Here is a 111,572-nt window from a genome sequence, read left to right as displayed (position 1 = left end):
GTCGCTCTCCTCGGGCACCCACTGCGTGGCCGTCCCGAGGGCGACTAGCGGAACGACGTAGGTCGCGGTCAGCGTTCCGACGAGGATCCCGGCATCGCTGAGGGTCTCGAGGCGAACGTATCGAGCGAGCAGGTAGCCGACGACTCCGAGAACGAGAGGCGGAACCAGCGCCGAGACGTGGGAGGCGAACATCCCCATCGGGGCGTACAGCCCGTGGGCCGCTTCCTCACCCTCCACGATCACCGCACCGTGGCTGCCGAGCATCGTAAAGCTCGACATCATCCACCGGCTCGGTTCGTTCTCGACCTGCGTAAACAGCCCCGTCCCGAACATCGATCCGGCGAGCTGGTGGCTCATCAAAAAGACTGCCGCGAACGCGATCACGCCCGAGGCCACCCCGACCGCCCAGGCTGGAGCCTCGACCGTCGGCCGGCCGCTGCGCTCGGCTGTGCGCTCCGGGTCGTCTCCGTCGTTCGGATCATCGTCCCCGGGTTCGTCCTCGAGCGACGGCCCCTTGTCGTACTCGAGTCGTCTCTCCGTTGACATGGCGCGACAGTCGAAGCGCGTCGCTAACAGCTTTCGGGTGCGGTTCGTCTCGCGGGAGCGCCGACGGGTGCCGACCGCTCCCGGGACGGAACCTGAACTGGTTTATCCCGGGCCCCACAACGGGCGAGCGATGACAGTCGTTGCGTTCGATTTCGACGGGACGCTCTCGGACTCCGAGATGACCGTCCTGCTTGGCAGACAGTGTGGCGTCGCCGACGAGATGGCCGAGATCACCGAGCGATCGATGAACGACGAGATCGAGTACGCCGAGAGCCTCCGCAGGCGAGCGGCGCTGCTCGAGGGGCTCGACGAGGAAGCCGTCGCCGCGGCCTTCGCCGAGGTCGAACTCCGCGAGGGGGCGGGCGCACTGATCGAGTCGCTGAACGACGCGGGCGTCACGACCGCGATCCTCACGGGCGGATTCGAGCGCGGCGTCGAGGCCGCCCTCGAGCGCGAGGGCGTGACGGTCGACCATATCGTCTCGAACCGGCTGCCGATGGTCGACGGGAGGCTCACTGGCGACGTCGAGGGGTCGCTGATCGAGGGGACCAAAGACACCGCTCTCGAGGACCTCGCGACCCACGTCGGCGCCGAACTCGAGGAGACCGTCGCAGTCGGCGACGGGGCGAACGACCTGCCGATGCTGCGGGTCGCCGGACTCTCGATCGGGTTCGATCCGAAACCCGCCGTCGAGCCCCACTGCGAGGTCGTCGTCGACTCGATGGCCGAGGTCCGTGACACGTTACTCGCCGAGGGCGTGCTGGACCGCGAGTAACGCAAGCCGTCGCCAGCGCTGAAATTCTACGGTAACGGGCCATTTCGATACCAAGAGAGTTATTTACTCAGGGTCGAGTAAGTTGTCTCGATGATGTGGCAAGACCTGGTGTTCATGGTAGGTAGCACGCTCTCGATCCTCTTTCTCGCCCCGACGCTGCGGGACGCGAGCGCCCGCGTTCCTCTCGGGACGAGCATCCCGTCGATGGGGATCGGGATGGTGTACGGCACGACGTTTCTGACCCTCGGCATGACCTTCTCGGCGCTTGGCGCCTACGCCGCGGGGTCGATGTGGTCGCTGATCGCGGCGTTTCGCTCGCCCCAGAGACCGATCCAGCAACTGCTTCGGTTGACCGGCCTCTCGCTTTTCGCACGGGACCTGCGACGGTGGGTGGACCGACGGCGTGACGACCGCCGGCTCGGCGAGCAGTACGTTTCGGCCGAGCAGCCGTCGGCCGTCCACGCTGATTAACGAGGCTGAGTCCCGGTCCGACGCGCGAAACGACGATTACTGCGAGGACGCCGTTACTTCGAAAAGAGGCTCGTGTGCACGGGCGCAAACGAGTCGTTCTCGTCCTCGATTTCGGGATTCGTGTCCGTGATCGTCCGTCCGGACAGGCCCGTCTCGAGCAGTTCCGACAGCGGCGGCCCGACCTTCTCGGGTTCGACGAGGAAGGCGTCGTGGCCGTGGTCGGAGTCGACGACGTGGTGGGCGACGTCGACGTCGGCATCGCGGGCGGCCTCGGCGACGACCTCCGCCTGCTCGACGGTGAAGTGCCAGTCGCCGGTAAACGAGAGGAGGAGCAACTCGCCCTCGAACGCCGCCAGCGCGTCGGCGTCGGACTCGTAGCCCGCGGAGAGGTCGAAGTCGTCCATCGCCCGCGTCAGGTAGAGGTAGCTGTTGGCGTCGAAGCGGTCGGTGAACTTGTCGGCCTGATAGTCGAGGTAGGACTCGACCTCGCGGTAGGGGAAGAAGGCGGCCGCGGGGTCGGGCGGGGTCTCGTGGACCGTCTCGCGGCCGGCCGATCGGCGGCCGAACTTCCGGGCCATCGAGGTCTTCGAGAGGTACATGATGTGGCCGATCTGCCGGGCGCGGGCCAGTCCCTCCTCGGGCTCCGCCCCGCCGTAGTAGTGACCGCCGTTCCAGTTCGGATCGCTCGTGATCGCCCGGCGGGCGACGGTGTCGAGCGCGAGACACTGGGCGTCGAGCCTGGCGGCCGTGGCGACCCCCGCGGCCCGCTCGACGTCGTCGGGGTAGCGGCGCAGCCAGTCGAGCACGTTCATCCCGCCGACGCTGCCGCCGACGACGGCGTGGAGCCGGCCAACGCCGAGTTCGTCGAGCAGCAGCCGCTGGGCACGGGTCCAATCCCCGATCGTCACGGGTGGAAAGTCGGTCCCGTACGGGTCCCCGGTTTCAGGGTTCGTGCTCGAGGGACCCGTCGTCCCGTAACACGAGCCCGGCGCGTTCGCACAGGCGACGTAGTACTCGGTGGTGTCGATCGCCTTTCCGGGACCGACGACGTCGCCCCACCAGGCTCGAGCCTGGCCCGCGGTCCCGTCGCCGGCGTCGGGGCGACGGGCGACGTGTGCGCTGCCGGTCAGGGCGTGACAGATCAACACTGCGTTGTCCCCCTCGAACTCGCCGTACGTCTCGTAGGCGACCTCGAGGCTCGGGATCGACTCCCCCGACTGGAACTGGAACTCGCCGAGGTCGATCGTCTCCTTCGTCGTCACGGGTTATCCCTCGTCGCCGGCGCGTGTAGCTTCGTCGATCGCTCCGTCAAGATCGGCGAGGATGTCTTCGGGATCCTCGATCCCGACGGACATCCGGACGAGATCCGGCGTGACGCCGGCCTCTTCCTGTTCCTCGGGAGTGAGCTGACCGTGGGTCGTGCTCGCGGGATGAATGACCAGCGTCTTCGCGTCGCCGATGTTCGCGAGGAACTGGGCAACCTCGACGTTCTCGCAGAACGTCTTGCCCGCCTCGTACCCGCCGCGCTCGCCCGAGCCCTCGAGCCCGAACGCGATCATCCCGCCGTAGTCGGAAAGGTAGCGGGAGGCGTTGTCGTGGGTCGGGTGCGACTCGAGTCCCGGGTAGGTGACCCAGGCGACGTCCTCGTGTTCGTTCAGGTAGTCGGCGACGATCGCCGCGTTCTCACAGTGTTTCTCGACCCGGAGGGATAGGCTCTCGAGGCCCTGCAGGGTCTGCCAGGCGTCGAACGGCGACTGCTGGTTGCCCAGGCTTCGCAGCGAACGATATCGTGCGGCCGCGGCGAAGGGGGCCTCGGAGAAGTCCCGCGAGAAGTCGACGTCGTGGTAGGCGTGGTTCTGGCCGGCGATCTCGTCGTACCCGTGTTCTCCCCAGGGGAACGAGCCGCCGTCGACGAGGATTCCGCCGACCGTCGTTCCGGAGCCGTGGAGCCACTTCGTCGTCGACTCCCAGACGACGTCGGCGCCGTGTTCCAGGGGTCGACACAGCGCCGGCGTCGCGAACGTGTTGTCGACGACGAGCGGAACGCCGTTTTCGTGGGCGATCTCGGCGACCCGTTCGAAGTCGGGCGTCACCAGCGAGGGGTTGCCGACGGTCTCGACGTGGACGAACGCGGTGTCCTCGTCGATCGCCTCCTCGTACTCGTCGTACTCGAGCGTCGAGACGAACCTGGTCTCGATGTCCCGACGGGTGGCGGTCTTCGAGAAGTACGCCGTCGTCCCACCGTAGGTGTCCGTCGAACAGACGACGTTGTCACCCGCCTCGGCGAGGATCAACACCGCTGAGTCGAGGGCGGCCATCCCGCTGCCGGTCGCGACCGAGCCCGCTCCCCCCTCGAGCGAGGTCAAACGGTCCTCGAGCACCCGTACCGTGGGGTTGGCGATCCGCGAGTAGATGTACCCCTCGCCCTCGAGGGCGTACAGCTCCGCGGCGGCGTCGGCGTCGTCGAAAACGTAAGAGGTCGTCTGGTAGAGCGGCGGTGCCATCGCGCCCGTCGCGGGATCCGCCGACTGGCCGGCGTGGACGCTCCGCGTCCCGAATCGACAGCCCTCCCGATCGCTGCGCCCGTCGCTCGCGTCGTCACTCATGTTTAGTACGCATACTTCTCCACGTTCATATGCGTCCCAGTAACGGCAAAAACCGCAGGGCCGAACGGTCCGGACGAACGGCTTCTTAGGCGACGAGCGCCAACCGGAGGTCGTGCACTCGAGTGACCGCGATCGGATCCTCCTCGCGGCGGTCGTCTTCGCGGTGCTGTTCTCGCAGCTGCTGCTCTACCCCGGCGTCGCGACGCTCGTCGAGACGCTCGGCGCCGAGGCGACAGCCTCGCCGTTCGCCGAGAGTCCGCTGGACGCGAGCATGTGGTTCCTGGTGAGCGAGTTCGCGGCCTACGTCGCCTTCGTCGGGGTCTGGGGGCTCGCAAGCGACGCGGTAGGCCGTCGTCGTCCGTTCATCGTCGCCGGCGCGCTGGCCGGCGCGGTCGGCTACGCCGCCCTCGCCGCCGCACCCCTCCTCGGTGGCGTCCCGTTCGAGGGCGTGCTCGTCCTTCGGCTCTTCCAGGGAGCGATGACGATCGGTGCGTTCTCACTGACGATGACGATGCTGATGGACCTCGAGGGCGGTCACGGCCGCAACATGGGCGCAGCCGGGATCGCGATCGGGCTCGGAGCCGCCCTCGGCGCTCCCGTTGGCGGACAGCTGACGGAACTCAACCCGCTGGCGCCGCTGGTCGTCGCGTCCGCCCTGCTCGTCTGTGTCGGCGCGCTGGTCTCGTTCGCCCCCGACAGAACCGGCGGGAGTCGACGATCCGCTCGAGCCCTCGTCGAGGGCGTCCGTCGGCGACCGACCCTGACGATCCCCTACGCGTTCGGGTTCGTCGATCGGCTGACGGCCGGCTTCTTCGCGCTCGTCGGAACCCTGTACTTCCAGGACGCGTTCGGGCTGGGCCCCGGGACGACCGGACTCATGCTTGCGTGTTTCTTTGCTCCCTTCGCCCTGCTACAGTACCCGATGGGTGTGCTCTCGGATCGGATCGGTCGAACGATTCCGATCGTCGTCGGTTCGCTGTGTTACGGGGTCGGCATCCTCGCGGTCGGCGCCGCGCCGACGGTCGCGACCGCCGCCGCCGCGATGGTCGCCGTCGGCGTCCTCGGCGCGCTGGTCTCGCCGGCGACGATGGCGCTGGTCACCGACATCGCACACGAGCGCGAGCGCGGAATTGCGATGGCCGGCTTCAACCTCGCCGGGAGCCTCGGCTTTCTCGGCGGATTCCTGATCGGCGGGACCATCGCCGGCAGCTACGGCTACGGCTCGGCGTTTCTCGCCGTCGGCGGCCTCGAAATCCTGATCGCACTCGTCGCCGTCCCGCTCTTCTTGCGACTGTCGGTCGATCGAAGCGAGCCGTTTCGTGCGAGCGACGGTAGCGACGACTGACGAACATCTTTGATTTCGAGCATAAATCAGTCCAGCCGATATTACCGTAAACCGTGGTATGAGACCCCATGGCGACGCTCGGATGGAGGGTTGCCATTTTTATGTACTCGGTTCCAACCCATCGGTGATGACACGAGATAACGGCATTTCGCGACGGACCGCGATGAAGGTCACGGGTGCTGCGGCTGCGACAACGCTCGTTGCAGGCTGTGGTGACAACGGCGACGACGACGAAAACGGCGACGACGACGAGAACGGCGAGAACGGCGCCAACGGCGACGGCGTCGAGATCGAGCCCGGCGAGCGCATCGTCCTCTACGGCGACTCCGCCGGCTGGGAGGGCGAGGAGCCCGAGGACATCGAAGGCGAGGAGAACCCCACGCTGATCCTCGAGGAAGGCGAGGAGTACGAGATCGGCTGGGAAGAGGGCGACGGTACGGCCCACAACATCGAGATCGTCGACGAGGACGACGACGTCGTCGACGACCTCGAGACCGACAACGACGAGGAAGGTGGCGACGACCAGTTCCTCGAGTTCGAGGCCAGCGACGAGATGTACGAGTACGTCTGCCGTCCCCACGAAAACGCGATGCGCGGCGCCTTCGAGATCGAGGAAGGCGAGAACGGCGCCGACGACGAGGAAGAGGATGACGAGGAGAACGGCGACGACGAAGAGAACGGTGTCGACGACGAGAACGGCGACGACGAGAACGGCGTCGACGATGAGGAGAACGGTGACGACGAAGAGAACGGTGTCGACGACGAGGACGACGACCTCGACGACGACGAGAACGGTGCTGACGACGAGGAAGACGACGACGAACTCCTCGACGACGAAGACGAAGACGACGAGTAACTCCCTCGTTCTCTCGCGCGACGATTCATCCATTTTTGCGGCACCGACGACGACGGAGCGGTAGCTCCCTCGAGCGACCGCACAGCGGTTCGAAGCACGACGGTCCGAACGTTGGCGTCGTCGGTCGTGCTCAGGTCTCGAGCGGCAACCGGCTACGGTCGTTTGTTTCGCTACTCGGCGTTTCTAACTAATATCGAGGACGACCGTCGGCACACCCGCAGAGTGGACTCCGTCTCCCGAGTCGATGCCGCCAGCGTTCGTGCCGGAAATTCGTTCCGTCTCAGTTACTAACATACACTGTTCTGCCCGTGTTCATAGCTAGCAATTCTCTCCGAATTCAGTACGTAGCACCACTCTACTTCCGAATATCAAAATACAAATCCCCCCAGGCCATTTCGTGTTAAAATGACTTCACAGCGAGATATCTTCCTCTTCGTTGCGCTCGCGGTCGCCTGGGGGACCGCCTTCGGCGCGGTCGAGGTCGGCCTGGAAACGCTGCCGCCGATCCTCTTCGCCGCGCTCCGACTCGACGGCGCGGTCCTCCTGTTCGTCGCGGCCATCGCCGCGCTCGGCTACGAGTGGCGACCGCGAACCAGGGCGGACTGGGTTACGATCATCATCTCCGGCGGACTCATCGTCGGCGGCCACTACGGGCTCATGTTCCTCGGTCAGTCGTACGTCTCGAGCGCGGTCGCGGCGATCGTGCTCAGCCTGACGCCGATCGTGACGCCCCCGCTCGCGCTGGCGTTGTTACCCCGTGAGCGGATCCGAGCGCCGGCAGTCGTCGGGCTCGGGCTCGGACTGGCCGGCGTCGTCATGATCGCGCTGTCGGGTGGCTCCCTCGACGGACAGGTCGTCGGCGTCGCCCTCCTGTTCGGCTCGGCGCTCGTGTTCGCGATCGGCTCGGTGCTAACCGAACGCACACGAGGGACGCTCCCGCTGCTCCCGCTCCAGACGTGGGCGATGGCCGTCGGCGCCGCCATGCTTCACACGCTGAGTTTCGCCCACCCCGGCGAGAGCGCGGCCGGACTCCGAGCCGCACTGACGGCCGAGACGGCCGCGGCACTTGCGTATCTCGCGGTCGTCTCCACCGCGGGCGGCTTCCTGGCGTACTTCGTCCTGCTCGAGCGCGTCGGCGCGAGCGAACTCAGCCTCGTCAACTACGCCTCGCCCGTCATCGCGGCGCTCGTCGGCTGGGCGCTGCTCGGCGAGACGATCACGCTCACGACGATCACCGGCTTCGCGCTGATCATCGCCGGCTTCGCGCTCTGTAAGATCGGCGCGCTCTGGAGGCTCGGTGCCCCCGTGGTCGGCTACGGGCCGACCCGGCCCGCGGCCGCGGCGGCCAGGGCCGGCGACATCGTCGTCGACGGCAACGTCTACGTCGCGGGTACCGACAGCTACGCCGGCCAGGCGCGGTCGGCGGACTGATCGGCGACGATCGACCGTTCGGCACACGACAAGACGTGTGCCGCGGCTCGAACGATCGGGCCAGATGACGACCGCTTTTGCTACCGTGCGCTCGTCGGTTCGGACGTCGGCGACGTCGGAACGGCCGTGTTCCTCCCGGCGTTCGGACTGATCGGCTGGTACTCTTCTACGCGAAGTTCGACCACGTCCTCGAGACGGTCGCCGGCGACGAGACGCGGGACTACGGCTGGGTCGACCAGTGAGACGATGCATCGGTAGCGTCGTCGAGACGACGAGCCCTCCCGTCCTGTGCCATCCACAACTACCATACCGCCTCGCGACCCAGTGAACCGTACTCAGGTGGTTACGTGACCGAAAAACGCGAATACGGAGACGACTATCCCGACAAGACGCTGTACATTCCCGGCCCGACCGAGGTGCGCGAGGACGTCCTCGAGGCGATGTGCGAGCCGATGTTCGGCCACCGCATGGACCGGATGACCGACCTCTACACGACGATCGTCGAGGACACGAGGGAGTTCCTCGGCACCGACAACGACGTCGTCGTTCTCACCGCTTCGGGAACCGAGTTCTGGGAGGCCTCGACGCTCAACCTCGTCGACGAGAACATCCTCGTCGCGACCTGCGGGAGCTTCAGCGAGCGCCACGCCAACGTCGCCGAGCGCCTCGGCAAGAACGTCGACCGACTCGAGTACGAGTGGGGGCAGGCGGTCAAGCCCGAGGATATCCGGGAGGCTCTCGAGGCGAGCGACACCGACTACGACGTCGTCGCCTGCGTGATGAACGAGTCCTCGACGGGCGTTCGGAACCCGATCGAGGAGATCGGCGACGTCGTCGCCGAGTATCCGGACACCTACTTCGTCGTCGACGCGGTGTCGTCGCTGGGCGGGGACTACGTCGATATCGACGAGCACAACGTCGACGTCATCTTCGCGTCCTCCCAGAAGGCGTTCGCGATGCCGCCCGGGCTGGCGATCTGTGCCGTCAGCGACGACGCCTACGAGCGCGAACTCGAGAAGGGGTCGGCCTCGTGGTACGGCGGCTTCCAGCGAACGATCGACTACTACGACCGGAAGGGCCAGACCCACTCCACGCCGGCGATTCCGATCATGCTCGCCTACCGCAAACAGATGAAACACATGCTCGAGGAGGGTCACGAGGCCCGCGACGAGCGACACCGCGAAATGGCCGAGTACACCCGCGAGTGGGCCCGCGACCACTTCGGGATGTTCCCCGAGGAGGGCTACGAGTCCCAGACGGTGAGCTGTATCGAGAACACGCAGGGGATCGACGTCGCCGAGACCATCGAAACCGTCAGCGAGAAGTACGATTTCGCCTTCTCGAACGGCTACGGCTCACAGCTCGGGGAGAAGACGTTCCGCATCGGCCATATGGGCGAACACGACGTCGGGAGCATCGAGGCGCTGACCGACGCCATCGAGGACGTCGCCGACCTCTAAGACGGACGTCCGTACGTCGGGTCCGAGATCGCGAGCCGTCCCGCGGGGGCTCCGGTACGCAGTCACAGCAGCCCGTCCGAATCGCCGGTCGCTCGTCGGCCACGTCACGATCGATCGACCGTTCTGATCCACGACCTCGTTTTCCACCCTCGTTTCGACTCGAGTTTGGAGACTCGAGTCTCTCGAGCGATCGCGCCGTTCGTCCGACGTCGATCGACCGAATCGGCGGTTCCACATGATCGTTCCGGCACGATTTGTAACTATTTCGAGATACAGAGAGAGGGTATCATGGTACTCGTTACGTGGTTCTGTAGGCCATCACGACACGAAATCACCGAATGTCACATGATAGCACATATCTAAAAGTACCAGAAGGGTGAAGGGTTATAAGCGTCGAGTGTGTACTTCGAACCGAAACCACTCATGACGCGATACTTCCATCCCCAGTCGGCCGCATCGACTCGAGAACGAACCGCGAGGTCGGGTTCGATCGGCGGCGGGCTCCTCTTCGTCCTCGCGGCGATGGGGCTGCTCGTCGCGATCAGCTACCCGCTAACCGTCGCTGCCGCCGTCGGCGCCGTTGCGGCCGCAGCACTGGTCTTCCGACTCGGAGCGCCGGCGCTGGCTCGCGAGCTCCACGGCCGGATGACCGAACTCGAGGTGCCCGGTATCGGCACCGTCGAAATCCGCGTCGACGCCCGATAACGCCGCTATTTTGCTGACTGTCGGTCCCGAAGAACGTAAGCGAAATGACGCCGTCGCTGTGACGCTCGAGGAGCACGCGAACGAAGCGCAAAAACGAACCTACTGGATGTGACCTTCGCGCCGGAGCTGATCGGCCTCGCTCTTCTCGTAGCGCCAGGTGATGTCGGCCTTCTCGTCCTGCCAGTCCCAGGGATCGACGAGGACGACGTCGTCCTCGCGGATCCAGATGCGCTTTTGCATCTTTCCGGGGATTCGTGCGGTCCGTTCGGTTCCGTCGGCACACCGTACCTTGACGCGGTTCGCTCCGAGCATGTTGGTCACGGTCGCGAACACCTCGTCGTCGTCGGGCATCCGAAGGTCGTTCCGACCGCCGTCACCGTCGTCGCTCATATCGCGGGCTTCGCGTTCGATCGGTTTAATCCTTTATCGATTTCCCGGTCGAATCGCCCCGGCTGTCGGTCTGTACCCGTGACGAACCACGTCGTTTATCTCTCTGCCCTGACCAGTCCAGCGTATGCTGAGGCATCTCGGTCCGCTCGGAATCGCCGGTATCGCGCTCTTGCTGGTCGGTCTCGCCGTTATCGCCTACGAGAGTCTCCTGGTCGCCGCGGGACTGGCGCTCATCCTCCTCGGGATCGGCCTGGCCGTAAAGGCGCTCGTCTCGAGCGTGTTCCGGCAGTTCGGCATGATGTGAACGGTCGGCTCATCGACCCCGCCTCGAGCCGGGGTGCGGTCATACCTCGTTGTCGCCCGCCCGATGTTCGCTGATGACCTGATCGACCATCTCCGCCTTCCGATCGCGGGTGCGCTCCTCGGCGCGGTCGTGCCAGTCGTCGATGGCGGCCTCGACGTCCTCCTCGCGGGCAACCGCGAGCTCGTCGACCTCCTGCATCGCGACGTCGTCGGCCGGACCGACCGGGATCTCGGCCTCGAAGAGGATCTCGTCGGCCACGTCGGAGAGCCCACCCTCCTTTAGCACGACTCGCGGGTCGAACCCCGCGAGCAGCTCCGCAGTCGAGCGACCCGCGCCGCTGGCATCCCGAAGGTGGACGACGTCGCCGGCGGCGATACCGTACTGCTCGTCGGCCTCGCGGATCGCTCCCTTGGTGAACTTCTCGACGACCTTGACCGGAACGAGCCCCTCCTTCTTCGCGGAGACATCGCTGAAGTTCGAGTGGTCAAGCTTCCAGAGCGCCTTCATGCGCTCGACTTTCCCCTCGAGCTCCTCGACTTCCGCGCGGGCCTCGTCGCGCTCGCGCTCGAGCCGGTCGGCCTTACGGTCGAGCCTCGAGACCTCCCGATCCCTGCGGACCTCCTTTCGCTCCTGGCGGCGGGCGCCGCTGAGGCTGTTCTCGAGTTCGTGGATGCGGTCGTCTTTCTCCTCGAGTCGGTCCTCGAGGGTGCCGACGTGGGACTGAAGCCGTTCGACCCGTTTCTTCAGGTCCTTGATCTCTCGTTCCTCCTCGGTCAGCTCGCGGGGCTCGTGCTCGGTCGACTCCTCCTCGCCGCCGTCGTCCTCGGTCAGGTCTGTCAGGACGGCCTCGACGCTCTCCTCGCCGGCGACGACCCGGGCCGTGACCTCGCCGCGGTCGATCCCCGGCGGGATCCGCTCGGCGATGCGCTCGAACTGGTCCTCGTGGGCGTCGACGGCGAACAGCGCGGCCGCCATCGCGTCGCGCTGGTGGTCGTCGTCGTAGGGCTGTTCGCGAGTCCGGTGTTGTTTCTCGTCGACCGGCAGATCGCTGTCGGGAACCCAGCCCGCGGCGTCGAAGCTCCGGCGGAACTTCTCGACCGTCTCGGGTATCGGCGTCACGTCCGCGGCCACGACGATCGGCCGACCCCGTTCGACGATCCACTCGATCACGTCCGCGGTGTCGCTCGTTCGCGAGCTCCAGACGTCCAGTACCTCGCCCTCGAGCGAGACGATCGCGGCTGCGGTCGTCGTCCCTGGATCGATGCCGACGACGACGTGGTCCCGGCGTTTGGCCAGCGGGCGGAACTCGATCCCGTCGCGGCGCTCGCGTTCGATCTCGACCCGGACGTCGCCCGCCCGGTTCCGCGAGACCGGAATGTCCTGCGGGCGGGCCTCGACGGTGAAGACGGCGTTTGCGAAGCCGCCGTAGGCCTCCCGGACGTCGCGCTCGAACTCGAGGTTCGCGTCCTCGAGTTCGGACTCGACCTCGCGGGCTCGCTTCTTGACCGAGCCGTGGATGCGACGGGTGAACCGGTCCTCGCTCCAGCCGCCGCTGCCGGTCGAGCGGCCCCTCGAGACCTTGACCGTCGTCGTATCGGTAAACGCCGAGACCTCGTGGCCGACGTTGTGGGCCGCCAGCCGAGCCGCGGCCTCGGCCTCCTTCATCGGCTGTTTGCCGTAGGGGATCCCGTGGCGTTTCGCGACGCGAGAGAGCGGCTCGGGCTGTTCGGCGCCCGTCACCTGAACGAGCTTCGTCCCGGCGGGCAGCGAACCCAGGAAGTGGATCAGCTGATCCTTGTCCGCCGCGAGCTCGTACATGTTGTCGGTGGCGACGATGGCCGGCTCCTCGTCGTCGATCAACCGTCTGAGTTTCCGGTGCGTGACGACGTCCCGGCTGACGTCCTCGCCGTCGTAGACGACCAGGGCGTACGACGGCGCGTCGCCGCGTACGTCGCCGCTCTGAACGTCGACGCCGAAGACGACCGCGTCGAGCGCACTCGTTCGCGTGCTCACGGCGGGCCATAGGGTCGACCCGGGTATAAATCCGACGCGGGGAACGGATCCTCAGGAGCTGTCGGGTTCCGGCGCGTCCGAGCGATATCGACGACGATCGGGAACGACACGGTCGTAGGCACGGGTTCCGACCGTTCGAAGGGGCGACACGCCCATCAGCCACGTGATGGGCGCCAGCAGCCGAAACTTCCCGATCAGTCGACGGAACGCCTCGTACCCCTCGGAGATCTCCCCGTCGTCTGAGAGGGTCAGTGCCGCGTCGCGATCGGCCAGCTCGGCGGGGGCGTCGGATCGCGGAACGAACCGAACCGAGTCGGTGCCGTCGAGGTGGGCGAAGGGGACGAGCACGCGGGCACACGCGTGACAGCGATCGTCGTACACAACCGTCGCCTCGTCGTCCGCGTCAGCCGCGAGTCGCCGATAGGCAAGATCCCAGGCGGCAAACAGCGAGAGGACGAGGATCATGTCGATGAAGTACAGCCCCAGGGTGAGGATCACCGAGACGTGGAACCCGATTATCCCGAGGATCGGAAGCGTCACCGAGAGGCCGAGAACCGCGGCGACGAACAGCGACACCTGAACCACGGCAGTGCCGACGAAGCCAACCCACGCCAGGAGCTCGTTTTCGACAAGCGGCATCCCCATAGGTCGCTCCACGCCGGCTATCTCGCGATTGAAGAGGATATCCCGCTGGAGTTCGGCACCCGAGAGCCAGATCTCGAGCGGGCCGTTCAGCGCCTTCCCCCAGGCCGAACCGACGTAGATGATCGCGACCGCGAGCAGTCCCCACTTGAGCGCGCGCATCCTGTAGACCCGGTTTCTCTCGTCGGTCAGGACGGCGTTCAGTTCCTCGAGCGAGCGGTCGCCGGTCCTGCGGAGCGCGTCGACCGACAGCCGGTCGTCCTCGGCGAACAGCGCGAACATGAGGATCAGGTACGAGCAGACGAACAGCGACTCGACGGTTCCGGCCAGGTAGATCGTCGCCTTGACCGAAAGCATGTGCATCAACAGGAGACTCGCGAGGCCGCCGGTCCAGCGGGTCCGGTAGCCGACGACGAACAGCACTAGCAACGCGGCGACGACCCACTGCTGGTAGGGCAACAGCGCAAAGAAGAGATCCTGGTGGAGGAAGCCGATCGTCTCGTCGACGTGGAAGTCCGGCCACTCCCCGTAGGCCGCCCACTCGAGCGAGAGCACGCGCCAGATGACGTACATCCCGAGCAACACGCGGACGACGGCGAGGTTGAGCGGCGAGGCACGGCCGTCGTCGGCGACGTAGTTGACGAACGCGCTCATCGGCTCTCCTCGTGTTCGGTGACGGTTCCGTCGGTCGGATCGATCGTCACCCGAGGTCGCTCCTCGTTCGATTCGACCGCCGTGTTGTCGTCGCTGTAGATCACCGTGCGCTCGTAGATCCGGATCGCCTCGAACGACTCGTAGCCCTCGAGCTCCGCGGCGGTCCATGCGCGGTCGTCGACGTACCGCGGCGGCTGCAGCCGATCGGTGACCGACCGGTCGCCGGACTCGACCGCCTGCCGGTGTTCCTTGGCGTTTTCGAGGTAGAACTCGCCCATCTCGAGGCGCTGGTCGTCGGTGTACTCGTCGGCCATCTGACCGGCGACCGTCGACGTTCGGGTACCCGTCGTCGGCGGCGTCGAGCGGTCGTCGAACCAGAGTTCCTCGCCCGACGCGTCGACCATCCGAATCTCGTAGTAGGTCTCTTCCTCCTCGGACGGTTGAGCGAACTTGTGCATGTCGACGACCGGAAGCAGCGGCATACCGACCAGCGTGACGGCCAGCAGCGTCGTAAAGAACCCCGCGAGCCAGACCTCTCGAGCGTATCGACGGCGAGCGAACGCGAGGATTCCGACCGTCCCCAGAAAGAACAGCACGTACACGGCGGGGAAGAGCACGGCCGTGACGTTAGATAACGCACCCAACAGGACGGATCACTGTAGCGTTCTATCGGAACGAAATATATAGGTTTTCTGGGGACTGACGCCCTGTTACGTGAATTTTAGAGGGAGGAGAGATAACGAAAGTTCGGTAGCGGTAGGTATTTGGACGCGACGGCCATCGATCGGTTCGATGGAGTACACGACGCTCGGCTCGACCGGGACGACCGTGAGCAAGATCTGTCTCGGCTGTATGAGCTTCGGCAGCGGTCAGGACTGGATGTTGGACGAGGAGGAGGGACGGGAACTCCTCGAGCAGGCGATCGACCTGGGGATCAACTTCTTCGACACGGCGAACGTCTACTCGGCGGGCGAGAGCGAGGCGATCCTCGGCGACGTGCTGGCCGACTACGACCGCGACGAGTTCGTCGTCGCCTCGAAGGTCCGGTTTCCGGGCGCGAACGACCACCGAAACGCCGAGGGGCTCTCACGGAAGACGATCGAGCAGGAGCTCGAAGCCTCCCTCGACCGTCTCGGGCTGGACACCCTCGACCTCTACCAGATCCACCGCTGGGATTACGACACGCCGATCGAGACGACGATGCGCGCGCTCGACGACGCCGTCCGCCGCGGGCAGGTCCGTCACCTCGGGGCGTCCTCGATGTGGGCCCACCAGTTCCTCGAGGCCCGGCGGGTGAGCGAACGGGAGGGACTGGCCCCGTTCGAGACCATGCAAAACCTCTACCACCTGGCCTACCGCGAGGAGGAACGCGAGATGTTCCCCGTTTGCCGGAAGTACGACGTCGCCACGATGCCCTGGAGCCCCCTCGGCGCTGGCTACCTCGCCCGACCACACGAGGAGTTTCGGACGACGACGCGGGCAGACCACGAGGTCGAGAACGCGGGCGTCCCCTACCACGAGTTCCCGGCAAGCGAGGCGATCAACGAACGGGTGGGAGAACTCGCCGACGACCGCGGCGTCACGATGGCCCAGATTGCGCTGGCCTGGCAGTTCGAGAACGACAATACGACCGCGCCGATCGTCGGCACCTCGAGCGTCAAGCACCTGGAGGAGGCCGTGGAGGCGCTCGAGATTTCGCTCTCCGACTCGGACGTCGAGTACCTCGAGGAGCCGTACGAGCCGGTGCCGGTCTACGGGCACGACTGAATCGACACCCCCGATGGCACCCCGCCGGTCGCAGTCAGCGGGACGGCTCGTTCGGTCCGCCGTCCGCTGCGAGTCGTTTCGCCTGGATCTCTTCGACGTACGCGAGGAAGTTATCGAACAGCCGTTTTGCCTCGCAGGCCGCGTCGTAGTTTCCGGCGTCGATCCCCTCGAGAACCGCGTCGATACGCTCCTCGGTGAGTTGATCGGACTTTCCCGCGGTGACCGATTCGGCCATCTCCATGTCGTACTCCGGATGGAACTGCACGGCGAAGACGCGATCCTTTCGGAAACCGTGGATCCCGTACTCGTTTCTCGCGAACACCGTCGCACCCGGCGGCTCCTCGCAGACGTGGTCGGAGTGGGTAGTAAAGACAGTCATCGTTCGGTCGACGCCCTCGAGAAGGCGATTCGCACCGTCCTGTTCGACCGTCCGGTACCCGATCTCGTACTCGCCCATGGCTTTGACGCGGCCGCCCATCACGTCCGCGAGGAGCTGGTGCCCGTAACAGACGCCGAGCGCCGGCAACCCGGCCCGGATCGCATCGCCAGTCCAGGTCTTCAGCCGGCCGATCCACTCCCGGTCCCAGTAGACCGACGCTCGCGAACCGGTGACAACGAACCCGTCGTAGCGGAAGTCGTCGGGAAACTCGCCGGACGGGCAGTGAAACTCCGTCAGCTCGGCGTCGAGCTCCCGGCGGAAGTTTCGTCGTGTATCGGTCGCCTCGTGAGCCGCGTTCAACAGTGCGAGTTGTATCTCTCCCATCCGTTCTCACCGGGAGTTGGGCCGAAACGAACTCTCGTCCCTGCTCGGATGCGCTTGCCCGTCGCTCGCCGTCGAAGGAGCGCCCCGAGACAAATCCTGCTCGAGGCGGTCCGCATACCGGAGGCGGAGCGCCCGCGCCTCGGAGCTCGTCGGCTCCGCCACCGAGAGGAGTTCGGACGAGAGCGGGTCGTACGCCGCCACGTCAAACCCCATCCGTTCCAGATACGATCGGACCGGACCAGACGACAGCCCGTCCCGGATGGCGGCGTCGACGTACGATTCCAGCGCCTCGAACTCCGGAAGAACGACCGAGTCGTTCCTCACGTGGCCGGTCTCTCCCTCGATACGGACGCCGACGTCGGTAGCGTGCTCGACGATATCGGTGATTTCGTCGGCGAGTCGAACGACCTGACTCGGAAGGGCGGTGTCGGGTGAGCGCCACTCGACCGTCGAGAACCGATCGCGAAGTTTGACCGGCGTCCAGGCTGTTCCCTCCGGCTCGAAGTGGGACTGGACGTACTCCCGGTCGAAACCGGCGATCACGGCCTCGGTCAGGAACGCCTCGTAGCAGCGGTCGACGCGCCTCGCCCACGCTTCCCTGTCGGGAACGTACGGCCACAGCTCCCCCTGATTGGGGAGGGCAGCGTAGGCCAGCCGACGATACAGCTGCGATCTCGCATCGGTGGCCAGCTTCGTCCCGCGAAAGAACGGCGAGGAGTTGACCAGCGCCAGCGCGGGATCGAGTGCGACGAGCGTGTTCAACTGGTCGATTTCGCGTCCGGGCTGCTGTTCGATATGAACGTGTGTTCCGGCACAGTGTCGGACGTACTCGAAGTTCTCGCCGAGGACGCGGTCCTGAATCCTCGTGCGCTCGTTCGGACGGTCCTCGATCGGACCGCAGTGTATCGGAGTGGCAAGCGGGACGAGCCGCTTGCCTCGGTCCTCGGCCCGACGGAGAACGCGACCCAGCCGACCGAACAGCTCGTCGCGGAGTTCGTCCGTCGACTCACACGGGGTCGTCTTGATCTCGAGCAGCGGCGCGACGAACTCCCGTTCGACGCCCGGGGATGCGTCGAGGAGGTCTCCGGGTTCGGTCAGTCGGCCGCGCTCGTCGATCACCCAGTACTCGATCTCGACGCTTCGTCGGATCGGTCCGCCCTCGTTCGTGGATTCGGTTTCGGTATCGAGTGGGACAGCCATCTCTCAACCCTGGAAGAGGCGTCTCGTTCGATCGCCGCGTCGCATCGGTCGGTGCTGCATCCAGGTAGCCGAGCCCAGACCGATCGAACCGTCCGCTCCGTCTCTTAGCCAGCGGCAAATCGGCGGGCCGGCACCCCGGTCAGGACGTCTGTGCGTACTTCTCACATGCTCGAGAACTGATCCTGCGTAATAACCGTTGTGTACACACAGTATAGATATGCCTTATACATTGATCTAATGGCCAGTTTTCCCAGACAAAGTCGGCACTTTCACGGTTGTCCGCTGCGTTACTCCACTACTTACAATAGTCAGAGGCCACACAGAACGGGCCGCGGCACCAGAAGCCGTTCAGGAGGAGGTCGTCTCGACGGTCCAGCCGGGATCCCGTCCCGTGCGCTTGATCCGATCGGATCGGCAGGCCGGACAGTAGTCCGGCGTCGAGACTTCGCTTCGGGGAACGTAGACCGCGCCGCTGCACTCCACGCAGGCCTCGGGTGCGACCGTTGTGCAGTCCGCACAGACGTTGAAATCGTCGACCGTGAGTCCGCGCAGGGTCTCGAGTTGTTTGTCCAGGGTGTACTCGTCGATGACCGCCTGACAGTTCTGACACGGTTGCATATCGATACCCTTGTCACTGTGTAACAGTACCACAAAGCTTTGTCGGCTGATCGCAGGACGGGACGGTTCCCGACGGCCAGCTCCGCTCAGACGTCCGGGTACTCGAGTTCGAGCGTCTCGCCGTCGTCAGGGACGAAGACTTCGCCCGAGAAGACCTCGCGGGCCTCCTCGAGGTGAGCCGAAACGTCGCCGGCGTACCGCGACGAGAGGTGCATCAGCGCCAGCCGCTTCGCGCCGGCCCTATTGGCGATCTCGGCGGCCTGACGCGCCGTCGAGTGGGCGGTGTCGGCGGCGCGGTCGGCGCGGTCGTCCGCGAACGTCGCGTCGTGGATCAGCAGGTCGGGATCGTCGGCGGCCTCGATCGTCGCAGCCGTCGGTCGGGTGTCGCCGGTGTAGACGATGGCGCGACCGGGGCGGGGGTCGCCGACGACCTGTTCGGGGTCGACGACGGTGCCGTCCTCGAGCTCGACGGATTCGCCCTCGTGGAGTCTCGAGAACTTCGGTCCGACGGGAACGCCGAGCTCCTCGGCGCGCTCGCGGTCGAATCGTCCCTTGCGGTCGTCCTCGACGAGCGCGTAGCCGACCGACCGAGTGTCGTGGTCGGTCGCGAACGCTCGCACCTCGAACTCGTCGGCACGGTAGGCGACGTCGCCGTCTCCGACCTCGCTGATCCGCACGGGAAACGAGGGGCGGTTGCCGAGTGCATGGACCAGCGACTCGAGTTCGCGTCGGGTACCTCGGGGGCCGTGGATCGCCAGGGCGTCCTCGCGGTCGTTGAAGTCCATCGTCTGGATCAGGCCGGGAATCCCCAGGACGTGATCTCCGTGGAGGTGCGTGACGAAGATGTGGGCGATCGAAAACCCCGTCCCGAATCGCATCATCTGGCGCTGGGTCCCCTCGGCGGCGTCGAACAGCAGCCCCTCGCCCTCGCGGGCGACGAAGATCCCGCTCGGATTCCGCTCGGTCGTCGGAACGGCCCCGCCGGTCCCCAGAAACGTCACGCGCAGTGGCATCACTGCGTGTTCGACGCGCTGAGACTAAACCGCCTTCGGATCCAACGCCAACCGATTCGTACGCGAACGGCGATCGGACCGTTCCGGCGCGGCGAACGGACTGTGCGTTTTACGTTCCTGTAGCTCTAACGTGTCGAACAACACCATCCCCAAATGAGTTCGAGACCGACGTTCGGAACTATCAAACGAGTTGCCGCCATCCTGATTGCGATCACAGTGGTCCTCGCGGCCGGTATCGTCGTTGGTCAGGCCCCCGTCATCTTCGGCGTCGACGACGATCCATCGGCCTCGATCGCGTTCGAGGATCAGGAGAGCGACGGCGTGAGCGTCACTATCGACGAGGTTACGCTCTCGGACGGCGGCTTCGTCGTCATCACCGGCGCGGGCGACGAATCACTCGCCATCTCGACGTACCTCGAGGACGGAACGCACGAAAACGTCACCGTCGAGAGCGAGGAGAACGAGACCGATCTCGTCGGTCAGTTGACCGCAACGGTCCATCAGGATACCACCGGCGACGAGACGTTCACGTACTACGAGACCGAGGGCGAGGAGGACCAGCCCTACCTCGATGACGGCTACCCGGTTAGCGACACCGCATCGGTGACCCCGGACGACGAGGAGGCGGTCTCGGACTCGTTCGTCGTCGAATCGATGACCGCGCCAGAGTCGGCGACGACCAACGAGACGATCGGAGTCGTCGCGGAGGTTCGAAACCCGACGGAGTTCGACCAGCAACAGGTCGTCGAGTTCCGGCTGAACGGAACCGTCCTCGAGCGGCAGATCCTCGAGCTCGACGGCGGCGAGGACCGCGAGATCAGCTTCGAGGTCGACCTGAGCGGGACGCCGCCCGGAACCCAGTCGATCGGCGTCTACACCGACGACGACGGCGAGGTCGGCGAGATCGACCTCGAGTTCCACACCGATCCGTCGGTTGCGGTCGTCGACGCCGATACCGACGGGGTGACCGTCGACGTCGCCACGCCCGAGGACGGGTTCGTGGCGATCGAGGACGACGACGAGGTGCTCGGAACCAGCGACGAACTCGAGGCCGGCGAACACGAGAACGTCAGCGTCGCGTTCGACGACGACGTCAGCGTCGACGAAGACGACGAGCTCACGGCCGTCGTCTACGAGGGCGAGCCCGACGACGTCGACTCGGCGGAGCCGCTCGAGCACGACGGCGAACCAGTCGAGGAGACGTTCACTATCGCCGACGTCGAAGCCGAAGACGAGTCGGACGACGAGGATGACGACGATGATACCGAGGACGACAGCGACGACGAGGACGACAGCGACGACGAGGACGACGGCGACGACGAGTAACACGGCGTCCAACCGACCGATTCTTACCGCCCTCTCCCCTACCGACGAGCGATGGACGCGCCGCTGTGGACCGACACCCACGCCCCGGAGCTGGCCGAGTTGCCACAGGACGACGCTCGCGAGTACCTAGAGCGAGCCGTCGAGGAGCCGCTGAACCTCGTCCTGCAGGGACCGCCCGGCAGCGGTAAGACCGCAGCGGCGCGCGCGCTCGCTCGAGAAGCGCACGAGGACCCCGACAACGACCTGGTCGAGATCAACGTCGCCGACTTCTTCGGGCGAACCAAGACGGAGATCAAGAACGACCCTCGCTTCGCCTCCTTTCTGACCGGTCGGTCGTCGATGTCCAAACGCGACATGATCAACCGCGTGCTCAAGGAGTCCGCGAGCTACGCACCAGTCACCGGCGAGTACAAGACGATTCTGCTCGACAACGCCGAGGACGTCCGCGAGGACTTCCAGCAGGCGCTTCGCCGGATCATGGAACAACACCACCGGACGACACAGTTTATCATCGCAACCCGCCAGCCGACGAAGCTCATCCCACCGATTCGCTCGCGGTGTTTTCCCGTCTCGGTGCGGGCGCCGACCAGCGAGGAGACCGTCGCGGTGCTGGAACGGATCGTCGACGCGGAGGGGGTCGACTACGACGACGAGGGCCTCGAGTTCGTCGCCGGCTACGCGAACGGCAACCTGCGACAGGCGATCCTCGCAGCCCAGACGACCGTCGAGGACGCGGGCGAGCTGACGATGAGCGCAGCCTACGAGACGATCGGCGAGGTCGGCCTCGAGGACGAGGTCGAGGGGATGCTTGACGACGCCGAACGCGGCGACTTCACGGACGCGCGGAAGACCCTGGACGACCTGCTCGTCGACGAGGGACTCGACGGCGAGGAAGTACTGGATCTCGTTCTCGAGATCGCACGAAAACGCTACCAGGGCGAGAAGCTCGCCCGTACCCACCGACTCGCCGCCGACGTCGAGTTCGAGATGCACGAGGGAACGAGCGACCGGATCCACGTCTCGCACCTGCTCGCAGAACTGGGACGGGACGCCTGATCAGTCGGCCTCCCGGTCTCGTGCCTGGCGCTCGAGTTCGGCCATCGCGTCCGGTTTGATCACGTACAGGAGTCCGACAAGCAGACAGATCGCTCCCGCAACGAACGGGTTCCGTCGTCCCGTCGCCTCCCAGTGTCCAGCGGTATACAGTCCGATAATTCCGATGCCGACGGCCGAAACGACGACGCCGAAGACCCGTCCCGAGAGGGAGATAAAGCGCGAGAGGATCAGTGCGAGCGCGAGCAGGGCCCCGGCACCGAACCCGACGACGAGCTCGCGGTCCAGCCACTGGCTGTCTGGCGCGAACGCCGCCAGGATCCCGACGGTGATGGCGAGACAGGCAAGCAATGCCAGCCCGGACAGCGCGTTTCGATCGCGCCACCGCGTCTTCGAGACGTAGAGATAGCCGAGCAAGAGACACAGGACGGCGATTCCGCCGACTCCCTGCAGCGCCGCTCGAGTCGACGTCGCGCCCTCGAGGGTTCGGTAGGTCATCCCGAGGACGATTACCGCGACCAGCCCGTAACACAGGAACCGAAACCAGCGGGGCCACGGCGGAGCCGGTGTTCCGCGATCCATACGGACTGACCCAATGGAACTGTCAAAAATGTGCCTGTAGCGTCCCGTTTCGGACGGGTTTATTCGTCCCGTCGCGTACCCCTCGAGCATGCCGACACTGCTCGACACTCGCATCGAGAACCGGTTCCGTGTCCAGCCGAACCACGCGAACAACAACAACACGCTGCACGGCGGAAACCTGATGAAGTGGCTCGACGAGATCGGCGCGATGTCGGCGATGCGCTTCGCGGGCGAAACCTGCGTCACTGCGCGCGTAAACGAACTCGATTTCAAGCGCCCGATCAGGATCGGCGACATCGCGCTGGTCGAGGCCTACGTCTACGACGCGGGCCGCACGAGCGTCCACGTCGCGTTGCGGGCCTGGCGCGAGGAACCGCGCACCGGCGAGGTCGAGAAGACGACCGAGTCCTCCTTTACGTTCGTCGCGATCGATAGCGAGGGGAAGTCGGTGCCGGTCCCTGAACTCTCCGTCGAGAGCGAGAAGGGCAAGCAGTTGCAAGAACGAGCGCTGAAAGCCGACTGAATCGGTCCAGTGGTGAGTCACTCTGATAGTAAGCACAATTATACGATTTCAACGACAATTCCATCGGCGTGAAAAAGATCGCGCTCCTCCCCGGCTTGCTAGGTGAGCTCGACTCGGACAGTGCGGACGAACCACAGATGAGCTACGCTGTCGCAACCGAACACGGCGGGTACCAGCGCGTCGTCTTTTCGGGCAACACCCACGAAGAGGGGGCCCTCCGCGAGCAGGCGCGGACGGTCCTCGAGTACTTCGAAGAGGGCCTAGCAGCGTTCGGCGGCGGCATCAACGACGTGGTCGAATCCCGCTGGTACGTCCGTGAGGATGAACTCTCCCGAGAGGGACAGGTGGCGCTCCACGAGGTCAGATCCGAGTTCTTCGAGCGACCGCACTACCCTGCGAGTACGATGATCGGAGTGTCGTCATTGCTCGGCGACGCGTTGGTCGAGATCGAGTTGATCGCGGAGATTCCCGACGACGAATGGGACGTCGAGACCATAGACCCCGAGGACGTCGACATCTAACCGACGCATCAGTCTTCGTGATCGGAAACCGCTCATCGATTTACAATCCGACCACGGGCTGGAAAACCGAGTGCGCTTTCAACGAGTTCGCTCGAAGAACGCCTCGAGAACGGGCTCGACCTCCGCTACGGTTCGGTACTCGGCCACCTCGATGGCGTCGTTGCCCCGTACCATCGCCGACAGCTCGTGTTTGCTCTCCGGGCGGTTGAGCGCGAGCACGGGCATCTCCCAAGCGACGGCCCGCCCGAGTTCGTAGCCGACGCCGAGACTCGGCGTCGTCACCTCGGCAACCACGATGTCGGCCTGCTGGAGCCAGGCGACGTCCTGGTCGTGGATGTCGACGTCGGTCAGTCCCGCCTCGCGCTCTTTCGTTTCGACGTCCTCGATCCCAACGTGTTCGGTGAGGACCGTCCCGTGCTGCTCGAGGAGGCCGATAAGTTCGGCGTACAGATCGACGTCGTCCCGACCGCCGCGGATGGAGCCGCTGAAGAAGATCTCCATACGGGACCGTGGCGGTATCGGGTCTTAACAGTCTCCTATCGTGACTCGTCGGGATCGAAACGGGTCGACCGGTCTCGAACGGCCGTCACTCGAGCACCAACACGTACCGCGTCAGCGACCGGTGGACGCGGCGTTCGAACGCGGCCTCGAGCTCCCAGCCGGCCTCGCGAGCTTCCGCGGCCCACGAGCGGTCCGCGACGACGACGGCCCGAGAGGCGACCCGCCGAGTTTCGGCGAGCGCGCCGGAAACGAGGTCCTCGAGGCGGTGAGTATCGATCTTCGACTGGCGACCGTAGGGGGCATCGAAGACGACGCCGTCGACCGCGTCGTCGGCGATCGGCAACCGAGTGGCGTCGCCGCGACCGACGTGCCACGAACCGCGCTCGGCGCCCGTCGGCGACGGCTCGTCGGGCTCGAGGAAGTGCTCGAGGTTCGTCCGCGCACCGCGGGCCATCTTCGCCTGGGCGTCGGTGCCGACGACGTCGGCGCCGACCAGCCCCGCCTCGACCAGCACGCCGCCCGTGCCACACATCGGGTCCAGAATTGTCGCGCCGGGTCGGGCGCCGGCGACGTTCGCGACCGCGCGGGCCAGCAGCGGATCCATGCTTCCGGGCTGGAAGAACGGTTTGTCGGTGGGCGCACGCGTACCGAAGTCACGGACGCTCTCGGCCGCGAGCCAGCCGAGCGCACAGACCGAAACCCGCTCGCCTCGCGGTTCGTCGCCCTCGTCGTCGGGGGCCGAGAGAAGGTCGCCTCGCCCGTTTTCGTCACACTCGAGTCGCCCCTCGGAGAACGCCACCCGCAGGATGTGATCCGGATCCTCGAGGTCGACCTCGAAGCCGCGGTCGACCAGGACCTGACCGAGTTCGCGCTCCGCGCGGTCGGTCGCGACGCCCGTCGAGCCGTGGACGTCGGTCGCGCGCACCGCGACCGTTCCCGACCGGTCGATCGGAGCGGCCTCGAGCAACACCGTCGCACTGGCGAGGTCGGCGTCGGTCCGGCCCAGCAGCGCGCTCGCGCGGTGCGTGTAGGCCAGTCCGTGGACGCGCTCGGGAACGACGGTGTTCGCAACGGCGAGGCCGGGCGCAACCGAGCGGACGTCGGCCGCGGCGCTTTCGGCCTCGCGGATTGCGAACGCGTCGTCCTCGCCACCGAGCTCGAGGAAGTACACGTCGGATCATCGCTCGGGCTCGAGTATCAGGGTACCGTTTTCGTCGGCCAGCGTTCGAGTGACGATCACACGATTGCCGTCGAACCGGTAGAAGACGGCCGAGCGACACTGATCCCGGTTTCGAACCGATCGATATAAACCGGACATATCAGGTGCCGGTACCAACCTTTATAAACCTTAAATACGTCTTTTTAAGCGACTTATGACGGATCCGAAGGACACCATCAACATCGAAAACGTGGTGGCGTCGACCGGCATCGGACAGGAGCTCGATCTGCAGAGCGTCGCGATGGACCTCGAGGGGGCCGACTACGACCCCGAGCAGTTTCCCGGTCTCGTCTACCGCACGCAAAATCCCAAGTCCGCTGCGCTGATCTTCCGTTCCGGGAAGATCGTCTGTACCGGTGCGAAAAGCACCGACGACGTCCACGAGAGTCTCCGTATCGTCTTCGACAAGCTCCGGGAGCTCCAGATCCAGGTCAACGAGGACCCCGAGATCGTCGTCCAGAACATCGTGACGAGCGCGGACCTCGGACGCAACCTCAACCTGAACGCGATCGCGATCGGGCTGGGTCTCGAGAACATCGAGTACGAGCCAGAGCAGTTCCCCGGTCTCGTCTACCGGCTCGACGAACCGGAGGTCGTCGCCCTGCTGTTCGGCTCCGGCAAACTCGTCATCACCGGCGGGAAGAAGCCCAAGGACGCCGAACACGCCGTCGACAAGATCGTCTCGCGCCTCGAGGACCTCGGCCTGCTCGAGTAACGCGTTCCGAAACCGATTCTCGCGAGCGACACTCCCGACAGAGAACCGTTCGTACTGACCGTTCACTCCGACGTTGCCGAAGGCCGTCTGTTCGAACCACCGGCCAACACAACCCACCCATCGATCGCCGCGAGCGGACCGGTAATCCCGGTTTAACTCCTACATATCCACGAGCGACGGGTTCGATCCGATCGTTCGTGCGAGTTGAAGACCGTTCATTCCGCTTTGGATCGCAGAGACTGATCTGAACCGGCGCTGACGGTTCGAAACGACCGACCGCGTTTATTCGGGATCCCTGAGTCTCTACCGACGATGACGATCCATCCGGACCGAACGGCCGTCTCCGAGGGGTTCAGTGGCGAAAGCGTCCACCTCCGCGCCATCTCCCGGGGAGAGTTCGGTCGTGTGCTGGCGAACGATCGTCGGCGCGAGGTGCTCAGGTACCTGCTCGCCTCCGACGAACCGATCACGGTCCAGCGCCTCGTCGGCTGGCTGGCCGACACCGAGGACGAGACGACCGCCCTGACGACGATCCACGAACTGCGCCAGCGGGTCCACGTCGCGCTGTGTCGCACCCACCTCCCGCTGCTCGAGCGCTACGGAATCGTCGAGTACGACCGCGAGCGCGGGCTGGTCTCCCCCGCGGCGAACCTCTCCGAGTTCGAGTCGCTGCTCGAGGACGTCGACCTCGAGCGACCCTGGTGATCGAAGAGGTTGGCCAATCGGTCTCGCGCTTCTCGCGAACCCACGATCGGCGGAAGCGTGAAGTACCGCGGGGACAACTCCCGCGGCTTCACCGTCTTGACCGCACGCCAAACTGGCCGTGCCGTCGCAGGCGAATTTAATTCCCCTCGACCTTCCCGAGATGGGATCAGCTGGAATTCACACCCGAACGCCCGCTGCGTCCGTGAGGGCCGGCGGCTCCACCCCGCCCGACAACACCCGTCTTGTCCGCCGTAGCAGGGTTTCGAGAGATGTCGCATTTCCTCGCAACTGTATTCTCCAATACGATAAGACCCATAATATATCTTACTAGTTTCGCTCGGGGTTAAGCTCCGAGGCACTCTCGCTGTATTTCTGTAGACGATCTCGAGTAATAATTCGACAAGACTTATTTATTTTCTATGATAAACAAGTGGCGTGTTCTCCACCGATCACGGTCGAACCCTCACCAGGCGCCAGCTTCTGGCCGTTTGTGGCTCCTGTCTGGGTGTCGGCGCACTCGGTGGGTACGCGTACGGGTCGGGATACGTACGCGGTGACGACTGTAATCCCACGCCGCTGGATACTTCGCCGACCGACTGGCCCCTTCCCGGCTACGACGGCGGAAACACTCGAGCCGTTCCGTCCGGACGCGCACCCGCGAGCGGACTGTCAGAGCGGTGGCGTATCCGTCTCCAGAACCCGGAACAACCCCTCGCGATCAACGGCTCCGTTTTCGTCGCCCCGGAAACACCGTCGGCGGAGTTCGTCAGATCGTACGAACTGTCGACCGGCGAAGAACAGTGGGCGAAGCCCGTCTCCCCCTCGGGGTACAGCCTCCCGCTTCTGGCGGGCGGCGATTCGCTCTTTCTCGGACAGGATAGGGCAAGCGGAGAAACGGTTTCGAGAGCGCTGGCCACGGCCGACGGGAGCGAGCGATGGACGAGCGGCGTCGCCAGTGGACACGTCGTACCGGTGTTCGGTGCGGGGTTGCTCGTCTTCCGGGATTCCCCCGCGCTGATCGCGATCGACGCTCGGACCGGTGAGGAGTGCTGGCGGGAGAGCGTCGCGTCCAACCTCCGTTCGGGTGCCATCCACGCCGGTGAGACGGTCGTCGTGGACACCGGTACGGACGGTAAAATCATTGCGCTCGATGCGAGGACGGGCGAGCAACAGTGGAAATTTGACGTCTCCGATTACTTTCACCCGGACGAGGACGACATCGTCGACGCCAGGTACGGTCGGATCGTCGCCGGGACCGATCGGCTCTTCTTTCGAACGTACGGCGGGATGTCGATCGCCCTCGACGCAGTGACCGGTGAAACGGACTGGGTGACGCCGGAGACACCTCCCGAGATGCCCGCCGAAGGCGGGCGAAACTACATTCCGCCCGGACTCGAGCCGATCGCTTTTTCGAGCGACGTGCTGGTGGTTGTCGAGTCGGATGGAACAGACCGCTCGGACAGTCTGCACGCGCTCGATCCGACGACGGGGAGCGAACGGTGGAGCTTCGAGCCGGAAGCGGAAGAGGACGTACACATTCGTTCGGCGGCAGTGGCCGGAGAAACGGTGTTTCTTCCCGTGCTGGACGAACTCCAGCTCCTCGATCTGTCGAGCGGATCGGTCCTCGAAACTCACGACCTCGACGGCTACGCGCGATCGATCTCGCTCGCCGAGGGCGCCTGTCTCGTCGCCACCACCGAGGGGATCGTCGCCTTCGAGTAGGGGTCGTGATCCACAGGAGGAGCGGCTCGCCATCTCCGTCCGCGGTGACGTCGATACGATCTCCCTAGCCGATCCGTCGAATACACCCTCGTCCGAGCCCCTACTCGACGAGTCGTTCGATCTCGGTGACGAGAATGTCGCTGGCGCCGGCCTGCTTGACGTCGGTGATCGTCTCGAAGACGTCCCGCTCGTCGACGACGGCGTGGACCGCCAGCATCCCGTCGCCGTCGTCGTCCGCGATGTCCATGATCGTCGGCCCGCCGAGACCTGGGATCACCTCGCGGACGTCCGCGAGCCGGTCCTCGGGGACGTTCATCATCAGGTAGCGTTTCCCCTCGGCGTGTTTGACCGACGACAGCGCCGTCCGTACCTCGCCGACCTTCGGATCGTCGACGACGTCCTCGCGGGCGAACAGCCGAACGGAGCTCGAGAGCACCTCCTCGACGATCGCCAGCCGGTTCATCTTCAGGGTCGTCCCCGTGCTCGTGATATCGACGATGGCATCCGCCATCTCGACGTGGGGGGTGAGCTCGGTCGCGCCTGAGACCTCGACGATGTCGGGCTCAACGCCGGTGTCGGCAAAGAACTCGCGGGTAATATTGGGGAACTCGGTGGCGACGGTCTTGCCCGCCAGATCCGCGACGGTTTCGATGTCGCCGTCCTCAGGGGCGGCGAGGACGAGCCGGCAGCGACCGAACTCGAGGTCGAGCAGTTCGGCGACGGTGTCGACGCCGGCCTCGCGGACCTGGTCGTAGCCCGTCACTCCCATCTCGGCCGCGCCGTCGGTGACGTACTCGGGGATGTCGGCCGCGCGGGCGAACAGCACCGAGACGTCGGGGTCGACGGTGTCCGCGTACAGCTTCCGTTCGGCACCGTTCTCGAGGTGCAGCCCCGCCCGCTCTAAGAGGTCGATCGTCGGCTCGTGCAGGCGGCCCTTGTTGGGAACGGCGATTCGCATTTACCAGCGGTTCGGGGTCGGGAGGGAACTGCTTTTCCATGTGACGCCGACGAGACCGTTTTCCCGCGTCGAACCGTGCCAGTGGATCGCGCCGTCGCGTATCTAGCGGTGACAACAGCCAAAACGATCAGGTGTGGCGACGGCGTAGCCTCGGATCTATGGGCAAACGCGCGGACTGCAGCGATCCACGAGTGGCATCCGACGGACCCCGTCCCCCGCCATCCGGGTTCGTCGAGAAGGCGAACGTCGCCGACGGCGCCCTCCGCGACGAGTTCGATCGCGAGTGGCCGGGCTGCTGGGAGCACGCCGCCGCCCTCCTCGAGTGGGACGAGCCGTACGACGACGTCCTCGAGGACGACGACGCGCCCTTCTACCACTGGTTCGTCGGCGGGCGACTGAACGCCGCAAAAAACTGCGTCGACCGCCACGTCGCGGCCGGGCGGAAGAACCAGGTCGCGCTCCGGTGGGAAGGGGCTCGCGGCGAGCGCCGGACGTACACTTATTTCGACCTCCAGCGGGAAGTGCAGGCCGTCGCGGCCGCATTGTGCGACCTCGGTGTCGCAGCGGACGACGTCGTCACCCTCTACCTGCCGACGCTGCCGGAGCTTCCGATCGCGATGTTGGCCTGTGCCCGGATCGGTGCCCGGCACAATGTCGTCTTCGCAGGGTTCGCACCCGACGCGCTGCGCGAGCGGATGGACGGAGCCAACTCGAGCGCGCTGATCACCTGCGACGGCTACGTCCGTCGGGGAACGGCGATCGACCAGAAGCGGAAAGCGGACGCCGCGTTGACGGCGCTATCCGGATCGGACTCGAGGTCGGAACAAATCCCGACGGTCGTCGTCGACCGTCTGGGCAAAAGCCACGAGACCCAGCTGGGCGAGGAACAGTACGCCTACGACAGCCTCGTCGAGCGCTTCGATGGGGCCGAGGTGCCGCCCGTCTCGCGGGCGGCAACCGCACCGCTCTTTCACATTCACACCTCGGGAACCACCGGCAAACCGGAGCGGATGACCCACGCGATCGGTGGTTACCTCGCTGGCGCCGCGTGGACGAGCCGGACGGTCTTCGACCTCTCTGCGGGGGACACCCACTGGTGTACGGCCGACGTCGGATGGATCACCGGTCACTCCTACGTCGTCTACGGGCCGCTCTCGAGGGGCGCGACGGTCGTACTTACGGAGGGGACGCTGCGCTACCCGGACCGACACCGCCCCTGGGAGGTGATCGAACGCAACGGTGTCGAGGTGTTCTACACCACGCCGGGGGTGATCCGGACCTTCCGGAAGTGGGGCGAACGGTTCCCGAAGAGCCACGATCTCTCGTCGCTACGCCTGCTCGGCAGCGTCGGCGAGCCGATCGGAGCCGACACCTGGGAATGGTACTACGAACATGTCGGGCGCGAGGAGTGTCCGATCGTCGACACCTGGTGGCAGACCGAGACCGGGAGTGTCCTGCTCTCGACGCTGCCAGCCGTCGACGAGATGAAACCCGGTGCCGTCGGGCCCCCGCTACCCGGCATCGAAGTCGCCGTCGTCAACGAGCACGGTCGGGAACTTCCGCCGGGCGAGCCCGGCTATCTCACGATCACGCGACCCTGGCCGTCGATGCTCGTACCCCACGACAACGACCTCTACTGGCTGCTCGCGGAGTACTGGGAGCAGTTCTCCGACCGCCGGGCCGACACCTGGCGGTACGTCACCGGCGACCGCGCCGTCGTCGACGAGGACGGCTACGTCACCGTCACCGGCCGCGCCGACGACGTCGTCACGCTCGGCAACCGCCGGCTCGGCACCGCCGAACTCGAGGCTGCGATCACTGCCGTCGACGGCGTCACCGAGGGAGCCGCGATCGCGGGCGGGGACTGCGGGACGGAGCTCTACGTCTTCGCGACAGCCGAGCGCGGCCAGCTCGAAGACGACGAGTTGCGAGCGGCGATCGCTGACGCGGTCGCCGACCGGATCGGGGAGTTCGCCAGGCCCGCGGCCGTGGCGTTTACGCCCGAACTCCCCGAAACGCACACTGGAAAGACCATGTACCGCGTTCTCGAGGACGTGATCGGCGAGAGCAGCCTCGAGGACGCCGACAGTTCGTCCCTTCGGAATCCGGAGATCGTCGGCGAACTCTCGGCACTGTGGGACGGCGAGTAGCGCGGATAGAGCGAACAATTCCGACGGCTGCGAATCAGAGAACGAGCTCCGGCCGCCGAAACAGTTGCGCGTTGATCGCCACGATCACCGTACTTGCGGACATCAGCACCGCGCCGACAGCCGGCGAGAGCAGGATGCTGATCGGCGCCAGCACGCCGGCCGCAAGCGGCAACGCGAACACGTTGTACCCCGCGGCCCAGGCGATGATCTCCTGCATCTTCCGGTAGCTCCTCCGACTCAGGCGCGCGAGCCGGGCGACATCCCAGAGATCGTTCGACTCCCCGTCCTCGACGACGCCGTCGGCGGGAACGTTCGAGCCGGGTCGGACAAGCACGAGGTCGTCCTCCTCGAGGTTGGCGGTCGGAACCGTCCCGGTTTCGCCCCCTTCGGTGATCCGCTCGGCGGTGTCGGGCATCAGCTCGGCGTTCGAACAGCCGCCGTCGCTTCTCGACCGTTCGGCTCGAAAGAGGGGCGATGCACGGTGTGCCTCGAGGAGGGGGCGGTCTCCCGAGAGAGTTGTTGGTTGCCACGTCGTGCTCGTCGTTTCCGAGAAAAGATAGTTCTCACACACAGCTCTCCGACGCTGTCGCTGTCGGTTCGACGGTTCCAGTCTGGTAATCGGATTTCCGAAACCAACGGACGGGGTCGTGGTGGCCGACGATCCGACCCGCCGGAAGCGTAACAGGTAGGACCCTCACCTGAGACCGTCTAGACGACAGTGGACCGAACGACACTCGACGCCGTGGTCACCGTCTTCGTCGCCGGGATCATCGTCCTCGGCGTCGGCGCCGCCTGGCAGACCTCTCGCCAGTCGCAAGTTCACGGCGAGATGATGGGCCACACCGCCGTTCACGGCCCGCACCCGTTGGTGTACCTGCTCGGATCGATCCTCATCGCGGGCGTCGTCGCCGGCGCGTACTGGATCGTTCGAGAGCAGGTGGGCGCGGAGACGGAACATCGAGCGTCGCCTCGAGCGGCCGAATCCGAACCCGAGCCGGAATCCGACTCCGGATCTCGAGCCGACGTCGGGTCAGGGTCGCCGTCCCGAACCGAGTCGGCGACCGAAACCCCCCGGCCGACCCCTCGAGTGCTGGACGTCCTGCCGGAGGACGAGCGCCGTATCTTGGAACCCGTCGTCGACTCGCCGGGGCTGACCCAGATCGAACTCCGAGATCGGGCCGACTTCTCGAAGAGCAAGGTCAGCCAGACCGTCACCGACCTCGAGAAGCGAGGGCTGCTCTACCGCGAACCACAGGGACGAACGTACCGCGTCTACCCGAGCGACGACCTCGAGGAGCGCTGACGATGACCGCTGACCGACCGTCTTCGGGTGAAGCGAGCCATCCGGCTCAGACCGTCGCGTGGGCCCCGCACGAACGGTTTCGAATCCAGGAAACGGTTAGGACCCTTTAGAAACGTTCTCGAACGATCTACGCAGTGAGTTCACGACCGAGCGGCTAACCGTCGAGCCGCCCTCGTCCCAACTGAGGTGACGACCAATGCCAACACCGACGCTACGACTGACGATCGGCCTGCTCGCCGTGATCGCACTGCTCGGCGGCGCGGCGATCGTGAGCGCTGACGACGCCAACGCGGACGCCGCTGCGATCGAGTGGATGAACGACCGGATGGGAGACCACGATGCGCATCACGACGGTCACGCTGACCACGATCACGGTGCGCACCACGACGATGCGAACCACGCCGAACACCACGCTGACCACGAGCCAGGCAACCACCACGCCGGTGCCGGTAGCTGTTAACCGGTCCGGCTCGTCTTCGTCCGACGCGCCGAGACCGAGCGGAAGCTACTGTTGTCCGACGAGCGAGATGAGCAGCTCTTCCCCGCGACTGTAATCGAACTCGAGGGATCGATAACGTACGTGGCCCAACGAGGGAAGGGCTTATACAATCGTATTCATCTCCCTCTGTTAGTTTATTTTCGAAAGATATTTGTTTATATATTCGTGGTGGCAAAGTCACAACCCGCTTGAACGTGTAGCCCATAGAATCGAGTACCATGAGTACGAGACGAGCCCACCTCGAGATCACCGGCATGTCGTGTTCGACATGTTCGGGGAGCGTCGAGGATGCGGTAGGCGATCTCGAGGGGGTCGCGTCGGCGAGCGCGAACTACGCGACCGACGAGGGGACCGTCGAGTACGATCCCGTGGAGACGTCGCTGGCCGAGATCTACGATGCGATCGCCGACGCGGGCTACGAAGCCGCCTCGGAGACGGAGACGCTGACCGTCATGGGGATGTCGTGTTCGACCTGTTCGGGAACCGTCGAGGACGCGGTCACCGACCTGCCAGGCGTGGTTCGAGCCGACGTAAACTTCGCCTCGGACGAGGCCCGGGTCGAGTACAACCCGAACGACGTTTCACTTTCGGAGATCGTCGACGCCATCGAAAAATCGGGCTACGAGCCGGTCCGCGACGAGCTCGAGGAGAGCCAGGGCGCCAGCCAGCGCGAACGCGCCGTCGAGAAAGAGCTCCGGCGCCAACGAAAGCTGGTGATCGGTGGCGGCCTGCTGACGGTGCCGTTCGTGCCGATGATGATCGACATGCTGTTCGGATTCGTCGACGTCGCCTCGCCGGTTCCGATGGCGATCGCCCACCCGCCGGGCTGGCTCGAGTTCGTCCTCGCGACGGCCCTGATGGCGACGCTCGGCAAGGAGTTTATCGTCGGCGCCTGGCGGGCGTTCTCGAACAACCGACGGGCGAACATGGACACGCTCGTCGCCGTCGGCACGTCGGCGGGCTACGTCTACAGTACGGGGGTGCTCGTCGGCGCGATCACCGGCGGGTTCTATTTCGAGGCCGTCGCGTTCATCCTCTGGTTCATCACGCTCGGTAACTGGCTCGAGGTCCGCTCGAAGGCCCGCGCGGGCAGCGCGCTGCGGGAACTGCTCGAGATGGAGGCCGACGAGGCGACCGTCGTTCGGGACGGCGAGGAGCGGCAGGTCCCCCTTGAGGACGTCGAGCCGGGCGACGTGCTGAAGGTTCGACCCGGCGAGAAGATTCCCACCGACGGAGTCGTCCGCGAGGGCCAGAGCGCGGTCGACGAGTCGATGCTGACCGGGGAGTCCGTCCCGGTCGAAAAAGGAGAGGGCGACGAGGTCGTCGGCTCGACGATCAACGAGAACGGCGTTCTCTTGGTCGAGGCGACGAAGGTGGGCTCGGAGACGGCGATCCAGCAGATCGTCGAGCGGGTCAAGGAAGCCCAGTCCCGCCAGCCCGAGATCCAGCGGCTCGTCGACCGGGTCAGCGCCTACTTCGTCCCCGCGGTGATCGTCAACGCCGTCGTCTGGTCGGTCCTCTGGTTCCTGTTTCCGGAGACGCTGTACGGCGCCTCCGCGGCGCTCGGTTCGTGGATTCCCGTCCTCGAGCCCGTCGGCGGGGGTCCCGTCGTCGGCGGCGTACCCGTCTTCGAGTTCTCCGTGGTCGTGCTCGCCTCGGCGCTGTTGATCGCCTGTCCCTGTGCCCTCGGGCTCGCGACGCCCGCGGCGACGATGGTCGGCTCGACGCTGTCGGCGACCAACGGCGTCCTGTTCAAGGGCGGCGACGTCCTCGAGCAGGTTCGCGGAATCGACACCGTCGTCTTCGACAAGACGGGGACGCTGACTCACGGCGAGATGACCCTGACCGACCTCGAACTCGTCGGCGAGCGGACGGCGACGGACGGCGGGACGGTGACGGGACTCGAGCGCAGGGAGGATCTCGAGTCGTTCGTCCTCGGCGCGGCCGCCACCGCCGAGTCCGGCTCCGAGCACCCGATCGCGCGGGCGATCGTCGACGGTGCGACGGATCGGGACGTCGAGATCGGCGAGGTCAGCGAGTTCGAGAACGTCCCCGGCCACGGCGTTCGAGCGGAAACCGACCGCGGGAGCGTTCTGATCGGTCGTCGGAAGCTGCTCGAGGACGCGGGGATCGACACCGAACCCGCCGAGGAGACGCTCATCCGGCTCGAGCGCGAGGGGAAAACGGCGATGCCGGTCGCGGTAGACGGCCGACTGGTGGGCGTTCTCGCCGTCGCCGACGAGGTTCGCGAAAGCGCGACGGAGACCGTCGCGGCGCTGCGAGAGCGCGGGACCGAGGTCGTGATGCTCACCGGCGACAACGAGCGCACCGCGGCGGCGGTCGCTCGAGCGGTCGGGATCGACCCCGACAACGTCCGCGCGGAGGTGTTGCCCGAAGACAAGGCGGATCACGTCGAAGCGCTGCAGAACGACGGCTCGCGAGTGATGATGGTCGGGGACGGCGTCAACGACGCGCCCGCCCTCACTACGGCACAGGTCGGTGTCGCCATCGGCTCCGGGACCGACGTCGCCATCGAGTCGGCGGACGTCACCCTGATGCGTGACGATCCCGCAGACGTGCTGAAGGCCGTTCGGATCTCCGAGGCGACGATCTCGAAGGTGCGCCAGAACCTGTTCTGGGCCTTTATCTACAACACGACGCTGATCCCGATCGCCTCGCTCGGTCTGCTGAACCCCGCACTGGCGGGGCTGGCGATGGCCGCCTCGAGCGTCAGCGTCATGACCAACAGCCTCGCGTTCGCGAGGTACGACCCGCACGAGGACTACCGGCTCGCCGTCACGAAGCCGCTCTCGTGGCTTCGCGGGAACTGACGGCGAGGGCGAGCCGTCGCTGGTGTGAGTGTAAAAAACGCGTTCGGAGCAAGAGCGATCGTTACTGGTGCGGTTCTAGAACGACACCGCGTCCGGAGCGTACGGGCTCCCGACTGGCGTCGGGTCGCGGTCGCTGTAGCCGACCCGACCGACCGCCTTGTCGCTCACCGCGGAGTAGACGGCGAACCGGGCGTCCTCCGGACTCTCGAAGGTCTCGGACTCGAGGCGGGCGAGTACCTCGCTGACCGTCTCGGTTCCGTTGGGGAGTTCGAGGGTTCGGTCGCCGTGTTCTGCGATCAGTTCCTCGGTGGTCGCGGGGTACTCGTAGTCGTCGATGACTTCGCCGGTGNTTGAGCAGCATTACACCCCTATCTGTGTGAACGATGATTATAAACATTTTCCATAATCGATTTCTAGGCCTACCGTACACCTTAAAGACCTAGAGGTGGGTCCTCGCCGGCACAACAGTGGGCTTACGGCTGCGGGACGGCTCGAATAGGCCATGCCCTACGCGGATCTCCACGTCCACACGACCCGTTCCGACGGCGCCCTCGAGCTGGCCGAGGTTCCCGACGCCGCGCGACGAGCGGGTGTAGCCGTCGTCGCGCTGACCGACCACGACCGCCTGCAGCCGTTCGACGAACCCGCTATCGAACGGGACGGGATCCGGATCGTTCACGGGATCGAACTCCGGGTCGAGACCGACGCCGGCCAGCGCGTCGACCTGCTCGGGTACGGAATCGAACCGACCGCTGACCTCGAGGCGACGACCGAACGGATCCAGCGAAACCGGATCGAACGCGGGCGGGCGATCGTCGACCGCGTCGAGGACCGACTCGACGTCGACCTCGGCGTCACCGTCGACGACGGGTTCGGGCGGCCCCACGTCGCGCGGGCGATCGACACTCACCCCGAGACCGAGTACGACTACGAGGGAGCGTTCGATCACCTCATCGGCAACGACGGCCCCTGTTTCGTTCCCAGGGAGCTCCCGTCGTTCGAGCACGGTCGGCAGGTACTCGGGGAGGCGGGCCGACTGGTCTCGCTCGCACACCCGTTCAGGTACCCCGATCCCGAGGCCGCCCTCGAGCTGACGAGCGAGCTCGACGCCGTCGAGCGCTACTACCCCTACGGACGGGCAGTCGACTCGAATCGGGTCGATCGAGCCATCGAACGGTACGGGTTGCTCGCGACAGGGGGAACCGATGCCCACGAGCACGAACTCGGCGCCAGCGGGCTCTCGGAGGCCGAGTACCGGCGACTCGGGCTCGAAAACTGACGTGGTGAACGCCGCCGAGAACGGAGCCTTCAATGTCCCCTGGCTCGTACGAACGGTATGAACTGCCACTACTGCGACCGCGAGGCGGCCTTCGCAGCCGAATCCGACGAGCTCAAGGTCGGACTCTGCGAGGAGCACTTCCGCGAGCGGTTGCAGGAACTCGCCGAAGCCGACGGTCTCGAGACGCTCAAGGAGCAGGTCGACGTCGACCGCGCCGAGTAATCACGCCGTTCGGCCGGCGTCGACGTCGATAGCGTCGACGGGGCAGACGTCGACGCAGAGCATACAATCGATACACTGGGCCTCCTTCGCCGGATCCGCTTTCTCCTCGCTCTCGGGATGGCCCGGCGTGTCGACCCACTCGAAGACGTCGACGGGGCAGTCCTCCAGACAGGCGCCGTCGGCGATACAGAGGTCGAAGTCGACCGCGACGTGGGTGCCGTGAATGCCGAGCTCCTCGGGTTCGTCGACGGGCCCCCAGACGGCGTGGCCGTTGTGTTCGTCGACCTTCTCTCGGTTCTCGTGGAACTGCGGATCTATGGTCATTGCTAACAGGTAAAAATCGCCGCCGGGACTTAAAAGTATGTGCCGTATTCCGGCCGACAGCGGCGGAACGCCGCGACGCGATCGTCCGGTGAAACGGCTCAGTCCTCCCGCTCTCGGAACGCGCGACGGTCGTCGAGGAGCTCGCGAATCCAGACCGCTACGCCGTGGTCGTGGCCGTACGTCCAGATCGCCGTCTGCTGGATGACGTCGGGGAGTCCGCCCTCCTTGATCGCCGCCGCGACGACCGACTCGTGGTCGGCGAGCAGGAGCTGAGCGGGCCACTCCGAATAGACGGCGTTGGTCGTCTCGAGATCCGGAGCGACGACGACGATCGCGTCCGGGACGGCCTCCTCGAAGGCTTCCTGATCGTCCTCCGTCGGAACCTCGACGACGACCTCGACGCCGCGGTCGGTCGCTCCACGTAGTTCCGCGAGGATCGCGTCGTCGACCACCTCGTCGCTCGCGACGACGTGGTGGACAGACTCTTCCGCGTTCTCGATAAAGGAGGCGATCCGATCGGTGACGTGGTCGGTCTCCGAGATCGACCAGACGCCCGCGTCCTCGGTCGATTCGGGCTGTTCGATCTGCTCGAGGGCGTTCTCGGCGGTGTTGATCCGGGAGTCGTAGTTCTCGCGGATTCGGCGACAGGCCGTCTCGACCTCGACCGCCCGGTACTCTCGGGGATCTGACTGCTGGACGTCGACGAGCCCCTTCCGGTCGAGTCGCTCGATCGTGTCGTACACGCGGGATCGGGGAACGTCGGAGACCTGACTGATCTCCTTTGCCGTCCCGGTCGTGAGCTTCGTCAGCGCGACGAAACACCGCGCTTCGTACTCGGTGAGCCCGAGTTCCGACAGCGCGGAGACCGCTTCCTCAGTTTTGGGCATACGTGGACACGGGCATCGGCGGCTAAAAGTCGGACGTTCTCGCAGTATCGTTCACCCTCAGTTGATCGAACTCCGTTCCGCCGCACGGACAGCCAGTAGTGCTGCCAATCGATTGTTCTTGCCAGACGGCAACAGCCAGACCGTCAGCGCTCGTCTTCAGTTGTTACTACAGGGTGTTACTCCGCCGGTGACAACGCATCGGCGACAGTCTTCCGGAAGAAGCGCTGTGGCCGTCCGCCGAGTCGCTACCAATGGGGGAGTACCAGCTGTGACTCCGAATCGTTTGCCGAGAAGCTGATAAGCGGCCTACACTTGCAGGCCGTTTCGGCAAATTTCCAATTGAGAGAGGTATTGTATGACGAGAGTGGAATTTTTCACGTGGTATCTGTATGATTGATACGCTTACTGATCCGATCGTCGCGACGATGATCGGGTACTTCGCGGTGACGCTTGCCGTCGGACTCTGGTACGGACGGGGCGCCGGCGAGGGGTACGTCGAGTTCACGCTGGCCGGCCGGAATCTGAGCCTGCCGGTCTACCTGATGACGTACTTCGCAACGTTCGCGGGAAGCGGACTCACGATGGGACTCGCCCAGCACGCGTTCATCGAGGGCATCAGCGCCCAGTGGTACGCGATGACACAGGGGCTGGCCTGGATGACGATGACGCTGTTCATCGGCTTTATTTACTCGTTCGACGTCGTGAGCGTTCCCGAACTGCTCGGCCGGGTGTACGGGGAGTACACGCAGTACTTCGCTGGACTGTTTACCGTCGCCGGACAGGTCGCACTCACTGCCGGTCAGACGATCGGGATGGCATCGGTGCTCGCGGTCACCACGGGAATGAATCTTACGACGGCGTTCTGGATCAGCGTGGCCATCTTCGTGGGGCTCACCGCCTACGGCGGGATGAGCACGGTCGCCTACACCGACACGCTCCACGGCGTCGTCATCATCGTCGGAATGATCATCGCGATCCCGCTTGCCGTCTCGAACGTCGGCGGCGTCGGAGCGATCTCCGCGGACGTGCCGAGCGAGCACATGAACTGGTTCGGCGTGGGGATCGTCCAGATCGGGACCTGGTACCTGATGTACCTCACCGTCGCCGGCGCCCAACAGCAGATGCTCCAGCGGACGTGGTCGGCGAAGAACCGTCGGGTTGCGATGTTCGGAACCTTCCTCGCGGGGACGATCATCACGGGCTTCGGAATCCTCTCGGCGGCCGCGGGCATGATCGCGAACGCCCAGGGGGCCGACATCGCCTCCGAGATGGCGTTCGCCTGGACGATCACGAACACGCTCCCCGACGTGTTCGCCGGCCTGTTGCTGGCCGCGGCGGTCTCCTCGGTCATCACAGGTGCAGACTCGTTCCTCCTGGCCGGCGCGACGAGTTTCATCAACGACATCTACATCCCGCTTCGGGGCGGACACGAGGCGGTCAACGAGGACCGCCTCGTCTTCGTCACGCGGATCGCAATCGTCGTCTTCGGCGTCGGTGCCGCGCTGATCGCGTTCAGCGGGATCGAGATCATCGTGATCAACACCCTCGGAATGGGCATCATGTCCGTGCTGTTCGCCGGCCTGCTGATGATGCTCTGGGACGGCACCGTCCGTGAGGCCGGACTGCCCGGCTTCATCGTCGGCGGGATCGTCTTCGTCATCTGGGAGTTCGGCCTCGGCTCGCCCGAAATCATCGCCGGACAGGGGCAGGTCGAGCCCGCCGTTCCGGCGACGCTGTCGGCCCTGATAACGATCTGGCTCGTCAGCGTCCTGTACAACGGCGAGACGTTCACTAACGAGAAGATCCGCGAACTCGCGAGCGAGGACATGGATCGCCTGCGGGCCGACGAGGTCGCCTCGGACGATTGAAACGGGCGGCCAGTTGGCCGCGCGCGAGCGCACCGCTTTTGCACGTGCCCTCGATAGGGCAGGTATGGATCTCACCCACCGTCCGCGACGGCTCCGCCAGGACCGGGTTCGCGGGCTCGTCAGCGAGACGAGCCTCGAGCCCGCCGACTTCATCGCCCCGGTGTTCGTCGACGCGACGACCGACGACCGGATTCCGATCGAGACAATGCCCGGCCACGAGCGGGTACCGATCGACGACGCCGTCGACCGCGTCGAGGAGGTGCTCGAGACCGGCGTCGAGGCCGTCATGCTGTTCGGGATTCCCGAATCGAAGGACCCGGAGGGGACCCGCGCCTGGGCCGACGACGGCGTCGTCCAGGAGGCCACTCGGCGGATCACGAGCGAGACCGACGCCTACGTGATCACGGACGTCTGTCTCTGTGAGTACACCGATCACGGCCACTGCGGCCCCCTCGAGGCGGAGCTGCGCGGCGAGGACGGCGGGGCGTACGACCACGCCGCCGACTGCGATCCGGCGCTGACCGTCGACAACGACGCGACGCTCGAGGCGCTGGATCGAATCGCCGTCTCTCACGCCGAGGCCGGCGCGGACATGATCGCGCCGAGCGGAATGATGGACGGGATGGTCGCCGCCATCCGCGAGGGCCTCGACCGCGAGGGCTACGAGCGCGTCCCGATCATGAGCTACGCCGCGAAGTACGAGAGCGCCTTCTACGGACCGTTCCGCGACGCGGCCGACGGCGCGCCCGCCTTCGGCAACCGACGACATTACCAGATGGATCCCGCGAACGCCCGCGAGGCGATGCGGGAGGTTCGGCTGGACGTCGAACAGGGCGCGGACGTCCTGATGGTCAAACCCGCCCTACCCTACCTTGATATCGTCGGCGACCTCCGACGGGAGTTCGACCACCCCATCGCCGCGTACAACGTCTCCGGCGAGTACGCGATGCTCCACGCCGCGAGCGAAAAGGGGTGGCTCGACCTCGAGGCGGTCGCCCGCGAGTCGCTGCTGTCGATCAAGCGAGCGGGTGCGGATCTGATCCTCACGTACTTCGCCGAGGACGTCGCCGCCGGGCTCTCCGAGGGAGACTGATCGCAGTCGTGCCGTCACCGAGTGGCCGTTCGGGGAACGAACACCCCATCGCTCGCCGAGTACCGTATGAGCGCAGCGTCGGCGGTTTCTGACGAACGTCCATCGGCAGGTCGATCGGAACGTAGATGGGGCAACATTTTCCGCGCGAGGGCGGATCGACACCGACGAGAGAGAAATTTACCTCGAGCGTCGATGATCTCACGCGAACGTCGTTCGCAACCGGTACGTCAGCGGTCGGGACCGCGATCGCAGCCGCTCTCGAACGACCTTATACAGAATATATTGCCTATAAATATCTACGCCCGTCACGGATAGCCAACAATATGTACACATTCATCAACACTAAGCCTTATACTATTCACTTCCATCAGCTGTACCCGTGAATCCGAACACATACGCAAAAGGTAGTGGACTCGGTATGGACAATCGTTTACCAAATCCGGACGGAAAGTCTACGACCGAGGTGGGTAACTCGTGATCGAGCCGATCGCCCTCGAGGTCTCGACGGCCGATATCGAGCAGCTCGCGACGGGGATGAACCTGATGTGGGCACTCACCGTGACGTTCCTGATCTTCTTCATGCACGCCGGCTTCGCGATGCTCGAGGCGGGCCAGGTCCGCTCGAAGAACGTCGCGAACCAGCTGACGAAGAACATGCTGACCTGGGCGGTCGGCATCTTCGTCTTCTTCGTGATCGGGATGGGGCTCTCGAACAACGTCGGCGCGGCGCTGGGCGGCGGCGACGCCGGCCCACTGACGATGTTCGGCGAGGGCTCGTTCGACTGGGCGATGTGGCTGTTCAGCGCGGTGTTCGCGATGACGGCAGCGACGATCGTCTCCGGAGCCGTCGCCGGCCGCGCGAGGCTCCGGGCGTACGTCACCTACACGTTCCTGCTCGCAGCGGTCATCTACCCGGTCGTCGCCGCGATGGTCTGGTACGCCCCCGGCGGGGAGCCGATCCTGGCGAGTCTCGGCTTCTCGGACTTCGCGGGCGGGATGGTCGTCCACGGCGTCGGCGGGGTCGCCGGGCTCACCGCCGCCTGGATGCTCGGCGCCCGGATGGACAAGTACAACGACGACGGCAGCGTCAACATCATTCCCGGCCACTCGATGACGTTCGCCGTCCTGGGAACGCTGATCCTCTGTTTCGGCTGGTTCGGCTTCAACGTCGGGACGGCCGCGACGGTCGTCGACGTCGACGCCGGCGCGGCGGCCGGCGAGGTCGTCGGGCTGGCTGACTTCGAGTACGTCGGTAGCGTCGCGATGGTCACCGCCCTCGGGATGGGGCTTGGCGCGCTCGGCGCCTCGAGCGTCTCGCTCGCGATAAACGGCAAAGTCGACACGCTGTACGTCGCCAACGGGATGCTCGCCGGGCTCGTCGGCGTCACGGGGCCGACCAATCTCATCACGCCGATGGGCGCGATCGCGATCGGCTTCCTCGCCGGCGCCCAGCTCCCGATCGTCTTCAAGTTCGTCGACGAGCGGCTCAAGATCGACGACGTCTGTGCGGTGTTCCCGGTTCACGGGACCGCAGGGATGCTCGGACTGGTGATCTACCCGCTGTGGTCGATCGAGGGCACCGCGATCGGCGGCGGCGTCGTCGCCGGCGGGATCCTCTCGATCGAGGCGAGCGCGTTCGCTCCCCAGATCATCGGCGTCGCCACGATTACGGTCTGGACGGTCGCCGCGACCGCCGCCGTCTGGGGCGCGTTCAAGGCGATCGGACAGGCCCGCGTGACCCCCGAACACGAGCGCGACGGGCTCGACGTCACCGAACACGGCGTCGACACCTACCCCGAGTTCGGCGGACCAGACGTCGCGACGGACGGCGGAAGCGTCGATGATAAGCGCATCCGGACCGACGGTGGAAGCCCGAACGGCGGCGAGATCAAGATGGTCACCGCGATCGTCCGTCCCGACCGTCTCGGCGCGGTCAAGCAGTCGCTGGCCGAGGCGGGGGCACCGTCGCTGACGGTGACGAACGTCTCGGGTCGTGGCTCACAGCCCGCCAAGAAGGGCCAGTGGCGCGGCGAGGAGTACACGGTCGACCTCCACCAGAAGGTCAAGATCGAGTGCGTCGTCGCCGACATCCCGGCCGAAACGGTCGTCGACGCGATCTGCGAGGGCGCGAACACCGGCGAGCCCGGCGACGGGAAGGTCTTCGTCACCCCCGTCGAGCGGGCCGTCCAGATCCGGACCGGGAAGACCGGGACCGACGCGGTCTGATCGGATCGAAACGGGTACCGCGGCTTTTTTCGGTCGGCTCGAGGTCGCGAGCGCGTCGCCCGCTCGATCGCGGCCCGACGAGCGAACCTCGGTACTACTTTGCCGTCCCGCTCGTAAGGCTCGCCCATGACCGACGATCACTCTCGCGAGCTGTACGACCGGGCGCTGTCGGTGATGCCCGGCGGCGTCAACTCGGCGGTTCGGGCGGCGATCGAACCCTACCCCTTCTTCGTCCAGAAGGGCGACGGCGGCCACGTCATCGACGCGGACGGCAACCGCTACATCGACTGGGTGATGGGGCTGGGTCCGCTGCTGCTGGGCCACGACCTGCCCGAGCCCGTTCGCGCGGGCATCCAGCGAAACGCCAGCGAGGGGCCGATCTACGGCACCCCGACCGAGATCGAGGTCGACCTGGCGGAGTTCGTCGTTCGTCACGTCCCCAGCGTCGAGAAGATCCGGTTCGTCAACTCCGGCACCGAGGCGACCACCTCCGCGGTGCGACTCGCACGGGGGTACACGGGTCGGAACAAGATCGTCGTCATGCAGGGCGGCTACCACGGTGCCCAGGAGTCGACGCTGGTCGAGGGCGACGCCGAGAATCCGGCTCCCTCTTCCGCAGGCGTTCCGCAGTCCTTCGCCGAGCACACCCTTCCGGTGCCGTTCAACGACGAGGACGCGGTCCGGGAAGTCTTCGAAGAACACGGCGACGACATTGCCGCAGTGATGACCGAACCCATCCTGGCGAACCACGGCGTCGTCTACCCCGAGGACGGCTACCACGAGTTCCTCCGCGAAATCACCGACGAGCACGGCTCGCTGTTGATCTTCGACGAGGTGATTACGGGCTTTCGCGTCGGCGGACTGGGCTGTGCCCAGAGCGAGTTCGGCGTCACCCCCGACCTGACGACGTTCGGCAAGATCGTCGGTGGCGGCTTCCCCGTCGGCGCGCTCGGCGGGCGCGCCGAGATCGTCGAACAGCTGGCGCCCTCGGGGCCGGTGTTCCAGGCCGGCACGTTCTCGGGCCACCCCGTCACGATGGCCGCGGGTCTCGAGACCCTGCAGTTCGCCGCCGAGAACGACGTCTACGACCACGTCAACGGGCTCGGCGAGCAGCTGCGAAGCGGACTGACGGAGATCCTTGCCGAGCAGGCCCCGAGCTACACCGTCACCGGCACCGACAGCATGTTCAAGGTGATCTTCACCCGCGACGGGCCGGGCGCGAACTCCCTCGAGGAGCAGTGTTCGAACGGCTGCCGACAGCGGCCGACCTGCCCGCGCTACGACAGCTGTCCGAAGAACGCGGCCGACGTCAAAAACGCCGAGACCGACCGCTGGCGGCGGATCTTCTGGGGACAGATGAAAGAGCGGGGCGTGTTCCTCTCGCAGAACCAGTTCGAGTGTCAGTTCGTCAGCTACGGCCACACCGAGGAGGACGTCGAGGAGACCCTCGAGGCGTACAAGGAGGCGCTGTAGTCGCGGCGGTGATATCGAATCGTCGGAAGCGACGAGGCGGACGAACACTGACCGACTCGAGTGTCGACGACTGATGGACTTCGAGTTGCCCTCGAGTGCGGCCGAACTCGACTGGGCCCGCGTCGCGGAGCGGCTGCTCTATCTGTTCCCGCCGGTGATCGGCGTCGGCGTTGTCGGGGTGCTCCGGGAGGCCGATCTCGGGGTCCCGCTGCTCCAGCGGGGGCTAGTCCTGTTCGGCACGTTCGGGTACACGCTCCTGACAATCGGGGTAGCCGGGGCACTCCTTCTGGACGCGCGTCGAGTGCGTCGACAGCCGCGAGCGAGCGGCGAGTGGCGACCGAACCCGTGGCTCAACGCGGCGTTCGCGCTGCTCTGGGCGCCGATCGCGGGCGTCGTCTACCTCTTTCGGCGCCACCGTCGCTTCGGGACGCCGCCGGGCTGGTCGGAGTGGTGGGTCGTCGTCGCGGTCTCGTTCGCGACGACGGTGGTCGGGCTCGTCGCGGCGGTCGTCGCCGTCGTCCTCGCGTTTCCGGGGCCGTTGCTGACCGTAATCGGGCTCTCCGGGGCGGTCGCCTTCGGGGCGTTTCCGATCGCGATCCACCAGGATGCGGCCTACGTCTGTACTCGAAGCAACGGCTGGCGGCCGAATCCCGGGCTCTACCTCGGCTTCGCCTTCCTGACCCTGTTCGTGGCGCCGTTACAGCCGCTCCTCGCCGGCTACTACCTGCTGCGTCGCCACCGAACCCTCGGAACGCCGTAACCGGGCTCAGTCCGACGCGGTGACGATCTCCGGTCGGTAGCTCGCGACCGTCTCCATGACGGCCCGTCGATCCTCGTCGTCGACGTCGAACGACGACAGCGTCTCGTCGAGGTGGGTCGCGATCGCGTCGAACTCCGATGGCGTGATCCCCATCCCCTCGTGGGCCGCCTCCATCTCCGCACCCGTATACTCGACCGGCCCGCCCGTCACGGAGCTGATGAACTGCGTCTGGTGTGCCCGCTGTTTCTGCATGTCGACGTCCTCGAAGTAGTACGCGACCCGCTCGTCCTCGAGCACCCGGTCGTAGAACTCGTCGACGACGGCGCCGATTGTGTCTTGGCCTCCGAGACGGTCGTAGAGTGTCTCTGTCACGGAGAGGGATAGTTAACAGCCGCTAATAAATCCAGTCCCGAACATGTCGTCGGCTCCGCAGCGGGAAACGGAGCGATCGGAGCACGGTTCGAAAGCGCGGCCGACAAGCGTGCGCTTTTCATACTCCAGGCGATGAGTACCCTCCATGAGAACGCGCGGGACGCTGCGACTGGCGACGCGGGGGTCGGATCTGGCCCGGCGACAGGCCGGCCTCGTACAGGAGGCCCTCGAGGAGCGACGGTACGAGGTCGAACTCGTCACCGTCGAGACGAAAGGCGACCAGATACGGGACGAACTGATCCACCGGCTGGGGAAGACGGGGGCGTTCGTCCGCGAACTCGACGAGCGGGTCCTCGAGGGGGAGGTCGACGGCGCGATCCACTCGATGAAGGACATGCCGACCGACCAGCCCGAGGAGCTGGTGACGGCGGCGGTCCCCGAGCGGGGACGGCCGGGCGACGTCCTCGTCACGCCCGACGGCGCCACCCTCGGAGAATTGCCCGACGGGGCGACCGTCGGCACCTCGAGTCTGCGCCGACGCGCACAGCTACTGTCCGAACGCCCGGACCTCGAGGTCGAGCCGCTGCGGGGGAACGTCGACACGCGCCTCGAGAAGCTGCTCGCGCCGTCGCTGCAGGTCGAACACCAGGAGCGCAACGACGCCGAGGAGGAACGGGAGGCTAATGCCGACGACGAGGAGTTCGAACCCGAGTACGACCGACCCGTCGACGAGTGGTTCGACGACCTCTCCGAGCTCGAGAAGCAGGCGCTGGGTCGAGAGGTCGAGACCGAGTACGACGCGATCGTGCTCGCCGAGGCCGGCCTCGAGCGCAGCGGCCTCGAGCACTCCGTCGACTACCGGCAGCTGTCGCCGACGACGTTCGTTCCCGCGCCGGGACAGGGGGCCCTGGCCGTCACCGCGGTCGACGGCGAGACCGCGGACGATCTCCAGACGCTACTCGACCATCCCCGGAGCCGCGCCGAGACGACCGTCGAGCGAACCGTGCTCGCGGAGCTGGGCGGGGGCTGTATCGCGCCGATCGGCGTCTACGCGGTCCTCCAGGGAGAGTACGTCCGCGCCACGGTCACGGTGTTCGACCGCGACGGCGAGGAGTCCGTTACGGCGAGCCGAGATCTGCCCGTCGAGCACCACGCCGAGGCAGCTCGCGAGTTCGCCGCCGACCTCGCCGATCGCGGCGCCGCGGAACTGATCGACGCCGCCCGCGAGGACGCAGATCCCACCACGGAGGAGCCTGCGGAGAACTGATGACCGACGCTGCCACAGCGCCGGAGCCCGGCACCGTCTACCTCGTCGGCAGCGGGCCCGGCGATCCCGAACTGCTGACCGTGAAGGCGAAACGGCTGCTCGAGCGCGCGGACGTCGTCCTCCACGACAGGCTGCCCGGCCCCAAGATTCTCGAGGGGCTGTCGGCCGACCGCTGCGAGGACGTCGGCAAACGGGGCGGCGGCGAGCGAACGCCCCAGCCCGAAATCAACGAGCGGCTGGTCGAACTCGCCCGCGAGGGGAACTCGATCGTCCGGCTGAAAGGCGGCGACTCGTTCGTCTTCGGCCGCGGCGGCGAAGAAGCAGAGTTCCTCGCGGCCCACGGCGTTCCGTTCGAGATCGTCCCCGGCGTTACCTCGGCTACCGCCGCCCCCGCCGTCGCCGGGATCCCCGTCACCCACCGCGAACACACGTCTTCGATCTCGATCGTCACGGGCCACGAGGATCCGACGAAGCCCGAGTCCGCCGTCGACTGGGAGGCCCTGGCCGCCGTCGGCGGAACCATCGTCGTCCTGATGGGCGTCAGGCGGCTCCCCGACTACACCGGCGCGCTGCTCGAGGCCGGTATGGCCCCCGAGACGCCGGTCGCGCTCGTCGAGCGCGCCACCTGGCCGAACCAGCAGGTTGCGGCGGGAACCCTCGAGACGATCGTCGACGCCCGCGACGAGGTCGGTATCGAGCCCCCCGCGGTGACCGTCGTCGGCGAGGTCGCCGCGACCAGGGCGACCGTCCTCGAGTTCCTCGCCAACGAGACGGCGAACGAGGCGACAGCGGCGGACGAGGAGGTGTGATCGAATGCGAGACCTTTCGGTTGCGGTGTTCCGCCCAGACGACGAGCGCCTCGCCGACGCGGTCGAGCTGATCGACTCGCTGGGCGCGACGCCGGTACCGGACCCGATGCTGTCGGTCAAAGCGACCGACGCTACCCCCCGGGAGGACGCCGACTACGTCGTCCTGACAAGCAAGACCGGCGCCGAACTCGTCGCCGACTCGGGCTGGGAGCCCGGCGACGCGACCATCTGTGCGATCGGTCCGAAAACGGCCGAGGCCGTCCGCGAGGCGGGCTACGAGGTCGACGTCGTTCCCACCGAGTACACCTCGAGTGGGCTGGTCGAAACCCTCTCCGATCGGATCGACGGCGCCCGGATCGAGGTCGCCCGCAGCGACCACGGTAGCCCCGTCCTGCTCAACGGGTTCGAGGCCGCCGGCGCGTACGTCCACGAGACGATCCTCTACCGGCTTGTCCGACCCAAAGGCAGCGGCGAATCCGCCGAGCGGGCGGCCAGCGGCGAACTCGACGCCGCCTGCTTCACCTCGTCGCTGACCGTCGAGCACTTCCTCGAGGCCGCCGCGGCTCGGGGGCTGCACGAGGAGGCGCTCGCGGGGCTCGAGGGCGCGACCGTCGGCGTCATCGGGGAGCCGACCCGGGAGACGGCCGCCGGACTCGGAATCGACGTCGACGTGGTCGCGAGCGAGGCGACGTTCGACGCGCTGGCCTGCGAGACGGTCGAGGCCGCGGCGCCGACGTACCGCGACTGACCGACTCCCGACTATCGACTCGAGCGAGGGCGACGGCGAGCCCTCGAGAGCGCAGGCTCGCTTCCGGCGAAGTTCCGTGTGAGTGGGTCTCAGTCGGCTCTCGCAAGGATGCACCGTAATTTCTCCCGGTGGCTAGGCGAGGTCGAATGACAGTCGAACGATCGAACACGCTCGAGCTCGACCCGCCCGGGACGGTCGGGCTCAGAGTCGCGTTTTTCGTCCTCTGGGGAATCGACATGGTCGCCGCCACCCTCTTCTTTCTCGTCCCCTACGCGACCGAACTCAATCCCGTCACCGTGCTGTTCTACGACGTGTTCGGCCTGCCGGGCGTCGCGCTCGCGGCGACGTGTTACGCCGCGGTCGTCGTCGCGATCGGCCACGTCCTCTCGGACCCGCTCGACCGCCGGTTCGTCGGCGGGATGGTGGCGGTGTACCTCGTCCTCGTGACGAACAATGTCGTCCTGTTGCTCTCCGGGAGCTCGCCGATTGCCGCCTGACGGTTCGGTCGGGACCGGAGCTTTATCCCGTATGCCGACCCACGATCGACCGATGAGCCGATGACCGGACCGGTTCCCGAACTCGACGAGCGAGCGCTCGCCTGTGCACGACACCTCCGCGACTGCGACCGCGTATTGCTCGCCTCCCACATCGACGCCGACGGACTGACGAGCGCCGCGATCGCCGCGCAAGCACTCGAGCGCGCGGGGATCCCATTCGAGGCCGTTTTCGAGAAACAGCTCGACGAGACCGCGATCGCCGACATCGCCGTGACCGACTACGACACTGTGTTGTTCACCGACTTCGGCAGCGGCCAGCTCGACATCATCAGCGAACACGAGGACGACGGCGCGTTCACGCCGGTTATCGCCGACCACCACCAGCCCGCCGACCGCGACACCGAGTACCACCTCAACCCGCTGCTGTTCGGGATCGACGGCGCCTCGGAGCTGTCGGGTGCGGGTGCGAGCTACGTTCTCGCACGGGCACTCGCCGAGCTCACGGCGGAAACCGACGGCAGCGACCCGATCGCGGCTGCCGATGGGGGGACCGCGACCGCGCGCGCCGACAACCGCGACCTCGCCGCCCTCGCGGTGGTCGGCGCCGTCGGCGACATGCAGGCGTCCGGGGGCGAACTCCACGGCGCCAACGAGGGGATCGTCGGCGAGGGCGTCGACGCCGGCGTCGTCGAGACCGGGACCGACCTCGCGCTATACGGCAAACAGACCCGCCCGCTGCCGAAGCTCCTCGAGTACGCGACCGACGTTCGCATCCCCGGGATCTCGAACGACCAGCGCGGTGCGCTCTCATTTCTCGACGGACTCGACCTCGATCTGAAATCGGGGGGCGAGTGGCGTTGCTGGGCCGAGCTGACCAGAGAGGAACAACAGACCGTCGCCAGCGCCCTGGTCAAGCGGGCGGTCGAGCGGGGCGTTCCCGCGTCGAAGATCGACCAGCTGGTTGGCACCAGCTACGTCCTCAGCGAGGAGCCGGTCGGCACGGAGCTGCGGGACGCGAGCGAGTTCTCGACGCTGCTGAACGCGACCGCCCGCTACGAGCGCGCCGACGTCGGGCTCGGCGTCTGCCTGGGCGACCGGGAAGGTGCGCTCGAGCGCGCCCGCAAGCTCCTGCGAAACCACCGACGGAACCTCTCGGAGGGGATCGACCTCGTCACCGAGGAGGGCGTCACCCACGAGGCACACGTCCAGTGGTTCCACGCCGAGGATCGCATCCGCGAGACGATCGTCGGCATCGTCGCCGGGATGGCGATGGGCAACGACGGGGTTAGCCGGTCGAAGCCGATTCTCGCGTTCGCCGAAAAGGGTGGAGACGGTAACGGCGGAACCGAGACCGACGCCGAGGAGATCAAGGTCTCGGGCCGCGGCACCCACGGTCTCGTCCGGAAAGGACTCGACCTCTCGGTCGTGATGGGGGAAGCCTCGCGGGCGGTCGGCGGCGACGGCGGGGGCCACGACGTCGCCGCCGGCGCGACGGTTCCGAAGGGATCGGAGGCGGAGTTCGTCGAACGAGCCGACGAGATCGTCGGCGACCAGCTCTCCTGATCAACTCGAGCGGTCCATCGATGCCGGCACCGTCGGCACCAGCGGCGTGCGCGAGGTCAACAGGTACGTCGACTTCCGGACCGCTCCCTTGGCGTACTGAATCGAACTTTTATACACCGGCGTGCGCTTGCCCCGGATCTGGGTCCGTCCCTCGAGGATGGCGTCGATGAGGTCGTCGCCGTCGATCTCGGCTTTGGTCGGGTTCGCGGCGTCGGGCGTGACGAGGATCTCGGTGTATGCGCGGCCGACGTTCGGCAGGTAGTGAGCGTCGCTGGCGCCGATCTCGGGGTACTCCCGTCGTCTGGCGAACGTCCGGGCGCGACGGTTGCGGTAGCCGGTAAACAGCATCGAGTTGTAGACCTCGATCGCGTCCGCGTCTCGGATGTGGCGCTTGCGAACGCCGTGACGGCTGCGCTGGAACGGGTGGGGAACGATCGCGACGCCGCCGAGGTCGCGAACCGTCTCGACCGTCTCCACGAACGGTTGGCCCGGATCAGGTCGCTCCTCGACGCCGATCGCCAGCAGGTGGCCGTGTCGGGTCGATACCTCGACGCCCGGGATTCCGACGAGACCGTACTCCGGTGCGATCTCGGCGGCCCGGAGTGACTCGCCGATCTCGTCGTGGTCGGTGATGACGACGCCGTCGAGCCCGATATCCGCCGCGTGCTCGAGAACGAGTTCGATCGGTTCGTGGCCGTCGTAGGAGTCGTCTGAGTGAACGTGAAAGTCGATGGCGAAAGGGATCTGAGCTGTCATGAGACCTCTCGAATAGCGTCCGTTCTACACGGTAGTTCGGACGGTCGCATAAGCGCTCCGCCACGTCTCTCGGATGGATTCTATATCGTAATATGGAGTTTACTGGCTTCGCCTGGACGGCCGACTACCTCGACACGGCAGACTGACGGCGAGAGCCCGCTTCTGACGACAACCGTTCGTAGAAGCTGCAGCGACCGCAGACGGACAGACGGACGAATAAGCGGTTATTACGGGTGACGAATCCGAGCCCGGTCCGTCAGCGGGAACCGTCCGGAATCGCATCGCCGATCGAGACGCCGTTCAGAACGCTTCTGATCTCGAGCGGGTCGGTCCGGTTCTCGAGGCGGTCGTGTAGTCGGGACATACACTCGAGCAATCCCTCGACGGCGGCCCCTCGGGTCGGCACGCGACCGATGCACTCGGTGACCGCCCGGTCGTCGAGTGCGTACTGGTACTGCAGTTCCCAGCAGTGGCTCAGTCCGAGTCCGGGGTGGAAGCTGTCAGCGGTCGTCCGGTCCGCAATGAGTTCGATCGGCGGCCGAGCGTGACGATACGCGAGGTAGCCACGACAGCACTCGACCGGCCCCCATCCCGGCGGAAGCGCTTCCAGCGGGACGGGGTGTTGATCGGATGACATCGTTGCCGGCTATCCCGGTGAGAGGGATGGTGGTGCCGCTTGCGTACGCGTGCGCCGTATGTAGGAACCCCGTACCGTATCAGTGCGGTTACTAATATCCGTGTTAATCTGCAGCAAGCGACCGATCGTCCGACTTTTGTCCTCGCTCGCGTTCGTAGACGGTATGGCAGAGTTCGACCCCGAGAAGTTCGAGGACAAGTACGCCAACTACTTTCCCGAACTCCAGCAGGCCTACAAGAACGCGTTCAACCGGATGAACGACCGCTACGACTCCGAACTGGTCCACGCGATCGACCAGCAAGTCCTGAACGAGAGCGAGCCCTTCTACGACGGAAACGGCGAGTTCCGCGTCGAACTTCCCGACAACCCCTACGACCGGGTGACGGGCGTGCTGGTCGAGGAGGAGCGCTTCGAAGAGATCCTCGAGATTCACATCGAGGAGATCGAACGGGAACTCGAGCGGGTCTTCGAGTTCGACTGAACGGGAAGCGACGGAAGGTTTAGGGAGGTTCGCCCCCAACGGCGAGACATGAGCACCGAAACTCAGGACGGAGACGACCTCGAGGACCGCGTCTCGAACTTCCTGCGACGGAACTTCCCGCAGATCCAGATGCACGGCGGCTCGGCGGCCATTCAGGACCTCGACCGGGAGTCCGGCGAGGTCACCATCGCACTCGGTGGCGCCTGCAGTGGCTGTGGGATCTCGCCGATGACGATCCAGGCGATCAAGAGCCGGATGGTCAAGGAGATCCCCGAGATCGAGAAGGTCAACGCCCACACCGGTATGGACGGCGGCGACGACATGGGCGGCGGCATGGAGCCGTCGTTCCCCGGTGAGACCGTCGACGACGGCGAGGCCGACGAAGGACCCGAAGCTCCGTTCTAAGGCGTCGTTTCCGATCCGTTCTCGTGTTTTCTCTCGATCGAGAGCTGCCGGACTCTACCGGAGGCCGCGTCCCCGTTCCCACGTCCGCACGAGCGACGCGAGCGTGCGGTTCGTCGGGGCCTCGAGCCCGCGTTCGGCCGCCCGCTCGAGGACGTAGCCGTTGATCGCGTCGATCTCCGTTCGGCGTTCCGCGAGGACGTCCTGGTGCATTGACGAGGTGTTGGCCGCCGTCTCCGCGACGACTCGCTCCGTCGCCGCGAGCGCCTCGCGGTTCGAGAGCCCGACGCCCTCGGCGCGAGCGACGCGAGCCGTCTCGCGAGTCGCCCCGCGAGCGAGGTCCGCGGCCGGCTCCTCGAGCACCGCTGCGTTCTCGGTTGCGGTCAGCGCCGTCACCGGATTGATCGCGGCGTTGACCGCGAGCTTCTCCCAGAGTCGGCGAGGCATCGACTCGGAGACCGTGGTCTCGAGCCCCGCCGAGCGGAAGGCCTCGCCGACTCGGTCGGCGACCGCGGATCCGCCCCCGCGGCGGTCGCCGAGGACGATCTCGCCGACTCCGGTGCACTCGACGATACCCGGCTCCCGCAGAACCGCACCGTAGGAGGCCGTTCCGGCGAGTACGGGCTCGCCCAGCGTCTCGGCGAGTAGCTCCTCGTTTCCCATCCCGTTTTGTAGGGAGAGGACGGCGTCGAACGCCCCCGTCGCGAGCGTTTCGGCGGCCCGTCTCGTGTCGTAGGATTTTACCGTCACGACCGCGAGGTCGGCCGCGAGTTCCGTTCCATCGGTCGTCGCCTGCGGCTCGACTATCGCCTCGAGCTCGCCCTCGAGGGCCAGCTCGCGCTCCCGAACGGCATCGACGTGGGCCTCGCGTCCGACGAGCGTTACCTCGTGGTCGCGCGCGAGAACGCCACCGACGAGACTCCCCAGGCTGCCGGCGCCGAAGACGACGATCTCCATCGCTCGAGGGGTGGTTTCGGAACGGTAAAAACGGTTGTCGTTAGTCCTCGGTCCAGTAGTACAGATCCTCGCGATCAGCGCCACAGGACGGGCAGCGTTCGGGAAGTTCGGAGTCGAGACGTCCCATCTCGCCACACTCCCAGCATCGCCACATCAGCTCCGCCTCGCCGAACTCCTTGCCTGATCGGACGTGCTCGACGCTCATCGCCTCGAACCCCTCCCGAATCGTGACGTAGAATCCGTCCTCGTCGAACCCGCGGACGCGACCGACCTGCGTTCCATCTTCGGTGTAGATCTTCGTGCCGAACCCGAGGCGGGGTGTATCCTGTTCTTCAGTCATACGTAGCTCCGACGCTCCGGGCGAACATAAAGGATATACGGTCTTCAAAAGGGCCGGGTGTGCCGTTTTCGGAAGTGTTCGGATCGCCGCCAGAACCATGCCGAGTCGTTCGTAAACCGCTGGCGGCGATACCAATTCGGGTTCGGACGCCGGAAGGGCGGAACGGAACGCCGTCGATCGGGGACCGACTTTCGGCCTACTTGACTCCCAGCGCGTCGGCCATCACGTCGGCGATATCGGTGTTGTCCCGCGCCCGGTCGAAGAACTCGGCGTTCGGCCCGTCGGCGTACAGCGGCACGTCGACGCCCGTGTGACCGTGGGAGGTGAAGTCGATCAACATCTGCCTGTTGAGCATATCTCGAAGCGCGGGGACCTCGGCGTACAGCGGGCCCAGATCGATCGCCCGGTAGATGTCGGCGTCGGAGTGGTTTCGGTCGACGTCTTCGAGTTCGATTCCGGCGACCTCCGACATGACGGTCTGGAGGTCTTCGACGTCCTCGACTTCCTCGTCGATGGCCGGTACGATCCCTTCGGTGACGCTGGCCTGGAGCGCGTCGATCATCTCGTAGTCGACGTTGTAGATCCCGTCGCGACCGAGCGAGAAGCCGCCGCACTCGTGGTCGGCGGTCGTCACGACGGTCGTCGGTGCCGTCCCGTTGTCCCGTGCGAAGTCGAGGCAGGCGCCGACGGCCCGATCGCCCTCGAGCTGTTCGTCGAGGATCGCCGGGTCGTTCTTGTGCCCGCAGTGGTCGACCCGTCCCGCCTCGACCATGACGAAAAAGCCCTCGTCGTTCTCCGAGAGGAGATCGAGCGCCTTCTCGGTCATCTCGACGAGTCCCGGCTGAGTCGTATCGGACTGGCGATCGAGGTAGTAGTTCAGGTGGCTGTCGTCCTCGGTGAAGAGCCCGAGAACGGGCGACTCCTCTACGTCTGCGAGTTCTTCGTCGGTCTCGACGATTCGGTACCCCTGCGCTTCCGCGGCGCCGAGCAGGTCCCGCCCGTCGTCGCGCTGGTCGGGGTCGAAGTGGGCCTTCCCGCCGCCCAGCAGGACGTCGACGTCGGCCTCGTCGATATACTGCTCGGCGATCTCGTCCTCCATCGACCGGTGGGGGACGTGGGCGGCGAACGCCGCCGGCGTCGCGTGGGTGATCCGCGTGGTCGTCACCAGCCCCGTCGCGAGCCCCGCGTCGCTGGCCGCCTCGAGGATCGTTTCGACGGGGACGAACTCGTCGTCCTCGTTTCTGATGCCGCCAATCGCGCCGTTGTACGTCTTGACGCCGGCGCCGATCCCGGTGGCCGAAGCGGCGCAGTCGATCGCGCCCGGACTCGTCGCTCCGGCCGCCGAGTCGATGACGACCTCGTTGGGGTCGTCGGGGAAGACGGTCATCGTCCCGTGGGCCTCGTGTCGATCCATGTGCAGCGGCGTCTCGGACGGATCGGCGTTCAGCGGGAACTGATCTGGGTCCTCCTGGTAGGCCTTGAGGTAGCGGGCGCCCGTGACCTGGGTTGGCCCCATCCCGTCGTGGATGAACGTGATCGCGTTTCGACACTCCTCCGCGCGATCCGCGTCGCTCTCCTCGTCACCGTCGTCGGCGGCCGCTCGGCTGGAGAGGGCAGCACCCCCGGTGAGTGCACCAACTCCCTTGATGAACGATCGCCGCTCGGTCGCGACCGACGGGAGCGCCTCCGGATCGGGAGCGATACTACCACTACAACAGTTGTCGTGGCCCATACGAGGGTGACAACACACCACGGTATCGGATTTTTGCCTTCAAACTACTGCTAAATATAGCACCCACAGGAGATCGACGAACGAACCCGTGATGTTACATGAAGTCCTCTATTCCCGATTGCTTGTTCTTGTCGTTCTCGAAGATGCTCTCGAGGGACTTCTCGAGCACCTCGAGGCGCTGTTTCGTGTAGTCCCGACAGTCGTACTCGTCGGCGACCTGGATCGCAGTCTGCATGTACTTGTTGACCGACCCCTGGTGGACGGTGAGGTTGACGCGGCCGCCACACTCTCGGCAGTCCCCCGTCAGGGGCATCCGACGGAACTTCTCGCCGCAGTCGAGACAGCGAGTCTCCTGGCGTGAGAAGGCCCGCAGGTTCCCGATCAGGTCCGGCAGGAAGTGGTACTCGATCACCCGTTCGGCGACGTCGGTCTCGTCGACGGCCCGGAGCTTCCGGGAGAGCTCGAGCTGGGCGTTCATCTTCTCCATCATCGACCCGAGCGTCTTGTACGCCGAGAGGTCGGGTCCCATCGCGATGTCGGTGACGTCGTGGGTGTGTTCGAAGCCGGTGTACTCGAGGTCGGTACCGAGGGTGTCCTCGCCGATCCGAATGTCGACCTCGCCGGGGTCGGCCTGCTCGAGGGTCGCCTCGTAGAACTCGCGAGGGTACTGCGAGGCGATGTCCATGTTGTGGGCCTCGTCGTCGATCTCGGAGGGGTCGATCCTCGAGGACATAACCAACGGTGCGTCCATCTTCCCCCCGCGTTGATTTGGCAAGAAGCTTTCACTAAAGTTCAACAAGCCGTCCATGAGGAGCATCACGCAATCCTCGTCTCCGTCGCAGTTGCGGCGTTTGGCGGCGTGAAAGTACGGATGTGCGTATCCGACCGCAGCGCTCGTAAAACCAACCACTCTTCCGACAGTTGCCGCACTCGTGTGTGGCGCCATCCCGAACACCAGCTCGCCGACGAGCTCCTGTCGGTCCTCGAGCTCGTAGAACGGCTCGAGCCCGTAGTACTGCTCGAGGAGGTCGTCGATAAAGTCGGCGGTCTGCATCATGTGCTCGGCGGCGCCGTCCGAGAGGACGATATCCTGTACCTTCAGCTCGACTAGCTGGTCCTCGTGGACGAGGGGGTCGCCGTGGATATCCGTCTCGTAACCGAGCGCCTGGAGCTGGCCGATGTCGACGTCGAGTTCGGTGGCCCGGACGGAGGTGACGGGCAGGTCGGTCATGTCGTAGCGGACGGTGCCGTCCTTGAACGACGAGACGTCGTGTTTGGCACGTAGCACGCCCTTCTCGATCGGCTCGGGGACTTTGGTCGTCGACGTGAGCCCCTTCACGCCCTTGAGGATCTCGAAGGCATTCTCGCGCTCCCCGACCGACTTGAGGGCATCTCGATACTGCTCGTTGAGGTCGACCTCGCGGCGCTCGACGCAGGTAGCCTCGACCTCGCAGTGGCCACACTCGACGCGACCCGCCTCGTCGGGTTCGATCTGCGTCTCGCAGTCGGGACAGCGGTAGTCGGGCGTCGTCCGTTCGTTGCAGTCCGGACACCGATTCTTGAACGTCTCCGTCCCGCAATTCTCACAGCGCTGACGACCGATCTCGAGTTCGACGACGCCGGGAGTATCCGACATCGTCTCGGCGTGTTTGGCCGCGTCCGCGACGTTGCGCTGTGGGCCCCCGGCCTCGCCGATCGGGAACAGGGTGTGGACCGGCGGGCTCAGGTCCCGGCGCTCCGACTTCTCGGGGCGACCCATCCGATTGCCGATCCGCGTGGGCGCGCGCTCTCGAACCGTGAAGGGGGCGACCTCGTTGACCGCCTCGATGGCGTTGTCGCCTTCCTCCTCGTGGCCCCACGTGCGGGCGCGCTCGGAGAGATCGTCGTCGCTCCAGGTGCGCTCGAGTTCGACGGTCGGCCGTCGGTCTCGGGCGTCGGGGTCGGCCGCCGCGCCGTCGGCGACCGTTTCCCTGGGCTCGCAGCCGACCGTGTGCGCGAACGGTTTCCAGTCGTCGATCTCGATCCGGCCGTCGTCGGGACGCTGGCGGTGCTCGACGATGATCGCCTCGAGGGCCCCGCGGACGGTCTCGTCGTGTGCGAGGACGAGCGTTCCGTCGCCGCCGTCGGCGCGCTCGACCCGGCCGTTCGCGACCGCGTCGGCGAGCGTACGGAACTCCGCGACGGAGACGTCGTGCCAGAGGTAGGTGTACTGCGGATGAAGCGGCGCGTCGTAGGACGTTGCCCACTCGAGGGCTCGGTCGGCGTCGGGGTTCTCGAGGTCGATCCGGGGGTCGTCCTCGAGGGCCTGGACGTCCGCACCCGCGGCCTCGAGATCCTGGATCCACCACTCGAAGACGTACGAGGCAGGCGAGAGGGGATGGTTGTTCTCGACGAACTCGCCGTAGTTGACCAGGTACTCGCCGGCGTCGAGGATCCGCTCGACGCCGTTTCTGATCTCGAGGGCCTCCTGGGGGTCGTCGATCCGGCGGACGTCACCGTTGGCCAGCTTGACTGTCGGACCGTCAATCGTGTCGACCGGGACGATCCCGTGGGCCTTGCCGGGCCGCTCGGTCTTGATCTGGGTCCCGGTCGCGAGGAAATCGTCGAGGAGGTGCATCGTCGCGGGGTGGACCCCACCGGTCGCGAAGCCGTGGTTGCGCGCGCGGCCGTACCGGAGCCGGAAACCGCCAGCGGCGCTTGGATGCGAGAAGACGGGGCGGCCGGCGATCAGATCCCGGAGAAACTTCTGGGAGGACTTTGCCCGGACGGGGCCCTCGGGTTCGGCGGGCTCCGTCTCATTCTCGCCACCGCCGCCGTCGTCGGACGCCTCGTCTGCCTCACCGTCTTCGTCCTCCGGCGCGTCGGCCGCCTCGTCGGCGTAGTTGCCGTCGATGAGGTCCTGCAGCCAGGGCCAGTCGATCTCGTCGAGCGCGGAGGTGTAGCGCTGGATCTTCGGGGCCTTCAGGGCGATCCCCTCGGCCAGGACGAGACACATCCCGCCGCGGGCGTTGTTGGTGTCGACGCGCTCTAAGTCCCGGAACCCGGAAACCTCCTCGTCGCCCGTGGCCTCCCCGTCGAGCATGATCGGGAGGTGTTTGGCGATGAACTTCGTCTCCTTGTCCTTGGGGGTGTACTGTAGTCCCGTCTCCTTGTCGTAGAGGCCGATCTCCTCGGCGTAGCGTTCGACCTCTTCCGATCTCGCGTTGTACTGTTCGATCCCGACGAGCGCGCGTGTGTAGTCCGCCACGAGCACCGAGAGGGCCTGTGCGGTTCCGCCCGCCGAGCGGATCGGCCCCGCGTAGTAGACGTTGACGAACTCGGTGCCGTCGTCGTTCTCGAGCAGTTCGACCCTGTCGATCCCCTCGATGGGGGCGGCGACGACGCCCTCGGTGAGCAGGGCGACCGCCGTGCGGACCGCCCCCTCGACCTTGCCCGCTCTCGTCTCGTAGTCGCCGACTCGTCCCTCCGCGAAGTCCTCGGCGAGCGCCAATGCGGCCTCCTCGCGGCTCATCTCGCCCTCGAGTTCGCGGACGCGCTCGGCGACGTCGTCGATCCCGAGGATGTTCTCGACGCGGTCGGCCATGTCCTTGGCGACGGGGATCTCGACTTCGGGTTCGGGATCCCCGCCCCGCTCTTTGGCCCGTTCGGCGACGTCGAACGCGGTATCGAGCTGGGCCTCGAGCCGGCGGAAGTAGCGTTCGTCTTCCTCGCGCATCTCAGAGCCAGCGGTCGAGATCGGTCGTCTCGTCGTACTCGCACCCGAGGGCGGCGACGTACTCCGTTCCGTGCTCGACGGCTCGATAGTTCATACGACACTACTGTGACGGCCGGAAGAAAAAGCGCACCGGTCCCCGGCGCGGGCCGCGCGGAATCGTCCCTTTTCGGGCGAGATCCATGTGCTACTGACACATCTATAGTGAAATTATAAGATGCATGCCCTGAAATAACGTATCGAACGTCCACAAACGGCAGCTATTGGATGAAAATGGCTATCGGGACGCCGATTCTCCACGATAAACCAAAACATATATAGTTTGCTGCCACGGCCATTACTGTGAGAATGGCAAACAACCAGAAGGTATGGACCCGACGGCACGTCCTCGCCTCGGGTACCGCGGTCTCCGCCGCGGCCATTGCAGGGTGCATCGGTGGGAACGGTGACGACGACGACGACGAGGAAGGCGGCGAAATCCTTGATCCGGAGGAGTACGACTACGAACGGGACGAGCCCGACGACCCCGACGCCGTCAGCGACGGCACGATGGTCTACACGCAGGAACTCGAGCGCGACGAGGACTTCGACCCCGTCGTCGCGAACGACGCCTACAGCGTTCAGGTCTCGAATCTGATCTACGACGACCTCTTCGAGTTCAACTACGACTACGAACTCGAGCCGAAGGTCGCCGTCGACTTCCCCGACGTCGAACGCGACGACACGCGCTACCTCTACGAGATCCACGAGGGAATCGAGTTCCACAACGGCGACGAGCTCACCGCTTCCGACGTCGCCCACTCGTTTACCGCGCCGGTCGAGGAGGAGACGCCGAACATCTCGACGTACGACATGATCGAATCGGCCGAGGCGATCGACGACTACCAGCTCCAGGTCGACCTCGAGCATCCGTACGGTCCCTGGGAGATGTTCAACCAGGCCGTCGCGATCGTCCCCGAGGACGTTCGGACGGAGGACACCGAGGCGTTCAACACCGATCCGGTCGGCTCCGGACCGTTCCAGTGGGCGGACTTCCAGCATGGAGAGTACGTCGAACTCGAGCGCTTCGAGGACTACTGGGACGATCCGATGCCCCATCTGCAGGCGATCCGCTTCGAGGACAACGTCGACGACGCGAGCCGCGTCAGCGAGATGATGGCCGGCGACACCGACGCGATCGGCGACGTCCCGAACGACGACTGGGACGAACTCGAGGGCGAGGACGACGTCAACCTCCACGTTGCCGAGAGCCCCTCGGTCGCGTACATCTACTTCAACTGTAACGAGGGCGCAGGAACGGCCGATCCGAACGTGCGCCGCGGGATCGCTCACGCGTTCTCGATGCAGGACTACGTCGAGACGTATCTGAACAACGCCGCGATTCCGCTGGTGACACCGACGTCGCGTATCACCAACGACCTGTGGGACTTCCCGGTCGACGAGTGGGAAGAAGAGCTGTACCCCCAGTACGATCCCGAACAGGCCGAGGAGCTCCTCGACGAGCACGCACCCGACGACTGGAACCCGACGTTCCTGGCGCCGGACGACGAGCGAGCGACGCTCGCCGAGCGCGTCGCGACCCGGGTTGGCGAGCTCGGCCACGACATGGAGGTTCAGACGATGGACTTCGGCGCGATGCTCGAGCAGACGATCTACAGCGACGGGAACCCTGACGATTACGAACTGTACATCGTCGGCTGGACGGGCGGACCCGACCCCGACCAGTACCTCTACCCCAACTTCCACGAGAGCCAGGAGGGGACCAACCAGGGTCACTTCTACGAGGGAAGCGACGACTTCCACGACAACATCGTCGAGGCGCGCGAATCCGCCGACGACGAGGAGCGCCAGGAGCTCTACAACGACGTCATCGAGGAGATCCTCGAGGAACTCCCGGCGTTGCCGGCGTACACCGAGCACAACTCGATGGCCACCGGCGAGCACGTCAGAGATATGCACGTCCATCCACAGATGCAGTACAACCCTCACCTCGTCTCCGACGAGGGCAACGTCTGGATCGACGACTGATCAGTCCGCCGACCCAAACGGAACAGGAACAAAAATACCTACATACCCCTTTCGGCCAACTACTGATAGCACGATATCCAGATGGGACTACTTCGTTACACGCTGTACCGACTTCTTCAGGCGATCCCGGTACTGATCGGTATCACGATCATCACCTTCTTGCTCGCCAATCTGGCTCCGGGCGACCCGGTCCGACTGATGTTGCAGGGCCAGGAGGTCGACGAGGAACTGATCGAGACGATCGAACAACGGTACGGGTTAGATCAACCGCTGCACGAGCGGTACATCACGTACATGAGCGGACTGGTACAGGGCGATTTCGGACACAGTATTCACCGCAACCAGCCGGTGAGCGATCTCATGCTCAGCCGGCTCGGTCCGACGCTGTTGCTCGTGCTCTCGGCGTACGCCTTCGCGATCGCGACGGCGATCCCGCTCGGTATCTTCGCCGCCACGCGTCGGAACGACCCGGCAGACCACATCTCCCGGATCGTCGCGCTGATCGGCGTCAGCACGCCGTCGTTCTGGATCGGCATCATGCTGATCCTGCTATTTGCCGTCCAGCTCGGCTGGCTTCCCTCGAGCGGGCTCGTCTACCCGTGGTGGGGGCCGGAGGCCTACGACTGGATCGACACGTGGCCCGAACTACTCTATCAGACGGCACGCCACCTGTTGCTCCCGATGGTTGCGCTCGGAACGTTACAGATGGCGACGCTGATGCGCGTCGAACGCACGCAGATGATCGAGTCGCTCCAGGGCGAGTACGTCAAGCTCGCTCGCGCCTACGGCGTTCCGGAGCGAACGATCCTTCGCAAGCACGCCTTCCAGGTCGCCCAGCTGCCGATCATCACGATCATCGGACTCAACCTGTCGACGGCGCTCGGCGGCGCCGTGCTCATCGAGTACGTCTTCAACATCAACGGCATGGGACGACTGTTCATCGAGGCGATCCAGTCGCTCGACTACCAGCTGATCATGGGGATCACGATCGTCATCGGGACGATGTTCGTCATCGGCGTGATCATCACGGACATCTCGTACGCGTACATCGACCCCCGTGTCACCTACGGGGAGGAGGAATAACATGGCGATAGGCGAATCTCAGGGCGGCGGCGAATCGGGGCCCTCGAAGGAGGTCGAGGCGAAGTTTGGCTGGCGGCACACGATCACGAAGGTCAAAGACGACACCACCGCGCGATGGGGGCTGTACGTCGTCGGCTTCGTCCTGCTCATCTCGTTGTACACGCTGATCGACAGCAACCTCTCGCGGCTCACGCTGGGCGCGATATCGGACTTTACCTTCGCGGAGGCGCTGCCGATCTTCGACCACCCCGAGCGGATCCCCCCGCCGGGCGAGGGCGAGGGACACCTGCCGCCGGCGTTCCACGCCGACGGCTCGATGTCCTACCCGCTGGGTACGGATCCGAACGGACGCGATTACTTCACTCGGATCGTCTACGGCGCCCAGGTGTCGGTGAGCGTCGGTATCGTCTCGACGCTCATCGGTTTCGTCGGCGGAACGGTTATCGGATCCGTCGCTGGGTTCTACGGCGGCAAGATCGACGACCTGCTCATGCGGGTCGTCGAGACCGTCTACGCCATCCCGCCGCTGATCCTCATCATCGTCTTCACCGTGTTCGTCAGCGGGGGTAGCCCGGACATCACCTATGCGATCCTCGGCGTCGGGATCACCTTCATCCCGGTGTTCGCTCGGATCATCCGCAGCGAGGTGCTCTCGATCCGCGAGATGGACTACATCGAGGCCGCCAGGGCCTCGGGTGTCAAGAACCGAAACATCATCCTTCGGCACGTGATCCCGAACAGCTTCGCACCCGTGCTCGTCTACGCGACGCTGCAGATCGGCGTCACGATCCTCATCGTCGCCGGACTCTCGTTCCTCGGCTACGGCGCACAGCCGCCGACGCCGGACTGGGGCGAGATGCTGAACGTCTCGCACGGCTACATGCACTCGAACGTCTGGCTCTCGGTCTGGCCCGGTATCGCCATTCTGATCACCATCATGGGATTCAACCTCTTCGGCGACGGCCTGCAGGACGCGCTGGACCCACGACTCAAAAACTAACATGAGCTCCGAACCACTACTTCGCGTCGAGAATCTCAAGACGCAGTTCTTCACGGACGCCGGTACAGTACGCGCAGTCGACGGGATCTCCTTCGAGGTCCACGAGGGCGAGATCGTCGGCCTCGTCGGCGAGTCGGGGGCCGGCAAGTCGGTCGCCTCGATGAGCCTGCTGCGGCTCGTCGAACACCCCGGCGAGATCGTCGGCGGCGAGATCACCTACAGAGGGGAGACGATCTTCGGCCTCGAGGAGGGCCCCGACGGCGAACTCCGGGAGCGCGAGGACATGCTCTCGAACGAGGCGGTCCGGGACCGGATCCGGGGCAACGAGATCGCGGTCATCTTCCAGGATCCGATGGAGTCGCTCAACCCCGTCTTCACCGTCGGGGGACAGCTCCGGGAGTTCATCGAACTCAACCGCGACCTCTCCGGGAAGGAGGCCAGAGCGGAGGCGATTCGGATGCTCCGGGAGGTCGGCATCCCCGACCCCGAGGAGCGCTACGAGGAGTACCCCCACCAGTTCTCGGGCGGGATGCGCCAGCGGGTGCTGATCGCCATGGCGCTGGCCTGCGAGCCGAGCCTGATCATCGCCGACGAGCCGACGACGGCGCTCGACGTCACCGTCGAGGGTCAGATCATCGACCTGGTCGACGACCTCCAGGAGAAGTACGGCACGAGCTTCATCTGGGTCACCCACGACATGGGCGTCGTCGCCGAGATCTGCGACCGGGTCAACGTCATGTACCTCGGCGAGGTCATCGAACAGGCGCCCGTCGACGAGCTGTTCCACGACACCAAACACCCCTACACGCAGGCGCTGCTGAACTCGATGCCCCGGCCCGACCGAACCGTCGGCGAGCTCGAGCCAATCGAGGGGGTGATGCCGGAAGCGATCTCGCCGCCGTCGGGCTGTCGGTTCCACCCGCGCTGTCCCGACGCCAGGGAGGTCTGTCAGCGCGTCCACCCCGAGCCGAAGGAGGTCGCGCGGGCCGACGGCTACCCGCACAACGCGGCCTGTGTCAAACACGACGCCTTCGACGTCGGCTACGACGAGAGCCCGCCGCTCGAGGCGGAGCCACGGCTGACCGCGGGCACGCCAGGAGGTGAGGACGGTGAGTAGCCCGGCTGACTCCGGGACGACCGACGACGTCGGCCGCGGCGAGCCGCTGATCCGGGTACGGAACCTGAAGAAGTATTTTAACCAAGAGTCGGGGCTTCTGAGCGGGCTCTCCTTCGACTCGAGCCAGTTCCCGCCGATCGACGTCGGCCAGCAGCGTGTCAAGGCGGTCGACGACGTGGACTTCGAGATCCGCCGCGGTGAGACCCTGGGGCTCGTCGGCGAGTCGGGCTGTGGGAAGAGTACGCTGGGGCGAACCCTGCTGCGCCTGCTCGAGCCGACCGAGGGGACGATCGACTTCAAGGGGCAGGATCTGGCGGAGATGAGCGGCGAGGAGCTCCGGCAGAAACGGTCGGAGATCCAGATGATCTTCCAGGATCCCCAGGCGTCGCTCGACCCCCGGATGAAGATCGGCCAGATCGTCGAGGAGCCGATGCGGGCCCACGGGATGTTGGACGACGAGGGCCGCGAGCAGCGCGCGAAGATGCTGCTCGAGAAGGTCGGACTCGACCCCCATCACTACAACCGCCATCCCCACGCCTTCTCCGGCGGCCAGCGCCAGCGGGTCAACCTCGCACGGGCGCTGTCGGTCGACCCGGAGTTCATCGTCTGCGACGAGCCCGTCTCGGCGCTCGACGTCTCGATCCAGGCCCAGGTGTTGAACACGATGGAGGAGCTCCAGGACGAGTTCGGCCTGACCTACCTCTTCATCGCTCACGACCTCTCGGTGATCCGCCACATCTCGGATCGCGTCGCGGTGATGTATCTGGGCAACATCGTCGAACTCGCCGACAAGGAGGAGCTGTTCGAGAACCCCCAGCACCCCTACACACGAGCGCTGCTCGACTCGATTCCCGTCCCCGATCCGCGGGAGCGAGACGCCCGGGGCGTTCTCGAGGGCGAGGTGCCAAGTCCGATCGATCCGCCGTCGGGATGTCGGTTCCGAACCCGGTGTCCGCGTCTGATCGCCCCCGAGAGGTACGAGTGGACCGACGAGGAGTGGGCCCACACGCGGACGTTCATGCGCGCGGTCAAGCGCCGGACGTTCGAGCCGATGCCCGCAGGCGAGTTCCGCCAGGAGTTCTTCGGTGGGGATCTCCCCCGCGGCGAGGCCGGCGAGATCGTCGCGGACGCGATCGATCTCGTCGCGACCGATCCCGGCGACGGGAGCGAGGAGCGCGACGACGACCACGATGACTGGGAGGAGGCCCGCGAGCTCCTGCTCGAGTCGTTCGCCCGCGAGAGCATCTGTGCGACCGAGCGACCGGCCTACGAGATCCAGCCGGAGTACGGTACCGATACTCACTTCGCGGCCTGTCACCTCCACCGCTGATCTCCGACGACCTTCTCCGAGGCGTGCTCCGGTGAGCCGTGGGCTCGTTGGGTTCGATCGCTCCACTCGACGTCGTTTGATAGGGTGAGACGTATCCCGTGGGAACTATCATACAGCACTATTTTTGGTGGTATAAAGTCTTAAGCGGTCGGTGCCATTATTAACTCGTGAATGAGTAAGATTATGTCAATACTGGCGACGACCGCGATGTTCGGTACGAAAGTGCGACGAGCGATCGACAACTCGCCGGAGTTCACCGGCGTTCAGACGAGCGACAACGGCCGGCCCGAGGCGCAGGCCCCGGCCGGCGGAATTCTCACCGGATAGTCGGCTGTCGTACTCGGGCGGAATCGGCGTTCAGTCGGCGCAACGGGTTTTCTCAACGGATCGTGACGGTCGTACTGTCGGTCGGTCGGAAGCTCCCCTCGTGGGTCGCCACGAAGACCCTGATCTCGTACTCGTCAGGATCGGGAACGACTGACTCACGGTAGTCCCCGCGGTGGCGTTCGAACCGGCCGTTCCAGACGAACGACGTTCGCTTTCGCTCGCCGCCGCCGAACGAGAACGAACTCGGTCGACTGCGGGTGTAGCGACTCTCGTCGCTGGCCTCGAGGAGACCGTCGATCGTCCACCCCCAGCGGCGCTGTTCGGGGGTCGGGATGTCGATCGGCACCGGCAGCGGATTCTTGAATTCGACGGTGATCTCGACGGGGTCGTCGCGGTCGTAGACCTGTCGATCGGTCTCGACGGAGACGCGAAGCAGCCGCCGCGCCAGCGCCGTCGGAACCAGCGCGGCGAGGAAGGTCGCGGTCGTGTACCTGGAGTCGTCGTCGCCGGATCGTTCGCTCCGGCCGGTCCGAGGGGTCGGTCCAACCATCTATCGAAAAGCAAGCGCCTGAGGTGCAAGTACTGTGGGGAGACGGAGCCGCTACTCACCGGAGTTCGGGCGACCGGTTCACCGCATCGACGGCAGCGTCGGCGCGTCGTCGGCCCGCATCGAGAGCCACGCGTCGTCCACCGAGATGTCTGCGATAACGTAGCGATCGCCGGACTCCGTCGGATCGACCGCGCCGACGACCGTCTCGTCACCGGCGAGGGTGAGATCAGATGACATCATACATGAATGTGAATGCCTGACATATATAAACGCGTCGGAACGGACCGTTCGCCGTCGGCGCGCCCGTCCGCAGGTGAAACACTGGGTTTATACTCATTTTCGCCGTACCGGGTACCATAATGAACGTAGCCGACGCGATGACGCCTCGAGAAGACGTGGTGACCGTCGAGTTACCAGGCACTCGCGAGGACGTCCTCGAGTACCTGCAGGAACAGTCGTTCTCGTCAGTTCCGGTCGTCGCGGAGGAAGGAGGCAGCGTGGAGTACCGCGGCCTGGTCTCCCGAGACGTCCTGATCGAACAGCCCGACGAGGACCAGCTCGTCATGCTGATGGACGACGTGCCGTCGACGACGGCCGACACCTCCCTCGAGGAGGTCGCCCGGCTGATGTTCGACGAGGGCGAGCGCCGAATTCCCGTGGTCGACGGGGAGTTCGAGGGGATCGTCACGGTGACCGACGTCGTCCACGCGATCGCGACCGGCGACCAGGAGACCGACGACACCGTCGAGGGCCACTCGAGCGGGAACGTCAACACGACCTACGAGGGCGCGCCCCTGCCGGTCGCCGAGCGCGAGCTGTACTACGCGAACGTTCCCTACACCGTCGCACTCGACGACGACGGCGAGATGAGCGGCGTCCTCACCGAGGTCGACATCATCGACGTCGCCCGCATCGTCGAGGGCGAGGAGGAGACCGGTGACAACTTCCCGGATCAGGACGCCCAGTGGTCCTGGGAGGGGATCAAGGGCGTCGGGAGTCGCTACCTGCCGACGCGGGACATCGAGATCCCGAACGGCGCCGTTCGGGAGTTCATGAGCGAGGACGTGGTGACGGTCTCGGCGCAGACGTCGATCCAGGAGACCGCCCAGCGGATGATCAGCAACGATATCGAACAGCTCCCGATGGTCACGGGCGAACAGCTCGTCGGCGTCGTGCGAGACGTCGACCTCCTGGAGGCTCTGTATGAGTGAGGCGAACGGCTCCGACGCGGCTGACCAGCCCACGAGCGAGAAGCTGGTCGAACTCGCCAAGCGGCGGGGGTACTTCTTCCAGTCCTCGGGCGCCTACGGCGGCGTCGGCGGCTTCTACACGTTCGGTCCGCAGGGTGCATCCCTGAAGGGCAACGTCGAGGACGCCTGGCGCGACCGCTTCGCCGTCGCGGAGGGCAACATGGAGATCGACGCCCCGACGATCATGCCCGAGCCGGTGTTCGAGGCGTCGGGTCACCTCGAGGGGTTCGACGACATGCTCGTCGAGTGTCCCGAGTGTGGTGAGAGCCACCGCGCGGACCACGTCGTCGAGGACAACACGAGCTACGAGGACGCCGAGAGCCTCCCCATCCCGGAGGTCGAGGAGGTCATCGCCGAGTACGAGCTCGTCTGTCCCTCCTGTGGGGCGGGACTGGCGGACCAGGCTGTCGAGACGTTCAACCTGATGTTCGATACGAACATCGGTCCCGGCGACTCCCAGCCGGGCTACCTACGTCCCGAGACCGCCCAGGGAATCTTCGTCGAGTTCCCCCGCCTGAAGGAGTACGCCCGCAACCAGCTCCCCTTCGGCGTCACCCAGATCGGTCGCGCCTACCGCAACGAGATCAGTCCGCGCCGATCCATTATTCGCACCCGCGAGTTCACCCAGGCCGAACTCGAGTACTTCGTCGATCCCGAGACCGACGAGCCGCCCCTCGAGCGCGTCGCGGACGTCGAAGTTCGCCTCTACCCCGTCGGCGAACAGAACGACGAGGACGGATCGGAGATCGAGACGACGATCGGCGACGCGGTCGAGGAGGGCGTCATCGCCGACGAGTGGGTCGCGTACTTCCTCGGCGTCGCCAAACCCTGGTACGAGGCCGTCGGTGTCGACATGGATCGGTTCCGATTCCGCCAGCACCTCTCGGGCGAGCGGGCCCACTACGCCGCCGATTGTTGGGACGCAGAGAGCGAAATCGATGGTAACTGGATCGAGATGGCCGGCTTCGCCAACCGGACCGACTACGACCTCTCGAAACACGAGGAGTACTCCGAGGACCGCTTTACCGTCTTCAAGCAGTACGACGAACCCAAGACCGTCGAACGGGCGACCGTCGATCCCGACATGAGCTACCTGGGACCGGAGTTCGGCGGCGCAGCCCAGGAGGTCGTCAGCGAACTCGAGACGCTGGCCGAACGGGACCGTTCGGCGTTCGAGGGCGAGACCGTCGAGATCGAACTCGAGGGCGAGAGCCACGAGCTCCCCGTCGAGAAGACCGGGTTCTCGGTCGACGAGGAGACGATCGCCGGCGAACACGTCACGCCCCACGTCATCGAACCCTCCTTCGGCGTCGACCGGGTCGTCTACACCGTGCTCCACCACGCCTACAGCGAGGACGAGGTCGACGGCGAGGAGCGAACCTACCTCGAGCTCGATCCCGAGGTCGCGCCCACCTTCGTTGGCGTCTTCCCCCTGCAGAGCGACGACGAGCTCGAGGCCGTCGCGAACGACGTCGTCGACGACCTCCGCAAGGCGGGGCTCTCCGTAACGTACGACGACTCGGGCAACATCGGTCGGCGCTACCGCCGCCAGGACGAGGTCGGAACGCCGTTTTGCGTGACGATCGACTACGAGACCGTAGAAGCCGAGGAGACGACCGTGACGGTTCGCGAACGCGATTCGACCGAGCAGAAACGACTCGCGGTCGACGACCTCGCGGAGACGCTGGCGGCGATCCGGAACGGCGACCGCGAGTTCGAGGCGCTGTAGCGTCGCCGTCTCTCGGGGTCGATCGGAGGAGCGGCCACCGGTGCGGCGATCGCCGCAGTATCCTTATTTTATTGGCGCGCGTACCGTGTTCGAATGTCAGGCGAGACGTACTCGGTGGACCATCGGGTGAGCGCGGACGACGCGGTTCACAGCAGTTGGGACAACAGCCTTGAGCCGGCGCTGACGGTCGAGCCGGGCGACGTCGTCCGGTTCGACTGTCGTGACGCGACGAACGGGCAGCTCGGCCCCGGGTCGACGGCCGAGGACATCGCGGCGATCGACGTCGAGCCCATCCACCCGCTGACGGGACCGGTCGCGATCGAGGGGGCTCGGCCGGGCGACGTCCTCGAGGCCGAACTGCTCGAGCTCGAACACGGGGGGTGGGGACAGACGCTGATCCTGCCCGGCGCGATGGAGCTCGGGCTCCTCGCCGACGAGTTCCCGGAACCGGATCTGTACGTCTGGGAGCTCGAGGACGGCGTCGCCCGGTTCGTCGACGGGATCGAGGTCCCGATCGATCCGTTCCCCGGCGTGATCGGCGTTGCACCCGCTGAGAACGGTTCACACAGCACGTTCCCGCCGCGGTCGGTCGGCGGAAACCTCGATATCAAACACCTCACGGCGGGTTCGAGGCTGTTCCTCCCCGTCGCCGTCGAGGACGCGCTGTTCTCGATCGGCGACTGCCACGCCGCACAGGGTGACGGCGAGGTCTGTGGCACCGGGATCGAGGCGCCGATGACGGTGACGTGTCGGTTCGGCCTTCGTTCGGAGCCGTCGATCGAACAACCCCAGTTCGAGACGACGGGGCCGTTCACGCCGACCGGACGGGACGAGCCGATGTACGGGACGACGGGCGTCGGCGACGATCTGCGCGAGGCGTCCGGGGTCGCGATCCGGCAGCTGATCGACCACATGGAGGCCGAACGCGGACTCGAGCGAGCGGAGGCGTACATACTGTGTTCGGCCGCCGTCGACCTGAAGGTCAGCGAGGCGGTCAACGCCCCGAACTGGGTCGTCTCGGCGTACCTGCCCGAGAGCATCTTCCCCGAGGAGTGCCAGCGGTCGCGCGGACTCGAGCGGTAGCACCGCAATGGAGGCGAACGGAGACCGAATCGGCGGGTTCCGCCACGGCGGGAACCTGTGGAACACACATATTCGCTGGGCCCGTATCGTCGGCATGATTCCGCCTCGAGTCATCCCGTTGCCGTTCGACCACCCTACCGCGGCGCGTCGGCGTCGCCGGCCGGAGGTGGATCCGTGAGCGACCGATCGGCGGACGGCTGCTCCGAGGACGGATCGACCGACGGATGGGGGGGCGATCAGGCGTGTACGCCACCGGAGGATCTCGCCCGACAGGTGTTCGACGTAAATCCAGTCGGCACCATCGTCGTCGACGCGACGGGCACGATGATCTTTGCGAACGAGCGGGCGGCGGCGACGCTCGATCTCTCGCGAGAGGAGATTGCCGACCGAACGTACGACTCGGATGAATGGAACATCTACTACGACGACGGCCGGTCCGTTCCGAACGAGGAGAATCCCGTCAGCCGCGTCTTCGAGACGGGCGAACCGGTGTTCGGGTTCGAACACTGGATCGAGCTGCCCGACGGCTCCGAGCGGTGGCTCTCGAGCAACACCGCTCCAGTTCCGAACGAGAACGGCGCTATCGAGTACGTCGTCGTCGCGTTCGAGGACGTGACGAAGCTGAAGCGACGCGAGAAGCGGCTGACCAGTGACCACGTCCGACGCCTCGAGTTTCGTGCCAGTGAGTCGGCGGTCCCGCCGTCGCTCCGGATCGAGGGTGGCGAGACACGGATCGATATCGACTCGGTCGTCCCGCTGCCCGACGGGACGACCGTTCAGTACATGGGAACGGCGGATCTCTCCGCGAGCGACTTCGTCACCGCCGTCGAGGAAGTTCCCCACTACATTGACGCGCGGTTGCTCAGTTCGGCCGATGGCTACAATCGCGTCGAGGCTCACGCGGAGTCGACGACGGTCGCACAGGTCTTTCCCTCCCTCGGCGGTCGCGCCCGAACGATCGTCATCGCTCCCGAGGAGGTGCGGTTCCTCGGGGAGCTTCCGGGCGACGTCGACCCCCGGCTGGCCGCCGACGGGATTCGGGAGTTTCACCCGGACGTCGAACTGGTGTCGGAAGATCTCGTCTACTCGCCGCACCTGCTGTACGACGTCGTCGCCGACGCGCTCACCGAGCGCCAGCTCGCCGTGCTCGACGCCGCGTACTTCGGTGGCTACTTCGACACGCCGAGAACGAGTACCGGCGACGAACTGGCGGATCGGTTCGGCGTGACACGACAGACGTTCAACCAGCACCTTCGCAAAGCACAGCGAACGGTGTTCCGTCATCTCTTCGAAAAGTCGGGTGCGGAAGCACGCTGACTGGTCAGCGTCCCCCCTTACCACGACGTCAGTCATAGGGAGGAGCCGTGAACGATAATACGACCGAATCCGATGCGACGTCCGCTGCAGGGCTCGGTGAGGACGTCGTGGGATACGACCCAACCGCCGACGCGTCGTACGCCCGTTTCGGCACCGATTACACCACCGCCGTTATGGCGATCGTCGAGACCGTCGCGGCCGTCACGAACCGCAAGACAGAGGACCTGTCGCCGCTGTTTGCGACCGTCGATCCCGAGGCACTCGTCGACCTCGTGGCGTCGAACCGGGACACGCCCGTCGAGGTGACCTTTTCGTACGAGGGCTGCCGGGTGATCGTCTCGAGTCACGGCACCGTCGCCGTCGAATCGCCGGACGAGTAAGCCCGAGCGGCGATCGGGAATCCGGATTCGAGTCCCGATAGCTCGGACGGGGACGTAACCGACGGACTGAAGGTACCGTCTTTCGAGGATTGCGGTGATGGCCGACGAACTGAAGCGCCGTCTCGTCCACTCGAGCGGGGCGGGGCTGGTCGCGCTGTATCTCCTCGCTAGCTTCCTCGAGCTCGGACTCACCTGGGACCGGTTTCGGGTGCTGATGGTGCTCCTCGCACTCGGCGTCATCGGCCTCGAGTTCCTGCGGCTGCAGGTCGGACTCGACTGGACGATCTACGACAAGCTCACCCGCGAGTACGAACAGGACCAGTTCGCCGGCTACGGCTACTACATGGTCAGCATGACGATCGCAGTACTCCTCTTCCAGCCCGCGGTCGCCCTTCCCGCCATGTTGATGCTGGCGATCGGCGACCCGATCAGCGGCGCGGTTTCGGACGACACCCTCAAGACCGTCAAGGAGCCGAAGGTACTCGTCACGATGTTCGTCGTCAGCGCCGTCCTCGCCGCTCCCTTCCTCTACGAGGCACCCCTGGCCGTGCTCGCCGCGGCGGTGGGTGCGACGATCGCCGACGGCGTCAAGGTCCGTATCGGCGACTTCATCGTCGACGATAACCTCACGATCCCGATCTACGCGAGCGTACTGGCGTATCTGGCACTCGAGTTTCTGTAGCGGTAGACGGTACGGGATCGGTGTCCGAAGCCCGCAGTGGGTGCTAGCACAGCGATAGATTTTCTCGACAGCGGATAGAGAAGCAAGCGCGAGTCATAGAACGGTTCGTATAACCCTCCTGACTACCCGACGTAACGGTACGTACAGGTGAACGACGTATCAGTACGATCCAACCATCCCTTCTGCGGTGGCGCGCGCTGTCGGCGAGGCGCGACCGAAGGGAGCGCCTCGAAAGAGCGAACGGGGAACGGAGTGATCCGTGAGCAGACCGGCCGAACGTCAGTGAGGGCGGTCGACGATGCTGCGCGAGGTCTTCGCGAGTAATACGAGCGAACGGCTTGGCAGAGCACGCTCTGCCAGTGGATGAGCGAGGGAGCGACGCGACCGAGCGAGTCGGCTGGGGAGGACGTGGCGATCCCCTGTGTTCGTGCGAGCAGAACGTGCTCACGTCATNCGAGCGAGTCGGCTGGGGAGGACGTGGCGATCCCCTGTGTTCGTGCGAGCAGAACGTGCTCACGTCATCAACACCACGAAAGCCCCTGGCCCCTTTCAGTCCCACCCCGCAGCGGTTGGCCAGTACTGGAGACTCGAGGACGGCGATCGCGCTCGAGGAATCACTCACGGTTCCGGTCGTGGCGCGGTTGGGCCTTCCGAAACAGGGGCCACGCGAGAGCTAGCAAACCGGCGAGAAGAACGATAAAGGCGGCACCGATGGACCCGCCCGACAGCCCGAGGCGGGACAATCCGAACGTCCCGCCGATCGCTAGCGCGAGAACGACTATGAGCACCGCGTGAACGCTCCCGAAAGCGCCGGTCGGGTTCGAATCGCCGTACATGCCGGAGAGACACATCATGTGTCCAAGTGTTTTGTGGAGGTCCATATCCCGCTCGTCCGTTCTTCGGGTTGCTCACGGCTCCCCGTCGAGGACTCCCGCAACTGCTCGAGCCTCACCCCGCCGCAACAGTTCGGAGGCCGTCGAGACGGCACATTCGAGTTCGGTCGCGACAGCCTCGATCCCGTTCCGGCGCGGAATTTCGTAGTAGCCAAGCTCTCGAGCGACCTCGAGCGCCTCGCGCTGGCGGTCCGAGACGCTCCCGGAGACGGTCAGCTCGTCGCGGGCCCACAGGACGTCCAGCGAGACGCCCTCCGGAACCGTCTCGAGGATCGTCCCGAGGTCGTCGGGGTGACCCACGAGCGTCAGCCGCATCGTCCGGTCCGAGCGAATCTCGATCGGTGGGACGACCACAACGGTCTCCTGAGCCAGCGCGTCCAGCAGCGAGATCCCCTCGGGGCCGAGCTCCTGGCGCAGGTAGAGGAAGAAGCCGTCCTCGGCGGGCGTGAGTTCGTACTCGCGAACCCGCTCCCTGTCGGCTATCAGCGGCTCGTAGGCAGCCGGATCGCCGTCGACGAACGACGTGATCGTCTCGACGCCGTCGACGGCCTGCCCGCCGAGGATCAGCTCGCGCTCGAGGGCGGGCGACGAACAGATTCCCTCGTGGATCGGGGAAAGGGCATCCCGTTCGTAGCGCAGTTCGATGCCGACGGACTTCACGGTCCGTCGTACGGACGGGACATACTTGAATAGCCGATAAGTTTCGGGAACACTGCGAACGTCGCTCGCGCCGACGATCCGATATGGCACTCGAATCGTGGGGACGCCGGAGTCTCGCGCTGGGAGCCGTCGTCGTCGCCGGCCTGGGCTACGCACGGTACCGCAGACGTCGCGGATCGGCAGCGAGCGACTCGAGGTACATCACCGAACGTCACGCGAGCGCGTTTCTCGTCCGCCGATCCGTCGACGGGGATCGGCTCGAGTCGGTTCGCGAAGCCGTCTCGGAACTCTGTGCCGACCCCGACGATCCCGGACCACTGCTCGGCCTCGAGGGTGCGACCACGGCCTCGCTGATTCTCGACGCGGGCGACGATCCCGAGCTGCTCTGGTACGTCGAGGTGCCCCGCTCCGCGACGGCCGACTGGAAGGATCCGGAATCGCGGGTCGAGGCAGCGTTTCCACTCGAGCACGACGCACTCGCCGCCGCGGAGGCTCTCGTCGATCGGGAGCTGCTGGTCCACGCGGTTAACCCGCACCGACCCCGCACTGCAACGGGAGCCGACGACGGCCCCCTCGTCGTCAGCGGTGCGGGGCTCGATGACGGCGTCGACGTCGACCTCGTCCAGTTGCACCTGAAGCCGGGGCTGGCCGAGCGCCTCGCGGACCGGTTCGCCGGCCTCTCGCGGCGCGTCACAGCCGGCGAGCTCGAACTCGGCCCCGTCGAGCGCTGGAGCGGGGCGATGCTCGAGGCCGAGAACATGTACACCGAGTCGATCGTTCTCGAGCGCCGGCCCGACGGCTACGTCCTCTGTGGCTATATGGAAACCGAGGCGATGGGCGGTGTGTACGACGCCTACTACGACACCTGGAACCCCGTCGCTCGACTGTCGGAGCTGGTGTTCGGGCGCGTGCTCGAGGAGCCGGCCCAGATCCTCGAGTACCCGCTCGGGACCGGGCTCGAGGTGCTCGCACACGCGGTCGATCCGAACCGGCCGCGTCTACCCGGGGAGTGTTGATGGGGTATCGAGAGCTGACGGTGCTCGCTGCGGTTCCACATCAGGCGTTCAGCCGCCAGATTTCGAAGTTGAGCACGGCGGCGAACGTAATCCAGGCGAGGTAGGGAACGAGCAACGCGGCGGCGCGGCGATCGACCCGCCGGAAGGCGACGATGGTCGCGACCACGAGCACCCAGAGAGTGACGATGATGCCGAACGCGACGAGCAGTCGCTCGAGCGAGAAGAACGCGGGCGTCCAGGAGACGTTGACCGCCATCTGGACGACGAACAGGCCGAGCGCGAGCCGTCGTCCGTCGCTGTCGCTGCGCCAGACGAGCCAGAGCGCGACGCCGAGCAGGGTAAACAGCAGCGTCCAGACGATCGAGAAGGCGATGCCGGGCGGGTAGAACCACGGCTTGTCGAGTGCCTGAAACCAGGCCGTGTCCGACGACGAGATCAGGGCGGGCGCGCTGCCGACGGCGTTGACCAGGACGACGAACCCGATCGCCGTGAGGATCGATCGGGGGTCCGGCAGACTGAGAGTGTCCCTCGAGGTTTCCATACGTCCTCGACGACGCGGGGACGCTTGGAAGCTGGCGTTGCATCGCGCGGGAAACGAGTCGTCCGTCCGACTGTCGAGAGCAGCTCCGACCCCCCGCTTCACTTTCACCCCGATACGCGAACCCTTATTCGCAGCGAGGATGAACGCCCGGCAATGGCAGCGACGGACGAGGACGGCGGCCAGCCGACGATCGACCACCCCCTGCTCGAGCCGAACTTTCTCGAGCGCCGGCTCTACCAGCTCAAACTCGCGGGGACGGCCGCGAACCACCACACGCTCGTCTGTCTCCCGACGGGACTGGGGAAGACGACAGTGAGCCTGCTGGTGACCGCCCGCAGGCTCGAGGAGGTCGGCGGCACGTCGCTGATGCTCGCCCCCACCAAGCCCCTCGTCCAGCAACACGCCGAGTTCTACCGCGAGGCGCTCCAGATACCGGACGACGAGATCGTCGTCTTCACTGGCGACGTCAGCCCCGACGACCGAGCGGCCCTGTGGAAGGAAGCGACGGTCGTGATGGCCACCCCCCAGGTGATCGAAAACGATCTGGTCGGTAGCCGAATTTCGCTCGCCGACGTCACCCACTGCACGTTCGACGAGTGCCACCGCGCTACCGGCGACTACGCGTACAACTACATCGCCGAGCGCTACCACGCCGACGCCGACAGTCCGCTCGTAACCGGAATGAGCGCCTCACCGGGCGGCGACGAGGAGGCCATCCTCGAGGTCTGCGAGAACCTCGGCCTCCAGGAGGTGGAGGTGATGACCGAAGAGGACGCCGACGTTGCCGAGTTCACCCACGACACCGACGTCGAGTGGGAGCGTATCGACCTCCCTGACGAGGTGCTCGAGATCCGCGACGCGTTGAACGAGGTGATCAAAGACCGCCTCGAGAAACTGAAGGAACTGGGCGTCGCCTCCTCGACCCAGCCCGACCAGTCCCAGAAGGATCTCAACCGAATGCGCGCGGAACTCCAGAAGCTCATCAACAACGACCAGTCGGAGGGGTTCGAGGGGATGTCCGTCCACGCGGAGGTGATGAAGCTCCGGCAGGCCGTCACCCTCGTCGAAACCCAGAGCGTCGAGGCGCTGCGGCGGTACTTCGACCGCCAGCGCAACCAGGCTCGCTCCTCGGGAGCCTCGAAGGCCAGCCAGCGGATGGTCTCCGACCCCCGGGTCCGAGAGTCGATACGGAAGGCCGAGCGCTTCGACCAGCTCCACCCCAAGTACCGGAAGACGCGGATGCTGCTCGCCGAAACGCTGGGACTCGAGGGCGGCGACCGAGTGATCGTCTTCACCGAATCGCGTGACACCGCGGAGGCGCTGACCGACTTTCTGAACGAGAGCTTCGACGCGAAGCGGTTCGTCGGCCAGGGCGACCGCGAGGGGAGCGACGGGATGACCCAGACAGAACAACAGGAGGTCCTCGACGCCTTCCGGGGCGGCGAGTTCGAGGTGCTCGTCTCGACATCGGTCGCCGAGGAGGGACTGGACGTCCCCGAAGTCGACCTTGTCCTCTTTTACGAGCCCGTCCCGACCGCGATCCGGTCGATCCAGCGCAAGGGCCGCACTGGACGCCAGTCGGAGGGACGGGTCGTCGTCCTGCTGGCCGAGGACACCCGCGACGAGGCCTACTTCTGGATCTCGAAGCGCCGCGAGAAGGAGATGGAGTCCGAACTCCGGGAGCTGAAGGGGATGGCCGACGATCTCGAGGAGGAGCTCGACGAGGCCCAGCAGTCCCTGGCCGCGTTCGAGAGCGGAGCGAAAGTGAACGGCGAAGGCGAAAAACCGCAGGAAGAGAGTCGATCTTCCAGCGGAAACGGGGGGGTTGCCGATCGACCGGGGCTGCAGGAGTTCGCCGAGGAGAGCTCGGACTCGAGTAGTGGTGGCGACGGCTCGGACAGCACCGATTCAGTCACGGAAGGAAGCGTCGAGACCCACGAACCCCACGCCGAGGGCGATACGGTCGAGGTCGTCGCCGACCAGCGCGAGATGGACGCCAACATCGCCCGGGAGCTCTCGAGACGCGAGGAGTACGAGATCCGCCTCGAGACCCTCGAAGTCGGCGACTACGTGCTGTCGGACCGGGTCGCCGTCGAGCGCAAGTCCGTCGCGGACTTCGTCGACTCGCTGGTCGGTGGCGACCGCTCGGTGTTCGAGCAGGTCGGCGCGATGGGGCGCCACTACGCCCGACCGATCGTGATCGTCGAGGGCGAGGGGCTGTACGAACAGCGGGACGTCCACCCGAACGCCGTCCGTGGCGCGCTCTCGAGTCTGGCCGTCGACTTCGGCGCGAGCGTCCTCCGGACCGAGAGCGAGGCCGACACGACCGAGCTGCTTGCGGTAATCGCCGGCCGCGAACAGGAGACTTCCAACCGAGAGGTGTCGGTCCACGGCGAAAAGCAGGCGAAGACGATGGCCGAACAGCAGGAGTACGTCGTCTCCTCGATCGCCGAAATCGGCCCCGTCACCGCTCGAGCGCTGCTCGAGGAGTTCGGCACCGTCGAGGCGGTGATGATCGCGACCGAGGACGAACTGATGGAAGCCGACGGCGTCGGCCGGGTGACTGCCGAGCGGATCCGCGACGTGATCGGCAGCGAGTATACGGGGTGACGGAGGCGAACGCCACTAAACCGATCGAACGCAACGATCGATCCTCACGAACGGAACATATATACTGGTTGCGTATCGATTATCGTGTAGAATGGCCGCCTCGCTCCCTCCACGGTGGGGGCGCGGGAACCCCGCGCTCTCGATCCGAAGCCGGGCGGCCAGCCAAGGGTGCCAATGATGGGCGACGACTCGCACGGCGAGTACAGTCACGAGACCAGACGATCCCCCGAGCGCAACACGGGGAGAGACCGACCGACCGCGGCGCGGGCGAGCGATGAGTAACGGCGCGCTCGACCCCCGCTCGCTTTCGGCTCGAGTCCGGCGAGGCGTCGCCGACCGGGTCCGGATCGACACGCGAACGCTCGCGGTCTTTCGGGTAGTCGTCGGACTGCTGATCGTCGCCGACCTGCTGCTCCGGAGCCGAAACTTTTCGTTTTACTACACGAACGACGGCGCCGTCCCCCAGTCGCTGGCCCAGGCGATGAGTTCCGAGGGGGCGATTTCGATCTACCACTACACGACCGATCCGGCCGTTATCGCCGGTCTGTTCGTGCTCCAGGGGTTGATCGCCGTCCAGCTCATCGTCGGCTACAAGACCCGGATCGCCACGATCCTCTCGTTTCTGCTCGTGGTCTCGCTCGACCATCACAACCCGCTGGTGTTGAGCTACGCCGACACGCTGTTCCGGCTCCTGTTGTTCTGGGCGATCTTCCTGCCCCTCGGCGAGCGGTGGTCGATCGACGCCGTCCACGCCGACCGGGAGCCCCGGGCGGGGATCGCCAGCGTCGCGTCGGCGCTGATCCTCGCTCAGATGGTCGTCATGTACTTCGTCAACGGCTACCACAAGGCCCAGGACGAGCTCTGGACGAGCGGCGAGGCGACGCCGCTGATCATGGGCCTCCACGACACGACGTTCTTCCTCGCACCCTACCTTCGAGAGTTCCAGACGTTGCTCCAGATCGGCGGACTGACGTGGTTCTACATGCTGATTTTCTCCTGGCTGCTGTTCGTGCTACGCGGCCGCCTTCGGATGGCCCTCGTCGGGATGTTCGTGGCCTCACACGCCTCGTTCATCATTACGGTGCGGATCGGCGCGTTCCCCTACGTCGCGATCGCCGGCGTCATGCTGTTCCTTCAGGCGCAGTTCTGGGACTGTCTCTTATACACATCTCTGATGGNCCCTCGCGCCATCAGAGATGTGTATAAGAGACAGGAGCTGGGCTACAACGCGGCGCTCGGGATCGTCGTGCTATCGATCGTGCTGTTCGTAGCCCTCTCTACGGTTCCGCTCGGCGGCCTCGCCGACGAGGAGACCGTCGTCGAGGAACAGATCGAGGACCGCGCCCAGCAGCTGAGCATCGACCAGCCTGAGTGGAGCGTCTTCGCGCCGACGCCGCGGACGACCGACAGCTACTACGTCTTCCCGGCACAGACCGCCGACGGCGAGGTGGTCGACGCCTACAACGGCCAGGCGTCGGTCTCCTACGACCGACCCTACGAGGGAAGCCAGCTCCAGGAGCAGTACGGCTCCTACCGTGAGCGGTTCTACATGAACAGCGTCCGGCGCGGCGGAATCCAGGGAACCAACGACGCCGACGAGTACCTGGCGGAGTACATCTGTACGAGCTGGGAGGAAGAACACGGGACGGAACTCACCCACGTCAACATGTATCAGGTGGTCGAGACCGTCACCATGGACACCGTAAGCGATCCGAGCGACCGCGACCGGGAGATCAGACCGGTCTCCGCACACGGCTGTGGCGACAACGAGCCGACGGAGATCCAACCGCCCGACTTCTAAGTAGCGAACCGTCGGGTCTGTGCGGTCTGTGTCTCCGATCGGAATGCTGAACTGCGATCGACTCCAACTCCTGCCAATGAGCGAGGAGATTCCCGACGAAGAGCCGATCGTCCTCTTCGACGGCGTCTGTAACCTCTGTGCCGGGTTCGTCCAGTTTATCGTGCCGCGGGACGACGAGGAGGTCTTTCACTTCGCGTCGCTGCAGTCCGACGTCGGCCAGCGGCTGCTGGCCGACCACGGCCTCGCCGAGGCTCACCTCGATTCGATCGTCCTGATCGAAGGTGAGGACGCCTACGTCAAGTCCGCGGCCGTTCTCCGGATCGGCGAGCGCCTCGGCGGCGTCTACGCGCTCGGGCGACCGCTGCGATACCTCCCGCGACGGCTCCGAGACTGGGGGTACGACGTCGTCGCCGCCAACCGCTATCGTGTGTTCGGCAAGAAAGACCAGTGTATGATGCCGACCGGAAACGTCCAGGAACGGTTTCTCGACTAGCGCAGCGTCTCGAGGGTCTTCCCGGCTTCCCGGGCAGCCTCGAGACACTCCCGGGCGTAGCGGGGATCGTCCGTCTCGCTTGCCTCCCGTGAGAACTTCTCGAGAGCCGCGACCAGCGAGGCGCGGGCATTCTCGAGGTCGCCGGTTCCCGACGACACTCGCGTTCGCGAGTCAGTCGTCCGTCGTGACAGTTCACCGGGGCGATGCGACTCGTCGTGGTGTCCGTCTCGCTGTGCTCGATCGGACTCCGGATCGCGAGACGGGTCGTCCTGGGACTGTGTTCTGACCTCTCCGTTGGCCGTCGAGCTCGACGGCGGCGAGGACGGGCGTGCGCTCGCGTCGCCCGCCGGGTCGGTGTCGGCGGTCTGGCCCTGGCCCGGACGCTCGGGTGCCGTCTCGGGGCCATCCTCGTCGGTCTCGGACCGCGTGCCGTCGATCTCGGGCTGGGGGCGATCCGATTCCTCGTCGGCGTCGTCCCGTGGGGCCGCGTCCTCGGCCGGCTGGGCGTCGAGATCCGTCCCCTGGACGGCATCGGGGTTGCCGTGACAGCTGGGACAGAACGTCGTCCCATCCTGTTGGAAGAGCGGGTCGCCGCAGGTGCCACAGTGGCTGTTGGTCATCGTCGCTCCCTTGAGCAGCAGGTCGCTCATCCGCTGGGTGGCCTTCCGTTCGGCCTTGTCGCGCTCGTACTTCTCGCGAAGCTTCTCGCGCTCGGCTTCCTTGTCGAAGTCGCTCATACCCGTTCGAAGGCGGCCCAGCGGCGAAAAACCTGCGGACCCTACTCCGTGCGGCGGTACATCCCTTTCGACGCTGGACGGACGTCATCGTAGCCGAAGCCCTCGTAGAAGCCGTCGACGTCCGCGATCAGGGTGACGTACGCCTTCGGGGGCGCCTCGCGCTCGAGGTAGCCCTCGAGTCGCCGGACGATCCGCGTGCCGAGTCCGCGTCCCTGGTGATCGGGATGAACCGCGATATCCGAGAGCAGGTACACCGTGCCGCCGTCACCGACGATTCGCCCCATTCCGACGGTCTCGTCCGTGGGTTCGTGGACGGCGACGGCGCCGAACAGCGAGTTCGGCAGCCCCCGCTCGATCCCCTCGAGCGAGCGGGCGGTCATCTCGGTCGCCTCGCGCAGGGCGGCGAACGTCTCGGGCTCGGGGAGTCGGTCGCGGATCACGTACGGATCGGAAGCGTCGCTCATGTCGGCGTCCAGATCCGGCGGGGAAAAAGCGGTACCGGTCAGATCCGGAGATGGGCCGGCGGATCGACGACCTCGAGCTGTTCGAGCAGTTCGAGCCGGTCCTCCTCGAGCCAGACCTCGGCAATCTCGCCGTCTTCGATCCGATACATGGCCATGCCGGTCCACTCCGCGACGTGGCCCGTCGGCTCCACGTCGCGGTACGCGCCGGTGTGAGTGCCGCCGACCGTGTACCGGACCGCGACCAGATCGCCCTCGGTGACCATCGTCTCGGTCGTCCCCGAGTAGTCCGGAAACGGCTCGAAGTGGGACTCGAGCTTCTCGAGGAGTTCGTCGACGCCGTGGAGTTCGTCGTGAATGCCGTGCTCGACCACGTCCTCTGCGAGGAGTTCCGAGAGGGCCTCCCGATCCCGGTCGTTGAACGCGGCCAGATACTGCCGAACGAGTTCCGTGTTGGATTCGGTCTGGGTTGCCATGTGCTCACCTCGTGATCGCTCCGGGCGGTCGGTCGCTTCCGCCGCTCCCGGAGCGTCGGTTGTAGCGTCGACGTTTCGAGTGTTATTTGTTATCGTGTGTCATAGTGACAGTCCGGACGGCGTGACTCGACGCGAAGCTCAGTTCGAAACCGCGGCTTCGACGGCGTCGACCGCGGCCTCGGGCGTCTCGACGGCGTCGACGCCGGGCAGGTCGTGGGTCTCGAGACCGACGACGGGACGATCGTAGACGCCGGCGAACCCGATCTCCGAAAGGGTGCCGTGGCTCCCCGCGAGCGCGATCACCGCCTCGCCGTTCAGCGGGACGAGCGCGTTCCTGGCGTGGCCGAGCCCGGTCGCGATCGGGACATCGACGTACTCGTTCGCATCCTCCGGTCGCTCCGTCGGGAGGATGCCGACCGTCGTCCCACCCTCCGCTTTGACGCCCCGACAGACCGCCTCCATCGTGCCGCCGAGCCCGCCACAGACGACCGTATGTCCCCGTTGCCCGAGCTCCCGGCCGACGGCCTCGACTCGAGCGGTCGCCTCCTCCGTGATCCGTCCGCCGCCGATGACGCTGACGCGCATGCTCGAGGAGGCGACGGCGAGCGGGAAGACCGGTTCGGTCCCGGACTACCCCGCCGGGCGCCGGGATCGAGCGAGGAGGGTTGCAGCGAGGACGAGCCCGCCGGTCGGAAGCGCCGCGAGCGCGACGAACAGGAGGGCCGTGCCGCCGTAGGTGATCGCGATTCCGGCGATCGACGCGCCCGCGGCACCGATCCCGAACACACCGAGGTAGGTGTAACCGAACGATAGCCCCTGGACGTCAGCGGCGACGTACTCGCCGATCAGCGCCTGGTGGATCGGGGCTTCCATGAAGACGAAGAAACCGAGCAGCGCACAGATCGCGACCGTCGCGAACAGGCCGAACGACGTGACGACGGGAAACGACAGGGAGACGACGATCAGCGCGATGAAGACGGCCACGATCGTTCGCTCGGGCGAACGGCTGTCGCTCAGGCGGCCACCGGCGTACTGGCCCGCAGCACCGACGAGCAACAGGCCGGCGTAGGCGTACTGGCTCGGCTCGAACGTCTCACCGGCGATCTCGACGGGTTCGAACACCGGCAGCCCCGCCAGGACATCGGGGAGGAACGTGAACAATCCGCGATAGTACGTTCCAGCGAGAACGGCGATGGCGAAGACGAGCAGGAAGCTGCCGACGAACAGCACCCGCGACTGCGCGACGATCCTCGAGAGGCCGTCGGCGTCGGTCGCCGTCGACTCGTCGGGATCGGTCGCCGTCCGCTCGACGAACTCGAGCCGGCCTGCGACGAGAATCGCGAGAGCGGCGGGGACGGCGAACAGTCCGGCGACGAGCCGCCAGTCGAGAAACGTAAGCAAGAGTGCGGCGACCAGCGGGCCGACGGCGGTGCCGACGTTACCGGCGACGCCGTGGTAGGCGAGGACGGTTCCCTGGCGCTCCGAACCGCGGGTGATCAGCGACAGTCCCGCTGGGTGGTACAGGCTGGCTGCGGCGCCCCAGAGCACGAGCGCGACCGCGAGCAGCGGGAGCGACGGCGCGAGCGCGATCAGGACGAACCCCCCGCCCATTCCGGCCATCGAGAGGACCACGAGCCGCTTCGAGCCGTAGGAGTCCGCGAGCGCGCCGCTGGGGAGCGCTCCGAGTCCGATGAGCGCGTAGCCGACGGCGACCACCGTCCCGAGGACGGCCGCGGAGACGTCGAACGCCTCGAGCCAGACGACGACGAACAGCGGGATCGTCAGCTCGTAGAGGTGGAACGTCGCGTGCCCGAGCATGGTAAAGCGGGCGATCCGGCGATCGTTCCGATCCATGAGATCGATAGCTCGGGCGAGGGATGATAGCGATTGTGAAAGTACTCGGATTCTATCTTCCCGTTCGACGGTCGAGCCCGACGTCGTATTCGACGATTGACGTATAATCCATCGTCAGTCTCGGGTGAGCGTGGACGATCCGACGGATTTAACGCCTGGGATGGTGCAGTTTCACGTGGTATGACGAAAGTTAGCGTAGTCGGCGCGGCCGGCACGGTCGGGGCCGCCGCAGGCTACAACATCGCGCTCCGAGACATCGCGGACGAACTCGTCTTCGTCGACATCCCGGATCAGGAGGAGACGACGATCGGCCAGGCCGCCGACACGAACCACGGCGTCGCCTACGATTCGAACACGACGATCCGACAGGGCGGGTACGAGGACACCGCCGGTTCGGACGTCGTCGTCATCACGGCCGGAATTCCGCGCCAGCCGGGCCAGACCCGGATCGACCTCGCGGGCGACAACGCACCGATCATGGAGGACATCGGCTCCTCGCTGGCCGAGCACAACGACGACTTCGTCACCGTCACCACCTCGAACCCCGTCGACCTGCTCAACCGCCACCTGTACGAGGCCGGCGACCGAGCGCGCGAGCAGGTGATCGGCTTCGGCGGTCGGCTCGACTCCGCTCGCTTTCGCTACGTGATCGCCCAGCGCTTCGACGTCCCCGTCCAAAACGTCGAGGCGACGATCCTCGGCGAACACGGCGACGCCCAGGTTCCCGCCTTCTCGAAGGTCCGCGTCGACGGGAGGGACCTCGAGTTCACCGACGACGAGAAAGAGGAGCTGCTCGAGGAACTCCAGACCTCGGCGATGAACGTCATTGAGAAGAAAGGCGCCACCCAGTGGGGCCCCGCGACGGGCGTCGGTCACACCGTCGAGGCCATCCTCCGCGATACGGGCGAGGTGCTGCCCTGCAGCGTCGTCCTCGAGGGCGAGTACGGCCACGAGAACACCGCCTTCGGCGTTCCCGCGAAGCTCGGCGCCGACGGCGTCAAGGAGATCGTCGAGTGGGACCTGACGGAGTTCGAGCGCAACCAGCTCGGCGAGGCCGCCGAGAAGCTCTCGGATCAGTACGACAAGATCGCGTAGTCGGTTCGCCTCGAACTGCAACTCGACCGTTTTTGCACGAACATCCAACCGAAACGATCAGCTGGCCGTTCGGAGTATCGCTGCGCGTGACAGCGTACGACGCCCTGCTCTTCGACAGCGACGGCGTACTCGTCGAACGCACGTCGACACCTACTACGGCCGCGAGATGACCGTCGAGAGCTTTCGACTGAAGAAGCCGAACGCACACTACCTCGAGCGCGCACTTGAGGATCTGGCGGCGTCACTGGAGTCGGCACTGTACGTCGGGGACAGCGAGACCGATATCGTCGCGGCCGAACGGGCCGTCCTCGAGTCGACGTTCGTTCGCCGGTCGCACTGTTAGCACATCGACCTCGATGTCACGCCGACCTACGAGATCGAGGACCTGCACGGGCTGAGGCGCTGGTCCTCGAGTAACGGATCGGAGAGCCATCACCGCTTTCGGACTCGCATCTCGACTGGACCGGAATCGAGCGATATCTTCGGCGTGGGATCGATCGACTCAGTCACTCGCTCGAGGTCGACACGTCGAACCATCGTCGCCAGCGAGAGCTGGAGTTCGGTCATCGCGAACCGCATTCCGATGCAGTGGCGCGAGCCACCGCCGAAGGGGAAGAAGGCGTACTCGGGTCGGTCGTCGGGGTCAGCGAGGACGGATCGCTCGTCTCCCTCCGCATCCTCGCCGTCCGCCACCCATCGACCCGGCCAGAACGCGTCTGGGTCCGCCCACCATCGCTCGTCGCGGTGAATGCCGTACATGTTCAACTGGACCGTCGTTCCGGGTCCGATCCGGTAGCCGGCGAGGACGGTCTCCTCGTGGGGCTCGCGCTGGAGGAACGGCAGCGACGGGTAGAGACGCATCGCCTCCCGGCCGACCGCCTCGGTGACCGCCAGATCAGAGAGGTCCGCGAACGTCGGATCCCGGTCGCCACAGACAGCGTCGACCTCCCGCTCGAGTCGCGACCAAACGTCCTCGGTGCCGGCCAGCAGCCAGCAAGCGTAGGTCAGCGCGGTCGCCGTCGTCTCGTGGCCGGCCAGCAGGAACAGCTGGAGCTGGTCGGTGATCTCCTCGACCGTCGGCCTCGAGCCGTCAGGGTACTCACCGGTCGCGAGTAGCGAGAGCAGGTCGTCGCCGTCCGCCTCGGACCCGCGACGTTCGGCCACCAGCTCTTCGACGAGGGCCTCGACGTCGGCCGTTGCACGCCGGTACTCGCGTTCGGCCCGGCTCGGAATCCACGTCGGGAGCACGGCGCGGGCGCCGAAGAACTCGCTGTCGCTGTACGCACCCATGGCGTGCACCCAGCGTCGCACGCGATCGGCGCGTCCATCTCCGAGCTCGAGATCGAACAGTGACCGCGTCAGCGCTCGCAGCGTCAGGGTCGACATCGCCTCCCGAATGTCGACGACCTCACCGTCCGACCAGTTCTCGACCAGACGGACGGCCTCCACGACCATATCGTCGGCGTAGCTCCGGATTCGAGCCGGCGTGAAGGCGTTCTGGAGGAGCAGGCGCTGGCGGCGCCAGCGTTCGCCCTCCGCGAAGAACAACCCCTCGACGTCGAGCAGGTCGCCGAACTCGTGCTCGAACTCGCCGCGCCAGAACTCGTCGTCGCGGGCGACGACCACCTCCTCGACGAGTCCGGGGTCCGAGACGACCACGAACTCGCGGCCAAAGGCCTCGTACCGGGCGACGTCGCCGTACTCGCGCATCGAGGAGAGGAACTCGAGCGGCTTTCGGGCGAACGCGAGAGTGCTGTCGACCAGCGGAAGCCCGCGCGGGCCAGGCGGTGGCGTTCCGATCGGTGCTCGCGTCGGTCCGGTGTTGCCGTCCGCGTCGGCAGCCGACTGTTTACGGTCGTTCGCAGTCGTTCGCGGCTCGCTCATACCCTTCCTTCGGACCGAACGACTGTCCGTACTCTCGCGAAGCACTGAACTTCTTTATACGGTCTCGTCGAACGACCGGTATGCAGTCGGCAGATCTCACGCTCCGGCTTCCGTCGTCGATGCAACTGCCGGCGCCCGAGGCGCCACTCGAGTCGTTCCGGCGGGAGGAAGTGCTCTCCTGGGAAGTCGATCCTGACTCCGAAACCGTGCGCTTTCTCTCGCTGGTCGTCGGCGACCCCGGCGCACTCGGGGATCTGGCCGAGGATCTCGAGTCGGTCCACCGGTACGACATCACGTCGATCGATGCGGACACGTTCTATGGCTACGTCGAGATGGACCTACGAGCGGCCGACGCTACCCTGCTGGGAACGTTCGACGTTCCCGGGCTGGTGGTCGTGCCACCGATGGTCTACACCGGTCGGGAGAACGTCCACGTTACCGTCCTCGGAGAGCCCGAAGCCATGTCAGGGCTGCTCGAGCGTGCCCCCGACGACGTCGACGTCGAAGTCACGCGTGTGGGCGAGCACCAGCGCCGCTCGGAGACGCTAGCCGGTCGGCTCACGGCCAGACAGTTCGAAGCGCTCGAGGTCGCCCGCGACGCGGGCTACTACGAAATCCCCCGGAGCGGCGAACTGGCGACGGTAGCCGAGGAGCTCGAGTGTTCCGAGAGCGCGGCGTCGACGCTACTGCGGTCGGCGGAGGGGGAGCTGGTCGATGCGGCGTTACGGCGGTAGAGAAGCGGTCGGCTACGGAATCAGCTGTTCGCCGTCGTCGTCGTAGATCGTGATCGCGTCGACGGGACAGGTCCGGGCCGCGAACTTCGCGTCGAGTTCGGCCTCCTCGGGCACCTCGCGGACGAAGAGTCCGTCCTCGACCTCCTCGCTGTCCTCGAGGATCGCCTTCCCCGCCGACTTGTCCTTCTCGAAGGCGTCCCACTCGGCGACACACTGGTACATCCCGATACAGGTCTCCTCGTCGAACTCGACTTTCATGCGCGAGGGTTGGACCGATCGTCGTAAATCGTTAGCGGTCGTGGCGACCGAACGTCGGACACCCGACCGTTTCCGTTGCTCAGCGACGAGATGTGATCGGCGAGCTTTGTGGGCGCCCGATATATTTCGCTCGGTGACTGTCCCGATCGAACGGGACACGGCTTATGCCGTCGAGGATCTAAATAAATGAACGATCATGAAAGACCGTCTCGAGGATCTCTCCGCGCTCGCGGATGCCGTGTCCGAGCACGACGTCGACGAGCTCCTCGGACTCCTCTCGGCGCGGGAGGTCCGCATCACGCTTGCGTACCTGTACGATCACCCCAACGCGACGGTGGACGAACTCGCCGCGGCTATCACCGGTGCCGCTGCAGCCGAGAGCGGACGGATCGGCGGCGAGTCGGAGTACGAGCGAGCGCACGTCTACCTCCACCACTCGGTTCTCCCTCGGCTCCAGGACCACGGGCTAATCGAGTTCGACCCGGTCGACGGAACGGTCGAGGAGGTCGACGTGCCACCGGCCGTCTACGACTTCCTCGGAGTCGGCGAATGAGCCTCGAGACGCTCGGCGAGGCGCTCGAGCGCGCCGAAGCCGAACGGAAGCGACTCGAGGTACACGCGAGCGATAGCGACGTCGCGGTCGACCTACAGCGCCAGTTTACGAGCCGGAACGTCGCGGTCGAGTACCGTCGAGCCGCGGCGTTCCAGGACGGGTTCGTGGTGATCCGCGATTCCGACGACGAGTTCCGAGGCGCGCTGGGTCTCGAAGGGTTCGACGCGATCCTCTCGCCGGAGATCCACCCGCCCTGGACGCTCGAGGAGACCGACGTCGACCTCGGCGAGCTGCTCGACTTTCTGGAGGGAACGCCGTTCGCCTCGGCCGACCGGCGACAGCTGCTCGCGGTCTCGCGGGAGATCGAGGAGCGAGCGTGGCGGGTCGCCGACGGTACCCTGTACGCCGGCTTCCAGCGCGAGGCGGCGTTCGCCGACCAGCTCGAGGTGTACGAGCGACTGGCGACCCGCGGAACGCTTTCCGTGACGGCGTTTCTCGACGACGCGTGGGACGCACCGCTCGAAGGGCCGTCGGTGGTCTCCGCGTCCGGCGAGATCGGACGGTTCTGGTTCGTCGCCTTCGAGGCCGCCGACACCGACCGCCAGAGCTGTGCGCTGGTCGCCGAGGAGCGCCAGCCCGGGAAGTACGACGGCGTCTGGACGTACGATCCCGCGTTCGTCGGCGAACTGATCGAGCATCTCGAGCGTAGCTACGGCGTCTCGGGTGCGTAGACGCCGAACGGCAGCCTACCCGTTCGGTCGGTCGAGCAGGCACCGAACTGGCCGAGACGACAGTTTAAACCGGAGCACGCGCCAACTGCGGGTAATGAACATCGAGGAGCTGTCGGGGCTGCCGCCCGGCGCGCTCGAGCACTTCCGAAGCGAGGGGATCGAGGATCTCTACCCGCCCCAGGCCGAGGCCGTCGACGCCGGCGCGACCGAGGGCGAGAACCTCGTCGCGGCGGTCCCCACGGCGAGCGGCAAGACGATGATCGCCGCGCTGTCGATGCTGTCGGCGATCGAGCGCGGCGGGAAGGCCCTCTATATCGTTCCGCTACGGGCGCTGGCCAGCGAGAAGCGCGAGGAGTTCGCGGCCTACGAATCGTTCGGCGTCGACGTCGGCGTGACGACTGGTAACTACGAGTCGACCAGCGACTGGCTCGCCTCGAAAGACATCGTCGTCGCCACCAGCGAGAAGGTCGACTCGCTCGTGCGCAACGGCGCGAGCTGGCTCTCCGAGCTGACCTGCGTCGTCAGCGACGAGGTCCACCTCATCGACGACCGGAATCGGGGACCGACGCTCGAGGTCACCCTCGCGAAGCTGCGCCGGCTCAATCCCGACCTCCAGACGGTCGCGCTGTCGGCCACGGTCGGTAACGCCGACGAAATCGCGGCGTGGCTCGACGCCGAACTCGTCGACACCGACTGGCGCCCGATCGACCTGCAGATGGGCGTCCACTACGGCAACGCCCTGAACTTCGACGACGGCTCGACTCGCGAGGTGCCCGTCGAGGGAAGCGAAAAGCAGGAGGCCGCGCTCGTCCGCGACATCGTTCAAGAAGGAGGTTCGTCACTCGTGTTCGTCAACTCGCGGCGCAACGCCGAGGCCGCAGCCCGCAGGCTCGGGCAAGTAACGAGCCGGGAGCTGACCGACGGCGAGCGCGACGAGCTGGCGGAGCTGGCCGACGAGATCCGCGAGGACAGCGACACCGAGACCAGCACGGACCTCGCCGACTGCGTCGAACGCGGCTCGGCGTTTCACCACGCGGGGCTCTCGAGCACGCAGCGCTCGCTCGTCGAGGACGCCTTCCGCGAGCGGCTGTTGAAGGTAATCTCGGCGACGCCCACTCTCGCTGCGGGGGTGAACACACCCGCCCGCCGGGTCATCGTCCGCGACTGGCGGCGGTTCGACCCGACCGCGGGCGGGATGGCCCCGCTCGACGTCCTCGAGGTCCACCAGATGATGGGCCGCGCTGGACGACCGGGGCTCGACCCCTACGGGGAGGCCGTATTGCTCGCCAAGAGCCACGACGAGAGCGAGGAGCTGTTCGACCGCTACATCTGGGCCGAGCCCGAGCCCGTCCGGTCGAAGCTCGCAGCCGAGCCCGCCCTGCGGACCCACGTGCTGGCCACGATCGCCTCCGGATTCGCCCGCACGCGGGAGGGGTTGCTCGAGTTCCTCGAGGCAACGCTGTACGCGAGCCAGTCGACGGAGTCAGGTCGGCTCGAGACCGTGACGGATAGCGTACTCGACTACCTCGAGCGCAACGATTTCATCGAACGCGACCGCGGAGATGGAAGCGACGACGCCGGCGCGTTCACGACCGCAGCCGACCTCGCAGACGGCGGCGGACGGAGCGAGGATCTCGAGGCCACCAGCCTCGGTCACACCGTCTCGCGGCTCTACCTCGACCCCATGAGCGCCGCAACGATCGTTCACGGGCTCGAGCGCGCCGACGACCGCCCCACCGCACTGGGGCTCTACCAGCTCGTTTCCAGAACGCCGGATATGTACGAGCTCTACCTCCGTTCGGGCGAGGACGAGAAGTTCGGCGAACTCTACTACGAACGTGAGGCCGAACTGCTTGGCGATCGGCCGAGCGAGTTCGAGGAGGACCGCTTCGAGGACTGGCTCGCCGCGCTGAAGACGGGGAAACTGCTCGAGGACTGGGCCGAGGAAGAGGACGAGGAACGAATCACCGAACGGTACAAGATCGGCCCCGGCGACCTGCGCGGGAAGGTCGACACCGCCGAGTGGCTGCTCGGCGCGGCCGAGTCGTTGGCGAGCGAGATCGACAGCGAGTGGACCGTCGCCGTCCGCGAGGCCCGCGCTCGCGTTGAACACGGCGTCGGCGAGGAACTGCTCGAGCTGGTCTCGGTCCGCGGCGTCGGCCGGAAACGCGCCCGAGACCTGTACGAGGTCGGCATCGAGGAGCCCGCCGATCTCCGCAGCGCAGAGAAGTCGGTCGTCCTCGGAGCGCTCAAGGGCGAGAAGACCGCCGAGAACGTCCTCGAGAACGCCGGCCGCGAGGATCCCTCGATGGACGGCGTCGACGCCGACGCGTCGGCCGCGGCGACGGGCTCAAGCGACGGCGACGGCAGCAGTACCGAGACGGGGGCGACCGCGACGACCGACGACGAGGAGAGCCAGTCCAGCCTGGGTGATTTCTGATGGAGCTGCTCGAGTGCACCCTCGCGATCGACGACCTCGATTCGTTCGTCGCCGACCTCGGCGCAATCGGCGAAACGCACGGGACGACCCTGCAGGCGTTCGATGCCCGTTACGTCGCCGGGCCTCGCCACCTCGAGCGAGCTGTCGAACTGGCCGACCGGTCGATCGAGCGCGGCGAGAACGTCGCCCGCGATCGGGCCGTCGAGATCCTGCTGTACGCCGCGGGACGCCGCCAGATCGACCGCGCGCTGGAGATGGGCGTCGGCGAGGGCGAGAACCGGGCCGTCGTCCTCGCGGACGGGGGCGACGAGGCCGCAGCGCTCGAGGACGTCCGGAAGCTCGCGGCGTTCGCCGGGACGGCGTCGACCCTCGAGGCGCCAGACGGGGAGACGCTTCAGGAGTTCTTCGAAATCCCGGATCGCGAACGCGCGGTGACCGGCGCCACGCTTGGCGCGCTGGTCCGCGAGCGCGTGGCGTTGCTCGAGGTCGAGAAGTAGGCCTCGTCCGGTCGCGCTCGATCGTGTCTCGAATCCGACCGAAACTCGGAGTCAGTGCGAATAGTTTTCCTATTCATTCAGAAAGAATATATGAATTTCATTCGATTAGTGCTTCTATGGAACGATCTCTCGCGTTCGTCCTCGCGATCGGTTTCTGCCTAGCGGGTGCGCTCGGAGGACTCGCCGCGACGGGGGTAGTCGGGCTCCCCGACGCCGGCCTCGAGGAAAACGCGTGGGGTGAGGTAGAGGAGGAACGCATCGAGGTGATTACGGGCGTCTGGATCGACAACCCCAATCCTGGCGTCGAACTCGACGACCTGGCCGTCGAGTACGAGCTCGCGATGAACGACGTGGCTCTCGCGACCGGATCGGCCGACGACGTCGCGGTTCCGGCAGGTAACTCGACGACGGAGTTCGGGACCGATCTCGAGTACGATCGGCTGCCGTCGTGGTGGGCTTCCCACGTTCGGAACGACGAGACGAGCGCGCTCGAAGTCGACCTCACGGCTCACGCGACGGTCGGGCCGCTCTCGGGGTCACCCACCCACACCCACGAGGACGAGGTCGAAACCGACCTCGAGTCGATGATCGAGGAGACGCTCGCCGAACAGGAAGGAGAGCACTCGCTCTCGCCGGCCGACTCCGGAGCTGGAGCGATCGAGCCGACCGTCGAAATTCGGGACACCGACGCCGAGTGGGGAGCGGTGAGCGAGGAGCGGACGGAGCTCCACTTCACGTACGAGATCCACAACCCCAACGCCCATCCGCTGCCGACGCCCGCGATGACCGGCGAGATGGAGTTCAACGAGCGACCGGTCGCCGAATGGGAGGCCCACGAGGTCGAGCTCCTCCGCGGGACGTACGATACGAACATCCCGTCGGGGGAGAGCCGCGAGATCACCTTCGTCGTCGAACTGGACAACGACGAAGTGGTCGAGTGGTTCGCGACCCACGTTGACGACGACGAGTTCACCGAGGCCGAACTCCGCGCGCAACTCGCGATGCACGTCGACGGCGAGACCGTGACGATTCCCGACGACGAGGACGCCATCAGCTGCGAGTACGGCGTGTGGACCGACATCTTCGTCGACCAGCGAAGCGAGATCGTGCGGGAACACTGCGAGTTCGTCCCCTGGGCGAGCCCCGACGACGAGACGTTCGCGGTGCTCGGCGCGACGGTCGATCCGATCGAACCTAACGGGACGATCGGCGACAAAACGGGCGACACGGACGAGAGCGGTGAGGACCCGATCGCGGTCGAGTCCTAAACGCTCGATCGGCGGATCAGTCGTTCGCGACTCCCCCGAGCCGTCGCTCCCGGGACTCCCGCAGCCCGTCGCAGATCCCGCCCTGGCTCGACATGTTGACCTGCGCGAGCCGCCCCCGTCGGTGGACGAGCTCGAACTCGGCGGGGTCGATCGGCTCCCCTTCGGGAGTCAGGAACAGCGGGTCCGTCTCGTCGTCGACCAGTCCCGTCTCGCGGGCCTTCTCGAGATAGCGGTCTATCGGTTCCGCGGGCACGGAGACGCCGACGGCTCGATCCGCGAGGTAGATCGATAGCCGGTCGTCGCCGTCGGTACGCTCGAGATCCGTCGGTCGGAGCGAGACGATCGTCTCGGACTCGAGGCCCCCCTCGAGCAGCGCTTCGACGGCGTCGTACTGGCGGGCGGTTCTGGCCTTCCGATCGAGCTCCGCGCGGACGGCGTCGACGGTGTCCTCGGCGTCGGGAAACGCCTCCGGGAACGACCGGCCCGCGTTCACGCCCCGATTGATCTCGATCTCGTGCATGTGCTCGTGGTGGTAGATCCTCGCCCGCTCGACCGCGGGAAGTTTCTCGACCTCCGTGCGGGAGTCGACGGCCATCATCCAGGCGAAGGCGGGCGAACACCACGCCGTCGGCAGCGTCAGGTGGACGGTGACGGTTCCGGCGTCGATCTCGATCACGTCGATATACTCGAGTTCGACGATCGAACGGTCGAGTTCGGGATCGGTGACCCGATCGAGTCGGTCGCGGACGGCCTCTCTAGTGGGGCCGTCGGAAGTGGGTCCGGTCATCAGTCGTCGGCCGCCGCGGGGGCGTCGCTCGCGTAGTGGTCCTCGAGATCGAACCGCTCGCTGATCTCGTCCTCGCGGAACTGTGCTTTCTTCTCGTCGATGTCGATGTCGTACAGTTCGGCGGCGTTCTCGCCCATTACCTTCCGTTTGGTCTCGAGATCCCACTCGACGCCGTACTCCATCCGATCGTCTTGAGTGAGCTCGGCCTCGAGAACCGCCTCGACGAGCCAGTCGGGGTTCCAGATGGCGTAATCGGAGCCGAACAGGACCCGGTCCTCGCCGAGCCACCACAGCAGTTCCGAGAGGATCTCGGAGAACTTCGCGGGGCGGTTCTGGGCGAACGGGGCGGCGACCGCGAGCCCGCCGTAGACGTTTGGTTCCTGGGCAGCGATCCAGCAGAAGTCGTCCAGTCGCGGCAGCCCAACGTGTTCGACGACGAAGTTGAGATTCGGGAACGACGACGCCGCGTCGTCGATATCGGCGACGTCGAACGCGTCGCGGTTCAGCGGCCTGATCGTCGGCCCCTTGTGGGCGTGAATGTTCTCGATGCCGAGCTCCTCGCACTTCTCCAGGTACTCGAAGGCGGCCTCGTCGTCGAGTCGCCACCCCTTCGACTCGTCGCGCCACTCCGCGGTGTACACCTTCACACCCTGGAGGTCGTAGGTTTCGTTCAGCTCCTCGAGGTGCTCTAGCCCCGCTTCGCCGTCGCGGGGATCGAAGCTCCCGTTGAGGACGAACCGTTCGGGGTACTCGGTCGCGAGCTCGGCGTTTTGCTCGGTCGTGTTGAACCCGTCCCCGTAGAAGTCCGTGAGGTAGGTCGGCTGGAAAATCGCCATGTCCGCAGCGGCGTTCTCGAACAGGTCCTCGACCATCCGCTCGGCGCCGTACTTGCGGTACTCCTCGATGCTCCACTGCCGCTCCTCGGGCGTGAACGTCGTGTGGTAGTCGTAGAAACACTGAATGAACTCCTCGCCGCCCTCGTGGGTGATGTTCCCCTCCGTCGCGTCCCACAGGTGGACGTGACCGTCGATAACGAAGATCTCCTCGCCGTTGTGATCGTACATCGCAGTATGGTGCTAGGTATCAACAACCATTATTCTTCGTGATGGATTCCTGATCAGAGGACGTGCCGGCGACAGTCGTGTTCGAGCGTCGATACGTTGGGCGAACGTTTTCACCCAGTACGACAAAGCGTGACGTGGTATCATGCAAGCAGCCCGTCTCCACGAGTACACCGACGACATGAGCGAGGCCCTCGAGGTAGAGGAGATCGACCGACCGGAGCTCGAGAAATCCGACGAGATCCTGGTCGAGGTCTCGGGCGCCGGCTGGTGTCAGACCGACAACCACATCATCGAGGGAATGTGGGAGGAGTACGCACCGCAGGACCTCCCGATGACGCTGGGCCACGAGAACGCGGGCATCGTCGCGGAAGTCGGCGAGGAGGTAACCCTCGTCGAGGAGGGCGATCCAGTGATCTGTCATCCCGTCCAGACCTGCGGAATCTGTCGGCCGTGTCGGCTCGGCGAGGATATGTACTGCGAGAACAGCGCGTTCAACGGTCTCACCACGAACGGCGGGTTCGCGGAGTACCTCCAGACGAACGAGCGAGCCGTAATTCCGCTGCCCGACGGCGTCGATCCGACCGAGATTGCTCCCCACGCCGACGCGGGGATCACGGCCTATCACGCCACGAAGAAAGCCGTTCGCGAGCTGAATCCCGGCGACACCTGCGTCGTCATCGGCGTCGGCGGACTGGGCCACATCGGGCTGCAGTGTCTCGACGCGATGAGCGCCGCCGACATCGTCGCCGCCGATCTGAAGGACGAGGCCCTCGAGCTGGCAGAGGATCTGGGCGCTCGCCACACGATCAACTCCGGCGAGGACGACCTCGCGGAGAGCGTAATGGACCTGACCGACGACGAGGGCGCCCAGCAGGTGCTCGATTTCGTCGGGGCCGATCAGACGACCGGCACGGCGCCCGACATGGTCGCTGCCGGCGGCGATCACCACGTGATCGGCTACGGCGGCCACATCCACGAGCCCTGCCAGGCGCTCGTCAACGGCGAGTTCTCGTTCAAGGGAACCCTGGTGGGGAAGTACGCCGAGCTCCAGGAGCTGGTTGCACTCGTCGACCGCGGGGACGTCGAGCTCCGGACCGAAATTTACGACCTCGAGGAGATCAACACCGTCGCCGAACAGCTCGAGCACCGCGAGATCGAGGGGCGGGCGGTGATCACGCCGCCCTGATCGCCAGCACGCTCTTGTGGTGACCCCTCGAACGGGTCGCGTATGGCGACCCTCGAGGATCCGATCGATATCGGCGGCTGTCGCGTTCCGAACCGACTCTACCGCGCGCCGCTGCTCGAGTGTGCGGGCAACGGCCCCGGCGCCGTCGACACGCTGATCGAGGATCTCGAGCCCGCCGCGGCGTCGGGAGTCGGGCTGCTCTGCCAGGGCGCGACGATCGTCCGCGGCGAGGGCGGCTGTGCGGCGCCGGGGATGACTCGCGTCCACGACCCCGACTTCGTCTCCCGACTCTCGCGGCTGACCGACCGGATCCACGATCACGGCAGCAAGCTCTTCATCCAGCTCGAGCACGGCGGGCTCCGGAGCATGGAGACCTGGCACGCCGAGTACCGCCGGGAGCATCCGGGTCTCGAGCAGCTCGCGGTCTCGGAGCCACCCTGGCAGCTTCGAGCGCTCGATCGGGCCGGGTTCCTCTCGTACGATCCCCACGTGCTCGAGACCGAGGAGGTGTACGAGCTCGCGGCCGACTTCGGTCGGGCCGCGGGATATGCAGCGGAGGCGGGGTACGACGGGATCCACCTGGCCGGCGCGAACATGGGGATCGTCCAGCAGTTCCTCTCGCCGTTTTACAACCGACGCGACGACGAGTTCGGGGGGTCGCCGGAGGCCCGGCTTCGCTTTTTGGCTGTGGTCTACGAGGAGATCCGCGAGCGCGCGGGCGAACTTCCGGTGATGGCGAAGGTGCCCGCCGAGACTCCCGCCCCACCCGCGCCGATCGTTCGGCGAAAGCTCTCGCTCGAGGACGGGGTCGAGATCGCTCGCCGACTCGAGAAGGTCGGCTACGACGCCGTCGTCCCGGTACGGACGTCGGTCGTCTGGGACATGAGCATCGTTCGCGGGAAGTACCCCGACCGAGCGTGGGAAAACGAGGCGCTCCAGGAGGGATACGACGCCGCGTTCGGCGGCGCAGCTCGCAAACGTCTTGTCGCCCTCGGAAACCGGATCCAGTCGCTGCAGTACGACACCGAGTCGGCCTGGAACGAGATGTTCTGTCGAGGTGTACGCGAACAGGTTTCGATCCCCGTTCTCGCGGAGGGCGGAATCCGAGAGCGCGAGCGAATGGATCGCCTGCTCGGCGGTGAGCCCGAAGCCGGCGCCTGCGACATGGTGGGGATGGCCCGCCCGTTTTACGCCGAGCCGCGACTGGGGGCCCGGTTGCTCGGAACGGAGTCCGCGGACGCCGGCGAGGACGTCCGCGTTCTCTGTGAGAGCTGCAACAACTGTACCGTGCCGCAGGTGACGGGTGCCCCGGGAATCTGTCGAACCCCGGCGGTGCTGCGGCGACGCGGCGAACTCGAGCGAGAGGACGCCTACGAGCAGGGAAGTGGTGACTGACCGTTCAGGCGGTAACGACGCCGTCGGTCGCCTCCTCGAGGGTTAGCTCTCGAGTGTAGTCCGGCGCCTTGATCTCGAGCAGCGAGTCAGCCCCAAGGCCGGTGAAGTGAAGCGTCAGCTCGTAGCTGCCGTCGTCCTCAACGGTGCTCAGCTCGCTCTGATCGGAGTCGACAGTTCGAGCGTGGACGTACTCGCCGGCGTAGGCGGGATCGGACCGACCACGCACCTGGTACGACGTCAGGCTCTGGGTCGCCTGCTCGCCCTCGACGGGATACCCCTGGGCGACCCACGCCTCGAGTCCCTCGTCGAACGCGTAGACGTTCTCGTAGCCGGCGTCGATCAGCGACGCGGCTCGCTGTCCCGCCAGGGCGTGCGGACAGACGCAGTAGGTGACGATGCGGTCGTCCGTCGACCAGTCCTCGACCGGATCGCTCGAGACGCCGTCCGGAGCGCTGCTGAGCGCCGAACCCGTAATCCGGAGGTCCTCGTGCTGGTCGCTCCCTCGCGTGTCGACGAAGCGGGCCTCCCGTCGTTCGTACCAGTAGGCGACGTCCTCGAGCGGTGCCAGCGGAACGTCGACGTCGCCGACCTCGAGAATCTCGTAGGTGTCGGTGTCGATCGACCGCTCTTCGGGTACCGAGTCCTGTTCGGGTCCGTAGCCGTCGGCGCTATCGTCGTCGCCGAGACAGCCCGCGATAGCCGCCGCCGTCACCGCCGTTCCCGTAGCGAGAAGCTCCCGTCGTCTCATCGACAACTTCTAGGGAGGCCGACCGAATATGGGTTCTGGTCGGGACGACGATCCGGGAACCCCTTCGTTTCGACTGGAGATCGACAGCGGGCGCTACGAAACGGGTCGAAATGAAATCGGGAGGAAGTAGTCCCCACAGGATTCGAACCTGTGTCGAAGCCCCCAGAAGGCTTCAGGATTGGCCGCTACCCCAGGGGACTGTTGCTGCACCAGATCGTTGGGCAGGTTCCTATTTATGATTGTCGGGTTCGGTTTTTGACTGAAAGCTGCCAGGAGCTTCGAGATGCTCGAGACGGTGACAGTTCGCACAGAGTACCACACAGCGATCGATCTCCTCGAGAATGCTCTCCCTCGAGTGGCCGTTGACGACCATCGTTGCGACACTTCGTTCTTTCTCGTTTGGGTGATGAAAATCCAGGCAAGGTGGTCTATCCTCGTCGCACCGAAGACACTCGCAGTGTTCTTCCTTATACTCGTAGAGCCATCGGCGTATCTCTGCCCGCCGCCGATCCTTTCGTCGAAGACGTTTTTCGCGGTTCTTGTAGTACCAGCGCTGCTGACTCGTAAGTTCCTCCCATTTGAGACCATCCGGAAGCTCGATGTCGTCGGGCTTGGATTTGATACGTCGGGTTCCCGTTGCACCTCGCTCGAACGTTGATAGTCCCGCACGTTCTTTCGCCGCGTTCCATCCACCCAACGTCTTCATGATTGTCGCCGAGGCCGGCGTTACGTCGAGCGCCTCGTACTGCGCCTTCGTCGGTGATTCGCCGAGCTCGTCTGCGGCGCGTCGCAGCGCCTCGAGACAGGCCTCCTCCGTCGCCATACCTGGAATTGTCGTGCAATTGAACATAAAATTTCGCTCCGTGCGACTACGCGGAGTCGACGATAGTGCACAGATCGACACACACTTCACCTCTCCCTGTACAGCCACGTGTATGTACGTCGGACGCTTCGTCGTCGTCGGCCCCGAGGTCGGCGCCTACCGCGTTTCCTCGAGATCGTTCCCGAACCGCAAGCTCACCGCTCGAGACGACGCACTCACCGTTGGCCCAACCGCGGACGCCTCCGAGACGGACAACCCCTATGTTTCCTACAACTGCCTGCGGATCGTCGAGACGCCGACGGGCGAGACGGCCGCCTTCGGCAACGGCTCCCACGTCGACCCGATCGCCGAGAAGCTCGAGCTGGGCTACCCCGCTCGGGACGCCCTCGCGGAGAGCCTGCTCGCGCTGGACTACGAGAAGGACGACTACGATACGCCCCGGATCGCGGCCACTCTGGGCGAGAACGGCGAGGCGCTGATCGGTACCGTTCGGAAGGACGCCTTACTCGTCGAGACCGTCGAGGAGCCGACGCTGGTCGCGACCTACGAGGAGGACTCGCCCACGGCGTTCGAGCTCGAGGTCGACGGCGCCGCCGAGGCGGCGAGCGAAGTGTACGACCACGAGTTCGAACACGCCGTCTGTGCGGCCGGAATTGCCCGGACCGACGGGGGCTTCGAGACGGCGATCGAGAACGGCGACTGATCGAACCGCGTTCCTCTGGATGCCCCCGATAGTCGGCGATCGAGCAACCACACTGATCGGACAAATTCGAAGTAGACGAACGGTCTGCTCGCGCCGAACACACGGGATTCCACACCCTCCCCAACCGATTCGTTCGCTCCGCCGTCGCTCACTCATCCCTCGCACGGCATCGAATCGCGGTTCGCTGTCCGCTCACCGCGACCCGGCGCGCGCCACCGCATGGTTCGCAGCGATCGGCCCGGGGGATGACCTACAAGCCTTCGTATCGTACGCCGAGACATGCAAGTTGGGCTCATCTCCGATATTCACGGCAACCGGATCGCCCTCGAGGCAGTCCTCGCCGACATGCCCGCAGTCGACGAACTCCTGTGTGCCGGTGACGTCGTCGGCTACAACCCCTGGCCGGGGGCCTGCGTCGACGAACTCCGCGAGCGTGCGGTGCCGACGGTGATGGGCAACCACGACGCCGCGGTCGTCGAGGAGACGCCGTTTCGCTTCAACAGCATGGCCAAAGCGGGAGTCGAACACGCCCTCGAGCAGCTCTCGACCGAGCAGCTCGAGTGGCTCGCCGACCTCCCCGAGGAACGACTGGCGTGTGACGGGCAGGTGAAGCTCGTCCATGGTCACCCGGACGATCCGGATCGCTACACCCGCTACACCCGTCCAGCCGAGTTCTCGGCGCGACTGCTCGACGACGAGGACGTCCTCGTTTTGGGCCACACGCACATTCAACACGTCGAGCGCTATGGCGAGGGGATCGTCCTCAATCCGGGCAGCGTCGGCCAGCCCCGCGACGGCGATCCGCGGGCAGCGTACGCCGTCGTCGACCTCGAGGCGATGACCGTCGAAACCTATCGTGTGGAGTACGACATCGGCGCCGTCAGGGACGCCGTCGCTGCGGCGGGGCTTCCCGAAATGGTCGGAAGCCGGCTCGAGCGCGGGAAGTGACTCGAAAAGGTATCGTCGCCGCCGGTTTATGATTCGGTCCGCGAAGCGAGTCCTTTTAGCCTGTCGATCGGAGTAGTGGAAGGTATGCCTTCGACCGGCCGCACCAGGGACGACGTTCGGAGCACCGCGTTCGCCGTGCCCGCTGGCGGTCGATACCCCTCACGGTCCTCGCTCGTACGAACAGCATCGAACAACCGCACGAGCAGCCTCGAGAACGCATGATCGGAAAACTCCGCGAGGACGTGCGGGCAATGTGTGACCGCGATCCCGCGGCGACGGGCTGTCGCGTGGTCTGGCTCACGTATCCCGGCGTTCACGCCGTCTGGGGCCACCGACTCGCCCATCGTCTCTGGAACGCAGGGTTCGAACTCGTCGCTCGCGTGCTCGCGTACGTCGTTCGTACGCTGACAGGCGTCGAGATCCACCCCGCGGCGACGATCGGTCGTCGCGTCACGATCGACCACGGGATGGGCGTCGTCATCGGCGAGACAGCCGAAGTGGGCGACGACGTCCACATGTACCACGGGGTCACCCTCGGTGGAACGGCGAACGAACCCATCAAGCGCCACCCGACCCTCGAGGACGGCGTCACCGTCGGCGCGAACGCAACGCTGCTGGGAAATATCACGGTCGGCGAGGACGCTGCCGTCGGCGCGGGATCGGTCGTCACCGACGACGTCGGCTCGGAGACGACGGTCGCCGGAGTTCCCGCGGAACGGATCGACTGAGCTGTTACTGTGTCTGATCGTCGTCGACAGTCCCCTCGGCACCTGCAGGCGAGTCCGAGGCGGGAACTCCCTCTCCGGACTCGACGTCCTGGTCGGTCTCGTCCTCGCCGTCGTCCGCGCCGACGGCGTCGTCGGTCATCGACTCGTCGGGATCGGAGACGTAGCCGAGTTCGAACCAGAGCTTGGCCGTGCAGTCCATCGGCTGGGTGTCGAGCTCGATGTCCTCGTCGTGTTTGCTCAGGTAGCCGTTACAGCGGCCGTGTTTGACGACGTTCATCAGCGTCGCCTCCGAGCCACACTCGGGACAGTCGATCGAGTAGTTCCCCTGCTCGTTCTGGTGCCACGCGTCGGGCTCGAGTTCCGTGTACGCGGCCTCGTCGCTTCTGCTCATGTTCGTCTCTCCGATCGCTGTCCCGGTAAACGTGGGCCCGGAGCTCGCAACCCTCAGACCAGCGGCTCGAGCAGCGCCTCGCCGGCCTCGAGCAGTTCGGCGACCCGGTCCTCGCCGGTCGCCTCGGCGTAGACCCGCAGCTTTGGCTCGGTCCCGCTCGGGCGGACCAGCAGCCAGGAGCCGTCCTCGAGCTGGAGCTTGAACCCGTCGGCGGTGTTGACGTCCTCGACGGGCGTACCGGCGATATCGTCGGGGATCTCGTCCTCGAGGTCGTCGATCACCCGTGCCTTCTCGTGGTCGGGGCAGGCGACGCTTCGCTTGTCCTGAACGACGGTACCGTGATCCTCGAGCAGTCGGTCGACGCGGTCGTCGATCGGTTCGGCGTCGTGCATCGCGGCAGCCAGTAGCGCCATCAGGACGCCGTCCTTCTCGCGGACGTGTCCCCTGATCGTGAACCCGCCCGACTCCTCGCCCCCGACCAGGGCGTCGTGGTCGGCCATCCCCTGAGCGATCCACTTGAAGCCGACCGGGACCTCGTGGACGGCCTCGTCGTGGGCGTCGGCAACCCGATCGATCAGGAACGTCGTCGACACCGTCCTGACGACGGCCCCCGAATCGCGCTCGAGCAGGTAGTCGTACAGCGCGGCGAAAAAGAGGTTTTCGTCGAGGTAGCCCCGTTCGGGCGTCACGATCGCGATCCGATCGGCGTCCCCGTCGTTAGCGATCCCGAGATCGGCGTCGCCGTCGGTCACTCGCTCGACGAGCGCCTCGAGATTCTCCGGGGCGGGTTCGGGCGCCCCGCCGCCGAACTCCGGATCCTGCTCGCAACGCAGCCGATCGACGTCGGCGCCGGCCCGCTCTAAGATGGCGTCCGTTGTCCCGCGGCCGCTACCGTACATCGCGTCGTAGGCGACCGACACCCCCTCGAGGTCGATCTCGCCGATCGTCCCCTCGAGGAGATCGAACGCGGCGTCGGCGTGGGGCGTGACGAAGTCGATCTCCTCGGCGCTGCCGTGTTCGTCCTCGGGCAGCGGGTCGGGCTCGGCGAGGCGATCCGCGACCGCATCCATCACTTCGGGGAGTGCAGGCGCGCCGTCCTCGGGGATGAACTTCACGCCGTTGTACTCCGGCGGGTTGTGCGAGGCCGTGACGACCATCGCCCCCGCCAGATCTCGTTCGACGATCGCGTAGGCGAAAAGCGGCGTCGGTCGATCCCGGTCGGACAGCAGGACGTCGAACCCGTTGGCACACAGTACTCGAGTTAACTCCTCGGCGAACCCCCGCGAGGTCTCGCGGGCGTCGTAGCCGACCGCGACGGGACCCTCGAGGCCCTCGTCAGCGAGGTACGTCGCGACCGCCTGTCCGACCATCCGCACTCTGGGCGCCGTAAACTCCTCGAGGGGCGCCCGCCAGCCGTCGGTTCCGAACGAGATCGTCTCCATACCCCGCTCCTCACCGTCCGGTGCGAAAAAGGCGACGCTGTCGGCACCGAAGGCAACGAGGTTTTGACGTCGACCCCGCTAAGGGCGGTATGACACACGTTCTCGCCGTCTCCGGCAGCCTCCGCGACGAAAGCTACACGCGAACCGCCCTCGAGTACGTCCTCGACTCGGCCCGGGAAGCCGGCGCCGAAACGCGACTGCTCGATCTGCGCGAGTACGATCTCCCCGTCTACGACCCCGACGTCGACGATCAGGGCGACGGCGAGGCCGTGAAACGGCTCGTCCGCGAGGCCGACGCCGTCGCGTTGGGCACCCCGGTCTACCACGGCTCGTACTCGGGGGCGCTGAAGAACCTCCACGACTACTGCGGGTTCGAGGAGTTCGAGGACACGACCGTCGGCCTGCTCGCGACCGCTGGCGGCGGGAGCTACGGCTCGACGCTCGACCACCTCCGGATCACGGTCCGGGGCGTTCACGGCTGGGTCCTCCCCCACCAGGTCGGGATCCGCGGCGCCTCGAGCGAGTTCGAGGCCGATCCGGAGGCGATCGACGGACGAGCGTTCGTCGACGAGAAACTCGAGGACCGGACCAGAAAGCTCGGCCGGATGCTCGTCGAGTACGCCCATATCGAACCCGAGGTGAGTAGCCCGCGGACGGCCGCGGCCGACGAGTAACGAGGGCTGGACGGCCGTCCTCGAACTCCCGAATGGTACTTGTTCTATCGGAACGGATCCCGCTCGACGAGGACGGATCCACGGACCATCGGAGCCGACTGAACCGGGTCGGTCGAACCCGAATTAGTCAACCCCCGTACGGCGGCGCACGCTGGATCGCAGTGAGCCGACGGCGAACTGCGATCCGACACCGTGCGAGTCGGTTGGGGAGGACGTGAAAATCCCGTATTGACGACAGGAACGCGTTACGTACGGGGAAACACCACCCGCCAGCCGTTCGATGCACGTTAGACCGTCCGAAGGTCGTCTGTTGCCTGCGACCGAATGGCTGCTGCCGCAACTTCGTCGGCCCGCCTGACGAGTTCCGCTTCGATTGTCGCCGGCTCGACCGTCGTTCGACTCGTATGGGAGAGCACGATGTGTGCCAGTTCAACCGGCAAATCCACCACTGCAACGACGTAGACACCGTAGTAGGGATGTCCGAGCAGGTTGTAGATCGGCGTCTCGGTCATCCCGTCGAACTCAGCGAGTTTGCTCACGTCGTGAACGAGTGCACCAGCAACCACCGTATCCAACGACAGAGTGACTTCGCGCCGCTCGAGGAGCGTCTCTGCGAGCGCGACGGCACAGGCAGTTACGTCCCGAACGTGGCTTACCAGCCGTTCGTTCTCCAGCCCTAACGCCCGCTGTGCTGGAGGCAGCCACGGCACTTCGGTGAGGTCGTCGACATCGTTCTCTTCGATGGCCGTCACCCACGCGTTGACGACGCCCGCTCGGAGGTCGCCGTCTTCGATCACCTCGAGTTCGGGAAACGCGGCCCTAACTACGTTCTCACTCATGCTTTTGGTATCGGTATTGGGTCCCAAAAACCCCGCCGTGCAGCGATGCTCACGGCTCACTCTGGCCCTCCCACGAGCGTCTCTCCGCACGGTTGCTCACTCACTCGAGTCCGACCAGTCGCTCCTTCTGTGCTCGCGTCAACTGTTTGATCTCGTACTCGCGGGACATTGCCGCCGATTTCGAGTCGTACTCCTCCTCGTAGCACAACTCCACCGGCGTCCGTCCCCGGGTGTACTTCGCTCCCTCGCCCGCGTCGTGTTCCGCGACGCGGCGCTCGAGGTCGGTCGTATACCCCGTGTACAGCGAGCCGTCGGCGCACTCGAGGACGTAGACCACGTGGTCGGCGTCGGCCATCGCTCGAGGGTACGGGTTGGCGGGTAAAAATCGTCTCGTCCGCAGGGTGCGAGCTAGGGGAGTCGGGGTCCGGCCGTTGTCTATCGGTGGCGGTGCTCGACGGATCAGGTGCCGCGGACGCGCTCCTTCGCGGCTTCCGCAATCCCGGCGTTCGCCGAACAGCTGACGCAGGCGTGAATCTCGCCGTGCTCGTCGGCGAACACGCGGGCGAACCGTTCGGAGACGTGCGCGTCGCAGTGGTCACAGGTGGGCATTGTGATACCGGCTTCGGCCGGCATCCAATCGTAGTCAGTATACGAATAAAAACGCTTTCCCAAACGTAGTTTGGCTTTCCGACTTCGGAAGAATATTTTCCAGAATCACGTTATCAACTCAGCTCCGGGCGTCGTCGAGCGCCCGTGCGATTAGGGTCGCCTGCGCGCCCGCGACGAACCCCGCGTCGACGTTGACGACCGAGAGGATCGTACACGACTGGAGCATCCCCGCGAGCGCCGCCTCGCCGTCGCCGGCGTGGCCGTACCCGCTCGAGACGGGAACCCCGATCACCGGCGAGTCGACGAGGCCGGCGACGACGGTCGGCAACGCGCCCTCTCGGCCCGCGGCGACGAGCAACACGTCGGCCTCGCGGAGCCGATCGAGCTGGTCGAGCAGGCGATCGAGCGCGGCGACGCCGACGTCGTCGACCCGGTCGATCGCGACGCCGGCGTCCCGACAGACCGCTGCGGCCTCGTCGGCGACCGGGCCATCGACGGTGCCCGCGGTGACGATACCGACCGTCGCGTCGAGAGTCGGCTGCTCGGCGTCGGCCGTCCGAACGAGAACAGTGGTGCTCCAACGCTCGAGGGTCGCATCGGGAAAGGACTCGAGCAGGCTCGACTCCAGGGCTTCGATCTGGGTGTCGTCGGCGCGAGTGATCAGCGCCCGGCCGGTCGTCTCGAGTGCCGTCTCGGTGAGGGCGACGACTTGCGGGGCGGTCTTGCCCGCCGCGAAGATTCCTTCCGGAATGCCGCGGCGCTGCTGGCGGGCCGCGTCAAACCGTCCCGCCTCGCCGGTGACGTACCCGTTGAGTTCGGCCTCGGCCTCCGCCGGCGACAGCGAGCCGTCGGCGACGGCCTCGAGGAGTTCGCGCATACCCGAACTGGGGGATCGATCTACTCGAATCCGTCGACCCGAACCGCGAGTTCGGAAACGCGCGCGAGCGGACCCAGACCGCGCGCGAGACCGATTCTCCGGTCGGAATACCCCGAGGCTGGGCGGCGGAGTTCATCAACCATATATTTTCCGGTGGCATGTGCGCCCCAAACAGGCGAACGAACCGCTGCAGCCCCGGTCTCCCCCCGCATAACCACAATACTTATAATGGGAAAACGGGAACGGACACATCGTATGGCAGACCTTATCGTCAAAGCCGCTGTGAAGGAAGCGCTCGATGACAAGAACGTCGCTTCGGACTTCTACGACGCACTCGACGAGGAAGTCGACCAGCTTCTCGAGGACGCCGCCCGCCGCGCCGAGGAGAACGACCGGAAGACGGTCCAGCCGCGCGACCTGTAAGGCGACTCGCTCGAGCGTTCTTTTATCGAAGCAACGACACGTAGTCCCGACTGCGCCGTCAGCGCGAGAGGCGGGAAGGGGTATAGTAACAACTGAAACTGGTTGTACACCGATCGCACAGCCGTCGTGCGATCGGGTGTGCACTGACGTTCAGTGGCGACTATAGTTACCGGCGCTGCTCGAGGTACTCCTTCGTCCGCCCGGTGAGGACGTACTCGCGTTCGCCGAGCGCCTCGATCGACGCCGCGCCGGTGACGAACATCGCCGTTCGCAACTCGAGCTCGAGGGTCTCGAGCAGGTCGACGACCGCGTCAGCGCCCTGTCCAGCGGGACCGAGAAACGGCTTCGCGAGCCCGCCGGCGCTGGCGCCCATCGCGATCGCCTTCGCGATGTCGAGTCCCGACCGAACGCCGCCGCTCGCGACGACGGTGTCGTGTTCGTCGGCGGCCTCGAGAGTGCTCACGGCGGTCGGAACGCCCCACGCGCGGAACAGCCTCCCGATCTGCTCCTGTCGGTCGGCGCCGACCGCTGCGGCCCGGTAGGATTCGATTCCCGACCACGTCGTCCCGCCCTTGCCCGCGACGTCGATGGCGTCGACCCCGGCGTCGGCGAGCCGTCGAGCCGTCTCCCGAGAGATGCCGTTGCCCGTCTCCTTGACGACGACTGGCACCGAGAGCCCGTCGGCGACGCGTTCGATCTCGGCGAGACAGCCTCGAGCGTCGACGTCGCCCTCGGGCTGGACCGCCTCCTGGAGGAAGTTGAGGTGGACGGCCATCGCGTCGGCGTCGATCATCTCGACGGCCCGCTCGACGTCCGCGAGGTCGTACTCGAGCAGCTGTGCGGCGCCGACGTTGCCGTAGAGAACGGCGTCGGGCGCGGCCTCGCGGACGACGGTGTAGGACTCGAGCAAGTCCTCGTCGTCGAGCTCCAGACCTGCTCGCTGGCTGCCGACGCCCATCGCGACGTTCGTCCGCTGGGCAGCCTCGGCCAGCGCCCGGTTGATCTTCGTCGTGTTGGGGTGGCCCCCGGTCATGCTCTCGATGACGATCGGCGCGTCGACCTCGGCGCCGAAGAGGGTCGTCGACGTGTCGATCTCGTCGCGGTGAATCTCGGGGAGGGCCTCGTGGATCAGCTCGACGTCCTCGAAACCAGTTCCCTTCGTTTCGACGTCTTCCTCCTCGATGATGCGAATGTGATCGTCCTTGCGGTCGGCAGTCTCGGTCATTGCCTAGTAGCGACACGAGGATCGTGAAAAGCGATCCGTTCGCCGCGTGCGACTCCGGGGCCGATTTTTTGAGGGTCGGCGTCCATCCGAAAGACGACGATGCTCCGCAAACTGCTGATCGCGTTCGGTATCTTCGAGATCGCAATGCCTCAGCCCGTGATCGACGCCTGCGAGCGAATCGGGCTCGAGAACGCCGAAGAAGCCCAACTTCGGCCGCAGGCACTGTGGGGGGCCCGCCTCGAGGGCGCGCTGTTCGTCTGGGTGCTCGCCCGCCGGGAGTCGGGGGCGACGATCGCCAACCGGCTGCTCGCGCTCGCGGGAATCGCGCTCGTGCTCGTCCCCGAACCCCTCGTCGAACTGAGCCAGCGGCTGGTCTACGAGAACGTCGACGAGCTCGAGCCGAAGCCGTGGGTGAACCCGGCCGCGCGGCTGCTGGGCGTGCTCTATCTGACCGTCGCGGCGCTGTCGACGATCGGGAGCGACGAAAGCGAGGCGGAGTCCGCGCGGAACTGACCGCTATCAGTACCGTCGGACCTCGACGCCGTCGTCCGTCCCGACGTAGGTCGCGTCGGCGACGTCGACGAACAGTCCGTGTTCGACGACGCCGGGCAGACTCGAGAGCCGTTCGGCCAGTTCCCCCGGCTCGCCGATCGGGCCGAACGCGCAGTCGAGCACCAGGTTCCCGGCGTCAGTGACGACGGGACCGTCCTTGTGCTCTGCATCTCGCAGCGTTGCCTCGCCGCCCAGTTCGGCGATCCGCTCGGCGACGACCGTGTGGGCTTCGGGAAGGACGGCGACCGGAACCGACGCCTCGAGTCGATCGGTCAGTTTCGAGGGATCGGCGACGACGACGAACCGGTCGGCGCTCGCGTCGACGAGTTTCTCGCGGGTGTGGGCAGCGCCTCCGCCCTTGATCAGCGTGCCGTGAGCCGCGGACTCGGGATCGTCGACCACCCGGTCGGCGCCGTCGATCGCGAGGTCGACTCCCTCGACGGCGTCGAGTTCGGTTAGCGAAATCCCCTCCTCGAGGGCCAGCTGTCGGGACTGAAAGGAAGTCGCGATTCCTCGGACCTCGAGGCCGTCGTCGACGGCCCGGCCGATCGCCTCGATCGCGTAGGCGGTCGTCGAGCCGGTTCCGAGCCCGACGACGTCGCCGTCCGCGACCGCCTCGGCCGCGCGCTCGCCGGCGCGTCGCTTCGCCGCGTCGGATCCGCCCGTCGTCTTCATGGCCTGTCTCTTATACACATCTCTGAGCGGGCT

At 65.9% G+C, this 111,572-nt stretch carries 116 protein-coding genes and 1 pseudogene (1 of these 117 running past the window's edge); 66 read left to right on the top strand and 51 right to left on the bottom strand.

Features of this window, described 5'->3' with window-relative positions; translation table 11 throughout:
• On the bottom strand, positions 1–546 hold the 5' portion of the coding sequence (locus tag C491_RS07665; RefSeq protein WP_005555002.1) for a hypothetical protein. It extends 183 nt beyond the left edge of the window; only the first 546 of its 729 coding nucleotides appear in the window; the start codon lies at positions 544–546; its stop codon lies beyond the left edge, outside the window.
• 130 nt (positions 547–676) lie between these two features.
• Here C491_RS07665 and serB point away from each other — a divergent pair, with 130 nt between their 5' ends.
• Together serB and C491_RS07655 are read left to right on the top strand one after the other, a co-directional pair.
• Positions 677–1,321 carry a phosphoserine phosphatase SerB gene (gene serB, locus C491_RS07660; protein WP_005555001.1) on the top strand — a complete coding sequence of 215 codons (645 nt, stop codon included), beginning with the start codon at positions 677–679 and terminating at the stop codon, positions 1,319–1,321.
• 90 nt (positions 1,322–1,411) lie between these two features.
• Complete coding sequence (locus C491_RS07655; protein ID WP_049891575.1) at positions 1,412–1,792, top strand: hypothetical protein; 381 nt, start codon at positions 1,412–1,414, stop codon at positions 1,790–1,792.
• A gap of 53 nt (positions 1,793–1,845) precedes the next feature.
• Here C491_RS07655 and metX read toward each other — a convergent pair whose 3' ends face one another.
• Both metX and C491_RS07645 read right to left on the bottom strand, forming a co-directional pair.
• The gene (gene metX / locus C491_RS07650) at positions 1,846–3,054 is read right to left on the bottom strand and encodes a homoserine O-acetyltransferase MetX (RefSeq protein WP_005554998.1); all 1,209 of its coding nucleotides are present in this window, start codon (positions 3,052–3,054) and stop codon (positions 1,846–1,848) included.
• Between the two features lie 3 nt (positions 3,055–3,057).
• On the bottom strand, positions 3,058–4,398 hold the full coding sequence (locus C491_RS07645; RefSeq protein ID WP_005554996.1) for an O-acetylhomoserine aminocarboxypropyltransferase/cysteine synthase family protein: 1,341 nt from the start codon (positions 4,396–4,398) through the stop codon (positions 3,058–3,060).
• A gap of 112 nt (positions 4,399–4,510) precedes the next feature.
• Here C491_RS07645 and C491_RS07640 point away from each other — a divergent pair, with 112 nt between their 5' ends.
• From C491_RS07640 to C491_RS07620, 5 genes are all read left to right on the top strand, one after another.
• Positions 4,511–5,743 carry an MFS transporter gene (locus tag C491_RS07640; RefSeq protein WP_005554995.1) on the top strand — a complete coding sequence of 411 codons (1,233 nt, stop codon included), beginning with the start codon at positions 4,511–4,513 and terminating at the stop codon, positions 5,741–5,743.
• 127 nt (positions 5,744–5,870) lie between these two features.
• A complete protein-coding gene (locus tag C491_RS07635) occupies positions 5,871–6,599 on the top strand; it encodes a twin-arginine translocation signal domain-containing protein (RefSeq protein ID WP_049891573.1) in 729 nt (242 codons plus the stop codon).
• Between the two features lie 405 nt (positions 6,600–7,004).
• Positions 7,005–8,030: a DMT family transporter gene (locus C491_RS07630; protein WP_005554993.1), complete on the top strand. Its 1,026-nt coding sequence runs from the start codon at positions 7,005–7,007 to the stop codon at positions 8,028–8,030.
• A gap of 347 nt (positions 8,031–8,377) precedes the next feature.
• Positions 8,378–9,490 (top strand): pyridoxal-phosphate-dependent aminotransferase family protein, encoded by a 1,113-nt coding sequence (locus C491_RS07625; RefSeq protein WP_005554992.1) that lies wholly within the window; start codon positions 8,378–8,380, stop codon positions 9,488–9,490.
• A gap of 423 nt (positions 9,491–9,913) precedes the next feature.
• Entirely contained in the window at positions 9,914–10,195 is a 282-nt protein-coding gene (locus tag C491_RS07620) for a hypothetical protein (RefSeq protein WP_005554991.1), read from the top strand.
• Positions 10,196–10,294: 99 nt separating this feature from the next.
• Here the strand turns inward: C491_RS07620 and eif1A are convergent, their stop codons facing one another.
• On the bottom strand, positions 10,295–10,585 hold the full coding sequence (eif1A, locus tag C491_RS07615) for a translation initiation factor eIF-1A (RefSeq protein ID WP_005554990.1): 291 nt from the start codon (positions 10,583–10,585) through the stop codon (positions 10,295–10,297).
• A 124-nt stretch (positions 10,586–10,709) separates the two neighbouring features.
• Here eif1A and C491_RS07610 point away from each other — a divergent pair, with 124 nt between their 5' ends.
• Positions 10,710–10,889, top strand: coding sequence for a DUF7470 family protein (locus C491_RS07610; RefSeq protein WP_005554989.1), 180 nt, complete (start codon positions 10,710–10,712; stop codon positions 10,887–10,889).
• A gap of 39 nt (positions 10,890–10,928) precedes the next feature.
• Here the strand turns inward: C491_RS07610 and C491_RS07605 are convergent, their stop codons facing one another.
• From C491_RS07605 to C491_RS07595, 3 genes are read right to left on the bottom strand one after another with little or no spacing between them, the layout of a single operon-like run.
• A complete protein-coding gene (locus tag C491_RS07605; RefSeq protein ID WP_005554988.1) occupies positions 10,929–12,902 on the bottom strand; it encodes a DUF460 domain-containing protein in 1,974 nt (657 codons plus the stop codon).
• Between the two features lie 51 nt (positions 12,903–12,953).
• Positions 12,954–14,198: a DCC1-like thiol-disulfide oxidoreductase family protein gene (locus C491_RS07600; protein WP_005554987.1), complete on the bottom strand. Its 1,245-nt coding sequence runs from the start codon at positions 14,196–14,198 to the stop codon at positions 12,954–12,956.
• A complete protein-coding gene (locus tag C491_RS07595) occupies positions 14,195–14,815 on the bottom strand; it encodes a hypothetical protein (RefSeq protein WP_005554986.1) in 621 nt (206 codons plus the stop codon). Before C491_RS07595 ends, C491_RS07600 begins: the two co-directional genes overlap by 4 nt.
• A 175-nt stretch (positions 14,816–14,990) precedes the next feature.
• Between C491_RS07595 and C491_RS07590 the strand changes: the two genes are divergently transcribed.
• Positions 14,991–15,965: an aldo/keto reductase gene (locus tag C491_RS07590; RefSeq protein WP_005554984.1), complete on the top strand. Its 975-nt coding sequence runs from the start codon at positions 14,991–14,993 to the stop codon at positions 15,963–15,965.
• Positions 15,966–15,999: 34 nt separating this feature from the next.
• On the opposite strand, the gene C491_RS07585 is transcribed toward C491_RS07590, so the two are convergent.
• The 4 genes from C491_RS07585 to rnz form a co-directional block, all read right to left on the bottom strand.
• Entirely contained in the window at positions 16,000–16,728 is a 729-nt protein-coding gene (locus tag C491_RS07585) for a type 1 glutamine amidotransferase (RefSeq protein ID WP_005554983.1), read from the bottom strand.
• 6 nt (positions 16,729–16,734) lie between these two features.
• Positions 16,735–17,928: a glutamate-cysteine ligase family protein gene (locus C491_RS07580; RefSeq protein WP_005554981.1), complete on the bottom strand. Its 1,194-nt coding sequence runs from the start codon at positions 17,926–17,928 to the stop codon at positions 16,735–16,737.
• A gap of 348 nt (positions 17,929–18,276) precedes the next feature.
• Positions 18,277–18,546 carry a DUF7571 family protein gene (locus C491_RS07575; protein ID WP_005554980.1) on the bottom strand — a complete coding sequence of 90 codons (270 nt, stop codon included), beginning with the start codon at positions 18,544–18,546 and terminating at the stop codon, positions 18,277–18,279.
• Positions 18,547–18,632: 86 nt separating this feature from the next.
• Entirely contained in the window at positions 18,633–19,559 is a 927-nt protein-coding gene (gene rnz, locus C491_RS07570; RefSeq protein ID WP_005554979.1) for a ribonuclease Z, read from the bottom strand.
• Between the two features lie 153 nt (positions 19,560–19,712).
• Between rnz and C491_RS07565 the strand changes: the two genes are divergently transcribed.
• Together C491_RS07565 and C491_RS07560 are read left to right on the top strand one after the other, a co-directional pair.
• Positions 19,713–20,885 carry a DUF7282 domain-containing protein gene (locus C491_RS07565; RefSeq protein WP_005554978.1) on the top strand — a complete coding sequence of 391 codons (1,173 nt, stop codon included), beginning with the start codon at positions 19,713–19,715 and terminating at the stop codon, positions 20,883–20,885.
• 51 nt (positions 20,886–20,936) lie between these two features.
• Positions 20,937–21,941: an AAA family ATPase gene (locus C491_RS07560; protein WP_005554977.1), complete on the top strand. Its 1,005-nt coding sequence runs from the start codon at positions 20,937–20,939 to the stop codon at positions 21,939–21,941.
• Here the strand turns inward: C491_RS07560 and C491_RS07555 are convergent, their stop codons facing one another.
• Entirely contained in the window at positions 21,942–22,520 is a 579-nt protein-coding gene (locus tag C491_RS07555; RefSeq protein ID WP_005554976.1) for a hypothetical protein, read from the bottom strand.
• 88 nt (positions 22,521–22,608) lie between these two features.
• On the opposite strand from C491_RS07555, the gene C491_RS07550 reads away from it, so the two are divergent.
• Both C491_RS07550 and C491_RS07545 read left to right on the top strand, forming a co-directional pair.
• Positions 22,609–23,043, top strand: coding sequence for an acyl-CoA thioesterase (locus tag C491_RS07550; protein WP_005554975.1), 435 nt, complete (start codon positions 22,609–22,611; stop codon positions 23,041–23,043).
• A 68-nt stretch (positions 23,044–23,111) separates the two neighbouring features.
• The gene (locus C491_RS07545; RefSeq protein WP_005554974.1) at positions 23,112–23,564 is read left to right on the top strand and encodes a RidA family protein; all 453 of its coding nucleotides are present in this window, start codon (positions 23,112–23,114) and stop codon (positions 23,562–23,564) included.
• Positions 23,565–23,642: 78 nt separating this feature from the next.
• On the opposite strand, the gene C491_RS07540 is transcribed toward C491_RS07545, so the two are convergent.
• The 3 genes from C491_RS07540 to C491_RS22915 all read right to left on the bottom strand — a co-directional run bounded on the left by C491_RS07540 (position 23,643) and on the right by C491_RS22915 (position 25,383).
• The gene (locus C491_RS07540) at positions 23,643–24,065 is read right to left on the bottom strand and encodes a nucleoside 2-deoxyribosyltransferase (protein ID WP_005554973.1); all 423 of its coding nucleotides are present in this window, start codon (positions 24,063–24,065) and stop codon (positions 23,643–23,645) included.
• Positions 24,066–24,150: 85 nt separating this feature from the next.
• On the bottom strand, positions 24,151–25,236 hold the full coding sequence (locus C491_RS07535) for an RNA methylase (protein WP_005554971.1): 1,086 nt from the start codon (positions 25,234–25,236) through the stop codon (positions 24,151–24,153).
• Between the two features lie 6 nt (positions 25,237–25,242).
• On the bottom strand, positions 25,243–25,383 hold the full coding sequence (locus tag C491_RS22915) for a hypothetical protein (RefSeq protein WP_160167145.1): 141 nt from the start codon (positions 25,381–25,383) through the stop codon (positions 25,243–25,245).
• Positions 25,384–25,438: 55 nt separating this feature from the next.
• Between C491_RS22915 and C491_RS07530 the strand changes: the two genes are divergently transcribed.
• From C491_RS07530 to C491_RS07520, 3 genes are all read left to right on the top strand, one after another.
• Positions 25,439–25,999: a TATA-box-binding protein gene (locus C491_RS07530; RefSeq protein WP_005554970.1), complete on the top strand. Its 561-nt coding sequence runs from the start codon at positions 25,439–25,441 to the stop codon at positions 25,997–25,999.
• 312 nt (positions 26,000–26,311) lie between these two features.
• Entirely contained in the window at positions 26,312–26,704 is a 393-nt protein-coding gene (locus tag C491_RS07525; RefSeq protein ID WP_005554968.1) for a DUF7344 domain-containing protein, read from the top strand.
• Positions 26,705–27,139: 435 nt separating this feature from the next.
• Positions 27,140–28,426, top strand: coding sequence for an outer membrane protein assembly factor BamB family protein (locus C491_RS07520; RefSeq protein ID WP_005554967.1), 1,287 nt, complete (start codon positions 27,140–27,142; stop codon positions 28,424–28,426).
• A 100-nt stretch (positions 28,427–28,526) separates the two neighbouring features.
• Here the strand turns inward: C491_RS07520 and hisG are convergent, their stop codons facing one another.
• Positions 28,527–29,384 (bottom strand): ATP phosphoribosyltransferase, encoded by an 858-nt coding sequence (gene hisG / locus C491_RS07515; protein WP_005554966.1) that lies wholly within the window; start codon positions 29,382–29,384, stop codon positions 28,527–28,529.
• 158 nt (positions 29,385–29,542) lie between these two features.
• Here hisG and C491_RS07510 point away from each other — a divergent pair, with 158 nt between their 5' ends.
• Positions 29,543–31,534, top strand: coding sequence for an acetate--CoA ligase (locus C491_RS07510; RefSeq protein ID WP_005554964.1), 1,992 nt, complete (start codon positions 29,543–29,545; stop codon positions 31,532–31,534).
• Between the two features lie 34 nt (positions 31,535–31,568).
• Here C491_RS07510 and C491_RS07505 read toward each other — a convergent pair whose 3' ends face one another.
• A complete protein-coding gene (locus C491_RS07505; protein WP_152421289.1) occupies positions 31,569–31,949 on the bottom strand; it encodes a P-type ATPase in 381 nt (126 codons plus the stop codon).
• A gap of 303 nt (positions 31,950–32,252) precedes the next feature.
• Between C491_RS07505 and C491_RS07500 the strand changes: the two genes are divergently transcribed.
• From C491_RS07500 to C491_RS07490, 3 genes are all read left to right on the top strand, one after another.
• Positions 32,253–32,837: a MarR family transcriptional regulator gene (locus C491_RS07500; RefSeq protein WP_005554961.1), complete on the top strand. Its 585-nt coding sequence runs from the start codon at positions 32,253–32,255 to the stop codon at positions 32,835–32,837.
• Positions 32,838–33,033: 196 nt separating this feature from the next.
• Positions 33,034–33,297: a hypothetical protein gene (locus tag C491_RS07495; protein WP_005554960.1), complete on the top strand. Its 264-nt coding sequence runs from the start codon at positions 33,034–33,036 to the stop codon at positions 33,295–33,297.
• A 257-nt stretch (positions 33,298–33,554) separates the two neighbouring features.
• Complete coding sequence (locus tag C491_RS07490) at positions 33,555–36,167, top strand: heavy metal translocating P-type ATPase (RefSeq protein ID WP_005554958.1); 2,613 nt, start codon at positions 33,555–33,557, stop codon at positions 36,165–36,167.
• Positions 36,168–36,242: 75 nt separating this feature from the next.
• On the opposite strand, the gene C491_RS21440 is transcribed toward C491_RS07490, so the two are convergent.
• Positions 36,243–36,503, bottom strand: coding sequence for a DUF5789 family protein (locus C491_RS21440; protein WP_083909291.1), 261 nt, complete (start codon positions 36,501–36,503; stop codon positions 36,243–36,245).
• 166 nt (positions 36,504–36,669) lie between these two features.
• Here C491_RS21440 and C491_RS07480 point away from each other — a divergent pair, with 166 nt between their 5' ends.
• The gene (locus tag C491_RS07480; RefSeq protein WP_005554956.1) at positions 36,670–37,446 is read left to right on the top strand and encodes a PHP domain-containing protein; all 777 of its coding nucleotides are present in this window, start codon (positions 36,670–36,672) and stop codon (positions 37,444–37,446) included.
• A gap of 57 nt (positions 37,447–37,503) precedes the next feature.
• Positions 37,504–37,668, top strand: coding sequence for a DUF6757 family protein (locus C491_RS23195; protein ID WP_005554955.1), 165 nt, complete (start codon positions 37,504–37,506; stop codon positions 37,666–37,668).
• Here the strand turns inward: C491_RS23195 and C491_RS07475 are convergent, their stop codons facing one another.
• Together C491_RS07475 and C491_RS07470 are read right to left on the bottom strand one after the other, a co-directional pair.
• Entirely contained in the window at positions 37,669–37,992 is a 324-nt protein-coding gene (locus tag C491_RS07475; RefSeq protein ID WP_005554954.1) for a 4Fe-4S dicluster domain-containing protein, read from the bottom strand.
• Positions 37,993–38,090: 98 nt separating this feature from the next.
• Positions 38,091–38,879, bottom strand: a complete 789-nt coding sequence (locus C491_RS07470) for a TrmB family transcriptional regulator (RefSeq protein WP_005554953.1) — start codon at positions 38,877–38,879, stop codon at positions 38,091–38,093.
• Between the two features lie 389 nt (positions 38,880–39,268).
• On the opposite strand from C491_RS07470, the gene C491_RS07465 reads away from it, so the two are divergent.
• The 5 genes from C491_RS07465 (at position 39,269) to C491_RS07445 (ending at position 46,299) form a co-directional block, all read left to right on the top strand.
• Positions 39,269–40,747: a sodium:solute symporter family protein gene (locus C491_RS07465; protein ID WP_005554952.1), complete on the top strand. Its 1,479-nt coding sequence runs from the start codon at positions 39,269–39,271 to the stop codon at positions 40,745–40,747.
• Positions 40,748–40,811: 64 nt separating this feature from the next.
• Positions 40,812–41,840, top strand: coding sequence for a porphobilinogen synthase (hemB, locus tag C491_RS07460; RefSeq protein WP_005554951.1), 1,029 nt, complete (start codon positions 40,812–40,814; stop codon positions 41,838–41,840).
• Between the two features lie 474 nt (positions 41,841–42,314).
• Positions 42,315–44,066, top strand: coding sequence for an ammonium transporter (locus C491_RS07455; protein WP_005554950.1), 1,752 nt, complete (start codon positions 42,315–42,317; stop codon positions 44,064–44,066).
• 126 nt (positions 44,067–44,192) lie between these two features.
• A complete protein-coding gene (gene hemL, locus C491_RS07450) occupies positions 44,193–45,539 on the top strand; it encodes a glutamate-1-semialdehyde 2,1-aminomutase (protein WP_005554949.1) in 1,347 nt (448 codons plus the stop codon).
• 73 nt (positions 45,540–45,612) lie between these two features.
• Positions 45,613–46,299, top strand: a complete 687-nt coding sequence (locus C491_RS07445) for a hypothetical protein (RefSeq protein ID WP_005554948.1) — start codon at positions 45,613–45,615, stop codon at positions 46,297–46,299.
• Between the two features lie 6 nt (positions 46,300–46,305).
• Here C491_RS07445 and C491_RS07440 read toward each other — a convergent pair whose 3' ends face one another.
• On the bottom strand, positions 46,306–46,671 hold the full coding sequence (locus tag C491_RS07440; RefSeq protein WP_005554945.1) for a group I truncated hemoglobin: 366 nt from the start codon (positions 46,669–46,671) through the stop codon (positions 46,306–46,308).
• Between the two features lie 145 nt (positions 46,672–46,816).
• Between C491_RS07440 and hemC the strand changes: the two genes are divergently transcribed.
• The 5 genes from hemC (at position 46,817) to C491_RS07415 (ending at position 51,555) form a co-directional block, all read left to right on the top strand.
• Positions 46,817–47,938: a hydroxymethylbilane synthase gene (gene hemC, locus C491_RS07435; RefSeq protein WP_005554943.1), complete on the top strand. Its 1,122-nt coding sequence runs from the start codon at positions 46,817–46,819 to the stop codon at positions 47,936–47,938.
• Positions 47,938–48,747 (top strand): uroporphyrinogen-III C-methyltransferase, encoded by an 810-nt coding sequence (cobA, locus tag C491_RS07430; protein ID WP_005554942.1) that lies wholly within the window; start codon positions 47,938–47,940, stop codon positions 48,745–48,747. The genes hemC and cobA overlap by 1 nt, the downstream gene beginning before the upstream one ends.
• Positions 48,748–48,751: 4 nt before the next feature.
• Positions 48,752–49,495 carry a uroporphyrinogen-III synthase gene (locus C491_RS07425; protein ID WP_005554941.1) on the top strand — a complete coding sequence of 248 codons (744 nt, stop codon included), beginning with the start codon at positions 48,752–48,754 and terminating at the stop codon, positions 49,493–49,495.
• Between the two features lie 146 nt (positions 49,496–49,641).
• Positions 49,642–49,992 (top strand): hypothetical protein, encoded by a 351-nt coding sequence (locus C491_RS07420; protein ID WP_005554940.1) that lies wholly within the window; start codon positions 49,642–49,644, stop codon positions 49,990–49,992.
• Positions 49,993–50,052: 60 nt separating this feature from the next.
• On the top strand, positions 50,053–51,555 hold the full coding sequence (locus C491_RS07415; protein ID WP_005554939.1) for a DHHA1 domain-containing protein: 1,503 nt from the start codon (positions 50,053–50,055) through the stop codon (positions 51,553–51,555).
• On the opposite strand, the gene C491_RS07410 is transcribed toward C491_RS07415, so the two are convergent.
• Together C491_RS07410 and C491_RS07405 are read right to left on the bottom strand one after the other, a co-directional pair.
• Complete coding sequence (locus C491_RS07410) at positions 51,556–52,311, bottom strand: PHP-associated domain-containing protein (RefSeq protein ID WP_005554938.1); 756 nt, start codon at positions 52,309–52,311, stop codon at positions 51,556–51,558. It abuts the gene before it with no gap.
• A gap of 256 nt (positions 52,312–52,567) precedes the next feature.
• Positions 52,568–52,948 (bottom strand): hypothetical protein, encoded by a 381-nt coding sequence (locus C491_RS07405; protein ID WP_005554937.1) that lies wholly within the window; start codon positions 52,946–52,948, stop codon positions 52,568–52,570.
• A 163-nt stretch (positions 52,949–53,111) separates the two neighbouring features.
• On the opposite strand from C491_RS07405, the gene C491_RS07400 reads away from it, so the two are divergent.
• A complete protein-coding gene (locus C491_RS07400) occupies positions 53,112–53,429 on the top strand; it encodes a DUF5783 family protein (RefSeq protein ID WP_005554936.1) in 318 nt (105 codons plus the stop codon).
• A gap of 48 nt (positions 53,430–53,477) precedes the next feature.
• Positions 53,478–53,834 carry a NifU family protein gene (locus tag C491_RS07395; RefSeq protein ID WP_005554935.1) on the top strand — a complete coding sequence of 119 codons (357 nt, stop codon included), beginning with the start codon at positions 53,478–53,480 and terminating at the stop codon, positions 53,832–53,834.
• Positions 53,835–53,888: 54 nt separating this feature from the next.
• On the opposite strand, the gene C491_RS07390 is transcribed toward C491_RS07395, so the two are convergent.
• The 4 genes from C491_RS07390 to C491_RS07375 all read right to left on the bottom strand — a co-directional run bounded on the left by C491_RS07390 (position 53,889) and on the right by C491_RS07375 (position 60,575).
• A complete protein-coding gene (locus C491_RS07390) occupies positions 53,889–54,788 on the bottom strand; it encodes a ketopantoate reductase family protein (protein ID WP_005554933.1) in 900 nt (299 codons plus the stop codon).
• Between the two features lie 40 nt (positions 54,789–54,828).
• A complete protein-coding gene (locus C491_RS07385) occupies positions 54,829–55,128 on the bottom strand; it encodes a DUF7130 family rubredoxin-like protein (RefSeq protein WP_005554932.1) in 300 nt (99 codons plus the stop codon).
• Positions 55,129–55,324: 196 nt separating this feature from the next.
• Positions 55,325–56,860 carry an alkaline phosphatase gene (locus C491_RS07380; protein ID WP_005554930.1) on the bottom strand — a complete coding sequence of 512 codons (1,536 nt, stop codon included), beginning with the start codon at positions 56,858–56,860 and terminating at the stop codon, positions 55,325–55,327.
• A gap of 94 nt (positions 56,861–56,954) precedes the next feature.
• The gene (locus C491_RS07375; RefSeq protein WP_005554929.1) at positions 56,955–60,575 is read right to left on the bottom strand and encodes a DNA polymerase II large subunit; all 3,621 of its coding nucleotides are present in this window, start codon (positions 60,573–60,575) and stop codon (positions 56,955–56,957) included.
• Between the two features lie 345 nt (positions 60,576–60,920).
• Between C491_RS07375 and C491_RS07370 the strand changes: the two genes are divergently transcribed.
• The 6 genes from C491_RS07370 (at position 60,921) to C491_RS23190 (ending at position 67,457) form a co-directional block, all read left to right on the top strand.
• Positions 60,921–62,600 carry an ABC transporter substrate-binding protein gene (locus C491_RS07370; RefSeq protein ID WP_005554927.1) on the top strand — a complete coding sequence of 560 codons (1,680 nt, stop codon included), beginning with the start codon at positions 60,921–60,923 and terminating at the stop codon, positions 62,598–62,600.
• An 81-nt stretch (positions 62,601–62,681) separates the two neighbouring features.
• Positions 62,682–63,683 carry an ABC transporter permease gene (locus C491_RS07365; RefSeq protein ID WP_005554925.1) on the top strand — a complete coding sequence of 334 codons (1,002 nt, stop codon included), beginning with the start codon at positions 62,682–62,684 and terminating at the stop codon, positions 63,681–63,683.
• Between the two features lies 1 nt (position 63,684).
• A complete protein-coding gene (locus C491_RS07360) occupies positions 63,685–64,683 on the top strand; it encodes an ABC transporter permease (RefSeq protein ID WP_005554922.1) in 999 nt (332 codons plus the stop codon).
• Between the two features lies 1 nt (position 64,684).
• Positions 64,685–65,800: an ABC transporter ATP-binding protein gene (locus C491_RS07355; RefSeq protein ID WP_005554921.1), complete on the top strand. Its 1,116-nt coding sequence runs from the start codon at positions 64,685–64,687 to the stop codon at positions 65,798–65,800.
• Positions 65,793–67,130, top strand: a complete 1,338-nt coding sequence (locus C491_RS07350) for an ABC transporter ATP-binding protein (RefSeq protein WP_005554919.1) — start codon at positions 65,793–65,795, stop codon at positions 67,128–67,130. Before C491_RS07355 ends, C491_RS07350 begins: the two co-directional genes overlap by 8 nt.
• A gap of 171 nt (positions 67,131–67,301) precedes the next feature.
• A complete protein-coding gene (locus C491_RS23190; RefSeq protein WP_169331732.1) occupies positions 67,302–67,457 on the top strand; it encodes a hypothetical protein in 156 nt (51 codons plus the stop codon).
• A 52-nt stretch (positions 67,458–67,509) separates the two neighbouring features.
• Here C491_RS23190 and C491_RS07345 read toward each other — a convergent pair whose 3' ends face one another.
• Together C491_RS07345 and C491_RS23185 are read right to left on the bottom strand one after the other, a co-directional pair.
• On the bottom strand, positions 67,510–68,007 hold the full coding sequence (locus C491_RS07345; RefSeq protein ID WP_005554915.1) for a hypothetical protein: 498 nt from the start codon (positions 68,005–68,007) through the stop codon (positions 67,510–67,512).
• Between the two features lie 78 nt (positions 68,008–68,085).
• Positions 68,086–68,247, bottom strand: coding sequence for a DUF7556 family protein (locus C491_RS23185; protein WP_005554914.1), 162 nt, complete (start codon positions 68,245–68,247; stop codon positions 68,086–68,088).
• 119 nt (positions 68,248–68,366) lie between these two features.
• Between C491_RS23185 and C491_RS07340 the strand changes: the two genes are divergently transcribed.
• The 6 genes from C491_RS07340 to C491_RS07315 all read left to right on the top strand — a co-directional run bounded on the left by C491_RS07340 (position 68,367) and on the right by C491_RS07315 (position 74,448).
• Positions 68,367–69,218 carry a CBS domain-containing protein gene (locus C491_RS07340; RefSeq protein WP_005554913.1) on the top strand — a complete coding sequence of 284 codons (852 nt, stop codon included), beginning with the start codon at positions 68,367–68,369 and terminating at the stop codon, positions 69,216–69,218.
• Positions 69,211–70,986 (top strand): glycine--tRNA ligase, encoded by a 1,776-nt coding sequence (gene glyS / locus C491_RS07335; RefSeq protein WP_005554911.1) that lies wholly within the window; start codon positions 69,211–69,213, stop codon positions 70,984–70,986. The genes C491_RS07340 and glyS overlap by 8 nt, the downstream gene beginning before the upstream one ends.
• 93 nt (positions 70,987–71,079) lie before the next feature.
• Positions 71,080–72,069: an acetamidase/formamidase family protein gene (locus C491_RS07330; RefSeq protein ID WP_049891567.1), complete on the top strand. Its 990-nt coding sequence runs from the start codon at positions 71,080–71,082 to the stop codon at positions 72,067–72,069.
• A 174-nt stretch (positions 72,070–72,243) separates the two neighbouring features.
• Complete coding sequence (locus C491_RS07325; RefSeq protein ID WP_005554909.1) at positions 72,244–73,386, top strand: bacterio-opsin activator domain-containing protein; 1,143 nt, start codon at positions 72,244–72,246, stop codon at positions 73,384–73,386.
• Positions 73,387–73,433: 47 nt separating this feature from the next.
• A complete protein-coding gene (locus C491_RS07320; RefSeq protein WP_005554908.1) occupies positions 73,434–73,766 on the top strand; it encodes a HalOD1 output domain-containing protein in 333 nt (110 codons plus the stop codon).
• Positions 73,767–73,863: 97 nt separating this feature from the next.
• Positions 73,864–74,448, top strand: coding sequence for a diacylglycerol/polyprenol kinase family protein (locus C491_RS07315; RefSeq protein ID WP_005554907.1), 585 nt, complete (start codon positions 73,864–73,866; stop codon positions 74,446–74,448).
• A gap of 614 nt (positions 74,449–75,062) precedes the next feature.
• Here the strand turns inward: C491_RS07315 and C491_RS07310 are convergent.
• Together C491_RS07310 and C491_RS07305 are read right to left on the bottom strand one after the other, a co-directional pair.
• A complete protein-coding gene (locus C491_RS07310) occupies positions 75,063–75,329 on the bottom strand; it encodes a hypothetical protein (RefSeq protein WP_005554906.1) in 267 nt (88 codons plus the stop codon).
• 27 nt (positions 75,330–75,356) lie between these two features.
• Positions 75,357–76,001, bottom strand: a complete 645-nt coding sequence (locus C491_RS07305) for a helix-turn-helix domain-containing protein (RefSeq protein WP_005554905.1) — start codon at positions 75,999–76,001, stop codon at positions 75,357–75,359.
• An 83-nt stretch (positions 76,002–76,084) separates the two neighbouring features.
• On the opposite strand from C491_RS07305, the gene C491_RS07300 reads away from it, so the two are divergent.
• Complete coding sequence (locus C491_RS07300; RefSeq protein ID WP_005554904.1) at positions 76,085–77,017, top strand: Ntn hydrolase family protein; 933 nt, start codon at positions 76,085–76,087, stop codon at positions 77,015–77,017.
• Between the two features lie 40 nt (positions 77,018–77,057).
• Here the strand turns inward: C491_RS07300 and C491_RS07295 are convergent, their stop codons facing one another.
• Positions 77,058–77,558 carry a TspO/MBR family protein gene (locus C491_RS07295; RefSeq protein ID WP_005554903.1) on the bottom strand — a complete coding sequence of 167 codons (501 nt, stop codon included), beginning with the start codon at positions 77,556–77,558 and terminating at the stop codon, positions 77,058–77,060.
• Between the two features lie 153 nt (positions 77,559–77,711).
• Here C491_RS07295 and C491_RS07290 point away from each other — a divergent pair, with 153 nt between their 5' ends.
• The 3 genes from C491_RS07290 (at position 77,712) to C491_RS07280 (ending at position 82,462) form a co-directional block, all read left to right on the top strand.
• Entirely contained in the window at positions 77,712–80,168 is a 2,457-nt protein-coding gene (locus tag C491_RS07290) for a DEAD/DEAH box helicase (protein ID WP_005554901.1), read from the top strand.
• A gap of 274 nt (positions 80,169–80,442) precedes the next feature.
• Complete coding sequence (locus tag C491_RS07285; protein WP_005554900.1) at positions 80,443–81,969, top strand: HTTM domain-containing protein; 1,527 nt, start codon at positions 80,443–80,445, stop codon at positions 81,967–81,969.
• 76 nt (positions 81,970–82,045) lie between these two features.
• Positions 82,046–82,462 (top strand): thiol-disulfide oxidoreductase DCC family protein, encoded by a 417-nt coding sequence (locus tag C491_RS07280; RefSeq protein WP_049891584.1) that lies wholly within the window; start codon positions 82,046–82,048, stop codon positions 82,460–82,462.
• On the opposite strand, the gene C491_RS07275 is transcribed toward C491_RS07280, so the two are convergent.
• The 5 genes from C491_RS07275 to C491_RS07255 all read right to left on the bottom strand — a co-directional run bounded on the left by C491_RS07275 (position 82,459) and on the right by C491_RS07255 (position 85,990).
• Positions 82,459–83,199 (bottom strand): Sjogren's syndrome/scleroderma autoantigen 1 family protein, encoded by a 741-nt coding sequence (locus C491_RS07275; protein WP_005554898.1) that lies wholly within the window; start codon positions 83,197–83,199, stop codon positions 82,459–82,461. The two genes, C491_RS07280 and C491_RS07275, sit on opposite strands and share 4 nt — an antisense overlap.
• A gap of 41 nt (positions 83,200–83,240) precedes the next feature.
• Positions 83,241–83,663 (bottom strand): GNAT family N-acetyltransferase, encoded by a 423-nt coding sequence (locus C491_RS07270; RefSeq protein WP_005554896.1) that lies wholly within the window; start codon positions 83,661–83,663, stop codon positions 83,241–83,243.
• 38 nt (positions 83,664–83,701) lie between these two features.
• The gene (locus C491_RS07265) at positions 83,702–84,136 is read right to left on the bottom strand and encodes an ester cyclase (RefSeq protein WP_005554895.1); all 435 of its coding nucleotides are present in this window, start codon (positions 84,134–84,136) and stop codon (positions 83,702–83,704) included.
• A gap of 138 nt (positions 84,137–84,274) precedes the next feature.
• Positions 84,275–84,721 (bottom strand): TIGR00725 family protein, encoded by a 447-nt coding sequence (locus C491_RS07260; RefSeq protein ID WP_005554893.1) that lies wholly within the window; start codon positions 84,719–84,721, stop codon positions 84,275–84,277.
• A gap of 45 nt (positions 84,722–84,766) precedes the next feature.
• Entirely contained in the window at positions 84,767–85,990 is a 1,224-nt protein-coding gene (locus tag C491_RS07255; RefSeq protein ID WP_005554892.1) for an MFS transporter, read from the bottom strand.
• Between the two features lie 180 nt (positions 85,991–86,170).
• Here C491_RS07255 and mdh point away from each other — a divergent pair, with 180 nt between their 5' ends.
• Together mdh and C491_RS24170 are read left to right on the top strand one after the other, a co-directional pair.
• Positions 86,171–87,085, top strand: a complete 915-nt coding sequence (gene mdh / locus C491_RS07250; protein WP_005554890.1) for a malate dehydrogenase — start codon at positions 86,171–86,173, stop codon at positions 87,083–87,085.
• A gap of 133 nt (positions 87,086–87,218) precedes the next feature.
• A pseudogene (locus C491_RS24170) lies at positions 87,219–87,425 on the top strand (HAD family hydrolase); the annotation flags it as partial.
• Positions 87,426–87,517: 92 nt separating this feature from the next.
• On the opposite strand, the gene C491_RS07240 reads toward C491_RS24170, so the two are convergent.
• A complete protein-coding gene (locus tag C491_RS07240) occupies positions 87,518–88,969 on the bottom strand; it encodes a cytochrome P450 (protein ID WP_005554885.1) in 1,452 nt (483 codons plus the stop codon).
• An 80-nt stretch (positions 88,970–89,049) separates the two neighbouring features.
• Between C491_RS07240 and C491_RS07235 the strand changes: the two genes are divergently transcribed.
• Entirely contained in the window at positions 89,050–89,703 is a 654-nt protein-coding gene (locus C491_RS07235; protein WP_005554883.1) for a helix-turn-helix domain-containing protein, read from the top strand.
• A gap of 12 nt (positions 89,704–89,715) precedes the next feature.
• Here the strand turns inward: C491_RS07235 and C491_RS07230 are convergent, their stop codons facing one another.
• Complete coding sequence (locus tag C491_RS07230; protein WP_005554882.1) at positions 89,716–89,961, bottom strand: ferredoxin; 246 nt, start codon at positions 89,959–89,961, stop codon at positions 89,716–89,718.
• Between the two features lie 196 nt (positions 89,962–90,157).
• Here C491_RS07230 and C491_RS07225 point away from each other — a divergent pair, with 196 nt between their 5' ends.
• From C491_RS07225 to C491_RS07205, 5 genes are all read left to right on the top strand, one after another.
• Positions 90,158–90,514 (top strand): DUF7344 domain-containing protein, encoded by a 357-nt coding sequence (locus C491_RS07225; RefSeq protein WP_005554881.1) that lies wholly within the window; start codon positions 90,158–90,160, stop codon positions 90,512–90,514.
• Positions 90,511–91,245, top strand: a complete 735-nt coding sequence (locus tag C491_RS07220) for a DICT sensory domain-containing protein (protein ID WP_005554880.1) — start codon at positions 90,511–90,513, stop codon at positions 91,243–91,245. Before C491_RS07225 ends, C491_RS07220 begins: the two co-directional genes overlap by 4 nt.
• A gap of 94 nt (positions 91,246–91,339) precedes the next feature.
• Positions 91,340–93,685: an ATP-dependent DNA helicase gene (locus C491_RS07215; protein WP_005554879.1), complete on the top strand. Its 2,346-nt coding sequence runs from the start codon at positions 91,340–91,342 to the stop codon at positions 93,683–93,685.
• On the top strand, positions 93,685–94,182 hold the full coding sequence (gene cgi121, locus C491_RS07210; RefSeq protein WP_005554878.1) for a KEOPS complex subunit Cgi121: 498 nt from the start codon (positions 93,685–93,687) through the stop codon (positions 94,180–94,182). Before C491_RS07215 ends, cgi121 begins: the two co-directional genes overlap by 1 nt.
• Positions 94,183–94,298: 116 nt before the next feature.
• Positions 94,299–95,450 carry an LEA type 2 family protein gene (locus tag C491_RS07205; RefSeq protein ID WP_005554877.1) on the top strand — a complete coding sequence of 384 codons (1,152 nt, stop codon included), beginning with the start codon at positions 94,299–94,301 and terminating at the stop codon, positions 95,448–95,450.
• Between the two features lie 16 nt (positions 95,451–95,466).
• Here the strand turns inward: C491_RS07205 and C491_RS07200 are convergent, their stop codons facing one another.
• Positions 95,467–96,237: an iron-sulfur cluster assembly protein gene (locus C491_RS07200; protein ID WP_005554876.1), complete on the bottom strand. Its 771-nt coding sequence runs from the start codon at positions 96,235–96,237 to the stop codon at positions 95,467–95,469.
• Positions 96,237–97,301: an amidohydrolase family protein gene (locus C491_RS07195; RefSeq protein WP_005554875.1), complete on the bottom strand. Its 1,065-nt coding sequence runs from the start codon at positions 97,299–97,301 to the stop codon at positions 96,237–96,239. Before C491_RS07195 ends, C491_RS07200 begins: the two co-directional genes overlap by 1 nt.
• Positions 97,302–97,443: 142 nt before the next feature.
• Between C491_RS07195 and C491_RS07190 the strand changes: the two genes are divergently transcribed.
• Both C491_RS07190 and C491_RS07185 read left to right on the top strand, forming a co-directional pair.
• Positions 97,444–98,487: an NAD(P)-dependent alcohol dehydrogenase gene (locus C491_RS07190; protein WP_005554873.1), complete on the top strand. Its 1,044-nt coding sequence runs from the start codon at positions 97,444–97,446 to the stop codon at positions 98,485–98,487.
• Positions 98,488–98,529: 42 nt separating this feature from the next.
• Positions 98,530–99,882, top strand: a complete 1,353-nt coding sequence (locus tag C491_RS07185; protein ID WP_005554872.1) for an oxidoreductase — start codon at positions 98,530–98,532, stop codon at positions 99,880–99,882.
• 4 nt (positions 99,883–99,886) lie between these two features.
• Here C491_RS07185 and C491_RS07180 read toward each other — a convergent pair whose 3' ends face one another.
• Together C491_RS07180 and C491_RS07170 are read right to left on the bottom strand one after the other, a co-directional pair.
• Positions 99,887–100,630, bottom strand: a complete 744-nt coding sequence (locus C491_RS07180) for a rhodanese-like domain-containing protein (RefSeq protein WP_005554870.1) — start codon at positions 100,628–100,630, stop codon at positions 99,887–99,889.
• A gap of 229 nt (positions 100,631–100,859) precedes the next feature.
• Positions 100,860–101,453, bottom strand: coding sequence for a homing endonuclease associated repeat-containing protein (locus C491_RS07170; protein WP_005554869.1), 594 nt, complete (start codon positions 101,451–101,453; stop codon positions 100,860–100,862).
• 112 nt (positions 101,454–101,565) lie between these two features.
• On the opposite strand from C491_RS07170, the gene C491_RS07165 reads away from it, so the two are divergent.
• From C491_RS07165 to cysE, 3 genes are all read left to right on the top strand, one after another.
• Positions 101,566–102,156, top strand: coding sequence for an IMP cyclohydrolase (locus C491_RS07165; RefSeq protein WP_005554868.1), 591 nt, complete (start codon positions 101,566–101,568; stop codon positions 102,154–102,156).
• 279 nt (positions 102,157–102,435) lie between these two features.
• Entirely contained in the window at positions 102,436–103,104 is a 669-nt protein-coding gene (locus tag C491_RS07160) for a metallophosphoesterase family protein (RefSeq protein WP_005554867.1), read from the top strand.
• Between the two features lie 218 nt (positions 103,105–103,322).
• Positions 103,323–103,832 carry a serine O-acetyltransferase gene (gene cysE, locus C491_RS07155; RefSeq protein ID WP_005554866.1) on the top strand — a complete coding sequence of 170 codons (510 nt, stop codon included), beginning with the start codon at positions 103,323–103,325 and terminating at the stop codon, positions 103,830–103,832.
• A 4-nt stretch (positions 103,833–103,836) separates the two neighbouring features.
• On the opposite strand, the gene C491_RS07150 is transcribed toward cysE, so the two are convergent.
• Positions 103,837–104,223: a hypothetical protein gene (locus C491_RS07150; protein WP_005554865.1), complete on the bottom strand. Its 387-nt coding sequence runs from the start codon at positions 104,221–104,223 to the stop codon at positions 103,837–103,839.
• A 53-nt stretch (positions 104,224–104,276) separates the two neighbouring features.
• Positions 104,277–105,665, bottom strand: a complete 1,389-nt coding sequence (locus tag C491_RS07145; RefSeq protein WP_005554864.1) for a phosphoglucomutase/phosphomannomutase family protein — start codon at positions 105,663–105,665, stop codon at positions 104,277–104,279.
• Between the two features lie 89 nt (positions 105,666–105,754).
• Here C491_RS07145 and C491_RS07140 point away from each other — a divergent pair, with 89 nt between their 5' ends.
• Positions 105,755–106,339, top strand: coding sequence for an NADPH-dependent FMN reductase (locus C491_RS07140; protein WP_005554863.1), 585 nt, complete (start codon positions 105,755–105,757; stop codon positions 106,337–106,339).
• A 287-nt stretch (positions 106,340–106,626) separates the two neighbouring features.
• Here C491_RS07140 and C491_RS07135 read toward each other — a convergent pair whose 3' ends face one another.
• From C491_RS07135 to larB, 4 genes are all read right to left on the bottom strand, one after another.
• Positions 106,627–107,178: an HD domain-containing protein gene (locus tag C491_RS07135; RefSeq protein WP_005554861.1), complete on the bottom strand. Its 552-nt coding sequence runs from the start codon at positions 107,176–107,178 to the stop codon at positions 106,627–106,629.
• A gap of 100 nt (positions 107,179–107,278) precedes the next feature.
• Complete coding sequence (locus C491_RS07130; RefSeq protein ID WP_005554858.1) at positions 107,279–107,533, bottom strand: GIY-YIG nuclease family protein; 255 nt, start codon at positions 107,531–107,533, stop codon at positions 107,279–107,281.
• 104 nt (positions 107,534–107,637) lie between these two features.
• Positions 107,638–107,787: a DUF7563 family protein gene (locus tag C491_RS22910; RefSeq protein WP_005554857.1), complete on the bottom strand. Its 150-nt coding sequence runs from the start codon at positions 107,785–107,787 to the stop codon at positions 107,638–107,640.
• A 118-nt stretch (positions 107,788–107,905) separates the two neighbouring features.
• A complete protein-coding gene (gene larB, locus C491_RS07125) occupies positions 107,906–108,664 on the bottom strand; it encodes a nickel pincer cofactor biosynthesis protein LarB (protein WP_005554855.1) in 759 nt (252 codons plus the stop codon).
• A gap of 255 nt (positions 108,665–108,919) precedes the next feature.
• On the opposite strand from larB, the gene C491_RS07120 reads away from it, so the two are divergent.
• A complete protein-coding gene (locus C491_RS07120; RefSeq protein WP_005554854.1) occupies positions 108,920–109,087 on the top strand; it encodes a DUF1931 family protein in 168 nt (55 codons plus the stop codon).
• A gap of 166 nt (positions 109,088–109,253) precedes the next feature.
• On the opposite strand, the gene fni is transcribed toward C491_RS07120, so the two are convergent.
• A complete protein-coding gene (gene fni, locus C491_RS07115) occupies positions 109,254–110,312 on the bottom strand; it encodes a type 2 isopentenyl-diphosphate Delta-isomerase (protein WP_005554853.1) in 1,059 nt (352 codons plus the stop codon).
• Positions 110,313–110,411: 99 nt separating this feature from the next.
• On the opposite strand from fni, the gene C491_RS07110 reads away from it, so the two are divergent.
• Positions 110,412–110,825: a hypothetical protein gene (locus tag C491_RS07110; protein WP_005554852.1), complete on the top strand. Its 414-nt coding sequence runs from the start codon at positions 110,412–110,414 to the stop codon at positions 110,823–110,825.
• Positions 110,826–110,831: 6 nt separating this feature from the next.
• Here C491_RS07110 and rpiA read toward each other — a convergent pair whose 3' ends face one another.
• Complete coding sequence (gene rpiA, locus C491_RS07105) at positions 110,832–111,539, bottom strand: ribose-5-phosphate isomerase RpiA (RefSeq protein WP_005554851.1); 708 nt, start codon at positions 111,537–111,539, stop codon at positions 110,832–110,834.
• Positions 111,540–111,572 lie beyond the last annotated feature (33 nt).

Source organism: Natronococcus amylolyticus DSM 10524, from assembly GCF_000337675.1.
Lineage (GTDB): Archaea > Halobacteriota > Halobacteria > Halobacteriales > Natrialbaceae > Natronococcus > Natronococcus amylolyticus.
The sequence above is the reverse complement of the archived record's forward strand: the minus strand, read 5'-3'. Positions and strand labels throughout refer to the sequence as shown.

Coding starts and splice junctions, on each gene's coding strand:
- serB (WP_005555001.1), top strand. CDS start 677: ATGACAGTCGTTGCGTTCGATTTCGACGGGACGCTCTCGGACTCCGAG.
- C491_RS07655 (WP_049891575.1), top strand. CDS start 1,412: ATGATGTGGCAAGACCTGGTGTTCATGGTAGGTAGCACGCTCTCGATC.
- C491_RS07645 (WP_005554996.1), bottom strand. CDS start 4,398: ATGAGTGACGACGCGAGCGACGGGCGCAGCGATCGGGAGGGCTGTCGA.
- C491_RS07635 (WP_049891573.1), top strand. CDS start 5,871: ATGACACGAGATAACGGCATTTCGCGACGGACCGCGATGAAGGTCACG.
- C491_RS07630 (WP_005554993.1), top strand. CDS start 7,005: ATGACTTCACAGCGAGATATCTTCCTCTTCGTTGCGCTCGCGGTCGCC.
- C491_RS07620 (WP_005554991.1), top strand. CDS start 9,914: ATGACGCGATACTTCCATCCCCAGTCGGCCGCATCGACTCGAGAACGA.
- eif1A (WP_005554990.1), bottom strand. CDS start 10,585: ATGAGCGACGACGGTGACGGCGGTCGGAACGACCTTCGGATGCCCGAC.
- C491_RS07610 (WP_005554989.1), top strand. CDS start 10,710: ATGCTGAGGCATCTCGGTCCGCTCGGAATCGCCGGTATCGCGCTCTTG.
- C491_RS07600 (WP_005554987.1), bottom strand. CDS start 14,198: ATGAGCGCGTTCGTCAACTACGTCGCCGACGACGGCCGTGCCTCGCCG.
- C491_RS07590 (WP_005554984.1), top strand. CDS start 14,991: ATGGAGTACACGACGCTCGGCTCGACCGGGACGACCGTGAGCAAGATC.
- C491_RS07585 (WP_005554983.1), bottom strand. CDS start 16,728: ATGGGAGAGATACAACTCGCACTGTTGAACGCGGCTCACGAGGCGACC.
- C491_RS07580 (WP_005554981.1), bottom strand. CDS start 17,928: ATGGCTGTCCCACTCGATACCGAAACCGAATCCACGAACGAGGGCGGA.
- C491_RS07575 (WP_005554980.1), bottom strand. CDS start 18,546: ATGCAACCGTGTCAGAACTGTCAGGCGGTCATCGACGAGTACACCCTG.
- rnz (WP_005554979.1), bottom strand. CDS start 19,559: ATGCCACTGCGCGTGACGTTTCTGGGGACCGGCGGGGCCGTTCCGACG.
- C491_RS07565 (WP_005554978.1), top strand. CDS start 19,713: ATGAGTTCGAGACCGACGTTCGGAACTATCAAACGAGTTGCCGCCATC.
- C491_RS07560 (WP_005554977.1), top strand. CDS start 20,937: ATGGACGCGCCGCTGTGGACCGACACCCACGCCCCGGAGCTGGCCGAG.
- C491_RS07555 (WP_005554976.1), bottom strand. CDS start 22,520: ATGGATCGCGGAACACCGGCTCCGCCGTGGCCCCGCTGGTTTCGGTTC.
- C491_RS07550 (WP_005554975.1), top strand. CDS start 22,609: ATGCCGACACTGCTCGACACTCGCATCGAGAACCGGTTCCGTGTCCAG.
- C491_RS07540 (WP_005554973.1), bottom strand. CDS start 24,065: ATGGAGATCTTCTTCAGCGGCTCCATCCGCGGCGGTCGGGACGACGTC.
- C491_RS22915 (WP_160167145.1), bottom strand. CDS start 25,383: ATGTCCGGTTTATATCGATCGGTTCGAAACCGGGATCAGTGTCGCTCG.
- C491_RS07530 (WP_005554970.1), top strand. CDS start 25,439: ATGACGGATCCGAAGGACACCATCAACATCGAAAACGTGGTGGCGTCG.
- C491_RS07525 (WP_005554968.1), top strand. CDS start 26,312: ATGACGATCCATCCGGACCGAACGGCCGTCTCCGAGGGGTTCAGTGGC.
- hisG (WP_005554966.1), bottom strand. CDS start 29,384: ATGCGAATCGCCGTTCCCAACAAGGGCCGCCTGCACGAGCCGACGATC.
- C491_RS07510 (WP_005554964.1), top strand. CDS start 29,543: ATGGGCAAACGCGCGGACTGCAGCGATCCACGAGTGGCATCCGACGGA.
- C491_RS07505 (WP_152421289.1), bottom strand. CDS start 31,949: ATGCCCGACACCGCCGAGCGGATCACCGAAGGGGGCGAAACCGGGACG.
- C491_RS07495 (WP_005554960.1), top strand. CDS start 33,034: ATGCCAACACCGACGCTACGACTGACGATCGGCCTGCTCGCCGTGATC.
- C491_RS07490 (WP_005554958.1), top strand. CDS start 33,555: ATGAGTACGAGACGAGCCCACCTCGAGATCACCGGCATGTCGTGTTCG.
- C491_RS07480 (WP_005554956.1), top strand. CDS start 36,670: ATGCCCTACGCGGATCTCCACGTCCACACGACCCGTTCCGACGGCGCC.
- C491_RS23195 (WP_005554955.1), top strand. CDS start 37,504: ATGAACTGCCACTACTGCGACCGCGAGGCGGCCTTCGCAGCCGAATCC.
- C491_RS07475 (WP_005554954.1), bottom strand. CDS start 37,992: ATGACCATAGATCCGCAGTTCCACGAGAACCGAGAGAAGGTCGACGAA.
- C491_RS07470 (WP_005554953.1), bottom strand. CDS start 38,879: ATGCCCAAAACTGAGGAAGCGGTCTCCGCGCTGTCGGAACTCGGGCTC.
- C491_RS07465 (WP_005554952.1), top strand. CDS start 39,269: ATGATTGATACGCTTACTGATCCGATCGTCGCGACGATGATCGGGTAC.
- hemB (WP_005554951.1), top strand. CDS start 40,812: ATGGATCTCACCCACCGTCCGCGACGGCTCCGCCAGGACCGGGTTCGC.
- hemL (WP_005554949.1), top strand. CDS start 44,193: ATGACCGACGATCACTCTCGCGAGCTGTACGACCGGGCGCTGTCGGTG.
- C491_RS07445 (WP_005554948.1), top strand. CDS start 45,613: ATGGACTTCGAGTTGCCCTCGAGTGCGGCCGAACTCGACTGGGCCCGC.
- hemC (WP_005554943.1), top strand. CDS start 46,817: ATGAGAACGCGCGGGACGCTGCGACTGGCGACGCGGGGGTCGGATCTG.
- cobA (WP_005554942.1), top strand. CDS start 47,938: ATGACCGACGCTGCCACAGCGCCGGAGCCCGGCACCGTCTACCTCGTC.
- C491_RS07425 (WP_005554941.1), top strand. CDS start 48,752: ATGCGAGACCTTTCGGTTGCGGTGTTCCGCCCAGACGACGAGCGCCTC.
- C491_RS07420 (WP_005554940.1), top strand. CDS start 49,642: ATGACAGTCGAACGATCGAACACGCTCGAGCTCGACCCGCCCGGGACG.
- C491_RS07415 (WP_005554939.1), top strand. CDS start 50,053: ATGACCGGACCGGTTCCCGAACTCGACGAGCGAGCGCTCGCCTGTGCA.
- C491_RS07410 (WP_005554938.1), bottom strand. CDS start 52,311: ATGACAGCTCAGATCCCTTTCGCCATCGACTTTCACGTTCACTCAGAC.
- C491_RS07405 (WP_005554937.1), bottom strand. CDS start 52,948: ATGTCATCCGATCAACACCCCGTCCCGCTGGAAGCGCTTCCGCCGGGA.
- C491_RS07400 (WP_005554936.1), top strand. CDS start 53,112: ATGGCAGAGTTCGACCCCGAGAAGTTCGAGGACAAGTACGCCAACTAC.
- C491_RS07395 (WP_005554935.1), top strand. CDS start 53,478: ATGAGCACCGAAACTCAGGACGGAGACGACCTCGAGGACCGCGTCTCG.
- C491_RS07390 (WP_005554933.1), bottom strand. CDS start 54,788: ATGGAGATCGTCGTCTTCGGCGCCGGCAGCCTGGGGAGTCTCGTCGGT.
- C491_RS07385 (WP_005554932.1), bottom strand. CDS start 55,128: ATGACTGAAGAACAGGATACACCCCGCCTCGGGTTCGGCACGAAGATC.
- C491_RS07380 (WP_005554930.1), bottom strand. CDS start 56,860: ATGGGCCACGACAACTGTTGTAGTGGTAGTATCGCTCCCGATCCGGAG.
- C491_RS07375 (WP_005554929.1), bottom strand. CDS start 60,575: ATGCGCGAGGAAGACGAACGCTACTTCCGCCGGCTCGAGGCCCAGCTC.
- C491_RS07370 (WP_005554927.1), top strand. CDS start 60,921: ATGGCAAACAACCAGAAGGTATGGACCCGACGGCACGTCCTCGCCTCG.
- C491_RS07365 (WP_005554925.1), top strand. CDS start 62,682: ATGGGACTACTTCGTTACACGCTGTACCGACTTCTTCAGGCGATCCCG.
- C491_RS07360 (WP_005554922.1), top strand. CDS start 63,685: ATGGCGATAGGCGAATCTCAGGGCGGCGGCGAATCGGGGCCCTCGAAG.
- C491_RS07355 (WP_005554921.1), top strand. CDS start 64,685: ATGAGCTCCGAACCACTACTTCGCGTCGAGAATCTCAAGACGCAGTTC.
- C491_RS23190 (WP_169331732.1), top strand. CDS start 67,302: ATGAGTAAGATTATGTCAATACTGGCGACGACCGCGATGTTCGGTACG.
- C491_RS07345 (WP_005554915.1), bottom strand. CDS start 68,007: ATGGTTGGACCGACCCCTCGGACCGGCCGGAGCGAACGATCCGGCGAC.
- C491_RS23185 (WP_005554914.1), bottom strand. CDS start 68,247: ATGATGTCATCTGATCTCACCCTCGCCGGTGACGAGACGGTCGTCGGC.
- C491_RS07340 (WP_005554913.1), top strand. CDS start 68,367: ATGAACGTAGCCGACGCGATGACGCCTCGAGAAGACGTGGTGACCGTC.
- glyS (WP_005554911.1), top strand. CDS start 69,211: ATGAGTGAGGCGAACGGCTCCGACGCGGCTGACCAGCCCACGAGCGAG.
- C491_RS07330 (WP_049891567.1), top strand. CDS start 71,080: ATGTCAGGCGAGACGTACTCGGTGGACCATCGGGTGAGCGCGGACGAC.
- C491_RS07315 (WP_005554907.1), top strand. CDS start 73,864: ATGGCCGACGAACTGAAGCGCCGTCTCGTCCACTCGAGCGGGGCGGGG.
- C491_RS07310 (WP_005554906.1), bottom strand. CDS start 75,329: ATGGACCTCCACAAAACACTTGGACACATGATGTGTCTCTCCGGCATG.
- C491_RS07300 (WP_005554904.1), top strand. CDS start 76,085: ATGGCACTCGAATCGTGGGGACGCCGGAGTCTCGCGCTGGGAGCCGTC.
- C491_RS07295 (WP_005554903.1), bottom strand. CDS start 77,558: ATGGAAACCTCGAGGGACACTCTCAGTCTGCCGGACCCCCGATCGATC.
- C491_RS07290 (WP_005554901.1), top strand. CDS start 77,712: ATGGCAGCGACGGACGAGGACGGCGGCCAGCCGACGATCGACCACCCC.
- C491_RS07280 (WP_049891584.1), top strand. CDS start 82,046: ATGAGCGAGGAGATTCCCGACGAAGAGCCGATCGTCCTCTTCGACGGC.
- C491_RS07275 (WP_005554898.1), bottom strand. CDS start 83,199: ATGAGCGACTTCGACAAGGAAGCCGAGCGCGAGAAGCTTCGCGAGAAG.
- C491_RS07270 (WP_005554896.1), bottom strand. CDS start 83,663: ATGAGCGACGCTTCCGATCCGTACGTGATCCGCGACCGACTCCCCGAG.
- C491_RS07265 (WP_005554895.1), bottom strand. CDS start 84,136: ATGGCAACCCAGACCGAATCCAACACGGAACTCGTTCGGCAGTATCTG.
- C491_RS07260 (WP_005554893.1), bottom strand. CDS start 84,721: ATGCGCGTCAGCGTCATCGGCGGCGGACGGATCACGGAGGAGGCGACC.
- C491_RS07255 (WP_005554892.1), bottom strand. CDS start 85,990: ATGGATCGGAACGATCGCCGGATCGCCCGCTTTACCATGCTCGGGCAC.
- mdh (WP_005554890.1), top strand. CDS start 86,171: ATGACGAAAGTTAGCGTAGTCGGCGCGGCCGGCACGGTCGGGGCCGCC.
- C491_RS07240 (WP_005554885.1), bottom strand. CDS start 88,969: ATGAGCGAGCCGCGAACGACTGCGAACGACCGTAAACAGTCGGCTGCC.
- C491_RS07235 (WP_005554883.1), top strand. CDS start 89,050: ATGCAGTCGGCAGATCTCACGCTCCGGCTTCCGTCGTCGATGCAACTG.
- C491_RS07230 (WP_005554882.1), bottom strand. CDS start 89,961: ATGAAAGTCGAGTTCGACGAGGAGACCTGTATCGGGATGTACCAGTGT.
- C491_RS07225 (WP_005554881.1), top strand. CDS start 90,158: ATGAAAGACCGTCTCGAGGATCTCTCCGCGCTCGCGGATGCCGTGTCC.
- C491_RS07220 (WP_005554880.1), top strand. CDS start 90,511: ATGAGCCTCGAGACGCTCGGCGAGGCGCTCGAGCGCGCCGAAGCCGAA.
- C491_RS07215 (WP_005554879.1), top strand. CDS start 91,340: ATGAACATCGAGGAGCTGTCGGGGCTGCCGCCCGGCGCGCTCGAGCAC.
- cgi121 (WP_005554878.1), top strand. CDS start 93,685: ATGGAGCTGCTCGAGTGCACCCTCGCGATCGACGACCTCGATTCGTTC.
- C491_RS07205 (WP_005554877.1), top strand. CDS start 94,299: ATGGAACGATCTCTCGCGTTCGTCCTCGCGATCGGTTTCTGCCTAGCG.
- C491_RS07200 (WP_005554876.1), bottom strand. CDS start 96,237: ATGACCGGACCCACTTCCGACGGCCCCACTAGAGAGGCCGTCCGCGAC.
- C491_RS07195 (WP_005554875.1), bottom strand. CDS start 97,301: ATGTACGATCACAACGGCGAGGAGATCTTCGTTATCGACGGTCACGTC.
- C491_RS07190 (WP_005554873.1), top strand. CDS start 97,444: ATGCAAGCAGCCCGTCTCCACGAGTACACCGACGACATGAGCGAGGCC.
- C491_RS07185 (WP_005554872.1), top strand. CDS start 98,530: ATGGCGACCCTCGAGGATCCGATCGATATCGGCGGCTGTCGCGTTCCG.
- C491_RS07180 (WP_005554870.1), bottom strand. CDS start 100,630: ATGAGACGACGGGAGCTTCTCGCTACGGGAACGGCGGTGACGGCGGCG.
- C491_RS07170 (WP_005554869.1), bottom strand. CDS start 101,453: ATGGCGACGGAGGAGGCCTGTCTCGAGGCGCTGCGACGCGCCGCAGAC.
- C491_RS07165 (WP_005554868.1), top strand. CDS start 101,566: ATGTACGTCGGACGCTTCGTCGTCGTCGGCCCCGAGGTCGGCGCCTAC.
- C491_RS07160 (WP_005554867.1), top strand. CDS start 102,436: ATGCAAGTTGGGCTCATCTCCGATATTCACGGCAACCGGATCGCCCTC.
- cysE (WP_005554866.1), top strand. CDS start 103,323: ATGATCGGAAAACTCCGCGAGGACGTGCGGGCAATGTGTGACCGCGAT.
- C491_RS07150 (WP_005554865.1), bottom strand. CDS start 104,223: ATGAGCAGAAGCGACGAGGCCGCGTACACGGAACTCGAGCCCGACGCG.
- C491_RS07145 (WP_005554864.1), bottom strand. CDS start 105,665: ATGGAGACGATCTCGTTCGGAACCGACGGCTGGCGGGCGCCCCTCGAG.
- C491_RS07140 (WP_005554863.1), top strand. CDS start 105,755: ATGACACACGTTCTCGCCGTCTCCGGCAGCCTCCGCGACGAAAGCTAC.
- C491_RS07135 (WP_005554861.1), bottom strand. CDS start 107,178: ATGAGTGAGAACGTAGTTAGGGCCGCGTTTCCCGAACTCGAGGTGATC.
- C491_RS07130 (WP_005554858.1), bottom strand. CDS start 107,533: ATGGCCGACGCCGACCACGTGGTCTACGTCCTCGAGTGCGCCGACGGC.
- C491_RS22910 (WP_005554857.1), bottom strand. CDS start 107,787: ATGCCCACCTGTGACCACTGCGACGCGCACGTCTCCGAACGGTTCGCC.
- larB (WP_005554855.1), bottom strand. CDS start 108,664: ATGCGCGAACTCCTCGAGGCCGTCGCCGACGGCTCGCTGTCGCCGGCG.
- C491_RS07120 (WP_005554854.1), top strand. CDS start 108,920: ATGGCAGACCTTATCGTCAAAGCCGCTGTGAAGGAAGCGCTCGATGAC.
- fni (WP_005554853.1), bottom strand. CDS start 110,312: ATGACCGAGACTGCCGACCGCAAGGACGATCACATTCGCATCATCGAG.
- C491_RS07110 (WP_005554852.1), top strand. CDS start 110,412: ATGCTCCGCAAACTGCTGATCGCGTTCGGTATCTTCGAGATCGCAATG.
- rpiA (WP_005554851.1), bottom strand. CDS start 111,539: ATGAAGACGACGGGCGGATCCGACGCGGCGAAGCGACGCGCCGGCGAG.